Annotated in this window: 106 protein-coding genes, 1 tRNA gene, 1 riboswitch and 1 other annotated feature; of the genes, 94 read left to right on the forward strand and 13 right to left on the reverse strand. The window is 34.6% G+C overall.

Annotated elements, in window-relative coordinates; all coding sequences use genetic code 11:
• Window positions 1-45: 45 nt before the first annotated feature.
• A tRNA-Val gene (locus C683_RS00520) sits at window positions 46-118 on the forward strand.
• Window positions 119-167: 49 nt separating this feature from the next.
• Here the strand turns inward: C683_RS00520 and hdhA are convergent.
• The 3 genes from hdhA to C683_RS00535 form a co-directional block, all read right to left on the reverse strand.
• Window positions 168-965 (reverse strand): 7alpha-hydroxysteroid dehydrogenase, encoded by a 798-nt coding sequence (gene hdhA, locus C683_RS00525; RefSeq protein WP_009488268.1) that lies wholly within the window; start codon window positions 963-965, stop codon window positions 168-170.
• 90 nt (window positions 966-1,055) lie between these two features.
• Window positions 1,056-1,505, reverse strand: a complete 450-nt coding sequence (locus C683_RS06315) for a universal stress protein (protein ID WP_009488269.1) — start codon at window positions 1,503-1,505, stop codon at window positions 1,056-1,058.
• A gap of 64 nt (window positions 1,506-1,569) precedes the next feature.
• A complete protein-coding gene (locus tag C683_RS00535; RefSeq protein ID WP_009488270.1) occupies window positions 1,570-2,175 on the reverse strand; it encodes a class I SAM-dependent methyltransferase in 606 nt (201 codons plus the stop codon).
• Window positions 2,176-2,255: 80 nt separating this feature from the next.
• Between C683_RS00535 and coaA the strand changes: the two genes are divergently transcribed.
• The 16 genes from coaA (at window position 2,256) to C683_RS00615 (ending at window position 25,376) form a co-directional block, all read left to right on the forward strand.
• Window positions 2,256-3,143 carry a type I pantothenate kinase gene (gene coaA, locus C683_RS00540; protein WP_009488271.1) on the forward strand — a complete coding sequence of 296 codons (888 nt, stop codon included), beginning with the start codon at window positions 2,256-2,258 and terminating at the stop codon, window positions 3,141-3,143.
• Between the two features lie 34 nt (window positions 3,144-3,177).
• Window positions 3,178-4,704, forward strand: coding sequence for a glutamine-hydrolyzing GMP synthase (gene guaA, locus C683_RS00545; protein WP_040388539.1), 1,527 nt, complete (start codon window positions 3,178-3,180; stop codon window positions 4,702-4,704).
• Window positions 4,705-5,221: 517 nt separating this feature from the next.
• The gene (gene arcA, locus C683_RS00550; RefSeq protein ID WP_009488273.1) at window positions 5,222-6,457 is read left to right on the forward strand and encodes an arginine deiminase; all 1,236 of its coding nucleotides are present in this window, start codon (window positions 5,222-5,224) and stop codon (window positions 6,455-6,457) included.
• Window positions 6,458-6,522: 65 nt separating this feature from the next.
• Window positions 6,523-7,563, forward strand: coding sequence for an ornithine carbamoyltransferase (gene argF, locus C683_RS00555; RefSeq protein ID WP_040388530.1), 1,041 nt, complete (start codon window positions 6,523-6,525; stop codon window positions 7,561-7,563).
• Between the two features lie 187 nt (window positions 7,564-7,750).
• A complete protein-coding gene (gene arcD, locus C683_RS00560; protein ID WP_009488275.1) occupies window positions 7,751-9,187 on the forward strand; it encodes an arginine-ornithine antiporter in 1,437 nt (478 codons plus the stop codon).
• Window positions 9,188-9,296: 109 nt separating this feature from the next.
• Window positions 9,297-10,241 carry a carbamate kinase gene (gene arcC / locus C683_RS00565; RefSeq protein WP_009488276.1) on the forward strand — a complete coding sequence of 315 codons (945 nt, stop codon included), beginning with the start codon at window positions 9,297-9,299 and terminating at the stop codon, window positions 10,239-10,241.
• A 27-nt stretch (window positions 10,242-10,268) separates the two neighbouring features.
• Window positions 10,269-10,913, forward strand: a complete 645-nt coding sequence (locus C683_RS00570; protein WP_009488277.1) for a Crp/Fnr family transcriptional regulator — start codon at window positions 10,269-10,271, stop codon at window positions 10,911-10,913.
• A 152-nt stretch (window positions 10,914-11,065) separates the two neighbouring features.
• Window positions 11,066-12,748 (forward strand): putative polysaccharide biosynthesis protein, encoded by a 1,683-nt coding sequence (locus C683_RS00575; protein WP_009488278.1) that lies wholly within the window; start codon window positions 11,066-11,068, stop codon window positions 12,746-12,748.
• A gap of 46 nt (window positions 12,749-12,794) precedes the next feature.
• Complete coding sequence (locus C683_RS00580) at window positions 12,795-13,517, forward strand: pseudouridine synthase (RefSeq protein ID WP_009488279.1); 723 nt, start codon at window positions 12,795-12,797, stop codon at window positions 13,515-13,517.
• Between the two features lie 81 nt (window positions 13,518-13,598).
• The gene (pepV, locus tag C683_RS00585; protein ID WP_009488280.1) at window positions 13,599-15,005 is read left to right on the forward strand and encodes a dipeptidase PepV; all 1,407 of its coding nucleotides are present in this window, start codon (window positions 13,599-13,601) and stop codon (window positions 15,003-15,005) included.
• A 98-nt stretch (window positions 15,006-15,103) separates the two neighbouring features.
• Window positions 15,104-15,958, forward strand: a complete 855-nt coding sequence (locus C683_RS00590) for a DegV family protein (protein ID WP_009488281.1) — start codon at window positions 15,104-15,106, stop codon at window positions 15,956-15,958.
• A gap of 49 nt (window positions 15,959-16,007) precedes the next feature.
• Window positions 16,008-17,192 carry a metallophosphoesterase family protein gene (locus tag C683_RS06320; protein WP_009488282.1) on the forward strand — a complete coding sequence of 395 codons (1,185 nt, stop codon included), beginning with the start codon at window positions 16,008-16,010 and terminating at the stop codon, window positions 17,190-17,192.
• Window positions 17,182-19,269, forward strand: coding sequence for an ATP-binding protein (locus C683_RS00600; RefSeq protein ID WP_009488283.1), 2,088 nt, complete (start codon window positions 17,182-17,184; stop codon window positions 19,267-19,269). The genes C683_RS06320 and C683_RS00600 overlap by 11 nt, the downstream gene beginning before the upstream one ends.
• Window positions 19,269-20,207: a 3'-5' exoribonuclease YhaM family protein gene (locus C683_RS00605; protein ID WP_009488284.1), complete on the forward strand. Its 939-nt coding sequence runs from the start codon at window positions 19,269-19,271 to the stop codon at window positions 20,205-20,207. Before C683_RS00600 ends, C683_RS00605 begins: the two co-directional genes overlap by 1 nt.
• Window positions 20,208-20,385: 178 nt before the next feature.
• Window positions 20,386-22,800 (forward strand): leucine--tRNA ligase, encoded by a 2,415-nt coding sequence (gene leuS, locus C683_RS00610; RefSeq protein ID WP_009488285.1) that lies wholly within the window; start codon window positions 20,386-20,388, stop codon window positions 22,798-22,800.
• Between the two features lie 137 nt (window positions 22,801-22,937).
• Window positions 22,938-25,376, forward strand: a complete 2,439-nt coding sequence (locus C683_RS00615) for a phosphatidylglycerol lysyltransferase domain-containing protein (RefSeq protein ID WP_009488286.1) — start codon at window positions 22,938-22,940, stop codon at window positions 25,374-25,376.
• A 46-nt stretch (window positions 25,377-25,422) separates the two neighbouring features.
• On the opposite strand, the gene C683_RS00620 is transcribed toward C683_RS00615, so the two are convergent.
• The 3 genes from C683_RS00620 to C683_RS00630 all read right to left on the reverse strand — a co-directional run bounded on the left by C683_RS00620 (window position 25,423) and on the right by C683_RS00630 (window position 27,355).
• Window positions 25,423-26,373: a peptidylprolyl isomerase gene (locus tag C683_RS00620; protein WP_009488287.1), complete on the reverse strand. Its 951-nt coding sequence runs from the start codon at window positions 26,371-26,373 to the stop codon at window positions 25,423-25,425.
• Between the two features lie 95 nt (window positions 26,374-26,468).
• Window positions 26,469-26,921 carry a YtxH domain-containing protein gene (locus C683_RS00625; protein ID WP_009488288.1) on the reverse strand — a complete coding sequence of 151 codons (453 nt, stop codon included), beginning with the start codon at window positions 26,919-26,921 and terminating at the stop codon, window positions 26,469-26,471.
• On the reverse strand, window positions 26,921-27,355 hold the full coding sequence (locus C683_RS00630) for an HIT family protein (RefSeq protein ID WP_009488289.1): 435 nt from the start codon (window positions 27,353-27,355) through the stop codon (window positions 26,921-26,923). The genes C683_RS00625 and C683_RS00630 overlap by 1 nt, the downstream gene beginning before the upstream one ends.
• 236 nt (window positions 27,356-27,591) lie before the next feature.
• On the opposite strand from C683_RS00630, the gene C683_RS00635 reads away from it, so the two are divergent.
• Genes C683_RS00635 through trmB form a run of 3 tightly spaced genes read left to right on the forward strand, consistent with a single transcriptional unit; the run spans window position 27,592 to window position 30,163 of the window.
• Complete coding sequence (locus C683_RS00635; protein ID WP_009488290.1) at window positions 27,592-28,329, forward strand: ABC transporter ATP-binding protein; 738 nt, start codon at window positions 27,592-27,594, stop codon at window positions 28,327-28,329.
• Window positions 28,322-29,497, forward strand: coding sequence for an ABC transporter permease (locus tag C683_RS00640; RefSeq protein WP_009488291.1), 1,176 nt, complete (start codon window positions 28,322-28,324; stop codon window positions 29,495-29,497). Before C683_RS00635 ends, C683_RS00640 begins: the two co-directional genes overlap by 8 nt.
• 12 nt (window positions 29,498-29,509) lie before the next feature.
• Window positions 29,510-30,163: a tRNA (guanosine(46)-N7)-methyltransferase TrmB gene (gene trmB, locus C683_RS00645; protein ID WP_009488292.1), complete on the forward strand. Its 654-nt coding sequence runs from the start codon at window positions 29,510-29,512 to the stop codon at window positions 30,161-30,163.
• Between the two features lie 217 nt (window positions 30,164-30,380).
• Here trmB and C683_RS00650 read toward each other — a convergent pair whose 3' ends face one another.
• Window positions 30,381-30,707: a hypothetical protein gene (locus C683_RS00650; protein WP_009488293.1), complete on the reverse strand. Its 327-nt coding sequence runs from the start codon at window positions 30,705-30,707 to the stop codon at window positions 30,381-30,383.
• Window positions 30,708-30,873: 166 nt separating this feature from the next.
• On the opposite strand from C683_RS00650, the gene pepA reads away from it, so the two are divergent.
• From pepA to C683_RS00680, 6 genes are all read left to right on the forward strand, one after another.
• Window positions 30,874-31,974, forward strand: a complete 1,101-nt coding sequence (gene pepA, locus C683_RS00655) for a glutamyl aminopeptidase (RefSeq protein ID WP_009488294.1) — start codon at window positions 30,874-30,876, stop codon at window positions 31,972-31,974.
• Complete coding sequence (locus tag C683_RS00660) at window positions 31,955-32,266, forward strand: thioredoxin family protein (RefSeq protein ID WP_009488295.1); 312 nt, start codon at window positions 31,955-31,957, stop codon at window positions 32,264-32,266. Before pepA ends, C683_RS00660 begins: the two co-directional genes overlap by 20 nt.
• 86 nt (window positions 32,267-32,352) lie before the next feature.
• Window positions 32,353-32,976 carry a YtpR family tRNA-binding protein gene (gene ytpR, locus C683_RS00665; RefSeq protein WP_040388531.1) on the forward strand — a complete coding sequence of 208 codons (624 nt, stop codon included), beginning with the start codon at window positions 32,353-32,355 and terminating at the stop codon, window positions 32,974-32,976.
• 18 nt (window positions 32,977-32,994) lie between these two features.
• Window positions 32,995-33,267, forward strand: a complete 273-nt coding sequence (locus C683_RS00670; protein ID WP_009488298.1) for an IreB family regulatory phosphoprotein — start codon at window positions 32,995-32,997, stop codon at window positions 33,265-33,267.
• Window positions 33,264-33,689: a Holliday junction resolvase RuvX gene (gene ruvX, locus C683_RS00675; RefSeq protein WP_040388532.1), complete on the forward strand. Its 426-nt coding sequence runs from the start codon at window positions 33,264-33,266 to the stop codon at window positions 33,687-33,689. Before C683_RS00670 ends, ruvX begins: the two co-directional genes overlap by 4 nt.
• Before the next feature lie 11 nt (window positions 33,690-33,700).
• A complete protein-coding gene (locus tag C683_RS00680) occupies window positions 33,701-34,018 on the forward strand; it encodes a DUF1292 domain-containing protein (RefSeq protein WP_009488301.1) in 318 nt (105 codons plus the stop codon).
• Window positions 34,019-34,065: 47 nt separating this feature from the next.
• Here C683_RS00680 and rnhC read toward each other — a convergent pair whose 3' ends face one another.
• Window positions 34,066-34,956, reverse strand: coding sequence for a ribonuclease HIII (gene rnhC / locus C683_RS00685; RefSeq protein ID WP_009488303.1), 891 nt, complete (start codon window positions 34,954-34,956; stop codon window positions 34,066-34,068).
• A gap of 90 nt (window positions 34,957-35,046) precedes the next feature.
• Between rnhC and C683_RS00690 the strand changes: the two genes are divergently transcribed.
• From C683_RS00690 to C683_RS00745, 12 genes are all read left to right on the forward strand, one after another.
• The gene (locus tag C683_RS00690; RefSeq protein ID WP_009488305.1) at window positions 35,047-35,457 is read left to right on the forward strand and encodes a cell division protein ZapA; all 411 of its coding nucleotides are present in this window, start codon (window positions 35,047-35,049) and stop codon (window positions 35,455-35,457) included.
• A 2-nt stretch (window positions 35,458-35,459) separates the two neighbouring features.
• Complete coding sequence (locus tag C683_RS00695; protein WP_009488307.1) at window positions 35,460-36,005, forward strand: CvpA family protein; 546 nt, start codon at window positions 35,460-35,462, stop codon at window positions 36,003-36,005.
• A gap of 11 nt (window positions 36,006-36,016) precedes the next feature.
• Window positions 36,017-38,389, forward strand: coding sequence for an endonuclease MutS2 (locus tag C683_RS00700; protein WP_009488309.1), 2,373 nt, complete (start codon window positions 36,017-36,019; stop codon window positions 38,387-38,389).
• A gap of 64 nt (window positions 38,390-38,453) precedes the next feature.
• A complete protein-coding gene (gene trxA, locus C683_RS00705) occupies window positions 38,454-38,762 on the forward strand; it encodes a thioredoxin (protein WP_009488311.1) in 309 nt (102 codons plus the stop codon).
• 65 nt (window positions 38,763-38,827) lie between these two features.
• A complete protein-coding gene (gene uvrC / locus C683_RS00710) occupies window positions 38,828-40,615 on the forward strand; it encodes an excinuclease ABC subunit UvrC (RefSeq protein WP_009488313.1) in 1,788 nt (595 codons plus the stop codon).
• Between the two features lie 43 nt (window positions 40,616-40,658).
• Complete coding sequence (locus C683_RS00715) at window positions 40,659-40,970, forward strand: hypothetical protein (RefSeq protein WP_009488315.1); 312 nt, start codon at window positions 40,659-40,661, stop codon at window positions 40,968-40,970.
• Window positions 40,971-40,985: 15 nt separating this feature from the next.
• Entirely contained in the window at window positions 40,986-42,986 is a 2,001-nt protein-coding gene (gene metG, locus C683_RS00720) for a methionine--tRNA ligase (RefSeq protein WP_009488317.1), read from the forward strand.
• 66 nt (window positions 42,987-43,052) lie between these two features.
• Window positions 43,053-43,841, forward strand: a complete 789-nt coding sequence (locus C683_RS00725) for a TatD family hydrolase (RefSeq protein WP_009488319.1) — start codon at window positions 43,053-43,055, stop codon at window positions 43,839-43,841.
• Window positions 43,838-44,395, forward strand: coding sequence for a ribonuclease M5 (gene rnmV / locus C683_RS00730; RefSeq protein WP_009488321.1), 558 nt, complete (start codon window positions 43,838-43,840; stop codon window positions 44,393-44,395). Before C683_RS00725 ends, rnmV begins: the two co-directional genes overlap by 4 nt.
• Window positions 44,396-44,407: 12 nt before the next feature.
• Window positions 44,408-45,292: a 16S rRNA (adenine(1518)-N(6)/adenine(1519)-N(6))-dimethyltransferase RsmA gene (rsmA, locus tag C683_RS00735; RefSeq protein WP_009488323.1), complete on the forward strand. Its 885-nt coding sequence runs from the start codon at window positions 44,408-44,410 to the stop codon at window positions 45,290-45,292.
• A gap of 1 nt (window position 45,293) precedes the next feature.
• Window positions 45,294-45,388, forward strand: a riboswitch (THF riboswitch).
• Window positions 45,389-45,414: 26 nt separating this feature from the next.
• Window positions 45,415-45,933: a folate family ECF transporter S component gene (locus C683_RS00740; protein ID WP_009488325.1), complete on the forward strand. Its 519-nt coding sequence runs from the start codon at window positions 45,415-45,417 to the stop codon at window positions 45,931-45,933.
• Window positions 45,934-46,126: 193 nt separating this feature from the next.
• Window positions 46,127-47,071, forward strand: a complete 945-nt coding sequence (locus tag C683_RS00745; protein WP_009488327.1) for an L-lactate dehydrogenase — start codon at window positions 46,127-46,129, stop codon at window positions 47,069-47,071.
• Window positions 47,072-47,124: 53 nt separating this feature from the next.
• Here the strand turns inward: C683_RS00745 and C683_RS00750 are convergent, their stop codons facing one another.
• Entirely contained in the window at window positions 47,125-48,411 is a 1,287-nt protein-coding gene (locus tag C683_RS00750) for a chloride channel protein (RefSeq protein ID WP_040388542.1), read from the reverse strand.
• 149 nt (window positions 48,412-48,560) lie between these two features.
• On the opposite strand from C683_RS00750, the gene C683_RS00755 reads away from it, so the two are divergent.
• Genes C683_RS00755 through tsaE form a run of 4 tightly spaced genes read left to right on the forward strand, consistent with a single transcriptional unit; the run spans window position 48,561 to window position 51,272 of the window.
• Window positions 48,561-49,127 (forward strand): GNAT family N-acetyltransferase, encoded by a 567-nt coding sequence (locus C683_RS00755; protein WP_009488331.1) that lies wholly within the window; start codon window positions 48,561-48,563, stop codon window positions 49,125-49,127.
• 2 nt (window positions 49,128-49,129) lie between these two features.
• Window positions 49,130-49,789: a uracil-DNA glycosylase gene (locus C683_RS00760; protein WP_009488333.1), complete on the forward strand. Its 660-nt coding sequence runs from the start codon at window positions 49,130-49,132 to the stop codon at window positions 49,787-49,789.
• 21 nt (window positions 49,790-49,810) lie between these two features.
• Window positions 49,811-50,836, forward strand: a complete 1,026-nt coding sequence (pta, locus tag C683_RS00765; RefSeq protein WP_009488335.1) for a phosphate acetyltransferase — start codon at window positions 49,811-49,813, stop codon at window positions 50,834-50,836.
• Entirely contained in the window at window positions 50,811-51,272 is a 462-nt protein-coding gene (gene tsaE / locus C683_RS00770) for a tRNA (adenosine(37)-N6)-threonylcarbamoyltransferase complex ATPase subunit type 1 TsaE (protein ID WP_009488337.1), read from the forward strand. Before pta ends, tsaE begins: the two co-directional genes overlap by 26 nt.
• Window positions 51,273-51,334: 62 nt before the next feature.
• Here tsaE and C683_RS00775 read toward each other — a convergent pair whose 3' ends face one another.
• Entirely contained in the window at window positions 51,335-52,096 is a 762-nt protein-coding gene (locus tag C683_RS00775) for an exodeoxyribonuclease III (protein WP_009488339.1), read from the reverse strand.
• A gap of 95 nt (window positions 52,097-52,191) precedes the next feature.
• Between C683_RS00775 and murB the strand changes: the two genes are divergently transcribed.
• Window positions 52,192-53,091: a UDP-N-acetylmuramate dehydrogenase gene (murB, locus tag C683_RS00780; protein ID WP_009488341.1), complete on the forward strand. Its 900-nt coding sequence runs from the start codon at window positions 52,192-52,194 to the stop codon at window positions 53,089-53,091.
• Window positions 53,092-53,124: 33 nt separating this feature from the next.
• Here murB and C683_RS00785 read toward each other — a convergent pair whose 3' ends face one another.
• Complete coding sequence (locus tag C683_RS00785) at window positions 53,125-53,799, reverse strand: class A sortase (protein WP_009488343.1); 675 nt, start codon at window positions 53,797-53,799, stop codon at window positions 53,125-53,127.
• A 127-nt stretch (window positions 53,800-53,926) separates the two neighbouring features.
• Between C683_RS00785 and C683_RS00790 the strand changes: the two genes are divergently transcribed.
• The 18 genes from C683_RS00790 to C683_RS00875 all read left to right on the forward strand — a co-directional run bounded on the left by C683_RS00790 (window position 53,927) and on the right by C683_RS00875 (window position 71,685).
• Window positions 53,927-54,682, forward strand: coding sequence for a hypothetical protein (locus C683_RS00790; RefSeq protein ID WP_040388533.1), 756 nt, complete (start codon window positions 53,927-53,929; stop codon window positions 54,680-54,682).
• Window positions 54,679-55,029, forward strand: a complete 351-nt coding sequence (gene acpS, locus C683_RS00795) for a holo-ACP synthase (protein WP_009488346.1) — start codon at window positions 54,679-54,681, stop codon at window positions 55,027-55,029. Before C683_RS00790 ends, acpS begins: the two co-directional genes overlap by 4 nt.
• A gap of 65 nt (window positions 55,030-55,094) precedes the next feature.
• Window positions 55,095-55,709, forward strand: a complete 615-nt coding sequence (gmk, locus tag C683_RS00800; protein WP_009488348.1) for a guanylate kinase — start codon at window positions 55,095-55,097, stop codon at window positions 55,707-55,709.
• Window positions 55,710-55,713: 4 nt separating this feature from the next.
• A complete protein-coding gene (gene rpoZ / locus C683_RS00805; protein WP_009488350.1) occupies window positions 55,714-56,022 on the forward strand; it encodes a DNA-directed RNA polymerase subunit omega in 309 nt (102 codons plus the stop codon).
• A 51-nt stretch (window positions 56,023-56,073) separates the two neighbouring features.
• Complete coding sequence (gene priA / locus C683_RS00810) at window positions 56,074-58,458, forward strand: primosomal protein N' (protein ID WP_009488352.1); 2,385 nt, start codon at window positions 56,074-56,076, stop codon at window positions 58,456-58,458.
• 8 nt (window positions 58,459-58,466) lie between these two features.
• On the forward strand, window positions 58,467-59,408 hold the full coding sequence (gene fmt, locus C683_RS00815) for a methionyl-tRNA formyltransferase (protein WP_009488354.1): 942 nt from the start codon (window positions 58,467-58,469) through the stop codon (window positions 59,406-59,408).
• Window positions 59,401-60,759: a 16S rRNA (cytosine(967)-C(5))-methyltransferase RsmB gene (gene rsmB, locus C683_RS00820; protein ID WP_009488356.1), complete on the forward strand. Its 1,359-nt coding sequence runs from the start codon at window positions 59,401-59,403 to the stop codon at window positions 60,757-60,759. Before fmt ends, rsmB begins: the two co-directional genes overlap by 8 nt.
• An 11-nt stretch (window positions 60,760-60,770) precedes the next feature.
• Window positions 60,771-61,511 (forward strand): Stp1/IreP family PP2C-type Ser/Thr phosphatase, encoded by a 741-nt coding sequence (locus tag C683_RS00825; RefSeq protein WP_009488358.1) that lies wholly within the window; start codon window positions 60,771-60,773, stop codon window positions 61,509-61,511.
• Entirely contained in the window at window positions 61,508-63,391 is a 1,884-nt protein-coding gene (gene pknB / locus C683_RS00830) for a Stk1 family PASTA domain-containing Ser/Thr kinase (RefSeq protein WP_083848922.1), read from the forward strand. The genes C683_RS00825 and pknB overlap by 4 nt, the downstream gene beginning before the upstream one ends.
• Before the next feature lie 12 nt (window positions 63,392-63,403).
• Window positions 63,404-64,297: a ribosome small subunit-dependent GTPase A gene (rsgA, locus tag C683_RS00835; RefSeq protein WP_009488362.1), complete on the forward strand. Its 894-nt coding sequence runs from the start codon at window positions 63,404-63,406 to the stop codon at window positions 64,295-64,297.
• Between the two features lies 1 nt (window position 64,298).
• The gene (gene rpe, locus C683_RS00840) at window positions 64,299-64,943 is read left to right on the forward strand and encodes a ribulose-phosphate 3-epimerase (RefSeq protein ID WP_009488364.1); all 645 of its coding nucleotides are present in this window, start codon (window positions 64,299-64,301) and stop codon (window positions 64,941-64,943) included.
• A gap of 142 nt (window positions 64,944-65,085) precedes the next feature.
• Complete coding sequence (gene rpmB, locus C683_RS00845) at window positions 65,086-65,274, forward strand: 50S ribosomal protein L28 (RefSeq protein ID WP_009488366.1); 189 nt, start codon at window positions 65,086-65,088, stop codon at window positions 65,272-65,274.
• 118 nt (window positions 65,275-65,392) lie between these two features.
• Entirely contained in the window at window positions 65,393-65,755 is a 363-nt protein-coding gene (locus tag C683_RS00850) for an Asp23/Gls24 family envelope stress response protein (protein ID WP_009488368.1), read from the forward strand.
• A gap of 188 nt (window positions 65,756-65,943) precedes the next feature.
• On the forward strand, window positions 65,944-67,611 hold the full coding sequence (locus C683_RS00855; RefSeq protein WP_009488370.1) for a DAK2 domain-containing protein: 1,668 nt from the start codon (window positions 65,944-65,946) through the stop codon (window positions 67,609-67,611).
• A gap of 56 nt (window positions 67,612-67,667) precedes the next feature.
• A complete protein-coding gene (recG, locus tag C683_RS00860) occupies window positions 67,668-69,680 on the forward strand; it encodes an ATP-dependent DNA helicase RecG (RefSeq protein WP_009488372.1) in 2,013 nt (670 codons plus the stop codon).
• Between the two features lie 17 nt (window positions 69,681-69,697).
• Entirely contained in the window at window positions 69,698-70,705 is a 1,008-nt protein-coding gene (gene plsX / locus C683_RS00865) for a phosphate acyltransferase PlsX (protein ID WP_009488374.1), read from the forward strand.
• A gap of 32 nt (window positions 70,706-70,737) precedes the next feature.
• Window positions 70,738-70,974, forward strand: a complete 237-nt coding sequence (locus C683_RS00870) for an acyl carrier protein (RefSeq protein ID WP_009488376.1) — start codon at window positions 70,738-70,740, stop codon at window positions 70,972-70,974.
• A 48-nt stretch (window positions 70,975-71,022) separates the two neighbouring features.
• Window positions 71,023-71,685, forward strand: a complete 663-nt coding sequence (locus C683_RS00875) for an HAD family hydrolase (protein WP_009488378.1) — start codon at window positions 71,023-71,025, stop codon at window positions 71,683-71,685.
• A gap of 28 nt (window positions 71,686-71,713) precedes the next feature.
• Here the strand turns inward: C683_RS00875 and C683_RS00880 are convergent, their stop codons facing one another.
• A complete protein-coding gene (locus tag C683_RS00880) occupies window positions 71,714-72,331 on the reverse strand; it encodes an ECF transporter S component (RefSeq protein WP_009488380.1) in 618 nt (205 codons plus the stop codon).
• Window positions 72,332-72,481: 150 nt separating this feature from the next.
• On the opposite strand from C683_RS00880, the gene C683_RS00885 reads away from it, so the two are divergent.
• The 19 genes from C683_RS00885 (at window position 72,482) to C683_RS00975 (ending at window position 91,819) form a co-directional block, all read left to right on the forward strand.
• Window positions 72,482-73,570: an ABC transporter ATP-binding protein gene (locus C683_RS00885; protein ID WP_009488382.1), complete on the forward strand. Its 1,089-nt coding sequence runs from the start codon at window positions 72,482-72,484 to the stop codon at window positions 73,568-73,570.
• On the forward strand, window positions 73,567-74,370 hold the full coding sequence (locus tag C683_RS00890) for an ABC transporter permease (RefSeq protein WP_009488384.1): 804 nt from the start codon (window positions 73,567-73,569) through the stop codon (window positions 74,368-74,370). The genes C683_RS00885 and C683_RS00890 overlap by 4 nt, the downstream gene beginning before the upstream one ends.
• Window positions 74,367-75,164, forward strand: a complete 798-nt coding sequence (locus C683_RS00895) for an ABC transporter permease (RefSeq protein ID WP_009488386.1) — start codon at window positions 74,367-74,369, stop codon at window positions 75,162-75,164. Before C683_RS00890 ends, C683_RS00895 begins: the two co-directional genes overlap by 4 nt.
• Window positions 75,161-76,234: an ABC transporter substrate-binding protein gene (locus tag C683_RS00900; protein ID WP_009488388.1), complete on the forward strand. Its 1,074-nt coding sequence runs from the start codon at window positions 75,161-75,163 to the stop codon at window positions 76,232-76,234. The genes C683_RS00895 and C683_RS00900 overlap by 4 nt, the downstream gene beginning before the upstream one ends.
• A 148-nt stretch (window positions 76,235-76,382) precedes the next feature.
• Window positions 76,383-76,850 (forward strand): DUF3013 family protein, encoded by a 468-nt coding sequence (locus C683_RS00905; protein ID WP_009488390.1) that lies wholly within the window; start codon window positions 76,383-76,385, stop codon window positions 76,848-76,850.
• Between the two features lie 14 nt (window positions 76,851-76,864).
• Window positions 76,865-77,809, forward strand: a complete 945-nt coding sequence (prmA, locus tag C683_RS00910; RefSeq protein WP_040388534.1) for a 50S ribosomal protein L11 methyltransferase — start codon at window positions 76,865-76,867, stop codon at window positions 77,807-77,809.
• Window positions 77,810-77,819: 10 nt separating this feature from the next.
• Window positions 77,820-79,994: a RelA/SpoT family protein gene (locus C683_RS00915; RefSeq protein ID WP_009488394.1), complete on the forward strand. Its 2,175-nt coding sequence runs from the start codon at window positions 77,820-77,822 to the stop codon at window positions 79,992-79,994.
• A 1-nt stretch (window position 79,995) separates the two neighbouring features.
• On the forward strand, window positions 79,996-80,439 hold the full coding sequence (dtd, locus tag C683_RS00920; RefSeq protein WP_009488396.1) for a D-aminoacyl-tRNA deacylase: 444 nt from the start codon (window positions 79,996-79,998) through the stop codon (window positions 80,437-80,439).
• 2 nt (window positions 80,440-80,441) lie between these two features.
• Window positions 80,442-82,331, forward strand: coding sequence for a pullulanase (locus C683_RS00925; RefSeq protein WP_009488398.1), 1,890 nt, complete (start codon window positions 80,442-80,444; stop codon window positions 82,329-82,331).
• 9 nt (window positions 82,332-82,340) lie between these two features.
• Window positions 82,341-83,111 carry a Cof-type HAD-IIB family hydrolase gene (locus tag C683_RS00930; RefSeq protein WP_009488400.1) on the forward strand — a complete coding sequence of 257 codons (771 nt, stop codon included), beginning with the start codon at window positions 82,341-82,343 and terminating at the stop codon, window positions 83,109-83,111.
• Between the two features lie 227 nt (window positions 83,112-83,338).
• A complete protein-coding gene (gene infC / locus C683_RS00935; RefSeq protein WP_009488402.1) occupies window positions 83,339-83,860 on the forward strand; it encodes a translation initiation factor IF-3 in 522 nt (173 codons plus the stop codon).
• Between the two features lie 31 nt (window positions 83,861-83,891).
• Window positions 83,892-84,092 (forward strand): 50S ribosomal protein L35, encoded by a 201-nt coding sequence (gene rpmI / locus C683_RS00940; RefSeq protein ID WP_009488404.1) that lies wholly within the window; start codon window positions 83,892-83,894, stop codon window positions 84,090-84,092.
• Between the two features lie 40 nt (window positions 84,093-84,132).
• Entirely contained in the window at window positions 84,133-84,492 is a 360-nt protein-coding gene (gene rplT / locus C683_RS00945) for a 50S ribosomal protein L20 (protein ID WP_009488406.1), read from the forward strand.
• Window positions 84,493-84,546: 54 nt separating this feature from the next.
• On the forward strand, window positions 84,547-84,993 hold the full coding sequence (locus tag C683_RS00950; protein ID WP_009488408.1) for a hypothetical protein: 447 nt from the start codon (window positions 84,547-84,549) through the stop codon (window positions 84,991-84,993).
• Between the two features lie 70 nt (window positions 84,994-85,063).
• The gene (locus C683_RS00955) at window positions 85,064-87,058 is read left to right on the forward strand and encodes an LPXTG cell wall anchor domain-containing protein (protein ID WP_009488410.1); all 1,995 of its coding nucleotides are present in this window, start codon (window positions 85,064-85,066) and stop codon (window positions 87,056-87,058) included.
• A gap of 35 nt (window positions 87,059-87,093) precedes the next feature.
• A complete protein-coding gene (locus tag C683_RS00960) occupies window positions 87,094-87,819 on the forward strand; it encodes a YebC/PmpR family DNA-binding transcriptional regulator (RefSeq protein ID WP_009488412.1) in 726 nt (241 codons plus the stop codon).
• Between the two features lie 60 nt (window positions 87,820-87,879).
• Window positions 87,880-88,962, forward strand: coding sequence for a DNA polymerase IV (gene dinB, locus C683_RS00965; protein WP_009488414.1), 1,083 nt, complete (start codon window positions 87,880-87,882; stop codon window positions 88,960-88,962).
• A gap of 53 nt (window positions 88,963-89,015) precedes the next feature.
• On the forward strand, window positions 89,016-90,326 hold the full coding sequence (locus C683_RS00970) for an enhanced serine sensitivity protein SseB C-terminal domain-containing protein (protein WP_009488416.1): 1,311 nt from the start codon (window positions 89,016-89,018) through the stop codon (window positions 90,324-90,326).
• A gap of 215 nt (window positions 90,327-90,541) precedes the next feature.
• Window positions 90,542-91,819: a conjugated bile salt MFS transporter gene (locus tag C683_RS00975; protein WP_009488418.1), complete on the forward strand. Its 1,278-nt coding sequence runs from the start codon at window positions 90,542-90,544 to the stop codon at window positions 91,817-91,819.
• A 68-nt stretch (window positions 91,820-91,887) separates the two neighbouring features.
• Here C683_RS00975 and C683_RS00980 read toward each other — a convergent pair whose 3' ends face one another.
• Window positions 91,888-93,045 (reverse strand): FUSC family protein, encoded by a 1,158-nt coding sequence (locus C683_RS00980; RefSeq protein WP_009488420.1) that lies wholly within the window; start codon window positions 93,043-93,045, stop codon window positions 91,888-91,890.
• A gap of 279 nt (window positions 93,046-93,324) precedes the next feature.
• Between C683_RS00980 and yycF the strand changes: the two genes are divergently transcribed.
• From yycF to C683_RS01050, 14 genes are all read left to right on the forward strand, one after another.
• Window positions 93,325-94,044 (forward strand): response regulator YycF, encoded by a 720-nt coding sequence (yycF, locus tag C683_RS00985; protein ID WP_009488422.1) that lies wholly within the window; start codon window positions 93,325-93,327, stop codon window positions 94,042-94,044.
• A complete protein-coding gene (gene walK, locus C683_RS00990; RefSeq protein ID WP_009488424.1) occupies window positions 94,037-95,863 on the forward strand; it encodes a cell wall metabolism sensor histidine kinase WalK in 1,827 nt (608 codons plus the stop codon). Before yycF ends, walK begins: the two co-directional genes overlap by 8 nt.
• Window positions 95,860-97,107 carry a two-component system activity regulator YycH gene (gene yycH / locus C683_RS00995; protein ID WP_009488426.1) on the forward strand — a complete coding sequence of 416 codons (1,248 nt, stop codon included), beginning with the start codon at window positions 95,860-95,862 and terminating at the stop codon, window positions 97,105-97,107. The genes walK and yycH overlap by 4 nt, the downstream gene beginning before the upstream one ends.
• A complete protein-coding gene (gene yycI / locus C683_RS01000; protein ID WP_009488428.1) occupies window positions 97,104-97,925 on the forward strand; it encodes a two-component system regulatory protein YycI in 822 nt (273 codons plus the stop codon). The genes yycH and yycI overlap by 4 nt, the downstream gene beginning before the upstream one ends.
• Window position 97,926: 1 nt before the next feature.
• Window positions 97,927-98,718 (forward strand): MBL fold metallo-hydrolase, encoded by a 792-nt coding sequence (locus tag C683_RS01005; protein WP_009488430.1) that lies wholly within the window; start codon window positions 97,927-97,929, stop codon window positions 98,716-98,718.
• Between the two features lie 41 nt (window positions 98,719-98,759).
• Complete coding sequence (gene rpmG, locus C683_RS01010) at window positions 98,760-98,912, forward strand: 50S ribosomal protein L33 (RefSeq protein WP_009488432.1); 153 nt, start codon at window positions 98,760-98,762, stop codon at window positions 98,910-98,912.
• Between the two features lie 12 nt (window positions 98,913-98,924).
• Complete coding sequence (gene secE, locus C683_RS01015; RefSeq protein ID WP_009488434.1) at window positions 98,925-99,107, forward strand: preprotein translocase subunit SecE; 183 nt, start codon at window positions 98,925-98,927, stop codon at window positions 99,105-99,107.
• A gap of 84 nt (window positions 99,108-99,191) precedes the next feature.
• Window positions 99,192-99,734, forward strand: a complete 543-nt coding sequence (gene nusG, locus C683_RS01020) for a transcription termination/antitermination protein NusG (RefSeq protein WP_009488436.1) — start codon at window positions 99,192-99,194, stop codon at window positions 99,732-99,734.
• Between the two features lie 45 nt (window positions 99,735-99,779).
• Window positions 99,780-100,604 (forward strand): alpha/beta hydrolase, encoded by an 825-nt coding sequence (locus C683_RS01025; RefSeq protein WP_009488438.1) that lies wholly within the window; start codon window positions 99,780-99,782, stop codon window positions 100,602-100,604.
• A 90-nt stretch (window positions 100,605-100,694) separates the two neighbouring features.
• Window positions 100,695-101,120 (forward strand): 50S ribosomal protein L11, encoded by a 426-nt coding sequence (gene rplK, locus C683_RS01030; protein WP_009488440.1) that lies wholly within the window; start codon window positions 100,695-100,697, stop codon window positions 101,118-101,120.
• Window positions 101,121-101,213: 93 nt separating this feature from the next.
• Window positions 101,214-101,903: a 50S ribosomal protein L1 gene (gene rplA, locus C683_RS01035; RefSeq protein WP_009488442.1), complete on the forward strand. Its 690-nt coding sequence runs from the start codon at window positions 101,214-101,216 to the stop codon at window positions 101,901-101,903.
• A gap of 86 nt (window positions 101,904-101,989) precedes the next feature.
• Window positions 101,990-102,117, forward strand: a sequence feature (ribosomal protein L10 leader region).
• A 26-nt stretch (window positions 102,118-102,143) separates the two neighbouring features.
• Complete coding sequence (gene rplJ / locus C683_RS01040; RefSeq protein WP_009488444.1) at window positions 102,144-102,647, forward strand: 50S ribosomal protein L10; 504 nt, start codon at window positions 102,144-102,146, stop codon at window positions 102,645-102,647.
• Window positions 102,648-102,707: 60 nt separating this feature from the next.
• Window positions 102,708-103,076 carry a 50S ribosomal protein L7/L12 gene (gene rplL, locus C683_RS01045; protein WP_009488446.1) on the forward strand — a complete coding sequence of 123 codons (369 nt, stop codon included), beginning with the start codon at window positions 102,708-102,710 and terminating at the stop codon, window positions 103,074-103,076.
• Between the two features lie 161 nt (window positions 103,077-103,237).
• On the forward strand, window positions 103,238-103,717 hold the full coding sequence (locus C683_RS01050) for a hypothetical protein (RefSeq protein WP_009488448.1): 480 nt from the start codon (window positions 103,238-103,240) through the stop codon (window positions 103,715-103,717).
• Window positions 103,718-103,802 lie beyond the last annotated feature (85 nt).

Raw genomic sequence — 103,802 nt, forward strand, 5'->3', positions numbered from 1 at the left:
CTTTTTTTGTTTAAAAGGAAATTTTATCTATCACCAATTAACGATGGAGACTTAGCTCAGCTGGGAGAGCATCTGCCTTACAAGCAGAGGGTCAGCGGTTCGATCCCGTTAGTCTCCATACGTGAAAAAGCAGTGCTTTAGGCACTGCTTTTTTTTATTTTCTTAATTTATCCACGACGAGAAGCGTCTTCCATGACATCTCCATAAATAGGAGTAGGTAAGCCAAAACCACCAGCAACAGGAATTAATTCTCCAGTAATGAATGAAGATTGATCGCTCGCTAAAAAGACAGCTAGGTTCGCAATATCATCTGGTGTTGCGACACGTTTTAATGGCACGTGTTTTAAAAATGTATTTAAGAATGATTCACTCATATTATTTAGTGCAGCATCGGTTGCAACCAATCCTGGTAGAATAGCATTTGCGCGAATTCCATTTTGAGCGTATTGAACAGCAATATTTTTGGTTAAAGAATTTACTGCAGCTTTTGATGTGCTATAAGCTAAACGAGAAATATCAGGTGTATTTCCAGCGACAGAAGAAATATTAATAATAGAACCTTGATTTTGTTCTTGCATATAAGGAATTGCATATTTACATGTATAGTAAACACTTGCTAGGTTAATATTGACGACATCAAAGAATGCTTCGCTGTCTCCTTCTAAAAGTGTTAAATCTTTTTTTGTATCTGTATGGCCAAAGTTATTGATCAAAATATCAATTTTTCCTTCTTTTTCTGCGACTTCTTTCATCATTGGTTCATAAGATGAAAAATCATAAGCATCATAAATAACATGGCGATAACGATCGTTTTCAGCATGTAATTCTTGTACTAATTTACGATTTTTCTCACTATCACGAACAGCCATATAAACAATGGCACCTTCTTCTACTAAACGATGAGAAATAGCTAAACCAATTCCACGACTGGCAGCAGTTACAACCGCAACTTTATTTTCTAACATGTTAAGTCCTCCTTTTAATTCATAACTTATATTATAACAGAAAGAATCAGGAACAAAAAAAAACACCGCTCATGGCGGTGTTTTTATTTATTAATGAACAAGTAATACATCACAAGGTGCATGATGAGTTACATATTTTGTAGTACTTCCTAAAAGGATAGCATCACTTAATTTTACTTCATTATTTCGACCTAAAAGAATTAAATCAGCCGCTAATTCATCTGGTAATTCATGACTTAATACTTGTCTTGGATCACCGGTAACAACATAAGGATGGATTCTTTCATCATCTTCTAGATGAGCTTTTTTAATTTCGTTGATTACGAAATCTTTATGCTTTTGAATGTGATAATCTTCAATATTATCTTCATTTTCAATAGGAGCAGCTACTCCATTCATTCCTAAAAGTTCATCTGGATAACTAATAACATTGACGACATAAATGTTTGATTGATCATTAGCAAGCATTGGTAATTTTTTAAATAAACGTTGTGCTGTTTGATCATTATCAATTGCTAAAATAATATTATGATAACACATAACTATCCCTCCTACTTTTATTGTAGGATTATGTGTAAAATTTTACAAGCAAAAAGGGAAACGATTACATTTTTATACTGCGTAGAATGTAATATCCCTTATCTTTAGTGATAATTTCAACATTTCCAAAGACTTCTTCCATTTTCTTTTGCGCGCTAGGTGCTCCTTGTTTTTTTTGAATCACAACCCAAAGTTCTCCTTGTGGTGCTAGATGTGAATAGGCTTCTTCTAAAATAGTATGAACTACTTTTTTACCTGCACGAATTGGTGGGTTTGTAACAATATAATGATAATCGTTTTTCTCTACATTACGGTAAGCATCAGACTCAAAAATATGAGTTTCTTTTTGGACTCCATTTTTTAAAGCATTATGACGAGCTAAATCCATAGCACGTAAGTTTACATCAACCATATCTACAGGAATATGATAAATTTTTGCCAAGGTAATTCCCATTGCTCCATAACCACAACCAACATCTAATAATGTTCCTGTAATTTCCTCATGGGTTTGATAAAACGCTTGTAATAAAACACGAGAACCATAATCAATTGCATTCTTAGAAAAAACACCATTATCTGTGCGGAATTGAAGTGTTGTATCAGCAAAAGAAAAAGGAATCGTTTCATAATGATGAGCTAAAGATTCATCATTGGTATAATAGTGATTCATAATCAAATCTCCTTCATTTTTCTATTGATTGGAATATTTTCCTGTATTACAATAATGTTAATTATACAAAGGAGTTGCAAATGGAATCAATACCTATTACTTACGATTATTATGCGAGAGAAGAATGGGCTAATTTAAATCATCAAAAAATGGCAATTCCTCTATCTGAAGAAGAGTTACAAATTTTGATTAGTACACAAGATCAACTAAATTTACAAGATATACAAGAGATTTATCTTCCGTTATTACATTATTTAACATTAATCTATGAAGAATATCGATCTTTACAACAAAAAAGAGCTTCTTTTTTGCAAAAAAGAAATACTTCCATTCCTTTTATTATTGGGATTGCAGGGAGCGTAGCAGTAGGGAAGAGTACACTTGCTCGTGTTTTACAAGTACTATTAGAAAGAATTTATGGTCTATCTGTTTCCTTGGTGACAACAGATGGTTTTTTGTATTCTAAATCTGAATTAGAACAAAAAGGATTATTAGATCGTAAAGGATTTCCTGAAAGCTATGACATGCCAAAATTATTGCACTTTTTAGAAGAATTAAAAGTAGGAAAAAAAGAAGTACATGCTCCAATTTATTCTCATGAAAAGTACGATATTATCCCAGATGAAGTGATTACCATCTGCGAACCAGATATTGTGATTGTAGAAGGAATTAATGTTTTACAAAATCCTTGGAATGAACGAATTTATATCAGTGATTTTTTTGACTTTTCTATTTATTTAGACGCAGAAATTTTTCGCATCCAACAGTGGTATTGTGATCGATTTTTGTTATTGCGAGGAAATGAATTTGCAACAAAAGAAGAAGCCATTCGTATTGCAACAAAAGTTTGGAAATCTATCAATGAGAAAAATCTTTTGGAATATATTTTACCGACAAAATATCGGGCAGATTTGATATTACATAAGACGAAATCTCATTTTATGGATTATATTTTATTAAAAAAATGATAGGAGGGATTGGGTGGCCATCGAGAATACAGATATGGAAAAAATTATTGTATTAGACTTTGGAAGCCAATATAATCAGTTAATTACACGTCGTATTCGTGAATTTGGAGTTTACTCTGAATTATTAAGTCATCGTCTAACAGCGAAAGAAATCCAAGAAATGAAGCCAAAAGGAATTATTTTTTCTGGTGGACCAAATAGTGTCTACGATGAAAATGCATTCCATATTGATCCAGAAATTTTTGAATTAGGAATTCCTATTTTAGGAATTTGTTATGGGATGCAATTAATGGCTCATAATCTAGGTGGAAAAGTAGAATCCGCAGAAAGTAAAGAATATGGACAAGCTTTTATTGAAGTATCTGATGATGCAGTCTTATTCCAAGATACACCAAAAACACAACAAGTTTGGATGAGTCATGGAGACTTAGTAACTGAAGTACCTACTGGATTTGAAGTCGTAGCGACAAGTGAAAACTGTCCAATTGCAGCAATGCAAAATAAAGAACGTAATTTCTACGCATTACAATTCCACCCAGAAGTACGCCACAGCGAGTACGGAAACGATATTTTACGTAATTTCGCCTTTTCTGTTTGTGGTTGTTCTGGAGATTGGACAATGGATAACTTTATCGATATGCAAATTGAAAAAATTAGAGCTCAAGTAGGCTCAGAAAAAGTATTATTAGCATTATCTGGTGGAGTAGATTCTAGTGTCGTAGGTGTTCTTTTAAATAAAGCCATTGGCGATCAATTAACTTGTATCTTTGTAGACCATGGTTTATTGCGTAAAGGCGAAGCAGAACAAGTAATGGATATGTTAGGTGGAAAATTTGGCTTAAACATTATCAAAGTAGATGCGAAAGACCGCTTCTTATCTAAATTAGAAGGAGTTTCTGATCCAGAGCAAAAGCGTAAGATTATCGGAAATGAATTTATCCGTGTCTTTGATGATGAAGCAGCTAAATTAGAAGGAATTCGTTGGTTAGCTCAAGGAACTCTTTATACAGATATTATTGAAAGTGGAACAGATACTGCACAAACCATCAAATCTCACCATAATGTAGGTGGATTACCAGAAGATATGCAGTTCCAATTAATCGAACCATTGAATACTTTATTTAAAGATGAAGTTCGAGCTTTAGGATTACAAATGGGAATGACAGAAAATGTAGTTTGGCGTCAACCATTCCCAGGACCAGGATTAGGAATTCGTGTCTTAGGTGAAGTTACCGAAGAAAAATTAGAAATCGTACGTGAAAGTGATGCTATTTTACGTGAAGAAATCCAAAAAGCAGGATTAGAACGTGATATTTGGCAATACTTCACAGTTTTACCAGGAATTCGTTCTGTCGGAGTAATGGGTGATGGACGAACTTATGATTATACTATCGGAATTCGTGCAATTACTTCTATTGATGGAATGACTGCAGACTTTGCTCGTATCGATTGGGATTTATTACAAAAAATCTCTGTTCGTATCGTCAATGAAGTCGCACACGTGAATCGTGTAGTTTATGATATTACAAGTAAGCCACCAGCAACTGTAGAATGGGAATAATAAAGAAGGAGGACATCCTCCTTCTTTTTTTCTTCTATTAGTAATCACTCATTTTTTATTGCTCTTTTTTTATCTTTCATAGTGCAAAAGATTCGATCTTTTCGATTTTTATTCGCTTTATTGATTCTAATATTGATTTATTACCTGTATTATTTCTTAACAAAATCTTTTGCTTGGAAAAATGTAAAAGAACAAAAAAGAACGTAATCCCTTGATTTTGTTAGTTCTTTCTCTTTTTGAATATAATATAGAACACATACTGAGAAAAAAATGAGTTAAATTTTAATCAAATTATAATTTTAATGAGAAACTTCTTTATTTTTGTTTAATATTCATAAAAAATCAAGAAAACGATTACAAAACTGTATAATATGCATATAAATTGAATTTATTTATTAAAACGTTATCTTTCTAACATAAAAGTGTTAAAAAGATAACGTTTTCATTTTATGAACTCCATTATATTATAAGTGTGGTTGATAGATAAAACCTAATAAACAAAGTGGAGGTTAGTAATATGGAACATCCTATTCATGTTATGTCAGAAATTGGCAAACTGAAAACAGTTATGTTACATCGTCCAGGTGCGGAAGTTGAAAACTTAACACCAGATTTGATGGAACGCCTATTATTTGATGATATTCCTTATTTACCAATCGCTCAAGAAGAGCATGATTATTTCGCTAACACATTACGTGAAAATGGAACAGAAGTTTTATACTTCGAAAAATTAGCTGCTGAAGCGATTGACGCAGGAAATGTTAAAGAACAATTCCTTAAACAAATGTTAGATGAGTCTGACATTGAATCACAATACATCTACGATGCATTGTACGAATATCTAATTTCAATGAACACACAAGATATGATTGATAAAATCATCGCTGGTGTTCGTGACATCGAATTAGATTTAGGCAACGATCACTCATTATACAGTGTAGTAACTGCTGACGATCGTTATCCATTCTTAATGGATCCAATGCCAAATACTTACTTCACTCGTGACCCTCAAGCTTGCATGGGTAACGGTATTACAATCAACAAAATGACTTTCGCTGCTCGTCAACGTGAATCATTATTAACAGAAATGATTATCAAACATCACCCACGTTTTGCTAACAAAGGTGTAGAAGTTTGGTTAAACCGTGACCAAAAATGGCATATTGAAGGTGGAGACGAATTAATCTTAAACGATGAAACAATCGCAATTGGTATCTCTCAACGTACAACTGCACAAGCCATCGAAAGATTAGCTCGTAACTTATTCGCTAAACACAGCAACTTCAAACGTGTATTAGCTGTTAAAATTCCTAACAACCGTGCAATGATGCACTTGGATACAGTATTTACAATGGTTGACCGTGATAAATTCACAATTCACCCAGGTATCCAAAGCAATGGTGGAGAAGTAGATACATACATCTTAACACCAGGTGAAAACGATACAATCAACATTGAACATCGTTCTGACCTACAAAACATCTTGAAAGAAGTTTTAGGAGTTTCTGAATTATTACTATTACCTTGTGGTGGTGGAGATGCAATCATCGCTCCTCGTGAACAATGGAATGATGGTTCTAACACATTAGCAATCGCTCCAGGTGAAGTAGTAACTTATAACCGTAACTACATTTCAAACGCTTTATTACGTGAAAACGGAATTAAAGTTCACGAAGTTATTTCAAGTGAATTATCTCGCGGTCGTGGGGGCCCACGTTGCATGAGCTGTCCAATTGTTCGTGAAGATATTTAATTTAGAACTTATTTAAATAATGATGTACGGCAGGCGAGTGCCTAACCTCGCTCGCCTGTCATTTAATGATTATATTCGGAGGGAAAAAAATGAATTCAGTATTCCAAGGAAAAGACTTTTTAGCAGTTAAAGATTTTACACCAGCAGAAATCGAATATTTAGTAGATTTTGCTATTCATTTGAAAGAAATGAAAAAAAATAACATTCCTCATCGTTACTTAGAAGGTAAAAACATTGCTTTATTATTTGCAAAAACTTCTACTCGTACACGTTCAGCGTTTACAGTAGCTTCTAACGATTTAGGTGCTAACCCTGAATTCTTAGGTGCAAACGATATCCAATTAGGTAACAAAGAATCTATCGAAGATACAGCTAAAGTATTAAGCAGCATGTTCGACGGAATTGAATACCGTGGATTCGCTCAATCAGACGTTGAAGAATTAGCTGAATACTCAACAGTTCCAGTATGGAATGGTTTAACAGACAAATGGCATCCAACACAAATGATCGCTGACTACATGACAATCAAAGAAGAATTTGGTTATCTTAAAGGCTTAACATTAGCTTACGTTGGTGACGGTCATAACAACATGGCTAACAGCTTAATGGTATGTGGTGCTATGTTAGGTGTTAACGTTCACATCGTTGCTCCAGATTCATTACAACCATCAGAAGATGTTGTTGAATTAGCAAACAAATTCGCTGCAGAATCAGGTGCTCACATCTTAGTAACTAGCGACATCGACGAAGGTGTTAAAGGTGCTAACATTATGTACGCTGACGTATGGGTATCAATGGGTGAAAGCAACTGGGAAGAACGCGTTAACTTATTAAAACCTTACCAAATTAACATGGACATGATGAAGAAAACAGGAACTCCTGATGATGAATTAATCTTCATGCACTGCTTACCAGCATTCCATGATACAAAAACAGAATATGGTAAAGACGTTGAAAAGAATTACGGTATGACAGAAATGGAAGTTACTGATGAAGTATTCCGTTCTAAATACGCTCGTCAATTCCAAGAAGCTGAAAACCGTATGCACTCAATCAAAGCAATTATGGCTGCTACACTTGGAGACTTATTCATCCCACGTGTGTAATAGAAAGTACTTAATATCATAAACAGTACTCAATTGGAGGGTAGGGACACCATCTTATAGGATTGGGTTCTTACCCTTATTTTGTTAATATAGTGAATGAACAGTGAGAATTTTTGCTGTTCTAGATCTTTGACAGTTGTATAAAATTCTCTATCTGTTCACTGATTTTAAAGAAGAGGTGAGAAGAATGGCAGAAGAAAAAGAGAAAAAACTAGGTCTTGTTGAGTTAACAATGCTTGTTATCGGTTCTATCATCGGTGGAGGAATCTTCAACTTAATGACAGATATGGCAGTTGCCACATCATTAGGTGGAATGATCATCGGTTGGATTATTACTGGTATCGGTATGGCATTCTTAGTACTATGTTTCGAAAACTTGAATGAAAAACGTCCAGATTTAGAAGCAGGTATTTTTAGTTACGCTAAAGAAGGTTTTGGAGATTACATGGGATTCAACTCCGCTTGGGGTTATTGGTTATCTGCATTTTTAGGAAATGTTGCTTACGCTACGCTATTATTTAGTTCTATTGGTTTCTTTATTCCTATCTTTGGTAATGGTCAAAACTTAGCTTCAGTAATTGGTGCATCTATCTTACTATGGGGTGTACATTTCTTAATTACTAAAGGGGTTGAATCTGCTGCGTTTATCAATAAAATTGTTACTTTTGCGAAATTAATTCCATTAGCAATCTTTATCGTAGCAGTAATTCTTTCATTCAAACTTGGCTTATTTACACAAGATTTCTGGGGAACAGTAAGTGGTAAATTCGAATTTGGTCCAGTAATGCAACAAGTTAAAGCTTCAATGGCTGTAACTGTATGGGTATTCATCGGTATTGAAGGTGCCGTTGTTTTATCTGGTCGTGCGAAAAACCGTAAAGATGTTGGTAAAGCTACAATCTTAGGTTTAATCACAGTATTATCAATTTATTGCTTAATCACAGTATTATCATTTGGTGTAATGTCTCGTACAGGATTACAACACTTAACTCAACCTGCAATGGCTGAATTATTAGAACAATTAGTTGGTCATTGGGGAGCAATCTTAGTTAATATTGGGGTTATCGTTTCTGTATTAGGTGCTTGGTTATCATGGACAATGTTCTCAGCAGAATTACCATATCAAGCAGCTAAAGAGGGAGCTTTCCCTAAAGCATTCGCTAAAGAAAACAAAAATGGAGCACCTATTAATTCATTAATCTTTACAAACGTATTAGTACAATTATTTATCTTTACATTCTTGATTAGTGATCGTGCTTACAATTTCTTATACACATTAGCAACATCTGCAATCTTAATTCCATATGCATTAACTGCATTCTACCAATTAAAATATTCTATCCAAGAAAAACAAGGTACACCTAAACGTACATGGAATATTATCATTGGTTTATTAGCAAGTATCTACAGTGTGTGGTTGATCTACGCAGGTGGTACAACATACTTCTTATTAACAATGTTATTATTCTGCCCAGGTATTTTAGTATACGCATGGGTACGTAAAGAACAAGGTAAGAAATTATTCAAACCTTATGAATGGGTAATCGCAATTATCGTTATTGTGTTATTCATCTTTGCTATCTATCAAATTATGACAGGTGCAATCGACATTAATAACTTATAATAAGAAAAGGATGAGTAGCAGTCGTTACGCTACTCATTCATTAAGAGGAATTTCCTCTTAAATGATTATCAACGTAAAATATAATCGACAAATAAAGGAGAATATAACAATGTCACAAAAAATCGTAGTCGCTTTAGGCGGAAATGCTATTTTATCAAAAGATGCTTCAGCTGAAGCTCAAAAAGATGCTTTACGTCGTACAGCAGAACAATTATTAAAATTCATCCAAAACGGAGATGCATTAACAATCTCTCACGGTAACGGACCTCAAGTAGGTAACTTGTTATTACAACAACAAGCTGCTGATTCAGAAAAAAATCCAGCAATGCCATTAGATACATGTGTAGCTATGACTGAAGGTAGTATCGGTTTCTGGTTACAAAATGCTATGTTAGACTTATTACGTCAAAACAACATTGATAAAGATGTAGTATCTTTAATCACTCAAGTAGAAGTTTCTGCAGAAGATCCAGCATTTGCTAACCCAACAAAACCAATCGGACCATTCGTTACAGAAGAAGAAGCAAAACAAGCAATGGCTGAAAATGCGGATACAACTTATAAAGAAGATGCAGGTCGTGGATGGCGTAAAGTTGTTGCTTCACCAAAACCAATCGACATTTGCGAAAAAAATGTTATCAACTCATTAGTTAACCAAGGCGTAATCACAATCAGCGTTGGTGGTGGGGGAATCCCAGTAGTTAAAAAAGATAACAAATTCGTTGGTGTAGAAGCAGTTATCGACAAAGACTTCGCATCAGAAAAATTAGCTGAATTAATCGATGCAGATACATTATTAATTTTAACTGCTGTAGATAATGTTTACATTAACTACAACAAACCAGATCAAAAGAAATTAGAAGAAGTTTCTGTTGAAGAAGCTGAAGAATACATTGCACAAGGTCAATTTGCTGCAGGAAGCATGTTACCAAAAGTAGAAGCTGCTTTAGCATTCGTTAAAGGACATAAAGACCGTCGTGCAGTAATTACTTCATTAGATAACATTGAAGAATTTATCAAAAACGGTGCAGGTACAGTAATCGTAGACCGTTAATTATAAAAAATTAAGGTAGAATTTGGGATGAAAACATTATTTTTAGACATTTTAAAACATCGTCCGTACTCAGAAGAGGGACAATTTTTACAAAATAAAATTATTACTCGTCGATATCCAAAAAACCAAGTTTTATTCTATCAATGGGAGGACGCACAGTGGATATATATGCCTGTTGATGGATTAGTGGTGTTAAATCGATATGAGGATAATGGTGATTTGCTTTACCACGGATTGGTATTGCCTGATACTTTCTTTCCTTTAACCAATGTCTTTGGGCAAGAACAATACGAGTATGAAGCAATGACATTAACTGAAGTTGAAACATGGCAAATGAAAAAAGAAGATTTCATCTTATTTTTAGAACGTTTTCCCCAATACTACCCACAATTATGTCAAGATTTAGTGAAGATCAATAGTCGTCTAGAAGAGAGATTGCATTTCTTAATGGTCGCAAGTGCCAAAGAAAGAATAGAGAATATTGTCCTAAATCTAATTGAAGATTATGGCGTCCAGCAAGGAGACTGGAATGTGTTACCATGGCCGATCACGGTAACAGAAATTGCGCAAATTAGTGGTACCACAAGGGAAACTGCTTCTTTAGCAATGAATCAACTACGCCGTAATGGTTCTATTCGTTATGAACATAAGCAACTCTCTTTACCAATTTAAGAAAATTCAAAGAAGAAGTGGATATCAATTTTTGGTATCCACTTTCTTTTTTGTAAATTGTAGAATATAGTTTTTTTTGAAGCGTTTAGTGGTAAAATAATAAAGATGGTGTTAAATTAAAAAGATGTAAATTTTTAGAAAGTTGGAACAAAATGACAGAGGAAAAGATGGAAGTTTCCACAGATGATTATGTGGATTCAGAATCAAAAGAAGAACTTGTTCATGAAGAGATAGAAGAAAATAATAATATTGTTAAAGGTTCATTATGGATGACCATCGGAAGTATTACTTCTCGACTATTAGGAGCTGTTTATATTATTCCTTGGTATGCTTGGATGGGTGAACATGCGGAAATGGCTAATAGTTTATTTGGGAAAGGATACAATATTTATTCTTTCTTCTTGATGATTGCGACGGCAGGAATTCCAAGTGCTGTAGGGAAGCAAATTGCCAAATATAATGCTTTAAATGAATATCGACTAAGTGATCGTCTATTCCGAAAATCATTGGGATTGATGTCTATTTTTGGCTTTATTTTTGCGGCCGTCATGTTTTTTGCAGCACCTGTTTTAGCGCAAGGAGATATGAATTTAGTGCCGACGATGCGAGCACTGAGTTTATCGGTGTTAATTTTCCCATGTATGAGTGTCGTTCGTGGTTACTTTATGGGGAATCAAGATTTGATGCCAAGTGCTGTTTCGCAAATTGTTGAACAATTCATTCGTGTATTTTATATGCTATTAATGACTTTCATTATTATGAAAGTTCTTTCTGGAGATTATGTCGCAGCCGTGACTCAATCTACCTTTGCTGCGTTTGTCGGAATGATTGGTTCTTTTGCCGTTCTAGGTTACTTTTATTGGAAGGGCCGTAAAGAACGAAGTATTCGAATGGCGAATAGTAATAATGAATTGAGTGTTTCTACTACTTCTTTGATTAAAGAAATGTTGATTGAAGCCATTCCCTTCATTATTATCGGTTCAGCGATTCCTTTATTTAAATTGGTCGATCAATATACCTTTGAACCAATGATGAAGCAGTTTACTAGTTATTCTAGTACGCAATTAAAAGAGATGTTTAGTATTTTAAGTGTCAATCCAGACAAATTGACAATGATTATCATTTCTCTAGCGACTTCTTTATCTGCTGCGAGCTTACCAGTAATTACGGAAGCTTTTATTAAAGGAGATCGTAAAGGAGTAGGGAAATTATGTAGTGAAAGTATTCAATTATTTTGTCTTGTAATGTTCCCTGCAATTGTTGGAATGTCGATTGTTGCTGTTCCAGTATATACAATCTTTTATGGACATAACATGTTAGGATCAGAAGTGCTGATTGCTTGTACCGTCTCGAGTTTAGTCTCTGGTTTCTTTATGTTATCTTCTGTTTTATTACAGGCGATGTTTATGAATCGTCAATTGTTAATTGAATTGGCCATTGGATTTATTGTTAAATGTATCATTCAATATCCATGTATTTATGCTTTTAAAATTTATGGTCCAATTATTGCAACAACGATTGCTTTTTGTATTACGGATTTACTAATTATTCGTTCGTTAACCAAAGCATCAGATATTCGTCTATCTCTTTTAGGCAAACGATTATTATTAATTTTATTAATGACTACCCTTATGGGAGTGGGAACTTTTTTAGCCGAACATTTATTATGTCAATGGTTATCTCCTGCTTCTCGACTTGGCGCAATGGTTTTATTTGCGATTTGTTTAGGTGTAGGAGTAGTTATCTACGCATATTTTGTTTTAAAAACAAGAATTGGCGATGTCTTATTAGGACAAAAAATTGGCGGATTACGCCAAAAATTAAGAATCAAGTAAAGAAGACGAAGATTTCGTCTTCTTTTTTTATCATAGAGGTGAAAGCATGAGAATAGATCAATTATTGAGTAAAGTAGGTTATGGTTCAAGAAAAGAAGTGAAGCAACTCTTAAAAAAAGAAGAGGTTTGTTGCGATGGAAAACGAATTAAAGATGGAAAGTACCAAGTGGATCCAGAACAACAACTCATTACGGTGAATCAAGAAAAAATTCAATACCAAAAATATCGTTATTACTTACTAAATAAACCCAAAGGATGTGTTTCAGCCACAGAAGATGCTCAGCATCGAACGGTTCTTTCGTATTTAAAAAAAGAAGACCAAAAAGAAGTATTTCCTGTGGGACGATTAGATAAAGACACAACTGGACTTTTATTATTAACTAATAATGGAGAGTTGGCCCATGAATTACTTGCTCCCAAAAAACATGTAGATAAATTATACTGGGCAAAAATTGATGGTCCTGTTACAAAAGAAGCACAAGAGGCTTTTGCTAAAGGAATCTCTCTCAATGAAAAAGAACAAGCAAAGCCAGCGCAGTTAAATCCTTTAGCGCAAAAAGAAGGGGATTGGGCAGAGGTTACGATTTCAGAAGGGAAATTTCACCAAGTCAAACGAATGTTCCATGCAGTAGGAAGAGAAGTCTTAGCCTTAGAAAGAAGAAGTATGGGGCCTTTACAATTGCCCAATGACTTGGCTCAAGGTGAGTATCGACCACTCACAAAAGAAGAACTTTCGGCTTTAGAACGTCTTACAGGGATAGAGTTGTAATATAATATTCGTATCTATCGGAAAAATATGCTAGAATGGGAGTAACATGAGAGGGATATCTCATATATAGGAGGAATTTTTATGACTGTAGATTTTAAAGCAGAAGTAGAAAAACGTTGGGATGACTTATTAGCTGACTTGAAAACAGTATTAGCAGTTCCAAGTGTACGCGATGATAGTCAAGCCACAGAAGATGCTCCATTAGGACCTGGTCCACGTGATGCATTATTAAAATTTTTAGAAATTTTTGAACGTGATGGATTTAAAACAAAAAATGTAGATAACTTAGCAGGTTACTTAGAATACGGTGAAGGCGACGAAATGTTAGGAATTATCGGACACGTCGACGTTGTTCCTGTAGGTGACGGCTGGGATTCAGATCCATTTACACCAGTAATTAAAGATAACCGTATTTACGCTCGTGGTTCTAGTGATGACAAAGGACCTACAATGGCCGCTTACTACGGATTAAAAATTATTAAAGAATTAGGTTTACCTGTTTCAAAACGTATCCGTTTAATTTTAGGTACAGACGAAGAAACAGGTTGGACAGGAATGACTCATTACTTAGAAACAGAAGAAACTCCAGACTTTGGTTTCTCTCCAGATGCTGAATTCCCAATCATCAACGGAGAAAAAGGGAACATGGTAATGAACATTCATACAAAAGGAGCAAATGATGGAGCTTACCAATTAATTAAATTTGATGCAGGTATGCGTCCAAACATGGTTCCTGATTTAGCAGTAGCAATGGTTCAATTCCCAGAAGCAGAAACAGATGCTCTTGTAGATGCATTTGGTGCTTTCTTAGATGAATCTCCAGTAACAGGTAAAATTGATATTGATGATAACATTGCGACAATTACTGTTAATGGTAAAGCAGCTCACGGAGCAAAACCAAATACAGGAATTAATGCAGCAACATTCTTAGCAACATTCTTAGCGAAATATGACTTCAATGGAGCTGCTCGTGACTACTTAGGAATCATCACTGATTTATTACATGAACAACCATTCGCTGACAAACTTGGTTTGAAAGAATGCGACGAAAACATGGGAGATTTAACAATGAACGTTGGTATCTTCAAATTTGATCAAGAATCTGAAGATAACACAATCAACTTAAACTTCCGCTTCCCTACAGGAACAGATGAACGTATCGCTAACCAAGTTGGTGAAAAAGTTGCTCCTTACCATGCAACAGTGAACTTAGAACCAGGTACACACGTTCCTCACTACGTACCAGGAGATGATCCACTAGTACAAACATTATTAGATGTTTACCATGAACACACAGGATTACCTGCTCATGAACAAGTAATCGGTGGTGGTACTTTTGGTCGTTTATTAGAACGAGGCGTGGCTTATGGTGCAATGTTCCCAAATAGTATTGATACAATGCACCAACCAAACGAATTTATGGATTTAGACGATTTATTCCGTTCTGCAGTTATTTATGCAGATGCAATTTATCGCTTAGCAAAATAAGATAAAGATGAGAAAAGGGTCTATTTTTAGACTCTTTTCTTTACTTTTTGCGTTCTTTTCGTCATAATAAATAAAAAAATTTAATCGAGGATAAGAAAATGAATAAAGAAAAAATTGCTATTTTGGTGGATTCTGCTTGCGATGTACCGCAATATTTACAAGAGGAATTACCGATTTATTGTGCTCCAGTAACGATTCAATATCCAAATGAATGTTACTTTGATCGCGTAAATATTACACCTGATGAAGTTTATGATCGATTAGAAAAAGAAATTCCTACAACTTCTTTACCTACTGGAGAAAATGTCGAAAAAGTATTAACACAAATTCAAAAAGATGGTTATGAAAAAGTCATTGCTTTTACGATTTCTTCTGCTTTGAGTGGAACGTATCGATTTATTGAGCTGATGTTAGAAGATAGCCCATTAGAAGGAAAAGTGATTGATACAAAAAGTATTGGAATTGGTAGTGGTTTATTTGCAATTGAAGCGGCTCAGTTAGCAGAATCAGGTCGTACTTTTGCAGAAATTGTGCGTACTTGTAGTGAAACAAAGAAAAGTAAGGTTTTCATTAGTTTAAGCACGTTAGAATATTTACAAAAAGGTGGACGCATTGGTCTTGTTAGTGCAAAAGTAGGACAGTTACTGAAAGTAAAACCCATTATTTCTTGTAACCATGAAGGAGTGTATTACACAGCCGCAAAAGTAAGAGGAAAAAGAAAACGAATCCCTGAATTATTAAAATTAGTGGATGAAGTGCTCGATGAACATGGACAACATCCATTTGTTTTAGCAGTTGCACATGGAAAAGATGACCAAGCTGAAGCATTATATGAGGAAATGAAAGAACGTTATAGTCACGCTCAACATATTTATTATGGAGACATTAGTCCTGCTTTGGGCGTACATACAGGACCGGGCCTATTGGGCGTAGGAATTTATTTTTTAGGATAGAGAGGAAGGCTTCCTCTCTTTTTTGTTATAATAAAAAAGAGGTGAGATTATGAAATTTATGCATATTGCGGATTTACATCTCGATCGACCTTTCGAAGGAATTCAACATATTTCTTCTTTTTTACAAGAAAAATTTCAGGAAAATAGTGCCCAAGTGCTAGAGAATATTTTGCAGACGGCTATTGAAGAAGACATCGATTTTTTATTGATTGTTGGAGATACTTTTCATCAAGCACATGTCAGTTATGAAATGCAAGAACTATGGGTGCACTTTCTACAACAGTTAATCGATGAAGGAATTCAACCTTGTGTTGTTTTTGGGAATCATGATTATTATGACCCAGCGCGCTATTGGTTAACATGGCCAGAAGAAGTGATTTATTGGGACTCAGAAGAAGTAGAGACAAAATATATTGAATCGGCCACAGGAGAGCTGATTGCGATTAGTGCTTTTTCTTATTGTCATGCCCATATTAAAGAGGAAAAAGCAACACAATTTCCTTGGCGCGATGAAGAAGTAGATTATCATTTGGGATTATATCATGGTCAACAAGGGCAAAATGAATATGCCCCTTTTCAATTAGAGACTCTAAAAAGTCGAGGATATGACTATTGGGCATTAGGACATATTCATCGTTATCAATTGTTATCAGAAAGAATTGCGTACAGTGGAACGATTCAAGGGAAATTACGCAAGGAATGGAATTTAGGACGAGCAATTATTGGAGAATTGAATGCAGGGCGATGTGACATTCGTCCTGTCTTATTATCTCCACTGTATTATCAAAAGATAGAAATAACGATTACGAATCAAACGATTGCAGAATTGATTCAAGAAATGCACCAACAATGTCTCTATCAAGGGGATACTGTGGTAGATGTAGAATTGATTTTTACAGAAGAAAGTGATGAGGCGGTAAAAGAAGAATTAGAATCTGCAGATTTTCGTCATTATTTATATCAAGGATTAGCGACAGGAGAGCATCTCTTTGTCATCTCTTTACGTTATCGTTATCCTTCTTCTTCCTTCCACTTTTTAGATGAAAAATTAAAAGAAGAAATTGCTCAGCATTATCAAGAAGAAGAGTTGTTTTCTGCTGTAGGAGAGATTATTTTTCAAGATGAATCCCTCGCACCCTACACAAAAATGCTAATGCAAAATCGTCATTCTATTATTGAAGAAGCGTTGGATTCGTTAGAAGAAGATTTAAAGGAAATACAAGATGAAAATTAAAGAAGCATATATTAGCCAATTTAAAAAGTGGCAGCAAAAAAAGTTTATCTTTTCAGACCATTGGACACATATTACTGGAGAAAATGGAGCAGGAAAGACGACGCTTTATGAATTTTTATTTAGTATCCTTTTTGGGTTTAAATATTTAGAAAGCTCTGAATATTTACAAAGTGATGCGGGTGGATATTTGATTATCGAAAAAGAAGGCATACAGTATCAAGTAGAACGCTACTTACATCAGCATCGAGGTAGAGCGACAGTGATTCAACTACCAGAACGCTCAATTATTGGCTATGAAGAAGTATTACAAGAATTATTAGGCGTAAAAGTGCAAGAAGCCAAAAATATTTATATGTTTGACGCCATGAATGTAGCACAACAAAAAATTCATGAGGCAGATTGGCAAGCGTATATTCTTTCTTATGCTTTTTCTGGTAGTGATCAACTCTTTGCCTTAGAAAAGAAATATCAAAAAGAACAAAAAGGATATTATAAAATTCGTAGCCAAGCAGGGAAAATACAACAACTACAACAAGAAATTCAATATTTACAACGCAAAATTGAAGAAGTAGAAGCAAAACAACCGCCGATTTGGTTAGAACAACAAGCACTACAGGTGCAACAAGAACTACGGCAATTAGAAAGAGAATATTCTTGTGCTATGCGGGCAGAAGAATTAACAAAAGTAGTTCAAGAAACAGAATTATATTTACCTTATGAAGAAACGCTCATCCAAGTACTCCAACAGTTGGATACAGAAGAGTCGATTCCTGATCATATTGACGAAAAAACTTTTCAACAACTTGTTTCTCATTATCAAAAGATGAAACAACAGCGACAAAAATATCAAAAGATTCAAAAGCGTTATCAACAATTTGCCAAAGTTTATTCGCAATGGAAAGAGGCGCAACAAGCAAAAATAAAAAAACAAAAAGTATTCCTTTTCAGTGGTATTTTTGTTACACTGATTGGCTTTTTTCTTTTGCTATATCGGCCAACGATATGGAAAGGGTTTTTCTGGATAGCTTGGTTGATATGTTTTATTGTTTTAGTTTTAAAACAAGATAATAAAATCCCTAATAATCAATCTTTTATTCAAAAAGCAAGTCAATTAGCAGGACAAAATATTACTGATTTATCTATGGCGGATACCTATCTCGTATCGCTACAAAAACAGCGTATCGCCTGTATAGATTTTTCTCCATTTTATCCACATTTATCTTTAGAAGGCCTATCTTTTAAAGAAAAAATTATCCACATTCATCAATTTTTAGTGGAACAAAAACATTGGATAGAGCTAGAAAAACAAAAACAGCAGAAGACAGAAATACAAAATGTGGATAAAATTATGGCCAGCGTCCCAAACTTCTCTTTTGAAAACAATGAACAAACAATTGTTTTCTGTAAATCTGTTTTAAAACAGGTTTCGGAGTATTCTCGACACGCAACAGAATTGTGGAAAGTTTCAGAGCAAATTCCAACGGATTTTTCGAAAAGAGAATGGGAACAAAAAATTGAGAATAAAAAAACAGAATATAGAGAATGGATGGCTCAAAAAGAAGAACAAACTTCAGGAAAAGAAATGAAACTTTGGTACCAAGAGAAAAGTCAAAAAGAAGCAGAACTCTACCAAGAATTAAAATCTTATCAAATGTTATCATTAAAACTGAATTGGGTTCGTGATATGAAAGAAGAACTGGAAGGAAACCAGTTACAATTATTATTACAAAAGGCCAGTTATTACTTATCTAAATTGATTGGTAAAAATATCCAGGTACAATTTAAAGATCAGAAGTTAGTGTGGAAAGAAAAAGATCAAATCTATCAATTAGGCCAGTTATCCTTAGGAACAAAGAGCCAAGTGATTACTGCTTTACGTTTTGCTTTTATTTTGAGTCAAAAAGAAATTGAGTTTCCAATTTTTTTAGATGAAGCTTGGGCTTTTTATGATGAAAAAAGAAAAGAAAGATATTTTCTTTTATTACAAAAGATTAGTGAGACAAGACAAATTTTTACCTTTGCTCATGAACCGTTAGAAATGGAAAATATAAAAATGATTCAATTGGAGGAAGAATAATGTTACGAGATTATCAAGAAGGAGATTATGTAGAAACTCCCGTCTATGTGGAAATGGTGGAAAAAAGAGAAGACCGAAAAGGGAATTTTTATCTTTCCTTATTAGTGCGAGATAAAAGTACCTCTGTTAATGCTAAATGGTGGAATGTACCAGAAAATGAGCAACTCCAAGAAGGAGAAGTGATTTTAGTTCAAGGAAGAATGACGCTTTTCAATGAGAAAAAACAATTGAAAATTCAAAAAATTCAAAAAATTACTGAAGGAGAAGCCGCTGATCCAAGTCAATATCAAAGAATTGTACACAAATCAAAAGAGGCATTGATGCAAGAATGGAACGAAGCTTGTAATGAGATTACTAACGAGCGTTATCGTTATTTATTAAAAGAAATTTGGCGTCAAGAGCGTGAAAAAATTAGTACCTATCCTGCTGCTAAAAGTTTTCACCATGCGTATTCACAAGGATTAATGACACATACCTTATCGATGTTTCATGTCGCAAAAGCAATTTGCCAATGTTACCCTTATTTGCATAAGGATTTATTATTAACCGGAGTGTTATTCCATGATTTAGGAAAGATTGATGAGTTTACCCAATCCAATCAACCGCAATATTCTTTAATTGGAAATCTAGTAGGTCACATTGTTTCAATTGTAGAGCGTATTGATGAGTTGAGCCTAGAACAAGGATGGGATTTAAACGAAGAAGACTTGATTAGTCTAAAACACTTGATTTTGGCTCATCATGGGAAAAAAGAATATGGTTCTCCAATTGAACCTAAATTACTAGAAGCAGAAGTACTTCATTTTATTGACCATTTAGATGCAACGATTGAAATGATTCATACAGCACTATTAGATACTCCAAAAGGTGAATTTACTGAGCGTCTAGCAGGTCTAGATTATCGACAATTTTATCATTTGCAAGATGGAGAAGAATAAGAAAGTAAGGAAGAAATATCTTTTTGTTGATTGCTTATAAAGAGGGCTTTTGATAAAATGAGAGAGAAAAAAACGGAATAAAATCCGTGCATGTCTTACGTAATGAAACTAGAATCTATGGCACCATGGTAACAATCGCTGTTATTCTAGGTGCCTTTTTTTAATAAGGAGGAAGAATATGCCTTACAACCATCATAAGATTGAAAAAAAATGGCAAAAATATTGGCAAGAAAACCATACGTTTAAAACTGGGGAAGATCCAGAAAAAGAAAACTTTTATGCCTTAGATATGTTCCCTTATCCATCTGGTCAAGGGTTACACGTTGGGCATCCAGAAGGATATACAGCGACAGATATTTTATCTCGTTATAAACGTGCTCAAGGGTATAATGTATTACACCCAATGGGTTGGGATGCATTTGGTTTACCAGCAGAGCAATATGCGTTAGATACAGGAAATAACCCAGCAGATTTCACACAAGAAAATATTGATAACTTTAAACGTCAAATCAATTCTTTAGGCTTTAGTTATGATTGGGATCGTGAGATCAATACTACAGATCCAGAATACTATAAATGGACACAATGGATTTTCACTAAAATGTATGAAAAAGGCTTAGCCTATGAAGCAGAAATTCCAGTAAACTGGTGCCCAGCTTTAGGAACTGTATTAGCCAATGAAGAGGTTATCGATGGAAAAAGTGAACGTGGTGGACACCCAGTATATCGTAAACCAATGAAACAATGGATGTTAAAAATTACTGCTTATGCAGATCGTTTATTAGAAGACTTAGATCTTGTGGATTGGCCAGAAAGCATTAAAGATATGCAACGCAACTGGATTGGTAAATCTGAAGGAGCAATGGTTCGCTTTGCTGTAGCAGATACAGAAGAATCTTACGAAGTATTTACGACTCGTCCAGATACTTTATTTGGTGTAACTTACTCTGTATTAGCTCCAGAACATGAATTAGTAGCTAAAATTACTACGCCAGAACAAAAAGAAGCAGTGGAAGCTTATGTAGAAGTTGCAGCGAAAAAATCAGATTTAGATCGTACTGATTTAGCAAAAGAAAAATCTGGAGTCTTCACAGGAGCTTATGCGATTCATCCGATTACAAAAGAAAAATTACCAATTTGGATTGGCGATTACGTTTTATCTAGCTATGGTACAGGAGCAATTATGGCCGTTCCAGCACATGACGAACGTGACTACGAGTTTGCTAAACAATATGACTTACCGATTCGCCCAGTGATTGAAGGTGGCGATGTAGAAAAAGAGGCTTACACAGGAGATGGACGCCATATTCATTCTGACTTTTTAGATGGAATGGATAAAGAAGAAGCGATTCAAGCAATGATTCAATGGTTAGAAGAACATCAAGTAGGTCACAAAGAAATTACTTATCGTCTACGTGACTGGTTATTCAGTCGCCAACGTTATTGGGGAGAACCAATTCCAATTATTCATTGGGAAGATGGAACAACAACAGCAGTTCCAGAAGAAGAATTACCACTACGTTTACCAGTAACAAATAATATTAAACCAAGTGGTACTGGAGAATCTCCATTAGCAAATATTGAAGAATGGGTAGAAGTAGTTGATCCAAAAACAGGAATGAAAGGTCGTCGTGAAACAAACACAATGCCACAATGGGCTGGAAGTTCTTGGTATTTCTTACGCTATATCGACCCACATAATAAAGAAAAATTAGCGGATTACGATAAATTAGAAAAATGGTTACCAGTAGACATCTATATCGGTGGAGCAGAACATGCTGTATTACACTTATTATATGCTCGTTTCTGGCATAAATTCCTTTATGATTTAGGTGTAGTTCCAACAAAAGAACCATTCCAAAAATTATTCAACCAAGGAATGATTTTAGGGGAAAATAACGAGAAAATGAGTAAATCTCGTGGAAATGTAGTGAATCCAGATGATGTAGTCGATCAGTATGGCGCCGACACGCTACGCTTATATGAAATGTTTATGGGACCATTAGATGCTTCTATTGCTTGGAGCGAAAATGGCTTAGAAGGAAGCCATAAATTCTTAGATCGCGTATGGCGTTTATTCATGAACGATCATGATGAATTAAGTGATAAAGTTCAAGAATCAGACGATACAACATTGACAAAAGTTTACCATCAAACAGTGAAAAAAGTATCTGCGGACTTTGATGCATTACATTTCAACACAGCCATCTCACAAATGATGGTCTTTGTAAATGAAGCGAATAAAGCTAATGTTGTTCCAAAAGAATATGCAGAAGGATTTATTCAATTATTAGCACCAATTGCGCCTCATATTTGTGAAGAAATTTGGGAAGCATTAGGTCATAACGAATCTATTTCTTATGTTCCATGGCCAACCTATGATGAAGAAGCATTAGTGGAAAATGAAGTAGAAATGATTGTTCAAATCAACGGTAAATTGAAAGCTAAATTCATGGCTAATGTCGATGAAGATAAAGAAGTATTAGAAAAAGCAGCATTAGCTTTAGATAAAGTACAAGAACAATTAGAAGGAAAAACAATCCGTAAAGTCATTGTGATTCCAAACAAAATTGTTAATATTGTTGCTAACTAATAAAAAAGATGGGATGGAGAAGATTTTTCTCCATCCTTTTTCTTTTTCTCTCAAGAAAACGATGCACAAGAGAAGTACCTATGTTACGATAGGTATGTTATGATTTTGGCAAAATAAAGAAGAAAGGAGGAGAAGAAATGAAAAAAATATGGCAGTGGGTGAAAGATCATCTACTGTGGTTTAAAATTATCTTCATTGCTTCGATTTTGTTCTTTGTTGTCAATCAATTAAGTCGTATTTTACAAGGAATGACTTGGCATAAGTTTATGACTTTATTGCAACAACAAGGCGCAATGTCGATTCTTTCGATGATGATTTTAGGGTGTGTCGCCGCCACACCGATGATTTTATATGATGTAGCGACGACACGGTTGTTAAAAACAAAGATTACTACCCGTTCTTTACTTAAAGAAGGTTGGATTATCAATACGATTAATAACCTAGTAGGTTTTGGTGGAGTCGTTGGTGTCACTTTGCGAGCAAATCGCTATATGGAAAAAGAAAAAACAAAAGATGCGATTGCAGATATTACAAAATCAACACTCTTTCTTTTAAGTGGACTTTCTACGCTTTGTTTGATTATGTTGGGCGTGATTTATCTTGTTCCTAGTGAAGCGATGTATCGCTCGTATACTCTTTGGCTATTATTAGGAAGTGGCTATGTCGTATTGTTACTTTTATTTGTTGCCCGTTCAAGAAAATTTTTCCGTGATTTTTCTAAAAGAACATTAGCTACATTTTACTTGGCTTCTTTAGGACAATGGACAGGCGCATTAGGAATTTTCCTTTGGATTGGGTATCAAATTACAAAAGAAACATCGATTGTCCAAATTGCTCCTCTCTTTGTTGTAGCGACATTGATTGGGATGTTAACGATGGTTCCTGGAGGAATGGGAACCTTTGATGTGTTGATGATTTTAGGATTGAATAGCTTAGGCATTAGTAAAGAAATTGCTTTAATGTGGCTCTTATTCTATCGTCTTTTTTACTATGTCATTCCTTTTATTTCTGGCTTAATTTTATTTACAAAAGAAACAGGAACAAAAATCAATCGTCTATTTGCCGGTTTACCTTCTCGTTTCTTTAGTAAAGTTTCTCATCGTTTTGTTTCGGTGATTTTATATGGCTCAGGAATTTTAATGATTATTTTATCAGCCATTCCTAACTTATCTGCTGTTAGCCAAGTGGTGAATTATATTTTCCCATTTTCAATGCACTTTTTTGACCAAGCATTAAATATGATTGTCGGATTATTACTGATTGGTCTTGCTCGAGGGGTAAATGACCAAGTGAAAAAGGCGTATCGCGCTAGCTTATTATTACTGATTTTTTGCTTTATCAACACCGTGTTGGCGACACGCTCGTGGCAATTGATGCTCTTTTTTGTTGTAACCTTCTTACTATTATATCTATCAAGACATCAATTTTATCGTGAGCGCTTTGTTTATTCTTGGAGTGCATTATTACTAGATAGTACCATCTTTTTATTTATTTTTATTTTTTATGGCGTGATTGGCTACTTTACAAGCAATGTTCAACAAGGACCAACCTTGAAGTTTTGGCTGTTCCCGTCAGAAAAGATTTGGTTCCAAGGATTGATTGGTCTCTTAGTGGCGATTTTGATTTTAGTCGCTTTATACCATTATCTTTCTAGTGATGTACCTTTTGGTGAAGCATATCAAGAGCAATACTTCTTACCATTGGCGAAAAAATATGGTTGTGATCGTTATCAACAACTTGCTTATACTGGAGAATATCGTCACTTTTATTATCAAAAAGAAAATCAAATTCAGGTGATTTTGACGTTCTTTATTCGAGCGAATCGTTGTATTTTACTTTCTACGCCATTAGGGGAAGAAAAGTATTGGAAAGAGGCGATGGAAGCCTTTATGACGCAGGCAGACATTAATGACTATCAAGTAGTTGCTTTGTTTGCCAACCAAAAATTTAGTTTAGCCTTACATGAACTAGGATTTAAATTTATGAATATTGGGGAAGAAGGATTTGCGGTAGCGCAAAAAGCAAAAGAAAAGGATCTTGATTTTACAGAAATTTCCAAAGAAGAGTGGGTAGAAGAGTACCCAATGTTATCTTCTTATTTGCGAAAAAAAGTTTCCGATTATCCTGCTCCTAAAGATTTTTGGCTGAAAAAAGAAGTATTAGAACAAAATACGATTTTAGCTTTTGGTCAAAAAGAGGCTCGTGTGGGCTATGCGGTGATTACAGAAAATGAGCAATATTATAGTGTTCTAGGAATTTTTACAGAGCAAGAAGAAAAAGAGCAAACAGTAGAAATTTTACAAGCGCTAGAACAAATTGCGCAACAGAAAGGAAAACAACTTTCTTTAGAATTTAGTCCTCTAGCAAACGTAGGGAATTCTTCTTATGCCTTTTTAGAAGAAAAATGGATCCATGTGATTTATAACTTTGGGAATACGATGACTAATTTTGAACAACAACGTCAACGTTTAGCTCCTTATGTGAATGAATGGCATCATCGCTATTTATGTTATCGTGGACATCAACCTTTTATTTTCTTACTCATTCAATGTTTTTTCCGCTTAGGTAAGAAATAAAAAAACTCGGAAGGATAGATTTCCTTCCGAGTTTTTTTATTTTTAATTATTTTTCTTCTTTTTTGTCATCTTTTTGGTCGCTATTAGAAGCACCTGTAAATTGAGCTAAGACATTTTGTAAGTCTTTGTCATCAACTTTAACATCTTCTTCTTTCAATGCTTTCTTAATTGTTTCTTGCATGAATGTAGGGTTAGATAATTCTTGTTGAGTAACGATATCTTTTAATTCTTTTTCATATTTCTTATAGTCGTTACCTTTATCTTGTTGTTTATTCATTTTGATAATGTAGTAAGAATCAATCGTTTGTAAAGTAGATGGATCTTGTGTTGATGCTTTAATTACTTTAGAGATTTGTCCATCTTTCATTTTCCATGCAGCTTCTTTTACTGCGGCAGGAACGTTTGTAGAGTTAGAGTCAAAAGTAATTTCTCCATCTTTTTTCGCGCTTTCATCTGCAGATTCTTTCTTCGCAATTTCGCCAAATTTCTTAGGATCTTTTTCAACTTTAGCTAATAAATCATCAGCTTTTTTCTTTTCAGATACGCAAATTACTTGTGCTTCTACTTCTGGATGGAAGTCTTTGAAGGCTTTTTTCATTTGATCATCTGTGACTTTAACATTTGATTTCAATAATTCTTGAATTGTTAATTGTTGTTTTAATGATTTTTTGAATGATGATTCAGATTGACCAATTAATTTTAATTGTTGTTCAAATTTATCTTTACCACCAATTTGTTTTTGGATTTTTTCTAATTCTTTATCTACATCTTTATCAGAAACTTTATCTCCACATTGTTCTTCAGCAACTTTAGCGATAACCATTTGTTGTAAAGTTTGTTGGCTTGTTTCTAAAGTTTTGATTTTGTTATAGTATTGTTCTTGTGTAATGCCGCCACCTTTCATAGATACGACATAATCGTCTTTCTTACCACACCCAGTTAATAAAAATAAACCACATAAGCTAGCAGTGGCGATAGTTAACATGCTTTTTTTCATAGTTTTCTCTCTCCTTTAGTTTCTTTTTCTATCTTACTGAAAAAAAAGAATTCTGTCATTCTTTTTTTATCTATTGATAAAAAAAATTAAACTTCTTATTTTTTCTTCGTTCTTCTTTTTTGCATTGCTTTTTGGTCCAACAGTTGTTCATACACAAAATAACTTGGTGCACGTAATGTTAAAGGAGAAACAATGATGTTTTTCACTTCTTCTTCTCCTTTCGCTGCTGCAAGATCTTGTTGTAAGATTTGAATACTTTGTTGTACCCGTTGAATTCGTGGATTCAATTGAAATTCAGCAGCACGCTTTAATTCTTCCACATCTTCTTTCATTTGTGGAATCACCGTCTGCAATGTCTGAGTTAAATGGTGGAAAGATTGGCGAACATCATTTAATGAATCTTGTACTTCATGTAAATCTGAAGAAAGATGCTTTGTTTCATCAACGATTTTTCGTCGCAATTCTTTTCCGGAAGTGGGTGCTTCAAACACACCGACTATAGCGCCTGTCGCTACACCTAAAAGTGTTGATAATACAGTGCCTAACATTATTTTTCTCCTTCTAATTCTTCGGCGATACGGTTAGCGATACGCTTCATTTCTTCTTCGGTATATTGAGAAGAATGGTCCGTAAATTCAATTGTTAATCCATCATTTTGTGCATAGCGAGGTAGTAAATGAATATGAGAATGGAAGACCGTTTGTCCAGCTAATTCTCGGTTATTATTTAAGATATTTAATCCTTTCATTTCTGGAAAAGCAGCTTGTAAAGCACGAGCAATTTTAGGAATGCGTGCAAATACTTCACCCGCTAAGGTTGCATCATATTCAAAAATATCTTGGCAATGCGTTTTTGGAATAACTAATGTGTGCCCTGGGGTTACTTGACTTAAATCTAAGAAAGCGTAAACAACATCATCTTCATAGATTTTGTAACTTGGAATTTCCTTTTGGGCGATTTTACAAAAAATACAATCCTTCATAGTGAGTCCCTCGTTTTTTAATTATTACTTATGAAGAAGAAAGATTTTTGTTTTTTTCGTGTCTTTCTTCTATCATAAAGAAGTAAGTGAATGATTTATATAATCACTCTATCCTTCTCTATGTTACCATGAGAGAGTAAAGAATTGTAACAATAAAGAGAGAAGATAAGAAAAGTTTATTTAGAAATCCAAAGAATGAGAAAATGATATAATAAAAGAATTAGGAGGAATGGATTATGGGGTTAAAAATTGAAAATTTAACGGGGGGATATGGTAGTTTTCCCGTATTAAAAGAAGTCTCTTTAGAGGTCAATAATGGGGAACTTGTCGGATTGATTGGTCTAAATGGGGCTGGGAAAAGTACCTTAATTAAACATATTATTGGATTATTATCACCAATGAAAGGAAAAATTGAAGTCGATGGCGATACGCTAAAGACAGCAGAAAAAAAATATTATTCTCATATTGGCTTTATTCCAGAAACACCAAGTCTGTATGAAGAACTAACATTAAAAGAGCATATTGAAGTTACAGCGATGGCTTACGATATTCCAATGGATGTGGCATGGGAGCGAGTGAAGCCTCTATTAAAAAAATTCCGCTTAGAAGAAAAATTAGATTGGTTCCCAGTGCATTTTTCAAAAGGGATGAAACAAAAGGTAATGATTTTATGTGCGTTCATGATTGAACCGACATTATGTATTATTGATGAACCTTTTTTAGGGTTAGATCCTTTAGCGATTGATTCTTTACTACAGTTAATGGTGGAAGCAAAAGAAGCGGGAGCAGCTATTTTAATGTCTACTCATATTTTAGCTACCGCAGAAAAATTCTGTGATCGTTTTATTGTTCTACATGAAGGAAAAGTATTAGCAACAGGAACGTTAGAAGAATTGCAAGCTCAATTTTCAATGCCAAATGCTAGCTTAGATGAGATTTATTTATCATTAACAAAGGAGAATATGCATGGATAAATTATACCAAGAGCGGATTCGTCTCCAAAGAAAGAAAATGATGCGCTATTTGCGCTATGTTTTTAATGATCACATTACAGCGATTCTTTTTATTTTATTTGGTGGACTCGCTTTATATTATGCGAATTGGATTAAGACCTTAGAAAAAGGAAATATCGCTTTTTTATGGCTATATGTTCTATTATTTACCGTATTGTTATCGGTTGGAAAACTAGCTACGTATCTTCAACGTGCAGATATGGTCTTTTTATTACCAAAAACTTATGAGTTACCGAAGTATTTGCAAAAAGCAAAGAAACAATCTTACGCTTTACCTGCTGTAGTATTAATTCTTGCTTTTGTAGCTTATCTTCCTTTATTATTTACTGTTCATTCTTGGTCCATCGTGTCTCTGATTTTACTTGGAGGACAATTGCTTTTATTAAAAGCTATCGACCTTATTCGCCAAGAAAAAGCTTTATTTTCATCAAAAGAACATGCGGTATATTATTATCTTTTTGCCGCAATTACACTTGCTATATCGGTTATCGTGTCGCCGCTATTTGGCTTTGTGGCAACCATTCTTTTATTTGCCATTCAATGGGCAATCAAAGATAAGGAAGCATTTTTCCAATGGGAAAAGGCAGTTCAATATGAGGAAAAACGAATGCAACGAATTTATCGCTTCTTTGCCTTATTTACGGATGTGCCAGATGTAACAACAAAAGTAAAACGCAGAGCCTATTTTGATCCATGGTTAAATCGAATGAAAAAAGATGCGGCTCATACCTATGATTATTTATATTGGCGAGAATTGATTCGTAATAATGAATATATTGGATTATTTATTCGTTTAACATTGATTACCCTTCTTTTCTTATGGTTACGACCTTCTAAAGGAGTCCTTATCATTGGCGCGATGGCTTTCTTATACTTACTACTATTACAAATACAACCTATCCGTCATGCTTTTGATTATGTGTTAGCGATTCATTTATATCCAGTTAAAGAAAAAGAACAGCAGGCCGCATTACAAAGAATTTATTTTTGGATTTCCTTTGCTTTTGCTGTACCTGTCGCAGCGATGAGTTGGTATGTCGCCGACATAGCGACAGCTGGAATCGTTTTTATTCTTTTGTTACTTGAAGAAGTAGTCCTTTATCGCTTATCATGGAAGAAAAAGAAATAGGAGGATTTGCCTGTGCGTGTGCGAAATAAACCACAAGCCTTAGCAATGTTAGAAAAATATCCGCAATATGTCATTCAAAACCCAGAAGACTATCGTGGAAAATGGCAAACATTATTTGAAAAAGAACAACCATTACATATCGAGGTCGGATCAGGGAAAGGTCGTTTCATTAATGAAATGGCAAAAGCACATCCTGAAATTAATTATATCGGGATTGAAATGAATAAAAATGTCCTTGTGAATGCCTTAGATAAATTAGTTGAATCAGAAGTACCGAATTTAAAATTACTATTGGTAGATGGTCGTAATTTGAATGAATACTTTGCGGATGGAGAAGTTCATCAATTGTATTTGAATTTTTCTGATCCATGGCCAAAAACACGTCATGAAAAAAGAAGATTAACTTATCGTTCTTTTTTAGAAACGTATGAACAGATTTTACAACCGAATGGAGAAATTCATTTTAAAACAGATAATCGAGGATTATTTGAATATTCATTGGCGAGTTTCTCACAATATGGCATGATTATTAAACAAGTTTGGTTAGATTTACATGCCAGTGATTTTGCAGGAAATATTATGACAGAATACGAAGAGAAGTTTTCTAGTCGTGGGCAAGTGATTTATCGTGTAGAAGCTTACTTCCCAGAGAAAAAAGAAAAATAATGGAATGCTTAAGAAGTTCTTAGTTAAGAACTTCTTTTTTTATTGCTTATTTTTACCCATAAAAAAATGACAAGAAGGAAAGGAAATTAAATTAAAAATAAATTTCTTCTTATTGGCGCAGGAGTAATAATTTTACTCAATGGTTATGATTTACAAAAAATCGATGTAGAAATTGCATAAAAAGAGCGAAAAGACATATTCTTTTCGCTTTTTTCTTTTATTTTGTTGTAAATTCGATGAGTTCACCTGTTTTTTTATCGATGAAAAATTCATAGTAAGTTAACGGTTGATTTTCTTCTTTTAAAGCAATTCCACCATGATATCCTGTATGTACTTCTCCAAAGTCTTTGGTTGTGACAGGAGTGCAGTTAATCCATGAATTTTCAATCGTTCCATATTGACTCAATTCTTTTTTCAAGCGATTTAGTAGCCAATGAGGACGATTCTTTTCGTAATAACGATGTCCTAAATAAGCGCCTCCTGCAACGACTGCACTAGAAAGTAAAGTTAGACCGATAAATTCTTTTTTTTCCATCTCTCTCATTCCAATCTCTTAATATCATTTGCTTTATTATATCATTTTTAGTCAGGAAAAGAGAAATCGTTTACTTGTTTGGAGGCAAGATTGGAATTTGTTATTCTTAAAACTAGGAGGAATGGTAAAAATCGTATATAATGATAGATAAAAAGAAAAGAAAGGGACGAAAAAAATGACAGAAGATTTATTTGCCCAAATTAAAGAAATTACGGAAATTCAGGCCACAAGTGGTAATGAAGGACCAATGCGTGACTTTTTAGTCCAACAAATGAAAGGCAAAGTGGATGAAATCCAATTTGATGGATTGGGTGGTGTTTTTGGCATTAAATATAGCAAAAAAGAAAATGCCAAAACAGTTATGGTTGCGGCTCACATGGATGAAGTTGGATTTATGTTGACTCGTATTCGTGAAAACGGAATGTTAAACGTTGTACCATTAGGAGGATGGAATCCTTACGTAGTAAGTGCACAACGCTTTACATTACAAACAAAAGAAGGAGATATCCCAGTCATCTCTTCTTCTATTCCACCTCATTTATTACGTGGAACAAATGGTCAAGCTAATGTAGAAGTATCAGAAATTTTATTTGATGCTGGTTTTACTTCTAAAGAAGAAGCACTATCTTATGGTGTACGTCCAGGAGATCCAATTATCCCACAAAGTGAAACAATTTTAACAGCAAATGGTAAAAATGTGATTTCTAAAGCTTGGGATAACCGTTATGGCTGCTTAGTAGTCAAAATGTTATTAGAAGAATTACAAGATGTAGATTTAGATGTCAACTTAGTCATTGGAGCAAACATCCAAGAAGAAGTAGGTCTACGTGGAGCAACAGCTTCAGCTACAAAATTCAAACCTGATTTATTCTTCGCGGTAGATTGCTCTGCAGCTAATGATATTGAGACAAAAACAAATACTTTTGGTCATCTAGGAGAAGGATTCTTAATCCGTATTCAAGATCCACGTTTCTTAATGTTACCACGCATGCGTGATTACATTTTAGAAATTGCCGAAAAACATGATATTCCACATCAATATTATGTTTCTAAAGGCGGCACAGATGCAGCAGCAGCTCATCAAGCCAACGAAGGAATTCCAAGTGCAGTGATTGGTGTAGTTGCTCGTTATATCCATACGCATCAAGGAATGTTTAATATCGAAGATTTCTTAGCTGCGAAAAAAGCCTTGAAAGAAATTTTACTAGACTTAAACACAGAAAAAGTAAATCAAATTGTATATGGAGAATACGGCGATGGAACAATTAAAGGATAAAGCAATGTTAGAAAAAGCGATGCAAGAAGGGCAAAATATTTTGTATTTTACTGCAGAATGGTGCCGTGATTGCCGCTATATTGAACCAGCAATGCCAGAAATTGCGGCAGAATTTCCAGAATGGACAATGATTAAAATTGATGCTGATCAATGGATGGATGAAATGTTAGAGTTAGAAGTTCGTGGAATTCCTAGCTTTGTAGCTTTCAAAGACGGAAAAGAAGTAGGCCGTTTTAGTAATCGTAATCGTAAGACAAAAGAACAAATTGTGGAATTTATTTCTCAATTATAATTTTTCTTTTGTTTAATTGTCTTGTGTGATTACGTTGTGGTCATGATATAATAATAGTAGTAATCGAAAAGTAAAGGAGAATAAAATTGATTTTTTCATTTAATGAAGCTGTATTTGGAGATTGCTTGATGGTTTTATTACAAAATGCAAGTGATCAACCAGAAGTCAAAGCAGTGGGTAATGTCGTTGCTTTGTACAACGCAGAAGGTGAAGTAAGCGGATATAACTTTTTTAATATCAAAAAACTAGTACCTTCAATTTCAGGAAAAAAAGGACAAGTCTTTCCTACTGATAGCGAAATTGATCAATTAAATGCCCTTTTATTTGATTGTGGATTTACAACGCTTTTAGATAAAGCAGAAAATCGTCCACATATCGTCACTGGATTTGTGAAAACTTGTGTGGACCATCCAGACTCTGACCACTTACATATTACAGAAGTTGAAGTGGCTGATGGAAAAGTTTTACAAATCGTTTGTGGAGCACCAAATATTGAGGCAGGTCAAACGGTAGTTGTTGCCACTCCAGGTTCAATGATGCCAGATGGTACTTGCATTTGGCCAGGAGAATTGCGCGGAGTACCAAGCTCAGGAATGATTTGTTCCGCAAAAGAATTGCATTTAGAAAATGCACCAAAAGAACGAGGAATCTTAGTTCTACCAAAAGAAACGCAAATTGGTGTACCTTTTACCGCTTCAATGGTAGGATAAAACAAAAAGGGGGAATCTATGATGGATAATGGACAAACAAGACGTTTCACAGCAGAAGAACATAAGGAATTGATGGTCGCTGATACTTTAATTCGTGTTTACGATGCCTTAGCTGAAAAAGGTTATAACCCAATTAACCAAATTGTCGGCTACTTATTGTCGGAGGATCCAACATATATCCCTCGACATAAAGATGCTCGTAAATTAATTCGCCAAGTAGAACGCGATGAAATTATGGAAATTTTAGTTCGTGACTACTTAGAACATCACGGAGTTAACATTGAAGAATGAAGCGATACATGGGATTAGATGTTGGTTCTAAAACTGTAGGGATTGCGGTAAGTGATCCTTTAGGTTGGACCGCACAAGGAGTAGAAATTATTCCAATTGATGAAGAAAAAGGCTACTTTGGCTATGATCGAGTCAAAGCGTTAGTCAAAGAATATCAAGTACAAGCTTTTGTTGTTGGCTTACCAAAGCATATGAATAATAGCTTAGGGGATCGTGCTGAAGCGGCGATACGCTATGGAGAACATCTAGAGCAACGCTTTGGCTTACCTGTTTATTATCAAGATGAACGATTAACGACCGTCGAAGCAGAACGAATGTTAATTGAAGAGGGAAATGTCTCTCGTAAAAAAAGAAAACAAGTGATTGATAAACTAGCGGCGGTAATGATTTTACAAAATTATCTCGATCGTCAATCATTTTAGGAGGAAAGAACATGGTAGAAACAAATGAACGCGACTACTTAACATTAGTCGATGAACAAGGAAATGAAGAACTTTTTGAAATCTTATTAACTATTGATGGTCAAGAAGAATTCGGTAAAAACTACGTATTATTATGCCCATCAAACGTACCAGATGGAGAAGAAGTAGAATTATTAGCTTACTCTTATGAAGAAGATGAAAATGGTGAAGGCGGAAAATTAAACGAAATCACTACAGATAAAGAATGGGATATGGTAGAAGAAGTCTTTGGTGCATTTATGGCTGAAGAAAGCGAATGCGACCACGAACATTGTAACCATAAACATTAAAAAAGAGAGCCACACAGGGAATTTCCTTGTGTGGCTTTTTTTATGTTTTAGAGTTTAGCCTTAATTTTTTGCGTGTTTTTGAAATGAAGCTTTGCGACTTTTTCTAGGGTATCGACCCCGTATCGACGACATAGCTCTACTCCTACTTGATCTACTTTTTCTCCTGCACCACTTGGTAAAGTGAGATGATAAGGAACACCGAGTTGTTCTAATTGTTCTAAAAATAAAGTGCGAGCAATAATGCTAGCTGCCGCGACAGCAAGATGCTCTTGTTCTCCTTTTACCCGCATCAAGACAGGATGATGAGGCTGTTCTTTTTCTTCTTTAACATATTGTTGATAATTTTTTTCAGAAGTAAATTGATCAATCAGTAACGCGTCTAAAGGTTGGTTTTCCTTTTCTATTCTTTTTTCTAATAAAAGAAGTGCTTGGTTATGCAAAGCTACCTTCATTTTTACGGCATTATATCGTGGTTGAATGGCATTATATTTTTTAGGAGAGACAATTAATGCTTGATAGGGTAATTTTTCTTTTAACTGTGGCGCAATTTTTTTCATTTTTTCATCGGTTAACGTTTTTGAATCGGCTACTTCTAAAGTAGTCAACCAAGGAATATCCTCTTTTGTGACATAGGCAGCGACAACGACAAGAGGACCAAAGTAACTTCCATTTCCTACTTCATCACTACCAATTAAAGAGAGTTGGGATAGAGAAGAAGAGGAAGGCTCTTTTTCTTCTTTTTCTTCTTTTTGCCAACGATAATATTCTTGTTCCGCATTTTTTCCTTGAAAAAGAATTTTCCCACTTTGATAAGCAGTAATTCTTGTTCCTTGATATTGAGCAGCCCAATCCGCATGAGGAGGAGGAGTGATGCAATACTTTTGATAAAAAGTTTGCAGTTCCTTATTCTCTTTTTTTAATAATGTATAGTGACTCATATCATTCCTCCTTTTTTCTTTTATTTTATCATAGGATGAATCATGGTCTATAATATGATAGAATAAGGTGGTTATAAGGAGGGAAAGAAGATGCGTTTTTGTTTTACCATTCGAGATCAAAAATTTTATGTGCAAACCGAAGAAAATCAAGAGCAATTAGAGGCGATACAGCATCGATACGCTGAATGGAGTGAACGTTGCTCTTCTTTATCAACTTATCAATCTGCGATTGCAATTGCTATAAATGCTCTTTCGGACCAATTAAAATTAGAAAAAGAAGTCGCTGCTTTGAAAAAAGAAAATGAAGCATTACAAAAGAAGTTGGACCAATGGGAAAAAAGTCCAGAATATAATACTTTATTAACTCAAATTCAAAAAAAGATGGAACAAGATTTATCTGTAGCGATGGCAAAAGAAGATGAACAAGCCGTTTGTCAAAAGCAACAATTATTAAATCAAGTTCATAAAGCAAAAATTAAACAAAAGAAAAGGAGAAAATAGCTATGCTTTCTGCTCTTATCATTATCCTTCTTTTTCTGGCGTTTTACGTCGGTTATCGTCGAGGAATTGTCAGAAATTTATTTTACTTTGCTGGCTATGCAGCTACTGTATTTGTAGCCTTGCTTTTAGGACCAAGATTAGGAAATCATTTTACTCTATGGATTCCTTTCCCAGCACCTAATTTAAATACGCAATTAACTTTTTATAGTCAGGATTGGTTATTGAAATTAGAAGAACCTTTCTATCACTTATGTGGCTTTTTATGTATCTGCCTTTTAGGATGGTTATTGACTCATTTTATCGCTCATTTGTTATTTGCTAAATGTAAATTACCTACTGGAGCGTTATCTCAAGTGAACCATATTTTAGGAGGATTATTACAAGTCGTTGTCGTTTATATTTTTTGCCTTGTAGGGTTATTATTATTGAGTGTTTTACCTGTTCCTTCCATTCAAGCTGCTTTAGAAAATAGTACGGTGGTTCAATGGATGTGGTATCAAACACCAATGCTTATTCCTTGGTTACAAAACTTTATTTTAGGGATGTAAGGAGGGTTTTTGTGAAAAAATTATTATCATTATTAGATTATTCTTTTGTCATTGATGAGTTACAACAAAAAGTTGCTACACCAATGGTAGAAGAACATATTCATCAGATTACTCCTTCTTTTGTCAAAGAAGAGGTGCAACAAGCATTAGAACAAACAAAAGAAGCAATGACGATGTTACGCTTAGGAAAAGAATTACCTTTTTTAGCTTTAACCGATCCAAGACAAAGTCTTTCTCGGATTAAAATTGGTGCTTCCATTCAAGCGTTAGAAATCTTAAATTTAGGGCATATCTTAAAAAATGCGGCACAAGTTCTTCGTAAATTAGAAGAATTAGAGGAAGAAGAAAGTTTTCCAGAATTGAAAGCTTTGATTCAACAATTACAACCTATCCCTTCATTATCTGGAGAAATTCATCGTTGTATTAATGAACAAGGACAAGTAGAAGATAGTGCTACAGAACGTTTAGCTCAATTACGTCGTCAAATTCGTCAATGCGAACAACAAATTCGTGGACAATTATCAGAGATGATTCGTGGGAAAAATAGTCGTTATTTGAGCGACGCAGTAATTACGATGCGTTCTGACCGTTATGTAATTCCTGTAAAAGCAGAATATCGTAATCAATTTGGTGGGATGGTCCATGACCAAAGTGCGACCGGACAAACTCTATTTATTGAACCAAAAGCGATAGTAGAGTTAAATAATCGTCGTCAACAAATGAAAGTGGAAGAAAAAGAAGAAGTACAACGAATTTTGGCTCAATTAATTCAAGAAATTATGCCTCATCGTCAAGAAATTCAACAAAATGCCTATCATTTAGGTCAATTAGATGTGATTCAAGCTAAAGCAAAATTGGCTGCAGAGATGAAAGCTTGTATCCCAGAAATGAGTACTACTCAATCTTTTTCTTTTTTACAAGCACGCCATCCTTTATTGAATCCAGAAACGGTAGTGCCTAATGATATTTATTTAGGTGAAGAATTCCAAAGTCTTTTAATTACAGGACCAAATACCGGAGGAAAAACCATTACGTTAAAAACAGTGGGCTTATTACAACTCATGTTACAAACAGGAATGGCCATTCCGGTAGCAGAAGAAAGTACAATGACTATCTTTGATCAAATTATGGTAGATATTGGGGATGAACAATCCATTGAACAAAGTTTGAGTACGTTTTCTGGTCATATGAAAAATATTATTCAAATTTTAGACCGTGTCGGGCGACATAGCTTAGTGCTACTTGATGAATTAGGAGCAGGAACTGATCCACAAGAAGGGGCAGCATTAGCGATTGCGATTTTAAATCGTCTCTTACAAAAAGGAGCATTAACCTTATGTACGACACACTATCCTGAATTAAAAGTTTATGCTTATAATGAGCCTCACACTTGCAATGCAAGTATGGAGTTTGATGTGCAAACATTATCTCCAACGTATCGCTTATTAATTGGTGCTCCTGGAAGCAGTAATGCTTTTGAAATTTCTTTACGTCTAGGATTAGATCCAACGTTGATTACAGAAGCTAAAGAAAACATGGATCATCAAACAGGGGATTTGGCCAATATGATTGAGCAATTAGAAAATGCTCGTCAAGGTTATGAAGAAAAAGAACACGCCTTTACTGAAAAATTAAGTGAAACAGAAGCACTACAAAAAGAATTGAAAGAAGCTTTTGCGGCGTTTAAAAAAGAAAAAGCGCACTTATTAAAAGAAGCGAAAAAAGAAGCAAATCAAGTCGTAGAAAAAGCAAGTGTGGAAGCGAAAGAAATCATTCAAGATTTAAAAGAAAAGCAAGAACATTTAGATACAAAAGCAGTCAAAGAGCATGAATTGATTGCTGCGCAAACGCAATTAAATCATTTGAAATCTGAAGAAGAACAACATTTATTGAAAAATAAAGTATTACAACGAGAAAAGAAAAAACAAGCACTAGCTGTGGGAGACGAAGTATTGGTAGAAAGTTATGGGCAACGTGGAACTTTGGTGCGCCCATTTAAAGATGGTACTTGGGAAGTTCAATTGGGAATTTTAAAAATGAAATTACCAGAATCAGAATTTACAAGAACGAAAAAAGCGCAAGAGCAACAAAAAGAAACGACCATGACTACTATCCAACGTTCTAACTCAAAAGGAGTAAAAGCTTCTTTAGATTTACGTGGAGAACGATATGAAGAAGCAATGCAAAAAGTAGAACAATACTTAGACCAAGCATTAGTTGCTGGATATCACAGTGTAACGCTTGTTCACGGAAAAGGAACTGGAGCTTTACGTCAAGGAATCCAAAAATTACTTCAACGTCATCGTCATATTGATCATTTTGAATATGCTCCTGCAAATGCCGGTGGAAATGGCGCAACGATTGTTTATTTCAAAGGAGCATAGTTTTCGATATCTTTTTTCTCCTATGTTAAAATGAGAATGAAGAAAGATAAAGGAGCGAAGAATCATGGCAGAAGCAATTACTGATGCAAACTTTGTAGAAAAAACAATTGATGGACTATGTTTAGTTGACTTTTGGGCACCTTGGTGTGGTCCATGTCGTATGCAAGGACCTATCATTGATGAGTTAGCTTCCGAGTTAACTGATGTTCATGTTTATAAATTAAACATCGATGAAAATCCAGATACAACACAACGCTTAGGTGTACGTAGTATCCCAACAATGTTCTTAATGCGCGATGGAGAAATCGTTGAAACGATTGTTGGTTTACATACAAAAGAACAATTATTAGAGATTATCAATTCTTATCGTTAAGAATACAAATAAAAAGGAAGGGCTAGGTGTCTAGCCCTTTTTCTTTTGGTAAAGAAGGTGAGAGAATGAACGATTTAATCAAACACAAATTAAAATTATTACCTGATCAACCAGGATGTTATTTGATGCATAATGAAGCCGATGAGATTATCTATGTAGGAAAAGCAAAATCATTAAAAAATCGAGTGCGTTCTTACTTTACAGGTGAACATAATGAAAAGACGAAACGTCTAGTTGCTGAATTAGTAGATTTTGAATATATCGTTACAAGTTCAGAAAATGAAGCTTTGGCTTTAGAAATGAATTTAATTCAAGAAAATCAACCTAAATATAATATTTTATTGAAAGATAACCGGAGCTATCCGTATTTAAAAATTACTAAGGAACGTTATCCTCAATTAAAAATCACAAGAAAAGTACAAGAAGATCAAGCAGAATATTTTGGACCTTATCCAGATATCCAAGCTGCAAAAGAGACAAAAAAAATCTTAGATCGCCTCTATCCTTTGCGTAAGTGTGGACCGAATGAAAAGAAACCTTGTTTTTATCACCATTTAGATCAATGCTCTTGTCCTTACTATTTTCAATTAGATCCTAAAGAATATCAAAAAGAGGTGCAAAAAGTACGTCATTTTCTTCAAGGCGACATGGATCCTGTTGCCGAACGCTTAGAACAAAAAATGAATCAAGCAGCAGCCAAACAAGAGTATGAAATGGCTGCAGAATATCGTGATGAATGGAAAGCCATTTTAAAGATGAAAGAAGAACAAAAGGTAACACATGCCGAAGACATTGATCGCGATATTGTTGGTTATGCTGTGCGCCAAGGAAAAATCGGAATTCAAATTTTTCATATTCGTCATGGGAAAATGATTCAACGGGACATGGATAGTTTTTATAGCATAGATTCTGTGGAAGAAACCGTCTTGACCTACCTACTACAATTTTATCAACAAAACTTAGTTCCAAAAGAAATATTAGTTCCCGTGTCGCTCGACATAGATGCGCTACAGCAATGGATTCCAACAACAATTCGGGTACCTAAACGAGGAGAAAAGCATTCATTTGTTCAATTAGCTTGTAAAAATGCGGCGAAACAGCTTCAAGATGAATGGGAATTACAAGATAAAAAAATACAACGTCAAAAAAGAGGTTGGGATCAATTAGCTGAAAAACTACATCTTCCTTTTTTACATCGTTTAGAATCTATTGATAATTCTCATTGGCAAGGAAAGGATAATGTTTCTGGTCTAGTGGTATATATTGATGGAAGAAAAGCACCAAAACAATATCGTAAGTTTAAAATTAAAGAAAGCCAAGGAGATGACTATCGCGCGATGAAAGAAGTGGTATATCGCCGATATAGTCGTCTGCAAAAAGAAGGAGAACCTTTACCAGACTTACTGTTAGTAGATGGAGGAAAAATTCAGGTTGAAGCTGCAAAAGAGGTATTAAAAGAACAATTAGGACTTTATATCCCTGTTGCAGGAATGGTCAAAGATGAGCATCACCAAACCAGAGCATTATTATATGGCGATCCATTACAAGAGATTCCTTTACAAGATGCAAGAGAAGCTTTTCATCTGCTAGAAGAAATCCAACAGGAAGTCCATCGCTATGCCTTACATTTCCATCAAAAGACAAGACGAAAAAGTGGATTACAATCCGTTTTACAAGAAATTCCAGGTGTAGGTGTGAAAAGAAGACAACAATTACTGAGTCATTTTTCTGATTTAAGTGAAATGAAAAATGCCTCTGTAGAAGACTTTATGCAAATTGGAATTCCTAAAAATGTTGCGCATAATGTTTATGATTTTTTTCATAGAAAGGATGATAAACCGTCCAAAATGTGAGATAATGTAAACAATTAAGTGTTAGGAAGAAAGGAGTAGTCAAATGGGGAATATCCCGTGGCTTGTCATTATGGAGTGCCTCGTTGCACTAATTGCAATCATTTACTACATCCGTAAAGTAATGCAGTGGTCCCATAGTGAACAAAAAGAAGCAATCTTTAGTCCTGCCAGCCAAGTGACTTTTTTAACGTTTATTTTAGGGTTTAGTATCCTATTAATTCGTTTAAATGTTAGTCCTATTGGAAGTGGTGAGACAACACGATGGCTTGTCGCTATTTTTACCGTAATTACATTCGTTAATGCAGTCAGTGTGTGGCATTACGAACGTAAAGCGTTAGGAAAAAAGAAGAGATAAAGGAAGGAAAAGAAAATGACGGAAAAAGAAACGTTTTATATCTCTACACCGATTTACTATCCAAGTGGAAAGTTACATATCGGGAACTCATATACAACAATTGCTTGTGATGTAATGGCTCGTTATAAACGTTTAATGGGTTGTGATGTATTTTATCTAACTGGATTAGATGAACATGGATTAAAAATCCAACAAAAAGCAGAAGCATTAGGCATTACTCCACAAGAGTATGTCGACAACATGGCACATGAAGTGAAAAAATTATGGAATACATTAGATATTTCTTACGACTACTTCATTCGTACAACAGATGAAAACCATGAAAAAGCAGTTCAAGCAATGTTTGAACGTTTAATTGAACAAGATGATATCTATCTTGGCGAATATGAAGGTTGGTATTCTGTAGCGGACGAAGAATACTTCACAGAAACACAATTAGCAGAAGTTTACTACGATGATGAAGGAAAAGTAATTGGTGGGAAGGCACCAAGCGGTCATGAAGTAGAATTAGTGAAAGAAGAATGCTACTTCTTCAGAATGGGTAAATATGCAGATCGCTTATTACAATATTACGAAGATCATCCTGATTTTATTCAACCAGTTTCTCGTAAAAATGAAATGATTAATAACTTCATTAAACCAGGACTAGAGGATTTAGCAGTATCTCGTACAACATTCCACTGGGGAATTCCAGTGAAATCAAATCCAAAACATGTCATCTATGTTTGGTTAGATGCGTTAACAAACTACATCACAGCATTAGGTTATGGAAGTGATGATGATACAAACTTCAATAAATTCTGGCCAGCAAATGTACATATGGTCGGAAAAGAAATCGTTCGTTTCCATACCATTTATTGGCCAATTATGTTAATGGCTTTAGATTTACCATTACCAAAACAAGTCTTTGCTCATGGTTGGTTATTAATGAAAGACGGTAAGATGAGTAAATCAAAAGGAAACGTCGTTTATCCAGAAATGTTAGTAGCTCGTTATGGCTTAGATGCTTTACGTTATTACTTAATGCGTGCAGTTCCATTTGGTACAGATGGTGTCTTTACACCAGAAGACTTTGTGGGTCGTGTGAACCATGACTTAGCGAATGACTTAGGAAACTTATTAAACCGTACCATCGCTATGGTGAACCAATATTGCAAAGGAAAAGTGCCAAAATATAATTCTTCTGTTACAGAGTTTGATGGTAACCTTTCAAAACGTGCAGCTGAGTTAATTGGTTCTTATCATAAAGCAATGGAACATATGGAATTTACTACAGCATTAGATCGTGTTTGGGAATTAATTTCTGTAACCAATAAATACATTGATGAAACGACTCCATGGAAATTATGGAAAGAAGAAGATCAACAAGCAACGTTAGATTCTGTAATGGTTCATTTATGTGAAAGCTTACGTGTAATTGCGTTGTTATTACAACCTGTAATGCCAAATACAGCGAAAGAAATCTTTGAACAATTAGGATTATCTTGGAAAGAACCTGTATCAATTAAAGATATTCACTTTGGTGAGTTCCCAGAAAACACACAAGTGATTAGTAAAGGACAACCTTTATTCCCACGCTTAGATATCGAAGAAGAAGTGGAATATATTAAAAATCAAATGCAAGCTGGATTACCAAAAGAAGAAAAATGGGATCCAGAAGAAACAACATTAGTTTCTACTAAACCACAATCCATTAAATTTGATACTTTTGACCAAGTTGAATTAAAAGTAGCAGAAGTTATCGAATGTCAAAAAGTAAAAGGAGCGGATAAATTATTACAATTCCGTTTAGATGCTGGAGATGAAGGACATCGTCAAATTTTATCTGGAATTGCAGAATATTATCCAAATCCAGAAGAATTAGTTGGGAAAAAAGTAGTAATTGTAGCCAACTTAACTCCACGTAAATTACGTGGTGAAATCAGCCAAGGAATGATTTTATCTGCCGAACATGATGGTCAATTAACCGTTATTGAAGTACCAAAGTCAATTCCAAATGGTTCAGATATTGGCTAATTAGATACAAAAAAAGAACACTGGATGAAAGTCCAGTGTTTTCTTTTCAAAAGAAAGGTGAGAGAGATGTATTTTGATACCCATACACATTTAAATGATGAAGCATTCTTAGGAAAAGAAGAAGAATATGTTGCACGAGCAAAAGAAAATGGTGTAACAAAAATGGCAATTGTTGGATGTAATCAAGAAACCAACGCACAAAGTTTAGCCTTAAGTACCAAATTTCCTGAACTTTATAGTATTATTGGTTTTCATCCCACAGATATTAAAGAATATAATGAACAAACAGAGCAACAACTAGAAGCTCAATTAGCAGAAGAAAAAGTGGTGGCTTTAGGAGAAATTGGTGTGGATTATTACTGGATGGAAGATCCAAAAGAAGATCAAGAAAAGATTTTTCGTCGTCAATTAGCAATCGCTCGTAATCTTCATCTTCCAGTGAGCATTCATACTCGTTCAAAAGAAAAAGATTCTTTTGAAGCTTACGAAGATGTTTATCGTATTTTAAAAGAAGAAAAAGTACCAGGAATTATTCATAGTTTTAATGGGAATGTAGAATGGATGGAGCGCTTTTTAGATTTAGGAATGCATATTTCTTTTAGTGGAGTGGTCACTTTTAAAAATGCAAAAATGGTACAAGAAGCCGCAAAAAAAGTACCAAAAGAAGCGTTTTTAATTGAAACCGATGCTCCTTATTTAGCTCCAGTACCAAAACGCGGAAAACAAAATGAACCTGCGTACGTACGATATGTCGCTGAGTATATCGCCGATTTATGTGCAGTAACACCAGAAGAAATTGCAAAACAAACGATGCATAATGCATGCACTCTTTTTGGAATTGAGGAAGAAAAATGAAAGAAATCAAAGAGTTAATCGTGGTAGAAGGGCGCGATGATATTATTCGTGTCCAACAAGTGGTAAAAGCAGATTGCATTGAAACTCATGGTTCAGCAATCGATGAAGCAGTGTTTTCTTTAATTGAAAAAGCAATAGAGCAACGAGGAGTCATTGTCTTTACCGATCCAGATTTTTCTGGTGAAAAGATTCGTACTACCATTACCCAACACTTTCCTCAAGTAAAGCATGCTTTTTTAAGTAAAAAAGAAGCTGCCCCTGCACATAAAGGAAGTCTAGGAGTAGAGCATGCGAGTGATGAAGCGATTTTAGCTGCTTTGGAAGGTGTGTCGACACCGTGTCGCAAGGAGAAGGCATCTATCCCACGCTCTTTTCTACAAGCTTTTGGTTTATTAGCTGGAAGTGATGCGAAGAAAAGACGTGCGTATTTAGGAGAAGCATTGCATATTGGATATACTAATGGAAAACAATTACAAAAAAGACTTGCGATGTTTGGAATTACTACAGAACAAATTGAAGCAGTCATGATACAATATGAAAAAATAGAAAATTAAAGGAGAAGAAGAATGATAGAAAAGGATATTGCCAGTCCTTCTAGAACAAAAGAAATTTTACAACGTCATGGATTTTCATTCAAAAAAAGTCTAGGACAAAACTTTTTAACCGAACCTAATATTTTACGCCATATCGCCGCTACGGCAGAGCTAAATAAAGAGAGTCAAATTATAGAAGTTGGTCCAGGAATTGGTGCATTAACAGAACATTTAGCTCGTTCTGGAGGAGAAGTACTTGCTTTTGAAATTGATGGTCGTTTATTACCGATTTTAGAAGAAACCTTAGCTCCTTATGATAATGTCACTGTAGTAAACGAAGATGTATTAAAAGTGAATTTGCGAGAAATTGCCAGTCAAGTATTTGATTTAGAAAAACCGATTCAAGTGGTCGCAAATCTTCCTTACTATATTACAACGCCAATTATGATGCATTTTTTAGAGTCGGATTTACCAGTAGAAAAAATGGTTGTAATGATGCAAAAAGAAGTAGCAGAAAGAATCCAAGCTAAACCAAAATCAAAAGCTTATGGTTCATTATCGATTGCAGTGCAATATTATATGGAAGCAAGTATTGCTTTTATTGTGCCAAAAACAGCGTTTGTACCTCAACCAAATGTCGATTCTGCGATTTTGAAATTAGAACGTCGTCAACAGCCGTTAGTAGAAGTTAAAGATGAGGACTTTTTCTTCAAAGTAGTGAAGGCTGCTTTCCAATTGCGTCGTAAAACGTTATGGAATAATTTATTACATACTTTTGGTAAAGATGAAGCGACGAAAGCTTGGTTAGAACAAAGCTTATCTTTAGCAGAAATTGATCCAAAACGTCGAGGAGAAACATTATCCATTGAGGAGTTTGCTTCCTTAGCAAATCATATGTTAGAATGTAAGCAAAATTAAATTAAGGGTAGAAAAAGAGCGTTAAGTGTCCAAAATAACGAATGAAGTTTTGGAACGAAAAATGAAAATTTGCGATTCTTTTTCGCATTCACACATTTGTGAGCCCGATAAGGGGGATTACAATGAAAACAAAAAAAAGAACAAAAAAGATCGTCTTACTGGCTCTATTAGTGGCCATCATGGTCATTTTTAGTCGATTTATTTCGATTGAAACGGAATTTTTGAAGTTTAGTTTTACTTTTATTCCAGAAGCGATCACTGGAGCTTTATTCGGTCCAATTTGGACACCTGTAGCTACGGTAGCTGCAGATTTTATTGGGATGTGGATTGCTCCAAAAGCACAATTTTTCTTTGGATTTACTCTAAATGCCTTAATTACTGGGGTTATTTATGGGTACTTTTTAGGAAAAAGAGAAGTAAAATGGTCCAATATTGCTTGGGCAGTAATTTTAAATGCAGTCATTGTGCGTTTAATTTTGACACCAATTTGGCTTTATATGATGTATCATATGCCTTTATTAGCCATTATGCCGGTGCGTATTTTAAAACAATGTATTACTGTACCACTAGAAATTATTGCGTTAGATTTAATTTTACGTCGCTTACCACTAGCACGTTGGCGTAAAGAAATAGATGGATAGAGAGGAGAAATCCTCTCTTTTTCTTTTGCGATTCATTTTCAAAATAAAGAAAATATCTTGGAAAAGGTTTGCAAAAAGTCGATGACAAGTGAAAAGAAAAGTGATAAAATGTAAATGTAATTGAGAGTTGCAAAATCATTTTCAAAGAGGTTGTAACTTTTTCAAAATAAAACAAAATTTTGAGGTGACTGAAATGAAAAAAACTTCAAGAAAAGGAGTTATCGTAGGAACTGGTTTCGTAGGAACTGGTATTGCGTACTCTATCTTAAACCAAAATATCTTAAATGAAATGGTCTTAGTAGACTTAAACGAAGACAAAGCAGAAGGTGAAGCTCGCGACTTATTCGACGGCGTTACTTACACAAACGGAAACTGCCGCGTGAAAAGTGGAGACTACTCAGAATGTAAAGATGCAGATGTAGTTATCGTAACTGCTGGTATCAACCAAAAACCTGGTCAAACTCGTTTAGAATTAGTAGATACAAACGCTAAAATTATGAAATCTGTTATCCGTTCAGTAATGGATTCAGGATTCGACGGCGTATTAGTAATCGCTTCAAACCCAGTAGACGTTTTAACTTACGTTGCATGGCAAGAATCAGGATTACCTCAAAACCGTGTAGTAGGTACAGGTACATCTTTAGACTCAACTCGTTTACGTATGCAAGTTGCTAACAAATTAAACGTAGATCCTCGTGATGTTTCTGCATTCATCATTGGTGAACACGGAGATTCAGAAACAGCAGTTTGGTCACACGCTACAGTTGGTGGTAAACCAATCATGCAAATGATCGAAGACGGCGAAGGAATCACTAAAGAAGACTTAGATGAAATGTACGTTGCTGTACGTGATGCAGCTTACTACATCATCGACCGTAAAGGTTACACAAACTTCGGTATCGGTTTAAGTACTGCTCGTGTTGTTAAAGCAATCTTAAACGACGAACATGCAATCTTACCAGTATCTGCATACTTCGAAGGTCAATACGGATTAGAAGATATCTACACAGGTATTCCAGCAATCGTTACTGAAAACGGTGTTGAACGTATTGTTGAATTACACATCACTGATGAAGAAAAAGCACAATTACATAAATCAGCTTCAGAATTACGTGAAGTATTAGATTCAGTTCGTTAATTTGTGTCTATCTATATAAAAGAAGCTCCCAATTTTGGGAGCTTCTTTTTGTTTTATTTTATTTTCTCTTCGACATGGCAATTTTTCTTTTGTTTTAAAGGCAAAATCGATTGGCCAATCCAATATTTAGGACGAATTAATTTTTGAGAAGTATAGATTCCATTATGACCAGAAAGCATATAACTTAAAATAGTAACGAATAATAAGTAAGTTGCTCCTTGCGCACCGAATAATTCAATTCCCATAACAAAACAAGTAATAGGAGTATTCGTTGCGGCCGCAAACACGCCAACAAAACCAATAGCTGCCATAAAGCCAATCGGTAAATCCATCCATTGATTTAAGAAACTTCCTGCAGTAGCACCAATCCCAAATAAAGGAGTCACTTCTCCCCCTTGGAATCCACTTCCTAAACTTAAAACAGTAAAGACTAATTTACCTAAAAAGTCTAAAGGATGAGCTTGTCCGGTAAAAGCTTCAGATAGCATAGGTAAGCTTAAACTTAAGTAACGTCCTGTATGTAGGATAATCGCTAAAGTGACTACGACCATACCCCCAACAATATTCACTAACACAGGATTTTTTAATAGTTTGGTATAAAATCCTTTGACTAATTGAACGCCTTTTTCAAAGCAAAAACCTAAAAAGCCAAAGAAAATACAACAAATAATTAATTTAACAATTAACATAAAAGATAATTCTGGCACAGGTCCCATCACATAATGAGCGTGGTGCACAGGGAAGGATTCTGCAACAATATTTGCTAAAAATCCACTTAAAAAGACAGGGAATAAAGCTTCTACACGCATGCGACCAATAACAAGGACTTCTAAAGCAAATAATGTTCCTGCTAAAGGAGTACCAAAAACGGCAGAAAAGCCAGCACTGATCCCACACATAATAATCCATTCTTTTTCCACTTCTGTAATTTTAAAAAGACGACTGATATGGTAAGCAATGGTTCCACCCATTTGCGTAGCTGTTCCTTCACGACCTACAGAACCCCCAGTTAAATGAGTAAAAATTGTTCCGAACATTGTTAAAGGTACCAAACGCAAAGGTACATATTCATCAGATCCAGAAGCTGCACGAATGACTAAGTTATTTCCACCGCCTGCACCTTTTCCATGATAATTATATAAGTAAGAAAAAATTCCTCCGACAACCGGTAAAAATAAAACAATCCATGTATGCTCATTTCGAATACCGATACATTTTTCCAAAGTAATAAGGAAAAAGGCTACAAGACAACCAACGATGACACTAATAATACTACAGATAATTGTCCATTGCAGCATATATAAGAAAATATTCCAAATGCTAGCAAAGGTACGTTCAATACTTTTTTTCATAAAAACTCCTTTCTTTTTCACTATTTTCATTATATCATTGAAAATATTAAAATAACCCAAAAATTCTATTTGATAACGGTTTCAAAAACAAAAATATTCATGGTATGATAGAACTGGGCAGATAAGGAGGAAATATAATGATTCGAACAGCAACAAAAAAGGATATTCCAGCCTATGCTTATCTTTTAATGACAATTTTTAAAGATATGGAACTCCCTTTATTACAGACATGGGGAGAGGCATCAGTCTTCCAATATTTATGTCAAGCTTGTACCAAAGAGGGATATCGCTATTTTTATCAACGAGTTCGTCTTTTGGAAGAAGAAAAGAAAATTATTGGTGTAGCAGTGGGTTATCCAGCAACAGAAGAAAAAGACATTGACCAAGGATGGGCGCAAGTATTGGAGGAAGAAAAGATTCCATTTGAGCCTCTATTTTGGGAGTCTGAATGTGAAGGAAAAGATTGGTATATCGATAGCGTGTCGGTCGACACAGCTTGGCGTGGAAAAGGAATCGGTACAAGATTGCTTGAAGATCAAATCGAAGTAGCAAGAGAAAAAGGCTACGCAACCGTAGCTTTAAATGTTGATTTTCAAAATCCGCGAGCACGTAAATTATATGAGTCCATTGGCTTTATTTGCCATAAGGAAAAAGAGATTTCAAATCATCCTTACGCTTATATGCATTTTTATACGGAGGACTAATTATGGATTGGTCAACATTTATTCAAGAAGAGATGAAACAACCGTATTTTCAATTGTTAGCACAATATTTAACAGAAGAATATCGTTGTTACTCCGTATTTCCACCAAAAGAAAAAATTTTTCAAGCCTTTGCTTATACTCCTTACGATGAAGTAAAAGTCGTTTTATTAGGACAAGATCCCTATCACGGAGAAGGACAAGCACAAGGACTAAGTTTTTCGATTCAAAAGGGACGAAAACTTCCTCCTTCTTTACAAAATATTTATAAGGAATTATATGAAGATTTAGCGATTGAACCGGTTTCTCATGGAGAATTAGTTTCTTGGGCTAAACAAGGAGTTTTATTATTAAATACAGTATTAACTGTACGTAAAGGAGAAGCAAATTCGCACCAACAAAAAGGATGGGAAACTTTTACTGATCATGTATTGGAAGCTTTGAATCAATCCGAAAAGCCAATTGTTTTTCTTTTATTTGGTCGGCAAGCGTTAAATAAAAGAGCTTTGATTGATGAAGAAAAACATTATGTGATTGCTACACCACATCCCAGTCCACTTTCTGCCTACCGTGGTTTTTTTGGTTCACATCCATTTTCCAAGGCAAATCAAAAATTAGCGGATAGTAAACGTGTCCCTATTCAGTGGCAATTACCAGAATATTAAGAGATAAAGTGAGGAACAATCATGGACTTTTTTGAACAATTAAAAATGAAATTAAAAGATCAAAATGTACGCTTAGTTTTTCCCGAAGCAACAGATGAACGAATTATTAAAGCTTGTGCACGTCTACAAGCAGAACACTTAATTCAACCAGTATTATTAGGGGATAAAGAAGAAATTGAACCGATTGCTTATCGTTGTGGTGTGTTAATTGATGAAATTGAATTTATCAATCCAAAAACTTATCCTCGTTTAGAAGAAATGATTGATACTTTATTTACTCGTCGTAATGGTAAAATTACTAAAGAAGAAGCAAGAGAATTAGTTCAAGATGTAAACTACTTTGGTACAATGTTAACTTACATGGGCATTGTAGATGGTATGGTCAGTGGAGCGATACACTCAACAGGAGATACCGTTCGTCCCGCCTTACAAATTATTAAAACTAAACCAGGAGTAAAACGAACCAGTGGAGCTTTTCTACTTTTACGTGGACGTGGGGACCAAGAACGCTATCTATTTTCTGATTGTGCGATTAATGTGGATCCAGATGCTCCTTTATTGGCAGAAATTGCAATGGAAACAGCTAAAACAGCAGAATCATTAGGAATTCCTCCTCGTGTGGCTATGTTAAGTTATTCCACAAATGGTTCAGGTTCAGGACCTGCTGTTGATAAAGTGAAAGAAGCTTTGGAAATTATTAAAGAAAAAAATCAAGATCCAAATGCCATTTTTGAAGGAGAAATTCAATTTGACGCCGCTTATGATAAGACGGTTGCAGATTTAAAATATCCAGATTCTAAAATTGCTGGGAAATGTACAGTCTTTGTCTTCCCAGAATTACAATCAGGAAACATTGGTTATAAAATTGCTCAACGTCTAGGTGGTTTTGATGCGATTGGACCTATTTTACAAGGCTTAAACAAACCAATTTCTGATTTATCACGTGGTGCTTGCACGAATGACGTATATAAAGTAAGCTTAATTACAGCAATGCAAGCATTAATGGATAAGGATGAAGCAAATGACAGTGAAATTAAGAACCGTTGAGGAAACAGAAAAAATTGGAGAAATTATTGGTGAACAAGCACTTCCTGGACAAGTCATTGTTTTGACAGGAGATTTAGGTGCCGGAAAGACCACCCTAACGAAAGGAATTGGAAAAGGATTAGGCATTCACACCATGATTAAAAGTCCTACCTATACACTGATTCGTGAATACGAAGAAGGGAGAATCCCTCTTTATCATATGGATGTTTATCGTCTAGAAGATGCGTTTGATCTAGGATTGGATGAATATCTTTTAGGAGATGGCCTATGTATTATCGAGTGGGGAGAACAAATTGTAGATTTGTTACCTGATTCTTATTTGCAATTGGAGCTACGTCGAGGTCAAGGAGAAGACCGAGAATTGGCAGTGAATATTAAAGGGACAGAAACTCCAGAACTAAAAGCAATGAAAGAAAAAATTGAAGCGTGTCGATAGGTGACACGATTGAAGATATAATAGAAAAAAAGAGCGTGTTAACGCTCTTTTTTGATATATCGCTAGTCGATATGGTCTAAGGTTAAACCTACTGGACAATGGTCGCTTCCTAAAATATCGGTATAAATACATGCCTCTTGAATATCTTTTTGTAAACGATTAGAAACCAAGAAATAATCAATTCGCCAACCAGCATTATTTTCTCTAGCATGGAAACGATAACTCCACCAAGAATAAACGCCAGTAGTTTCTGGATATAAGTAACGGAAAGTATCGGTAAATCCAGTGTTTAATAATTCAGTGAACGCATTTCGTTCTTCATCACTAAACCCAGCTTTTCCTCGGTTAGGACGCCAATTTTTTAAGTCGATATTTTGGTGTGCTACGTTTAAATCACCACAAATAATGACGGGTTTTTTTTCATCCAATTGATGTAAATATTCACGAAAGGCAGCTTCCCACTGTAAACGAAAATCAATTCGTTTTAATTCGCTTTGTGCATTTGGTGTGTAGCAAGTGACTAAATAAAATTCTGGATATTCTAAAGTGATTAAACGACCTTCATGATCTAATTCTTCAATTCCTAAGCCATATTGAACTGATAGAGCAGGTTGTTTAGCAAAAATCGCTGTACCTGAATAACCTTTTTTCTCTGCATAATTCCAATATTGTGTGTATCCTTCTAAAGGAAGGTCAATCTGTCCTTCTTGTAATTTTGTTTCTTGTAAACAAAAGAAGTCAGCATCTAATTGGTTAAAAACATCCAAAAATCCTTTTTTCACTGCGGCACGTAATCCATTTACATTCCAAGAAATAAATTTCATCCCAAAAACTCCTTTCTTTTTTCTTAATAATGTTCTATTTCTTTCGTAAAAAGATGCTATAATGATTATGACTTTATCATACAGGAGGAACATCTATGGATACAAAAAAAATGCAAAATACACTACCAGAATTAAAAATTCTCGTAGATGAACCTTTAGCAAATTATACGTATACCAAAACAGGCGGGCCTGCGGATGCACTTGTTTTTCCTAAAAATCGCCAAGAATTAAAAGAAGTCGTTCATTATGCCAATATGGAAGGGATTTCTTGGCAAGTCTTAGGAAATGCGAGTAATTTAATTGTTCGTGATAGTGGTATTCGAGGAATTGTTATTTTATTATCAGAGATGGCCGAGGTAGTTGTAGAAAACCAACGTATCGTTGCAGAATCAGGAGCAAAATTGATTGATGTAACGAAAAAAGCCTTAGATGCATCATTATCTGGATTAGAATTTGCTTGCGGTATTCCAGGAAGCATCGGTGGTGCGGTGTATATGAACGCTGGAGCTTATGGCGGAGAAATCAAAGATGTCTTATCTGCCATTGATGTGATGTTAGAAGATGGAACGATTACTACTTGGACGAAAGAAGACTTATCTTTCTCTTATCGTCATAGTGCATTACAACAGCAAAAAGCCATTGTTTTATCTGCTAGTTTTGATTTAGAAGCTGGATCTTATCCAGTAATTGCTGAAAAAATGGCAGAATTAACAGATTTACGTGAAAGTAAACAACCATTAGAATATCCATCTTGTGGTAGTGTATTTAAACGTCCAAAAGGGCATTATACAGGTCCTTTAATTATCGAAGCTGGATTACAAGGATATCAAATTGGTGGAGCGCAAGTATCTACTAAGCATGCAGGATTTATTGTTAATATCGATCATGCAACAGCGACAGATTACATTCAATTAATTCATCATATCCAAGAAGTAGTGAAAGAAAAATTTGATGTGGAATTAGAAACAGAAGTTCGCATCATTGGTGAAGAATAAAGAATAAAAGACCTCCAAAATTGGAGGCCTTTTTTATTCTGTCGCAATTAGTGGTCCTTGAATGCATAAGCGTTGGTCACCTGAAGTATTACAAGTAATTAATGTAATTTCTTTTTCTCCATGATTAGCAATTACTTGCGTATCTTTTGGTGAGATATAACGAATCGATTCTGCTTTATAAACATAGGTATGTTTTGAATTTTTTAAATAAATTTTAGCTCCTTTTTGCAAGTTCACCAACGGAGAAAAAAGTGTAGTCTGGTCATTCATATTGTGGGAAGCAAGAGCGTAGTTTCCAGTCCCCATTTTTTGATTGGGCTTCATCGTTCCTGCACCACTACTTAAAACACTGTTACTTACTCCTTCTAAGATTGGTAAATTGATATGTACACTTGGAATATCAATAATACCTAGATAGTTCATCGATGAAATATTTTTCTTTAAGTGTGCTCGTTCCTTTGCTACATCTTGTAAAGTTACTTCTTTCACATCTGAAAAATCAAAACTTGGTTTGTTCTTTTTCTTTTTGTTGTCTTTATCTTTAGGTGCTTGTTGAATCACTTCTTGAGTCATGGAACGCACAAGATATTGTTTGATTGGTTCATTAAAAATAAAAATTAAACCAATTGCAAATAATAGAAGTAAGATGAGAATGAAACAGAAACGTTTCACATAATACCCTATTTTTTTCTTACCCTGATTTGTCATATGATTCCCCCTTTTCTTTATACTAACTTTTTTGTTACAAAAATGAAACAGAATTATTGATAAACTGTATCGAAAAAGAAGAAAAAATTGTGTAAAATGAAAAGTAGATTGCAAAGGGAGGGATTGAGTGAGAGAAACAGTATATGTGCATTTAGACACAATTAGTAATTCGATATTAACTAAAGGCATTTCAGCTCATGATTTTTATCAATCTTTATCCCATATCCCAGACAATATTATGTTGTTAAATCAAGAACATGATTGGGGAGAATTTGAAAATCATACAGCAATGCGAATCATTAAAGGAAGAGAACAAGTAGAACAGTATTTATCTTCTGCTCAACGAAATGAAGAGAATACATGTTGGATTGATTTTTCTGATTTACATTTGATTAAACAATTGACTCCTATCGAAATTTCTGAATTGCTTTACTTTGGTCATATGAAATATCATTTGCATTCGCCATTTTTTTATAAGTTGCAAAATGATTATGTCTTTTTGACTTTAGGAGAAGAAGTAAATAAATTGTATTGCCGACAATTAGAAGATTTTTATCGCTTATTAAGTCAAAAAATTCATGAACAATTGTTGGAACGTTGTAAGGAAAGAAAAGGTTGGATTAAAAAACCGATTTCTATTACTCCACCACCTCTTTATGTCTTAAAAGAATTAAAAGAAGTGTGGCAAGAAGGAGTGGTCTTATATTTTGGGGGAGTGACTTGGGATGAAGAACAAGTGCACTTACCGATTTACCGCGTAGAAGATCGTTTAAAAAATGTCGATGAAATTGAATATACAAAAGAAATGCAAGTAGCAGAATTGATTTATCATCGCAAAGAAGAGGAATGGACAACCCAACTCATTTTAGGAGAAGAGTTATGATACAAGGAATAGGAATTGATATTGTAGAATTAAAACGAATGGAACGAAATATAACGCAACCTCGTTTTATTGCTCGAGTTTTAACACCAAACGAGCAAGCACAATTAGAAAATTTTCCTAGTGAAAAAAGAAAACTAGAATATTTAGCAGGACGCTTTGCTTGTAAAGAAGCTTATGCTAAAGCCTTAGGAACAGGATTTACAGGAGTTTCTTTTCAAGAATTAGAAATTCTCAATGATGAAAAAGGAGCGCCACAGTTTACCAAGCATCCATTTTCAGGTCATGCTTGGGTTTCTTTATCTCATTCTGATCAATGGGCAGTAGCTCAAGTTATTTTAGAGAAATGATTCCTCTCTTGAAAAAAGAGTTGATTTTTCATAGAATAAAAAATAAGAAAGTAAAGGAGGACATTATGACCGAACGAGGATTATTGATTGTTTTGTCTGGACCGTCTGGTGTTGGTAAAGGAACGGTAAGAAAGGCAATTTTTGAAGGTGATGATCATCAATTTGAGTACTCTGTTTCTATGACTACACGTAAAAAACGTGAAGGAGAAGTAGAGGGCGTAGATTATTTCTTCCGCACAAGAGAAGAATTTGAAGAGTTAATCAAAAAAGGGGAAATGCTAGAATATGCTGAATATGTAGGAAACTACTATGGTACCCCTTTACGTTATGTCGAAGATACATTAAATAGCGGAAAAGATGTCTTTTTAGAGATCGAAGTTCAAGGAGCGATGCATATTAAGGAAAAATGCCCAGATGCGGTATTTATTTTCTTAACTCCTCCTAGTTTAGAAGAGTTACGTCAACGCATTGAAGGTCGCGGTACAGATGAACCAAAAATTATTGACGAACGAATGAAAGTAGCGGTAGAAGAAATTCAAATGATGAAAAATTATGATTATGCGGTCATTAATGATGAAGTTCCTCTAGCGGTAAAACGAATTAAAGATATTATTTCTAGTGAACATTACCGAGTAGAACGAGTGATGAAACGCTATGAAAAGATGATAGAGGAGATGTAAGACTATGATGTTAAAACCATCCATCGATTTATTATTAGATCGAGTAGATTCAAAGTATTCTTTAGTAATTTTGTCAGCAAAACGTGCGCATGAATTAGATAATCATGCTCGTAAAATGTTACAACATTATGAATCTTATAAGAGTGTTGGGAAAGCTTTAGAAGAAATTGCGGCAGGAGATGTAACGATTTATCCTAACCCAGAATTGAAAAGAGAAATGGTTCGTCGTCAAGAGCAAGAAGCAGAAATGATGCGCCAACATGAAGAAGAAGCGTTAGAAGAACGTGTAAAATTAGATTCCATTTTTAAATAGAAAAGAAAGGAGGGAAGAAGATTCCCTCCTCTTTTTATGAAAGGATAAAAAATGAAGATAGCACAAATCATCGTAGATATGCCTTTACAACAAACAAATACTCCTTATGATTATTTGATTCCTCAAGCATGGGAAGAACGATTACATCCAGGTATGAGTGTGGTTGTTCCTTTTGGTCGACAAAATCGAAAAAAACAAGGGTTTATTGTTGGCATCAAAGAGGCCACAGAAATAAATCCCAAATGGAAAACCATCATTGAATATGATGATCAAATTTGGTTAACGCCAGAACTTTTATCTATCGCTCAATTTTTGATGGAAGAGACTTGTGCTTTTTATATTCGCTGTCTACAAGTGATGTTACCTCCATTAGCGAAACGAAGATTTAAGCGTTGCTACCAAATTCAAGTGGAAAATGAAGAAACTTGTACTTTTTTTGCTAAGAAAAAAGAATGGTGGGTAGGCAAAAATGAACCAACAGAAGAAAAACAACTCCAATCTTGGGTGAAAAAAGGTTGGGTGACGATCGTTGAAGAAGAACAAAAAAAAGGAGCCAAAGAAAAACTCGTTTGGTTTGGAAAACGATTAGCTTCCCTTGAACGATTAGAAGAAGAACAAGCAAAAACAAGAAAAAACGCAGTTCGATGGCAAGAAGTATTAGAAATGATAAAGCATCTTTCTAACAAAGATTGGCAACCTCTTTCTACAAAAATTGCACAAGCTCAGTGGCAAAAGGCAGAAGAAAAAGGATTCATCGTTCGAACTCAACAAGCAGTCTCTCGGTTACAAAAAGAAGAAGGTACTACAAGTAAACCTTTGTCTTTAACAGAAGAACAAAAAAGAGCCAAAGAAGCAATTCTTGTTTCCAATCAAAAACAAGAACATACTACCTTCCTTTTAGAAGGAGTTACCGGAAGCGGAAAAACAGAAGTTTATATGCAAGTGATTGAAGAGGTGTTGAAACAAGGACAAACAGCCTTACTTTTAGTACCAGAAATTGCCTTAACTTCTCAAATTGTGCAGCGTTTTTATGCTCGTTTTGGTAAAAAAGTAGGCGTATTGCATAGTGGTTTGAGTGCTGGAGAAAAATATGATGAGTGGCGCTCGATTCAAAAAGGAGAAGTTTCTATTGTAATTGGAACTCGGTCGGCGATTTTTGCTCCATTAGAAAAGATAGGGGTCATCATCATTGATGAAGAGCATGAAAGTAGTTATAAACAAGAAGAGATGCCACGCTATCATGCAATAGAAGTGGCTAAGTTCCGTGCCAAATATCATCACTGTCCTGTAGTTTTAGGCAGTGCGACTCCTTCTTTGGAATCACGAGCGAGAGCAGAAAAAGGACGTTATCAACTATTGCGTTTAACGACACGTCCGCAAACACAATCTTTACCTAGCGTTCAATTATTAGATATGAGAACCTGTGAAAAGCATCCCACTTGTTTTCACTTTAGCTTGAATTTATTGAATCAAATTTATTACTGTCTAGAACGAAAAGAACAGGTGATTTTATTGCTAAATCGTCGCGGATATGCTTCTTTTTTACAATGTTCTAGTTGTGGGGAAGTGATGCAATGTCCAAACTGTGATATTTCTTTGACCTACCATGCTAATGATCAAGCTTTAAAATGTCATTACTGTGGCCATGAAGCTCCTGTTCCTCAAGAATGTCCGCATTGTCACCAAAAAACGATGATGCACCATGGAATGGGAACACAACAAGTGGAAGAACAAATACATCAGCTATTTCCTTCTGCTCGTATTTTGCGAATGGATGTGGATACAACACGACAAAAGGGAAGCATTCAACAGAAATTAAAAGCATTTTCAGAACAAAAAGCTGATATTTTAATTGGTACGCAAATGATTGCTAAAGGATTGGACTTTCCTAACGTAACCTTGGTAGGAGTATTAAATGCAGATACCGCTCTTTATTTTCCTGATTTTCGAGCGAGTGAACGTTGTTTTCAATTATTAACTCAAGTCAGTGGCCGAGCAGGAAGAGGAGAAAAAGAAGGAAAAGTGATTATCCAAACGTATAATCCTGAGCATTATGCCATTCAATGTGCTGTTCAACAAGATTATGAATCTTTTTTCAAAAAAGAAATGTATTATCGTCACTTAGGAAACTATTCTCCCTACTACTATACCGTAGCGATTACAGTTAAAAGTGAGGAATCACATCTTGCGTATAAGTATGCTAAAATAATAAAAGAGCAATTGGTTCAACAAGTCGAAACGACAACCTTTATTATTGGTCCAACAATGGAACCTTTAATTCGAATGAAAAAGCAATATTATTATCAAATCATTGTGAAATATAAAAAAGAACCACAATTGCTAATGTATTTGAAAGAATTATTAGAATCACTGCAAATGGCGGAACGAGAAAAAGTTTATATTATGATTGATAAAGAGCCATTGCATTTATTATAGGAGGACTTATGACAAAAATTATTTTTATGGGAACACCACAATTCTCAGTCCCTATTTTAGAAGGATTGATTGAAAAAGGGTATGACGTCATTGGAGTAGTGACACAGCCGGATCGTCCAAAAGGTAGAAAAAAAGTATTAACTCCTTCTCCAGTGAAAGAAGCTGCGTTAGCACATCATTTACCTATTTGGCAACCAGAAAAAATTTCTGGCTCGAAAGAGATGGAAGAAATCATTGCTCAAAAACCAGATTTAATTATTACTGCTGCTTTTGGTCAATTTTTACCAGAGCGTTTATTAGAAGCACCAACTTATGGAGCGATTAATGTCCATGCTTCTTTATTACCAAAATATCGTGGGGGCGCTCCAGTCCATTATGCGATTATGGAAGGAGAAGAAAAAACAGGCGTTACGATTATGCAAATGGTGAAAAAAATGGATGCAGGAGACATTTTATCACAAGCTGAAATTACTATTGGAGATAGTAATGTAGGAGAAATGTTTGAACGCTTAAGTCTTTTAGGTCGAGATTTACTATTAGATACACTTCCTCTTTACTTAGAAGGAAAAATTACTCCTCAACCACAAAATGAAGAAGAAGCTACCTATTCACCAAATATTACAAGAGAACAAGAAAAAATGGATTGGCATCGTCCAGCCAAAGAATTAGCTTATCAAGTTCAAGGAATGAATCCTTTCCCTGTTGCTCATACGACAAAAGAGGGTCAACGTTGGAAAATTTGGGCTGCAAAAGCACAAGACAAAACAACAGATAAAGCACCTGGAACTATTTTAGCGATTGCCAAAGAAGGGCTAGAAGTGGCCTGTGGGAAGGGTACCGTTTTGGCGATTACGGAATTACAACCGGCAGGAAAAAGCAAAATGGATATTCAATCTTTTGTCAATGGAATGGGACGCAATATGCAAGTAGGAGAAACTTTTGATGTCTAAAAAAGAACGAAAAGTAAGTCCAGAATTAGAAAAAACAGTACGTTATCAAGCGTTAGAAATTTTATTGCGTGTGCGTAAAAACCAAGCATACTCCAATTTAATGATTAAAAAGGCTAAAGTAGAAGAAAAAGATCGAGCACTATTAGCAGAATTGGTTTATGGGACGATTAGTCGTCGTTATACCTTAGAATATATTCTTTCTCCTTTCATTCAAGGAAAAAAGGTACAAGATTGGGTGCAAGAACTTTTACTTTTAGCACTGTATCAACTGCTATTTTTAGATCGAGTACCGAATCATGCGGTAGTGGATGAAAGTGTGAAAATTGCTAAAGAAAAAGGAAATCCAGGAATCGGTAAATTTGTAAATGGTGTGTTACGTAATCTCTTACGTAGTGATTTAAAAGATCCAAGAGCGATTCAAGATCCTATTGAACGTTTGAGCATTATGTATAGTGTACCTAAAGATTTAGTTTCTTTGATTGTAGATCAATATGGGAAAAAAGAAGCAGAAGATTTATTGGCTTCCTTACTTACTCCAAGTCATGCCAGTGCTCGTTTAACAAAACGTGAAGATGATAGAGAAGATTGCTTAGAAACTTTGAAAAAAGAAGGATTTTCAGTTAAAGAAAGTCCAGTTTCTCCTGATGGCATTATTGCTGCGACTGGACATTTAGCAGGAAGTAAGGCTTTTAAAGAAGGAAGGATTACGATTCAAGACGAAAGTTCAATGCTCGTAGCTCCTGCCTTACAAGTAGAGCCACAACATCAAGTATTAGATGCTTGTGCTGCTCCTGGAGGAAAGACAGGGCATATTGCTAGTTATTTAGATGCCACTCAAGGAGGAAAAGTAACAGCGTTAGATATTCACCAACATAAATGTGAATTAATTGAAGAAACTGCAGCACGCCTTCACGTCACAGATCGTGTGACTGCACAAACGTTAGATGCTCGAAAAGTTGGAGATACTTTTGCAAAAGAAAGTTTTGATCGTATTTTAGTGGATGCACCTTGTTCTGGCCTTGGGTTGATGCGAAGAAAGCCAGATATTAAATACAGTAAATCTATTACTGATTTATCACGTTTATCTACGATTCAATTACAAATTTTAAATGCCTGCGCTCCTTGTTTAAAACAAGGTGGAATTATGGTATATAGTACATGTACAATTAATAAAGAAGAAAATGAAGCAGTGGTTACTCAATTTTTAAAAGAACATCCGGAGTTTACGCTAATTCCTGTTCAAGGAGCAGAATCGATTCCAGCTTCTGTCCATCCATTAGGAGTAACGATATTGCCTCATCAATATCATACGGATGGCTTCTTTATTAGTTGCCTACAAAAATCCAAATAAGAGGTGAAAAAATGGAAATTCAATTAGGAACAGATGTCGGTCAGCGGCGTAAAAATAATGAAGATTATGCTGCTTATTTTTATAATGAAGATGGACAACTACTTGTCTTATTAGCAGACGGTATGGGTGGCCACCAAGCAGGAGATATTGCGAGTCGTTCTGTGGTTGAAAATTTAGGAGCCTTATGGAAACAAACCGATGCCTTAAATGTCACTCAAGCTAGTGATTGGTTATGGGCACAAATTCAGTTAGAAAATAAAAAAATCGTCGACCAATGGTATGAAGACGAAAATAAATATGGCATGGGTACAACGATTATTGCTTTGGCAGTGATTCGCTCTCATGTAGTCATTGCCCATGTCGGAGATAGCCGAGTGTATTTATTAAATGAGCAAGGAATTCAACAAATTACAGAAGACCACTCTTTGATTAATATCCTGCTAAAAAATGGTGAAATTGATGAAGAAATGGCTGCGAACCATCCAAAGAAAAATATGTTAACAAGTACGGTTGGAATGGAAGGACCTATGGAAATCGAAACTTGTGTACATAAGAAAAATAGTGGGTACTTTTTATTATGTTCAGATGGGTTAAGTAGTATGCTAACCCCAGAAGAGATCTATCAATGTGTGATGGAAGAAAAAGACTTATCCACAGCAGTACAACGTTTACTTTTATTAGCCAATGAAGCAGGAGGCTATGATAATATTACGGTCGCATTATTAGATTGTGAAGGGAAGGAGGAAGAATAATGGAAGTAGGACAAAAGATTAATGGTCGTTATGAAATTATCCGTGGAATTGGTAGCGGTGGAATGGCTAAAGTTTATTTAGCTTATGATTTAATTTTAAATCGAGAAGTCGCAGTAAAAATTTTGCGTTTTGACTTTCAAAATGATCCTAAAGCGTTGCAGCGTTTTCAAAGAGAAGCTTTGGCAGCAAGTGAAATTGTCCATCCAAATGTGGTAGAGATTTATGATATTGGTGAAGACCACGGCTTGCAATACATTGTTATGGAATACGTCAAAGGAACAGACTTAAAAACTTATATCTACGAAAATGCACCGATTTCTTTTGATAAAGCAGTAGATATTATGCAACAAATTCTATCTGCTGTAGCAGTTGCTCACCAACATCGCATTATCCACCGTGATTTAAAACCACAAAACATTTTAATTAACGGTGCAGGAGAATGTAAAATTACTGACTTTGGAATTGCAGTAGCTCTTTCGGAAACTTCCATTACGCAAACAAGCACGTTATTAGGTTCTGTCCATTATTTATCTCCAGAACAAGCCAGAGGAGCGAATGCGATACCACAGTCTGATATTTATGCATTAGGAATTATTTTATATGAGCTTTTGACAGGGAAGGTTCCTTTTGATGGAGAGTCTGCGGTTTCGATTGCTTTGAAACACTTCCAAGAAGAAATTCCTTCTGTTCGTAAGGTAAACCCTAACATTCCGCAAGCGTTAGAAAATGTAATTTTTAAAGCGACAGCGAAAGATCCAAATGAACGCTATCGAAGTGTCAATGAAATGTCCGAAGATTTAAGTACAGTTCTTTCAGCGACTCGTGTTAATGAGCCTGTCTTTTTAACTAAAAAAGAACAAGCTGAATTAGCACAGAAAAAACAAGCAGAAAAAGAAAAAGAACAACAAAAAGAAGTAGAACCACCAAAACAAGAAACAAAAAAGAAAAAGAAGAAGAAAAAGAAACGCAAATGGTGGTTATGGGTGTTACTTCTCCTTCTTTTATTGGGTGTAGGCTCCTTCTTTTTACAACCAAAAACTTCAGTGCCTGATTTAACTGGAAAATCAGTAAATGAAGCGGAACAAATTTTACAAAAACAACATTTGAAAATTGACGATGTCGAATATGAATTTGATTCTTCGATTCCAAAAAATCATGTCATTCGAACAAAACCAAAAGAAGGAACGACGGTAAAACGTTATAAAAAAGTTCTGTTGATTGTTAGTCGAGGTACTGAAAGTTATACGATGAAAAATGTTTTAGGACAAAATATCGATGATGTAGTGGCCTCTTTAGAAAATGATGGTTGGAATAAAAAAGATATTGAAATTACCAAATGTTTGAATAGTACTTTTGATAAAAATATGATCTTTGAGCAAGAACCAAGCGCACAAACAAAATTGACAGTAGGAAAAGATAAAATTTCTCTTCTTGTCAGTGTTGGATCTTCAGGATTACCTTTAGAAGATATGTCTGGTTGGAGTCAAAGTGAAGTAGAACAATATTTAAGTCGTAATGGTCTACATGTCATTTGGAAATATGAACCAAGTAATAAAGAAAAAGGAACCGTTCTTCGTCAAGAGCCAAGTTCAAATACAGATATGAGTATTGGTGATTCTGTAGTTGTTACTTTAGCAAGTGACAAAGAAACAAGTAGTGGAAACTCTTATGAAGGAACGCCTGCTTCAGAAAATCGACCACAATCTGAAGCACCAGTAAATCCAACAACGCCATCTTCTACTCCGGCATCTGAGGCGCCAGCGGTAAGTGAGGAACATACTCCAGAGTCTACACAACAAAGTGCTCCTACAGAAGCACCGGCAGTAGAACCAAATAATGGTGCATCCGAGGCACCAGCAGTAGAAAATACAAATCATTAACGGAGGTTTTGCGTGAAAGGACAAATTTATAAAGCATTAAGTGGATTTTATTATATTCAAAAAGGAAATGAGACGTATCAAACACGAGCGCGAGGAAATTTTCGTAAAAAAGGTGAAAGTCCACTCGTAGGAGATTGGGTTGAGTTTGAAAGCACTAGTGAAGTCGATGGGATGATTACAAAAATTTATCCAAGAACGAGTGAATTAAAACGACCTCATGTTGCCAATGTCAGTCAAGTAATCATTGTTATGAGCGTGAAAGATCCTAATTTTTCTCCTCTGTTACTGGATCGCTTTTTAGTTCAAGCAGAGTCTTTAGGAATGAAGACGATTCTTTATTGGTCCAAAATTGATTTATTAACTACTGAAGAAAGAGAAGCAATAGAAAATTATAAAGAGCAGTATATGGCTTTAGGGTATCCAGTTTTGTTTGGAGAAGAAGGAATCGTTAATCCAGAATTGTTCTCTTATTTGAAGGATGAATTAACAGTATTAATGGGGCAATCTGGAGTAGGAAAATCTACACTCTTGAATGCTTTACATCCTGAAGGAAAACGAGAAATTGGAGAAGTTTCTCAAGCATTGGGGCGTGGTCGTCATACGACACGTCACACCGAGCTATGGTCGATTCATGATGGATGGATTGTTGATACTCCAGGATTTAGTTCCCTAGATTTAGAGGTGGATGCGACAGAACTTGCTCAATGTTTTGTAGAATATCGAGCATTAGCTCCACAATGTAAATTTAGAAGCTGTTTACATTTAAAAGAACCGAGTTGTGCAGTAAAAGAAGCTGTTGCAGAAGGAAAATTAAATCAAGAGCGTTATGAACGCTATGAGTTGCTACAAACAGAACTAGCAAATCAGCGTCCCCAATATCAAAAGAAAAAGAAAGAAGGTCGTTAAGATGGTAACGATTGCTCCCTCAATTTTAAGTGCAAATCTATGGGAATTTGGCAAACAAATAGAACAAATGATGACATTAGGAGTAGATACCTTCCATATTGATGTTATGGATCGTCACTTTGTTCCTAACTTAGGATATAGCCAAGAAATTGTTAAAGTATTGAAAAAAAATAGCACCGCTATTTGTGATGTGCATTTGATGGTAGAACATCCAGAAGCAATGATTATGGATTTTATCAATGCAGGTGCAGATTATTTAACAATTCATGCCGAAAGTACAGTTCATCCTTATCGTGCATTACAAATGATTCAAGAGCAAGGAGTTAAAGTAGGGTTAGCTTTAAACCCGGGCACTTCTTTAGCAAGTGTTAAAGAACTTTTACCTTTAGTTGATCGCTTACTAATTATGACTGTTAATCCAGGATTTGGTGGCCAATCCTTTTTAGAAAGTCAATTAGCAAAAATCGCTGAGGCAAAAGCATTACGTGAAGAATTTGGCTATACGTATGATATTGAAGTAGATGGTGGAATTAATGACAAAACAGCCTCCTCTTGTATAAAAGCAGGTGCTGAAGTTTTAGTGAGTGGTTCTTATTTATTCCATCATTCTAATTGGCAAGAGGCACTTCTTCAATTACAAGAATAGTCTTGTCAAATAGAAATGAATATGTTAAATTTAAAAGGTATGTAACCCATTTTTAAAATCGTAAATATGGTGTGATATAATTTGCTAGTAGGCATTAGAACCTACACAATAGAATTCAACAATATGAAGGAGGAAACACGACATGGCAAAACAATGTTATGTAACAGGACGCAAATCTAAAAGCGGTAACCGTCGTTCTCATGCGATGAACGCTTCTAAACGTACTTGGAAAGCTAACTTACAAAAAGTTCGTATTTTAGTAGATGGAAAACCTAAAAAAGTTTGGGTTTCAGCTCGCGCATTAAAATCTGGTAAAGTACAACGTGTGTAATGAATAAACGAGTGGATGACTGGGAGGGGGCTCTCAGTCATCTTTTTCTTTTATGGTATTGTATCCTATGATAAAATAGATAATAAAAAAGGAATATTATACTAAAGGAGACCTGAGCATGACAGTTAAAATGAATACACAATCAGGAATGATTGAAGTAACCAATGATGTAATTGCAACGGTAGTTGGCGGTGCAACCACAGAAAATTTTGGTGTCGTAGGAATGGCAAGTAAAAACCAAATCCGCGATAACATTAATGAGATTTTGCGTAAAGAAAATTACGCGAAAGGAGTTGTTGTTCGTCAAGAGGAAAATGGAGTAGCGATTGATGTTTATATTGTAGTCGGCTATGGAACAAAAATTTCTGAAGTATCTCGTAATGTACAGGACTCAGTAAAATATAGTTTAGAAACAATGTTGGGCATTAGTGCTAATTCCGTGAACGTTTATGTACAAGGAGTTCGTGTCCTACCAGACTAAGAAGATAACCGTGTCATTAAGAACTAATAAAAACATTGAAATGACTTATGATATAAAATAAAGATTAGGATAAAGATTGGAAATGACAATCATCAAAGATGATTGAAATATGAAGAAAGGAAAAGCTATTTTAGTTTTTAAAATAAGAAAATTTCTTATTTTTCGATGTTTATATAGCAGTAACAAAGGTGACAATTCAAAAGATCGATGCGACGCTTTTTAAAACAATGATTCAAGCCGGTCAAGAGCGTCTTTGTGCAAATGCAGAATACGTAAACTCATTAAATGTATTCCCAGTTCCAGACGGGGATACAGGAACAAATATGAATTTAACAATGACCAGTGGGAATGACGCCACACAAAAATCAACAAGCGAACATGTAGGAGAATTAAATAAAACTTTCTCTAAAGGATTATTAATGGGCGCTCGTGGAAATTCTGGCGTAATTTTATCTCAATTATTCCGTGGCTTTTCTAAAGAAGTAGAAACTTTAGAATATTTAGATGCTAAAAGTTTAGCTGCTGCGTTTATTCGTGGAGTAGATGTAGCTTATAAAGCAGTAATGAAACCAGTAGAAGGAACGATCTTAACCGTTGCGCGTGAAGCAGCCTTAGCTGGGGAAGCAAAAGCAAAAGAAACAGAAGATTGCGTAGAAGTAATGCAATGTGTAGTCCAACGTGCAAAAGAAGCGTTGGCAAATACAACTAATCAACTTCCTGTATTAAAAGAAGTTGGTTTAGTAGATAGTGGTGGACAGGGTCTTCTTTTTGTTTATGAAGGATTTTTAGGTGCTTTAACTGGAGATGTAGAAGTAAAAGTACATCAACCTTCAGAAAACGAAATGGATCAAATGATTAACGTTCAACACGATCGTGCGCAAGATCATTTTATGACTGAAGATATTAAATATGGTTACTGTACAGAAATTATGGTTCGTTTAGGAGATGGACCAACAGTAACAGATACTTTCGATTATGAAACATTCCGTAGCTACTTAAATGAATTAGGAGATTCTTTATTAGTCGTTGCTGATGATGAAGTAGTGAAAGTACACGTCCACACAGAAGATCCTGGACATGTTTTATCTTATGGGCTACGTTTTGGTGCATTAATCAAAGTAAAAGTAGACAATATGCGCTTACAACACGAAACGATTTTAGAATCAGAAAAAACAGAAGTGGTACAACAACAAGAAAAAGTTAAAATGGGTGTATTAACCATTGCCGCTGGAAAAGGATTGCAAGAATTATTCAAGAGCTTAGGTGTATCTCATGTTATCAATGGGGGACAAACAATGAACCCAAGTACAGAAGATATTGTGAAAGCAATTGAAGAAACAAACGCAGAAGAAGTGATTATTTTACCAAATAATAAAAACATCTTTATGGCAGCAGAACAAGCTGCTGAAGTTTGTGACTTGCCAGTAACTGTCGTTCCTTCTAAGACGATTGCTCAAGGAATGAATGCTATGTTGCAATTTGATCCAGAAGCAACGTTAGAAGAAAATGGAGATGCTATGACTGCCGCTCTTGCAGAAATTCAAAGCGGACAAGTAACTACCGCCGTTCGTGATACAACCATTGATGGATTAGAAATTCATAAAGATCAATTTATTGGTATGATTGATAATCAAATTGTTGTTTGTGATCCTGATTGTAAACAAGCGGTGATCGATACATTGAAAAAAATGCTAACTGCAGATAGTGAAATCGTAACTCTTTTAGTCGGAGAAGAAGGTACGATGGAAGTTGCTGAAGAAATCGAAGAAGCATTATTAGCAATGGATGATGAATTGGAAATTGAAATCCATCAAGGAGATCAACCTGTTTATCCTTATCTTTTCTCTGTAGAATAAAGTACAAAGAGTTGGGACATCTACCCAGCTCTTTTTTTAGTAAAAGGGGGATATTAATGCCAAGTATTTATGAAGAGGTTGGACAAATCAAAGGGATTGGTGCCAAAACAAAGGGAGCGCTACAAAAATTAGGGATTTTCACCATTGAAGATTTATTAACGTATTATCCTTTTCGCTTTACAGACTTACGAGAAAATGAGACTTTTGATTTTTCTACCGAAGAAAAAGTAGTACTTAAAGGAGAAGTGATTCGCCCTTGTACCGTTCAATTTTATGGTGGAAAGAAAAGTCGAGCTTCTTTTGTTTTATTTAGTCAAGGCCGTCCGGTTCGAGTAACTTTTTTCAATCAACCCTTTTTGAAAAAACAAATTCGTTGTGGAGAAGAAATTGCTATTTATGGAAAATGGAATCCAAGTCGTAATGTTTTATCGGGAATTAAAATTGTGCCAAAGACAAAAGAAGAATGGGAGCCCATTTATCATGCTTCAAAAGAAATTAAGGCCAAAACCATTCAAAAATGGATTCAAGTTGCTTTAGACCAGTTTTCTTCTGTCTTACCAGAAATTTTGCCACAAAAGTATCTTGAAAAATATCGCCTTTGTTCAAGAAAAGAAGCTTTACACTGGATTCATCAACCACAAACGAAAACAGAATATCAACAAGCAAGACGTCGCTTGGCTTATGAAGAGGCTTTTTTGTGGCAATTACAATTAAAAGAATTGAAAAAGCAAGAAGCGACAGAAAATGCCACTCATAGTTATAATAATGAACAATTAAAAGCATTCATTCGCACTTTACCTTATGAATTAACACCAGATCAAAAAAAGGTAATGAATGAAATTTGTCGAGATATGAAAAAAAGCCAACCAATGAATCGTTTGATTCAAGGAGATGTAGGATGTGGAAAAACGATTGTCGCCATTTTAGCCGCTTATGCGATGACAACTGCTGGTAAACAGACCGCTTTGATGGTACCTACAGAGATTTTAGCAGAGCAGCATTTTAAAAATATGGAAGAGGTCTTACCTTCTGACATTCATTATGCTTGTCTTACTGGCTCGACACCTAAAAAAGAACGAGAAGCAATCGAAAAGGGATTAGAAGAAGGAACGATTGATATTGTGGTAGGGACTCATGCCATTATGCAAAAAGAAATTCATTATGCAGATTTAGGGCTAGCGATTATTGATGAACAACATCGTTTTGGAGTACGCCAACGTCAAGCATTAATTGATAAGGGAGAAGCAGTGGATATTTTAATGATGACTGCCACTCCTATCCCAAGAACGTTAGCGCAAATGACGGCAGGGTATCTAGATATTTCCACGATTAAAACGTTACCTGCAGGGCGAAAACCGATTCAAACGCATTATCTTTCTTTTGATCAAAAGGAAACCATTTTAGAGCAAATGACGCAAACACTTGCCCGAGGAGAACAAATTTATGTAGTTTGTCCTTTAATTGAGGAAAGTGAGGCCTTAAGTGTTCAAAATGCCACGGCGGTCTATGAAGAAATTCAATCTCGTTTTCCAGATTATCAAGTGGGCCTATTACATGGTAAGATAAAAGGAGAAGAAAAAGATCAATTGATGCGTCAGTTTTCTAACAATGAAATTCAAGTTTTAATCTCTACAACGGTCATTGAAGTAGGAGTCAATGTGCCGAATGCGACTTGCATGATTATTCAAGATGCAGATCGCTTTGGTGTAGCACAATTACATCAGCTACGAGGAAGAGTGGGTCGAGGAGAAAAACCATCGACGTGTCTATTACTTTCAAATGCCAAAAATGCAGAAGCGATTCAACGCTTGCGTTGTTTAGAAGAAACAACAGATGGTTTTGTACTTAGTCAATTTGATTTAGAACAACGTGGACCGGGTGATTTTTTAGGTGAGCGTCAATCAGGTCTATGGCAGTTTAAATTATTACAACCAGAACAAGATGCGAAAATGATTGCTTGTGCGATGGAAGATGTAGCAGAATTTACTATGAAAGATTGGAAAAAAGAAGATCAAAATCAACCGTTAGTTTATTGGTTAGAGCAACATCAAAAAACTTATGGTTGGTAGTTAAAGGAGAGTAAGAAATGAAAATTGCAATTGATGCGATGGGAGGAGACCAAGGAGCTGCGGTAATGGTTCCTGGGGTTTTAAAAGCAAAACAAAAATATCCACATTTAGAATTTATTTTATTTGGGGATGAAAAAGAAATTCAGACATATTTACCCAATCCTGTAGAAGGAATTGAAGTAGTACCAACAACCGAAGTCATTGATTATGAAGATGAGCCGGTACGTGCAGTACGTAGAAAAAAAGATTCTTCTTTAGTAGTAGCTGCAAAATCAGTAAAAGAAGGACAAGCAGATGCGATTTTATCTGCGGGAAATACTGGAGCTCTTTTAGCAGCAGGATTATTATTTATTGGTCGCATTTCTAATATTGAGCGCCCAGGACTAATGACTACTTTACCTGTAGTTAAAGGAGAAGGTGGCGTTGATTTTATTGACCTTGGTGCGAATGCTGAAAGTAAACCAGAATATTTAAATGATTATGCAGTATTAGGAAGTACCTATGCTCAATTAGCTCGTGGGGTGAAAAATCCTCGTGTCGCTTTGTTAAATAATGGAACAGAAAAAACGAAAGGGAATCCTTTAACAAAAGAAGCTTATCAACTATTATCAGAAAATAAAGAAATTAACTTTATCGGTAATATTGAAGCAAGAGAAATTTTAAATGGTGTCGCTGATGTTGTTGTGGCTGATGGCTTTACTGGCAATGCCGTATTGAAATCTATTGAAGGAACTGCCTTATCTGTGGTTCGCCTATTAAAACAAAACATTTTAGAATTAGGACTACGTGGGAAATTGGGAGCTGTGTTATTAGGACCTGCTTTTAAAAAATTAAAAGCAAAAATGGATTATACTTCTCATAATGGAGCTGTATTAATGGGGGTTAAAGCACCAGTAATTAAAACCCATGGCTCTTCTACAGTAGATACAATTGTCGCTTGTATTGAACAAATTGAAGCGATGGTTGATGGAGAAGTGATTCCACATATTGTCCATGACTTTGAACAAAAAGAAAATATGCTATAATAAAAGAGCAAAAAAAGAAAAGAGGGAAGACAATGACTCGAGCAGAAGCAAAAGAAAAATTAGCAGCGATTTTACAAGAGCATTTTAAAAATGCCCCTGCAGAAATTACAGAAGATTTAAATTTTAAAGAAGATTTAGGGGCAGATTCTATCGCGATGATGGAAGTGATTTTAGAAATCGAAGATGCTTTTGATATTGAAGTAGCAGATGATGAAGTTGCTAATATTCAAACAGTAGGCGAAGCATTAGATTACTTAGAAAAATTATAGAAGAGATAAGCTTGGATCTCCAAGCTTATTTTTGTTGAGGGAGAAATAATGAAAGAATTAAAAGGTCTTATTTTTGATGTCGATGGATTACTCGTCGATACAGAAACGTATTATACAAAAAGTTGGCAAATGGCTCTTCATAAATTTGGAAAAGAAATTTCCGATGAAGAAGTTCATGCGTTTAGTGGTTTAAACTGGCGTATTGTTGGCAAAAAATTAAGTGAACGTTATGATGAGGAATTAGCTCAAAAAGTAGTCGCTGAACGAGAAGTGATTTTAAAACAAGTGATTGCGGAAGGGAAAATTGAGTGTAAACCTCATGCAAAAGAAGTATTGCAAAAAGCAAAAGAAGCAGGTAAAAAATTAGCTGTCGCAAGTTCCGGAAAAAAAGAACGCGCGTTTGCAATTTTAAATCAATTAGGATTATACCCTTACTTTGATTATTGTGTATTTGGTGATGATGTAGAAAGAAATAAACCTTACCCAGATGCATATTGTAAAGCATTAGAAGGGCTAGAGTTAGAAGCAACAGAAGCAATTGCACTAGAAGATAGTCTAGTAGGAGCAAAAGCAGCTACTGCAGCTGGTTTAGAAGTATTTGTGGTACCAGATCAATCTTTACCAACCAAAGAGTACACAAAAGAGCAACTGGCAGATATTAACGTATTAGAACAAGCAAAAGATTTAAAAGCGGTTGAAAAATATTTATAAGAAAAAAGCCTCAATTTTATTGAGGCTTTTAATATTTATATATGGTTGGGGTTTGTCCAGGTTTTAATTTTGTAAAACGGAATAAAATATGTGCCAAGATAGGGACTAAAATTGCACTAGCGATGCATTCAGGAATTCCATTTGTACCTGCAATTCCTAATAAAACATTCGTTAAAAATTGTGTACTAGTATGATAAACGGCAGCTGCTTGGTGACTAGCAAAAATACGAATAAAAGATAAGACAAAAACGGTATTAGTCAAACTACCAATAATTCCTGTGGTGAAAGAAGAAAGCTTGGTGTTTTTTGTCTTTTGATAAAGCCATTGAAAAACCAAACCAGCAATCCAGCCGACAAGCATGCGAGGAATAATCGTAATGATTGGATTACGGAAAACCATAGTATCCATTAGCGAGCTTGGTGCCGTATAAGCTAAAAACCATTTAATTAATCCCCAACTGAATCCTAAAAATAGCCCATTTTTGGGACCTAGTAAAATTCCACCTAAAATCACAGTGATTTGAATAATCGTTAAATTAATAATCCCTAATGGAATATATCCAAGAAAAGGAACAAACGATTGTAAAATTAAAATCGCAATAAATAAGCTGCGAATCGTTAATAAATAAGCTTTTGATTGACGCATCTGTTTCCTCCTTGAATGTTCTTTTATCATTTTATCATTGATTATAGGGAACACCAATAAAAATTCTCAAATTATCACATAAAAGTAATAAGAAATTTGCTATAATGAAGGTAATCTTTTGAAAGAATTTATCGAAAGGAGGAGTGGTAATTGAGCACGATTATCCGCTTTGATCATGTTAAAAAAAGTTATGGCGAAAATACAATATTACAAGACATTACATTTTCTATTGAAGAAGGAAAGTTTTATACATTATTAGGACCTTCTGGTTGTGGAAAGACAACCATTTTACGCTTAATGGCTGGTTTCACCGAAGTAACCGAAGGAAATATTTATTTAAATGGAGAAAAAATTAATAACTTACCAGCAAATAAAAGACCAATCAATACGGTCTTCCAAGATTATGCTTTATTCCCTCATATGAATGTATATGAGAATATTGCTTTTGGTTTGCAAATTAAAAAGGTACCCAAAGAAGAGATTAAACAACGTGTCTCTGAAGCTTTACAATTGGTTCAATTATCTGGTTTTGAAAATCGCTCTATTGATGAAATGAGTGGTGGACAACGTCAACGTGTAGCGATTGCCAGAGCCATTGTGAACAAACCAAAGGTATTATTACTGGATGAAGCATTATCCGCATTAGACCAAAATTTACGAACACAAATGCAAGGTGAATTGCGTCAATTACAAAAGAAATTGGGAATTACCTTTGTTTTTGTTACTCATGACCAAGAGGAAGCTTTGGCAATGAGTGATGAAATTTTTATTATGAATGAAGGGAAAATTGTCCAAAGTGGCACTCCAGTAGATATTTATGATGAGCCGATTAATCGCTTTGTTGCTAACTTTATTGGTGAAAGTAATATCATCGATGGCATTATGATAGAAGACTATCGCGTACAAATTAATGGTCGTATCTTTGAATGTTTAGATGGTGGAATGAAGAAAAATGAACCGGTAGAAGTAGTTATTCGTCCTGAAGATTTAGAAGTCACAGCAAAAGAAAAAGGATTGGTTACCGTTACCGTATGTTCTTCTCTTTTCCGTGGAGTGCATTATGAGCTGATTTGTAAAGACCAAGAAGGAAATGAATGGCTCGTTCATACGACTAAAAAAGTTCCAGTACATACGGAGATTGGACTTTATTTTGGTAAAGAAGCAATTCACGTGATGCGTTTTAATGAAAGTGAACAAGATTTTGATGCCCGTATTGAAACGTATACGGAGGAATTATGAAATCTATCAAACATTATTTAGGGTTTGCCTACTATATTTGGTTGTTTTTATTTGTGTTTTTACCTATTGCACTCTTATTGTATCAATCTTTATTTATTGACGGGCATTTTACATTACAAAATTATGTGCAATTCTTTTCATCAAAAACCTATTTAGTAATGACGGCAAATTCCATTTACTATGCTTTTATTATTACCTTATTTACTTTGTTAGTGAGCTATCCAACGGCTTATTTTTTGACGAAATTAAAACACAAGCAACTATGGTTGATGCTAGTGATTTTACCAACATGGATTAACCTTTTATTAAAAGCTTATGCCTTTATGGGTATTTTTAGCCGTCATGGTTTAGTGAATCAATGGTTACAACTATTCCATATTCCAGAGCAACAATTATTATTTACCACTTGGAGCTTTGTTTTTGTGGCGGTTTATATTCAAATTCCATTTATGATTTTGCCGATTTTTAATGCTTTAGAAGAAATTCCATCTGCCTATGCAACGGCAAGTTCAGACCTTGGAGCGAATCGTTGGCAAACTTTTTATAAAATTACTGTTCCACTTTCTATTCCAGGAGTGAAAGCAGGAGTTCAAGCAGTCTTCATTCCTTCTTTAAGCTTGTTCATGTTAACGCGCTTAATTGGTGGAAATCGAGTAATTACTTTGGGGACAGCCGTTGAACAGCATTTTTTAATTACTCAAAATTGGCAAATGGGTTCGACCATTGGTGTTGTGTTAATTATCGCAATGATTATTTTAATGATCTTTACTAAAGAAGGAAAACGAGGAGGGAAGAAATGAAATCAAAAAAAATAGGCGCTAAAATTTACTTATGTATAGTTTTTTTATTTCTTTACTTACCCATTTTCTATTTAATTTTTTATTCCTTTAATAGTAATGGTAATATGCAACAATTCGGTCATTTCAGTTTACAATACTACAAAGAATTGTTTGCTGATGACCGTTTAATTCAAATTGTACTTCAAACGTTCTTACTGGCTTTTTTGTCGGCACTTTTAGCGACAATCATTGGACTTGGAGGCGCTATTTTTATTCAAAATATCAAAAGAAAGAGAAACCAGGAATTATTTTTACAATTCAATAATATTTTATTAGTTTCTCCAGATGTAATTATTGGGGCTAGCTTTTTAGTTTTATTCACAGTTTTAGGAATGAAATTAGGATTTACTTCGGTTTTACTTTCTCATGTTGCCTTTAGTATTCCGATTGTTGTTTTAATGATTTTACCAAAATTAAAGGAGCTTCCTTCTTCCATGATTGAAGCTGCTTATGATTTAGGAGCAACCCCTTGGCGTGTATTTTGGAAAATTATTTTACCTTATTTATCATCGAGTATTATTGTCGCCTACTTTATGGCGTTCACTTATTCTTTAGATGATTTTGCTGTTACTTTCTTTGTAACAGGAAATGGTTTTTCTACTTTATCTGTAGAAATTTATTCTCGTGCACGACATGGAATTAGTTTAGAAATTAATGCGTTAAGTACCTTATTATTCTTTGTTTCTTTATTACTTGTGATTGGATATTACTTTATGAGTAAAGAAAAAGAAACAGAAAGGAAAGGGAAGAAATGAAACGATTAACGGTTCTTTTTGCTAGTATTTTAGTCATGATTACCCTATTAGGGACAGGACTTTATCAACTACAAAAAAAAGAAACAAGTGCAGAAAATGTGTTAACCATCTACAACTGGGGCGATTATATTGATCCAGATTTGATCCATAAATTTGAAAAGAAAACCGGATATCAAGTGGTTTATGAAACCTTTGATAGTAATGAAGCGATGTTTACCAAAATTAAACAAGGGGGTACTCATTACGATTTGACGATTCCTAGTGATTATATGTTACAAAAAATGAAAGCAAATCACTTACTAGTACCGTTAGATCATAAAAAAATTCCCAACTTAAAAAATATTTCTTCCCAATTTTTAGATTTACCTTTTGATCCAGGAAATCGCTATTCGATTCCATATTTTTGGGGGACGTTAGGGATTGTTTATAATGATCGCTTTGTCAAAAAAGGATTAACATTTACAACTTGGAATGATTTATGGGATAAAAGTTTGAAAAACAATATTATGCTCATTGATGGAGCTAGAGAAGTAATGGGACTGGCATTAAACAAAAATGGAGATTCCTTAAATAGTAAAAATAAAACTCAACTGCAAAAAGCGTATCAATCGTTGTTAACATTAGTACCTAATGTGAAGGCGATTGTAGCCGATGAAATGAAGATGTATATGATTAATGAAGAAAGTGCGGTCGGTGTGACTTTTTCTGGAGAGGCAAAAGAAATGATGGATGCAAATGAACATTTGCACTATGTGATTCCTAAAGATGGATCTAATTTATGGTTTGATAATATGGTTATTCCTAAAACAGCCAAAAATAAAAAAGCAGCTTATGCCTTTATCAACTTTATGTTAGAGCCAGAAAATGCGGCGCAAAATGCGGAATATATTGGCTATTCTACTCCGAATAAGAAAGCATTACCTTTATTACCAAAAGAAATTCGAGAAGATAAAACTTTCTATCCGCCAAAAGAAATTACCGATCGTTTGGAAGTGTACAAAGATTTAGGAAATTACTGGTTGAATCTTTATAATGATTATTTCTTACGCTTTAAAATGCAGACGCACTAGAGGATAAAAAAGGGAGGTACTAGAAACTAGTACCTCGGATTAAAAATGAAAAAGAGTAATAATGTTTGTTGGTGTACCTATAATATAAGGTGTTTATATTAAAAATACCTTAAAAAATGAACGAAAATAGAAAAAAAGGAAAAATAATATGAAAAAAGAGAACATTTTAACATATTTAGAGAAAAAACTCACTGAAATCTTACCAGAACGTTATGATTGGGCTCTAGATTGGCAAGCAAAAAAACATTGGATTGCAATTTATTTCCGTATTTTTGTAGAAAATAAAATGGGTCAAGAAATTATCGATGAAGAAGGAGTCGTCGCAAGTGAAATTATTGAATTTGAAGACGTCATTTATCTCTGTGCAGGAAAGGAAATTCCTACTGATGCCTTATATGTTTATACTTTTGACCGTAAAAAAGGAATTGCGCAAGGAGTTTTAGATGCACTTGTGAACCAATTACTCATTTCTTTAGAAGATGGGGAAAGCGATTTGTTAGATTTTGTGACTGATGAAACAATGACGGAATTTGAATTACATTGGGATGAAAAAGCTTTCCAAGAACAAATAAAAGAAAATCAAACAGGAGAAATTTTGAGTTATCCAAAATTTTAAAAGGAGAATCGATGATGAAGTGGACAGAATTAAAATATGAAACCTCAAGTGAAGCGGTAGAAGCTGTAGCGAATATTTTTATGGAAGCAGGAGCAAATGGAGTAGCCATTGAAGATGCTTTGGACTTAGAAAATTATGCGGACGATGGAACAGGAAAATATATTGATAAGGAAAATTTTGATTTCATTAAAGAAGGCGCTTATGTGATGAGCTATTTTCCAGAAACAATGTATTTACCAGAGATTTTACCTACCATCCAACATCGTTTAGAAGAGTTACCACAATTTGGTTTATCTTTAGGAGCAAATCGTTTAACTTATCAAGATGTTTCAGAAGAAGACTGGGCTGAAGCTTGGAAAAAATACTATAAACCAACGCCAATTACTCGTTTTTTAACCATTGTACCAGAATGGGTGGATTATGAACCAAAACATGAAGATGAGCGTATCGTTCGTTTAGATCCAGGAATGGCTTTTGGTACAGGAGGACATCCAACCACTCGTTTAACGTTACAAGCTCTAGAAACCATTATTCATGGTGGAGAAAAAATGTATGATGTAGGAACAGGTTCTGGTATTTTAAGTATTGTTAGCAAAATGTATGGTGCAACAGATATTACTGGCTTTGATGTAGATGATGTGGCTGTAGAACGAGCACAGGAAAATGTAGCACTAAATCCAGAAGTAGGTACAATTCCAATGTACCCAAATGATTTATTGACTGGAGTGGAAGAACCAGCCGATATTATTGTAGCTAACATTTTAGCTGATATTATTTTACGTATGATAGAAGATGCCTATCGTTTAGTAAAAGATAACGGATACTTCGTGGTATCTGGTATTATTGAAAGTAAGAAGGAAGAAATTGTTTCTGCCATTGAAGGAGTTGGATTTACGTTAGACCAAACGTTCCAACAAAAAGATTGGTATGCCTTTATCTTCCAAAAAGTAGTGGAATAAGGAGAATAATATGGCAAAAGAAAGAGTAGTCACTGGTGAAGAAGTAATGAATAAAGTTCGCTCATATATGACAAAAGAGGATGCTGCTTTTGTCCAAAAAGCGTTGGACTTTGCGACGAAAGCTCACGCTCCGCAAGTACGAAAATCAGGCGAACCTTATATTATTCATCCGATTCAAGTTGCAAACACGTTAGTAGAAATTCATACGGATCCTTGCACTGTTGCCGCAGGATTTTTGCATGATGTAGTAGAAGATACTCCAGTTACTTTAGAAGAAATTGCTGAAGAATTTAACGATGATGTGGCAGCGATTGTAGATGGGGTTACTAAATTAGGAAAAATTAAATATAAATCCCATGAAGAACAGTTAGCAGAAAATCACCAAAAGATGTTATTAGCAATGGCCCAAGATTTACGCGTAATTTTAGTGAAATTGGCGGACCGTTTACATAATATGCGAACATTAAAATATTTGCGCCCGGATAAACAGCGACGAATTGCGAAAGAAACGTTAGAAATTTATGCTCCTTTAGCAAATCGTTTAGGGATGAGTCGTATTAAATGGGAATTGGAAGATCGTTCTTTACGTTATTTAGATCCACAACAATATTATCGTATTGTGCATTTAATGGCCGAAAAACGAGAAGAGCGGGAAAAATATGTTTCAGAAATGATTCGTGAAGTGAAAAAAGAAGTAGAACAACTTCATATTCATGCCGACATTAATGGTCGACCAAAACATATTTATTCTATTTATCGTAAAATGCATGATCAAAAGAAATCTTTTGAGGAAATTTATGACTTAACAGCAATCCGAATTATCGTAGATAACATTAAAGAATGTTACGCCATTTTAGGGGCTGTTCATACGCGTTGGACACCAATGCCAAAACGCTTTAAAGATTATATTGCTATGCCAAAAGCAAATATGTATCAATCTTTACATACAACAGTCATCGGGCCTGGCGGACGTCCGATTGAAATTCAAATCCGTACTCATGAGATGCATAAAATTGCGGAATTTGGGGTGGCAGCACACTGGGCATATAAACAAGGAAAGAAAGATAAAGTCAAAGGAGACAATACCGATCAACAATTAGATTGGTTCCGTGAAATTATTGAACTACAAAAAGATAGTAATGATGCTTCTGAATTTATGGAAAGTGTAAAGGGCGATATTTTTAAAGATAAAGTTTATGTCTTTACCCCTAAAGGAGAAGTTTGTGAATTGCCTTGTGGTTCTGGACCTTTAGATTTTGCCTATTACATCCATACTGAAATTGGGAATCATGCGATTGGGGCAAAAGTAAATGGCAAAATGGTTCCTTTAAGTTATAAATTGAAAAATGGTGATCTTTTAGAAATTATTACATCTAAACAAGCTAAAGGTCCAAGCAGAGACTGGCTAAACTTAGTAGCTACGAGTCGAGCAAAAAATAAAATTCGTCATTTCTTTAAAGCACAAACTGCAGAAGAAGATATTCAAAATGGACGTTTACAGTTAGAAAAATACTTTGTTCAACAACAAATTCCAAAAGATCAAATTACAAAAGAATTAATTCAAGAAGCAGTAGAGAAGTTCCATTATCTAAATGAACAAGATTTATATCGTGCCATTGCTCAAGGAGAAACCAGTCCTTTACAAATTGCGAATTTATTAAAAGAAGAAGAAACGCATGAAGAGCCAATAGAAGTAAATCCTGCGATTCAAGGATCAAAACTAAAAGTATCTCGTCATAGTGGAGTAACGATTCAAGGATTAGATGGAATGCTTGTGCGCTTGAGTAACTGTTGTAATCCAGTTCCTGGAGATGAAATTATTGGCTATATTACAAAAGGGCGTGGGGTTTCGATTCACCGCAAAGATTGTCCGAATATTGTAAATGCTAAAGAAGAGGATATCTCTCGTTTCGTAGAAGTAGAATGGGAAGAAAAACAACAACATCAACAATATAATGCTAAAATTCATGTGGTCGGATATAATCGTCAAGGGTTATTAAATGATGTACTACAAGTAGTAAGCAGTTCAAAACATAATTTAATTGGAGTCGATGCTCATCCATTAAAAGAGAAAAAAGAATCATTAAATATCACAATTCAAATTCATAATCGTCAAGAATTGCAAAAAATTATGGATAAAATTAAGTGTGTTCCCGATGTGTATCATGTAGAAAGAAGGAATTAAGATGAAAGTTGTTTTACAAAGAGTAAAGCGAGGAAAAGTCGAAGTAGATCAAAAAGAAATTGGGGCGATTCAAGGAGGATATGTTCTTTTTGTTGGTGTCCAACAAGGAGATACAAAAGAAGAAATTGCTGCCTTAGCGAAAAAAATTAGTGAAATTCGTTTATTTGCAGATAAAGAAGGAAAAATGAATCTTTCTCTTTTAGAAAAAGGAGGAAATATTCTTTCTATTTCACAATTTACTTTAATTGCTAATACAAAACGAGGTCGCCGTCCAAGTTTTGGTAAAGCAGAAGCACCGCAAAAAGCGAAGGAAGACTATGAATACTTTAATGAATGTTTACGTCAATATGGCATTCATGTGGAAACAGGACAATTTGGTGCAGATATGGAAGTTTCCTTATGTAATGATGGACCAGTAACCATCGTTTTTGATACGAGAGAGTAACGATGCAGTTAATCGAAGCAAAAATTGAAGCGAAAAATAAAATGCTACTCGTTTGGGACGAGCCCATTGAATTTGCTGGGATTCAATTTGCGGGCTATACGATTGTGAAAATCGAAATTCCAAGAGAAGATAAACGAGAACGCTTAGTAGAAATTAATGGTGAATTTCAAATTGAAGAACCGATTTTGGTGCAATGGCAACAACAAGAATTGTATGCAAGTACAGGAGAAGTCGTGCGTACGGAATGGTTTGAAAAGAAATATTGCTATGAAGGGAAATTAGGAGTAGAGTACACACCACAAGCAACAACCTTCCATTTATGGGCTCCCACTGCTTATCGAGTATATCTTTATTTATATACTCCAGAGCAAGAAGAGTCATTTCAAACGATGGAACTACAAAAAGATTGTCGAGGTGCTTGGCATGGTCAAATTACTGATGATTGCCAAGGATTAAGTTATCAATATTATTTGCAATTTCCAAATGGAATGTGTCATTTAACCAATGATCCTTATGCAATTGCTGAAGATCATTATCAAAGAAGTTCTATTGTTTCCCCATTACATTGGGAAGAAAAAGAGTGGACGATAGAACGAGAACTTTCTGGTATCTTTTTTGATTTAGAACAATGGACGAATGGACCAGAGTGTTGTCTACTACCACATTTAGAAAATAGCTATTTAGGGGTTGTCAGTGATCAAGCTTTGAAAAATGAAACGGCAAGAGTTTATCCTTTCTTACAAGAATTACCACTGAATAGTTTATTTCTCTATCCTTTATATAAAACAGTGCAAGAAGAGTTACGCGATGCAAGAATTTTAAATTCACATTATGGAGCAAATGCTAGTCATTTTTCTACTTTACAAGAACAATTTTGCTATATGGTAGAAAAATTACATGCGATTCATAAAGCTGTTGTTGCTGTTATGCCTTTTGAAGCAGTGAAAGATGCAGGAACACATCCATTACATTTAACGGTTCCAGGATATTATTTCCGCTATGACGAACAAGGATTAATTGTTGATCGTTGGCAAAAAGGAAATGAATTAGCTTGTGAACGCTTTATGGTGCAACGCTATTTAACGGATACTTGTCGTCTTTGGATAGAGCAATATCATGTAGATGGATTTATTTTATCGCATACAGAAACTTATCCTTCAGAATTACTTGCTGAATGGTTAGAGATGAAAAATGTCCAAGGAAATGATCTATTATGGATTTGTGATTGTGAAGGAGATTCGATTGAACCAAGAATGACACAATATTTAGATTTGATTGAATTAAATCATCATTTATCTCATGATTTACAAAATATGATTTTAGGAGTCGACGGAGCAGAATTAAAATTCTTCCAAAGTTTAATGGCAAACAGTCAACGAAAAGATGCACATTCTCTTTTACCAAAACAGGTGTTACAAACGATTCCTCCATTAGTAGAAGAACGTACAGAAAAAGAAAGTGCACAACAATATTTTGCAGTCTTGAGCTTACTTTGTGCTCAAGGGTCGATTCTTTTCCCAGTGATTAGTTCAGAAACAATGACGCTTGATTTTGCACACAAAGTACGCCAAAAATTACGTAATCTATATCAATTTTGGCGTTTACGTGAACAAGATACGTTACTTCATTTACAAAGTTATGTGGATATGGAAGAAGCCAGTCAAATCTTGCAAGCTTCTGAGCAAGTATTAGTTTTTTCTTTACAGGGAGGAACATATACAGAAATCTTTGCTTTTAATGCAAGTCAAGAAAAGAAAAATGCACATATTCCAAGTGGAACTTATTTACAAATGGTCGTTAATAATGATTGTCAAGTAGAACCATCGACCATAGAAATTAAAGATGATTATGCAATGGATCCTTATACGATTCATATTTTACGCAGAATATAGGAGAAGATAATGAAAAGTTTATTTGCTTTTGATATTGATGGAACACTCTATAATAGTGAGAAAAAAATATTAGAACATACAAAAGAAGCTCTACATGCGCTACAAAAAGATGGACATATTGTAATGATTGCAACTGGAAGATCAGAGAGTCAAGCTGCTCCTATTATTAAAGAATTGAACCTAGATAGTTACATTACTTGTAATGGAGCAGAAGCAGTCATTGAAAATGAGCGTATTTATGAAAGCTATGTAGATAAAAAAGAATTACAACAATTAATAGAAAATCATCCACAGTTAGAATGTGCGGTAGTAACAAGAAATCATACCTATCGTTTACAAGAAGAAATGAGCGATAAAGCCGTCACTGCCATGAATAGTTTTGGTGAAGGGATTCCAAGTTACCGTGCATTATCAGAAATCCAAGATCCAATTTGTCAGGTATTGCTTTTTATTGAAGAAGAAGAAGCCAAAGAGTTACAAAAGACATTACCTGAAACTTTACGTATGGTTCGTTGGCATTCTTTTGCGGTTGATTTATTGCCAGTACAAAATTCAAAAGCAACCGCATTAAAAGAAGTTTTGACTTTGAAAAATATTCCCGTTGATCATTCTTATGCTTTTGGCGATGGGAATAATGATTATGAAATGTTACAAACTGTAGGTACTGGGATCGCGATGGGAAATGCAGTAGAGCGAACAAAAGCAATTGCTGATTATGTTACAACCAGTAATGATGAAGATGGAATTTTCCATGCGCTAAAACATTTTGATTTTATTTAAAAAAAAGAAGGAGCATTCTCCTTCTTTTTTTGTCTTGTCAGGTGAATAATTTTTTGCTATAATAGCGAATGTGAGAAATAAAAGCAGAGGCTCCGCTTCTCGCCTGAGTTGAATATATCACTGGGCAGATATTCTTTTCTTATAATAGTAAGTATTAGAATCGGTGCGAGCTCTCAACGTGAGACTCGTTTTTTTCTGCATTTTTCTCTGATAAAACTTGGAGGTGAATGACCATAGCTAAGGATATGATGGTAAACGGCGGAATTCGTGCCCGTGAATTACGACTAATTGACGCCGAAGGAAATCAATTAGGTATTAAAAGTAAAGCAGATGCATTAAAAATGGCAGATGCTGCAGATTTAGATTTAGTGTTAGTAGCGCCTAATGCGAAACCCCCAGTGGCTCGTATTATGGATTATGGAAAGTTCCGTTTTGAACAACAAAAGAAAGAGCGTGAAGCACGTAAGAAACAAAAAGTAATTAGTGTTAAAGAAGTACGTTTAAGTCCAACCATTGACACAAACGACTTTAATACGAAATTGCGTAACGCACGTAAATTCCTAGGTAAAGGTGATAAAGTAAAAGTTTCTATTCGCTTTAAAGGTCGTGCCATTACCCACAAAGAGATTGGTCAAGAAGTACTAACTCGTTTGGCAGATGAAGTAAGTGATATCGCCAATGTAGAACAACGTGCAAAAATGGATGGACGTAGTATGTTCTTAGTACTAGCACCTAAGACAGACAAATAGAGAATAAAAAGATTTTGAGGAGGAAATAAACATGCCAAAACAAAAAACACACCGTGGATCAGCAAAACGTTTCAAACGTACAGGTAAAGGTGGATTAAAACGTCATCATGCGTATACAAGCCACTTATTCCATGGCAAAACTAAAAAACAACGTCGTAAATTACGTAAAGCAGCTATGGTATCTGCAGGCGATATGAAACGTATCAAACAACAATTATCTCAATGGAAATAATCGGTCTAAATAATAAAGAAAGTAATTAGGAGGAAGCAAAATGGCTCGTGTTAAAGGTGGTACAGTGACTCGTCACCGTCGTAAAAAAATGTTAAAATTAGCAAAAGGTTATTATGGTTCAAAACATACTTTGTTCAAAACAGCTAAAGAACAAGTAATGAACTCATATAACTATGCATATCGTGATCGTCGTCAGAAAAAACGTGATTTCCGTAAATTATGGATTGCACGTATTAATGCGGCAGCACGTATGAATGGTATGAGCTACAGCCAATTAATGCATGGCTTAAAAGTAGCTGGTATCGAAATTAACCGTAAAATGTTAGCTGAATTAGCTGTAAATGATATGGCTGCATTCACTGCATTAACAGAACAAGCAAAACAAGCTTTAGCAAAATAATGACATTTAGGACTGAGTGATCAGTCCTTTTTTTGTATCAGAGGAGGAATCAGAATGAAAGACTTAACGTTTAATGAATTTGCCAAACATATTTCTGTCCCAAGAACTACCGTTTATACAAAGCTAAATCAAATTAAAAATCAAGAACCAGAAAAGTATGAATCCTATGTGGATACAACAAAAGAACCATTAAAAATTAGAGCAGCTTATGTCGTAGCATTAGAACAATTATTTAAAAATCCTAGTGCACCAAAGGAAACACCAAAGCAAAATCAACGCTCAATGCAAGAAGAGTTAAAATATTTAGAACAAGCCTTAGAAGAAAGTGAAGAACGTTATCAAAATCTTTTTACTGAATATACTCAATTAGTACGTCATATGCAAACGGTTAATCAGCAGTTAATGACGTTAATGATGGATCAAATGAGTCAAAAAAAATCGCATCCAAGAAAAACAAATAATGAAGAACGAGTAGGTCAAATGCATTTGTTCCAAGATTAACAAATGATTGGCAAGAGAAAAAGAAAAGAGTAAAATAGAATTATAAACTTATAATGAAAGGAGTATTCCAATGAAGATGAAAAAATCTTGGTTAACGTTGATTGCGCTATTAGGAATTTCTGGTATTGGTTATGCCCAACAAGCAGATGCTAGTTCAACGGATGATTCTTTGCAATCAACTTATGAAGAAATGACCAAATCAAAAGAGTTGGATCTACCTGATTTATTTGTGAATGATTCTAACTCTTCTAATAATGAATCAACAGACAAAGATTCGCATACACCGAATGTATCTGATGGATCAACTTCTGGAAATAAACCAGATACTTCAAAACCAAATATAGGATCAGGAAGTAATAAGCCACATTTTCCATCGTTAAAACCACAAGTCGTTCAAGGACAAATTCAATTTGAAGGAGGCGCTCCAGCTGTTTCTGAAATTCAGTTGACATTACGTGGTGGAAAAGGATTTTTTGCCTTTGCGACTGCAAAAGCAAGTAATAGTTGGTCTTTCCAATTTGAGAAAAGTCCATTGATTCCGATGAAGGATGTAAAGGTATCTGTGATGAAGCCATTTTCTGTGGCAAATGATTATGTAGCTTCCGCTACCGTTACTAATCCAAAACAAGTGACCGTCACATTAAAGAAAAAAGCAATTATTCAAGGAACAGTTACGGTAGACAATCAAGGAGTTAGTCCTTTAATGGTACCAAACCATCCTTTAGTTTCTGTTACTGTTGTTGATAAAAAGACAGGGAAAAAAGTAGTTCCTCAAATTAAAAATTTGAAAAATGGAATTGCTTATCAATTAAAAGCAGCTCCTGGAGCTACAGCAGAGGATTACACAATCACTCCGTCTATGGGACGAGCAAAACAATATGAATTAGTCCAAAATGGAACAAACTTTGTTTATCGTTTAAAAGTTACTTCACTAAAAGGAACAATTACTTTTAATGATAGTAGTGACCTACATCGTCCTAAAAGTTTAATCTTACCGATTGAATGTCCAGATTCTAGCCTTCCTGTGACAAAAGCAAAAGTTGTAAGTAAAAATGGGAAAGTATGGACATACCAATCACCAAACCTACCTGCAGTAGACGAAAATGGAAAGGCATTATCTTACTATGTCATTTTTCCAAATTTACCATTCTACCAAAAACCAAAAGTGACAGGAAATGACGCTGTTTATAACTGTCGTCAAGGATTAGTTCCTATTCAGAGTGTGGTTCAAGGAGATATTGATCATCACTTACCTACTTATGTAAAAATTAAAGATGAAACAACGGGACAATATGTTTTCCGTTTCAATGGTTATTTACCAGTAGGTCATACATACTCTATTATTCCGCAAAAATTATCTGGCTATAAAACACCAAAAGCAGTCCGTGTTCGTTTAGGAGAAGATGGATTATTAGAACAACAAGTGGATGGAGTTTGGACCGTTATTCCTGGAGTAACTTTTGCTTATGAAGCGAAAAAAGAACCTTCTTTTGAATTAAAAGATCCATTGTTATTTGAAAAAATCAAAGAACAATTGAAGAAAAAAATCGAAGAAGCCATTAAAAATGGAGTTATTAAAGACTTAGCTTCTTTGAAGAAATTTTTACAAGAACAATTTGAACATTTAAAAGATCAATACCCAGGATTTACTCTTCCTGATTTTAAAGATATTTTAAATAAGATTCATTTAACAAAACCAAGTCTACCTCACCTTCCAGGACTTCCTTCTAATTTAGGAGACCTTTTTGGTAACTCAGGATTAGGAGAAGGAGGATTATCTGATACTTCTAATGGATTAAGTTTTCCAAAAGGAGGTTTAGATCTTGATGGTTTATCTGCAAGTGATGGGACTCCTTTATCTTTCCCAACAACTACAAGTGAAGATTTAGGAATTTCTACTCCAAGTACAAAATCAAATATCTCAGCCAAAGATAAAGATACTTTGACTTTGCCACAAACAGGAATGAATCAACAAAAAAATCTAGTCTTAATTGGTGCAGCAATCATTGCACTTGTTGCTGTTATCGTTTATTACTTCTTAGTAGTAAAACGTCGCAACCATTAGACAAAAAAGAAAGTCAATAGAGGAGAAAAGAGATTATGTCAGGACATTCAAAATGGAATAATATTAAAGGAAGAAAAAGTGCACAAGATGCAAAACGTGGAAAAATCTTCCAAAAATTATCTCGTGAAATTTATGTAGCAGCGAAAGCTGGAGGTCCAGATCCAACAGCTAACTCTTCTTTACGTTTAGTGATGGATAAAGCAAGAGCAGAAAACATGCCTAAAGATAATATCCAACGTGCCATTAAAAAAGCAACAGAATCTGGTGCTGGCGATCATTATATGGAATTAACTTTTGAAGGTTATGGACCAAAAGGAGTAGCGATTTTAGTTCATACATTAACCGATAATAAAAACCGTACGCAAACAAATGTTCGTGTTGCATTTACTCGTAATGGTGGTTCTGTAGGTGAAAGTGGTTCTGTAGCATATCAATTTGATCGTAAAGGATATATTGCAATCGAACGTGAAGGGTTAGCATTGGATGAAGATGAAATGTTAGAAAAAGTATTGGATGCAGGAGCGGAAGATTTGGTTACTTCTGATGAAGTATTTGAAATTTACACTGCACCAGAAGATTTTACTTCTGTCCGTGATGCATTAGAAAAAGAATTTACTTTAGCACGTGCGGAATTAACAATGATTCCACAAACTACAGTTCCTCTAGAAGGAGCAGACTTAGAACAATTAGAGCGTCTTGTTGATAAATTAGAAGATGACGAAGATGTTTCTGAAGTTTTCACAAACTGTGAGAATTTATAATCAAAAAGAGGTTGAGTATTCAACCTCTTTTCTTCTATATATAAGGAAATGAGTAAAGCTATGGATCGTTATATTATTCATGTTGATATGGATGCTTTTTTTGCATCCATCGAAATGAGAGATCATCCACAATGGAAGAATAAACCGCTTGTTGTTTCCCCTGATCCAAGAAAAAACTTTGGGCATGGAGTAGTCACAACTGCAAACTATGAAGCAAGAAAATATGGAATTCACAGCGCTATGTCTGCAAAAGAAGCTTTGCGTCGTTGTCCTCAACTCATTTTTTGTCCAGTGCGAAAAAATTATTACCGTGAAATTTCAAAACAAATTCAAGAAATTTTCCATTCTTTTACGCCATATATTGAACCAATTGCATTAGATGAAGCTTATTTAGATGTTAGTCATCGTTGCCAAACTATTACAGAAGCTATTCAAGTCGCACGGATGATTCAATATAAAATTTGGGAAGAGTTACAGTTAACTTGTTCGGCAGGCGTTTCCTATAACAAAACTCTAGCAAAGTTAGCTTCTGATTATCAAAAGCCATGTGGTTTAACCTATATTACAAAAGAGCAAGCCCCACAATTTTTAGCCCAATTACCCATTGAAAAATTTAAAGGAATTGGGAAAAAGACATTACCTAAAATGAAGGCACTAGGAATTCATTATGGAAGGGATGTTTTACGCTATTCAGAACAGGAATGGATTCAAAATTTTGGTAAATTTGGTTATGATTTATATCAAAGAGTACAAGGAATTGATGAACGTCCTGTCGAATATAAACGAAAAAAACAGTCTATTGGTACTGAAAGAACTTTTCATCCTCCATTATTAGACGAAGGAATGTTACAACAAACTCTTCGGCAATTAACAGAGCGTATAGCGATAGAATTAAAAGAAAAAGAATATTATGGAAATGTGCTAACACTGAAATGGCGTTATCCAAATAAAAATGCTCAAACAAGACAAATTCAATTTCCTCATCGAACACAAGAGGCACAAGAAATGGAAAGGGTTGCTTTACAATTAGCAGAAGAGTATCTCCATTTAGAGGAAGGAATTCAACTTTTAGGAATCAGTATTGGAAAATTACAAGTTCAATCAGAAGAACAATTACAATTGGATTTGTTTGGTCGAAGATAGGCGAATTGTGAATAAAATGCTATACTATAAAAGAAGAATTAGGAGGAGAGAAAATGGATAAATTTAAAGAACATAATGAAAAATTATTACAAAGCATCGATATTTTAATGGAATATCCATCCATTGAATCAGAACGTAATGTTTATTTGGAATTAGAAAATGCAGTTTTCTTAATGCCAGTAGTCATTGAAAATAAAGAGGATATGACGATTTTAGAAGGTCGTGTCGTACGAGTAACGCCAGGATCTAACTTACGTGTTGCTCAATTCAACGATGAAGAGGGTGCTTCTTTATATCCAGCATTTACGAGTATGGATGAAGTAGATAAATGGGAAGTAGATTTAGAGCAAAATGATATCTACCTATTAGAAATGGATATGCACAGTTATATGGAAATGTTATCAGAAAATGAAAGTGCAGATGGTTTTGTTATTGATCCTTTCCATTACAACTTAGTGATTCGTAATCGCCAATTAGCTCGTTATCAAGAAATTTTACAAGAAGAAAAAGATCGTGAAATGCTACGCAATCCAATGAGTCGTATGATGGATGAATTGCGTGATCATCCTTCTGCTGAATTAGAAGAAAAAATTTATAATGCTTTTGCTAGCTTCCGTTTCTTGATGCCCGTCATTATTCCAAATGAAGAAGATGTGGAATCTGTAACCGAAGAACAAGTTGCAACTATTAAAGAAGATGGCGAAATGCAAGTAATTCCATTGGAAAATGAATCGGGAGAAAAAGTTTTTCCAGCTTTTACTGATTTATATGAGGTCAATAAAGCAGGAATTGATTTAGCAGCCAAAGAACATTATTTAATTGAAATGACTTTTGAACGTTTTGAAGCATTGATTGAGACAAGTGAAGGAGTCAATGGTTTTGCAATTAATCCATTTACTCACAATGTAGTAATTGAAGCTCCTCAATTTGCTCATTATCATGAATTATTATTAGAAGAAGAACAACGTCAAGAAAAAGCACGTTTAGCAGCAGAAGAAGAAGCAATTGAGAATTTAGAAGATGCAGAAGCATATCAAATTAAAAAAGATGCTCACAATGAAGAGCTAGAAAAAGTGTTATCGAAAGAAATGGATGCGCAAGGAAACGTTCACCGTGCATACTTATTAGAAAAAGAATATCTAGATAAAACTCATTACTTAGTAGTTATGGACAAAGAACGCGACGGTAAAAGTATTTTAGGCGATTTACGCGATGCAGCTTATCCAGTTTTACCAGATAAAGAATCCTTAGAATTTTTATCTTATACTGAGCCTGAGGCACAAGAATATGTTAAAGATGTGACTCCATTCTACGAGAAATCACAAAAACGTGGAATTTTTGGTTTGTTTAAAGGTAAAAAATAGCTGTTTTCAAGTTGTTTTCTGAAAAGAAAACAACTTTTTTTATTTTTACATAATGTTTTTTTGTAAAGTCAAATTTCTAAAAAAAAGTTATCGAAAATATATTGGAAAATAGTGGAAATAATTTTTATTTTAATTAAAATAAAAAATGTAAGTTTTGACTTGTGAAAAAAGAACTACTTATAGTATGAAAGTTATAAAGGAAAGGAGACAATTTTATGTCTGAAAAACAAAAAATGGATGCTAAACATTTGATGATCGTTTTTGGATGTATGTTATTACAAGCGATTCCTTATGGTATTGCTCAAAACGTTCCTCCATTGTTCATCAACTACTTAAAACAAGACTTTGGTTTTAGTTTAGCAAGTATCGGATTTATTTTTACAATTGGTGCGGTAGCATCATCATTAGTAGCTCCATTTGGTGGTAAATTTTACGCTAAATTCTCTACTAAATTAGTAATGGTTGGAGGATTAATCTTCTCAGCGATCGGTTTATTCTTGAATGCTATTGCTACACAATTATGGTTATTCTACGTAGCGAATGCAATTATTCAAATTGGTTGTGTAGTTTACTCAGGTTTAGGGGTTCCTTACTTAATCGGAACATGGTTTGATGAAAAATCTAAAGCAAAAGCTTTAGGTATTGCCTTTGCCGGTGGTTCAATTGGTAACTTCTTCTTACAACCATTATTTGCTAACTTATTAAACAAATTAGCGAAAAATAGTGTTGCAGGATTACACAAAGTTTATTTATACGCAGCAATTGCTGCTTTAGTAGTTGGTATCGTTGTATTATTCACAATGATTCATGACCGTAAGATGGCAACATCTTCACAACAAAACACAAGCTCAGAACAAAAACAAGAAATGCCTCAATTACGTGGTATTGGTGCCGCTGCAACTCGTAAATTATCATCATTCTGGATTTTAGCATCTGGTATGTTCTTTATTGGATTAAACGTTTCAGCGCAATCAATGCAATATGCAAACTACTTTGACTCATTACATTTATCAGCAGCTATCGTTGGTACCGTAGGATCAACTTTCGCGATTGCATGTTTAGTTGGTAACGTTGGTGGTGGAGTATTATTCTCTAAATTCGGTGTATTCCACTCAGCAAATATTGCCTTTGTATTACAATTATTATCTGCTGGTGCAATGATCGTTTTAGGTCTAAACCCACATATGACATGGTTAGCTTATGTTTGGGCTGTTTTATATGGATTCACAGTATTCATTTACATGTCAGGTCCAGCCGTAATCGTTCAAGATTTATTCGGTATGAAAGAATCTAGTGAAACATTAGGTATCTTCAGTATCTTCTTTGCGATCGGATTTGCGATTGGTAACGTAATCTTCGGATTTGTTGCAGATTCAATGGGATACGTTCCAGCTTGGATCTCAGTAATCGTATTCATCGTAATTGGTTACTTAATCTTATGCTCAATGATTAAGAAAATCTCTAAAGAAAAATACGCTGAAGTATTAAACTAATGAGATAAGAAAAGAGTTCTTCTTTGAAGAACTCTTTTTTTTGATATAAAAAAAGTCTAGGAATTTTCCTAGACTTTTTCTTCTTTCTTATCTTGTACTTTTTCTTCTTTCTTATCTTGTACTTTTTCTTCTTTCTTATCTTGTACTTTTTCTTCTTTCTTGTCCTTTTCACTAGTTACTTCTTCTTTTCCAGAAGTGTTCGTTACGACTTGTCCGCTGCTAGAAGAGACTACCACTTTCTTTTGTGTTCCATGATGTTCTTTTTGATATTTGTTATAGAAATAATTGAACAATAGGGAAATAACAATAACAATCGCTGCACCAATAATAATGAAAATCATACGTGAACTCATCATTTGTACAGTTGGGAAGTGATCGGTAGCAATCGCTGCATTTAACGAGTTAAAGGTAACAAAAATCATCTTCACAAAGTAATTATTTAAGAATGTGTAGATGTAACTAATTAAGATTAATAATAAAGGTACAATCGTTGGGAAGTGATCCATAATATAGTATAAGAATACGCTATATACGGAAATACCAATAATCGTGGCAATAATACGTTGCCATAATTTTACTTTTGTACTTTGAATATCTAACTCAGTGATAGAAACTACAGTTACGACAATCCAAGAAGTCTTTAAGTCATCTAAGTAGAAACCGATGATGTAAGCAATTACCATTCCAACAATTACTTTAATGATAAATGGCAAATGGTTTTTAAACTCTACAAGAAGAATTTCACGTAAAGAATATGTTTGATTATCTTTATGACTTAAGAAATATACTAGTGAAACAATCAAACCACCAATGAAACTAGCAAGAATCATTTCTGGTGCATCTTCTACCGGTGAGTTAATATTTAAAGCATATAAGAATAAGAAAGGAACGTAAGATTGGAATTGTAAACTAGGTCCCAAGAAAAATAGGAAGATTAATACAGAAATAATAATGATTAAACTTCCAATAAATACGTTATGTGCAATATTAATTAAATAGGGTAATAGCACAGATAACACGAATAGAATTGGGAAGATTAAGCAACACAATCTTCTTGGTAATTGTAAAGAAATACTAGAAAACATTAATAATGCAGTTACAGAAAACGCCGCAATAAAAATACTTTCAGAACCAAAAAAGTGTTGAAATGCACTAACGAAGATTAAAATAAACGCTAGTAGAAAAATGTGTTCGATCAATTGTTTTTTTGTAATCTTTAATTTCAATGAAACTCCACCTTTCTGCACTTGTTCATGCTATTTAATTTTACAAAAATCAAATGATTGATAATCACAAAAAAATTCATTTCTTTTTCGTTTTTTCAATTCAAGAGTGAAAATAATTTTACACACTCTAATTTTAATGTTGACATATGTTGCTAGAAACTGCAAATATATCTTATTAAAATAAGAAAAATTAAAAAATGATTAATCTTTTGTGCGAGAGAACAAGAAAAAATGAATCTTGAAAGTATGGTATAATGAAAAAATACAGGAGGGATGGAAATGAAGAAAATTTTAGTAGTAGATGATGAAAAGCCAATCTCTGATATTGTAAAATTTAATCTAAATAAAGAAGGGTATGAAGTTTTTACTGCCTATGATGGCGAAGAGGCGTTAGAAAAGGTAGAAGAAGTAAACCCAGATTTAATTATTTTAGATTTAATGTTACCAAAAGTAGATGGATTAGAAGTTTGTCGTGAAGTAAGAAAAAATCATGATATGCCAATTATTATGGTTACGGCAAAAGATTCAGAAATTGATAAAATTTTAGGACTAGAATTAGGCGCAGATGACTATGTAACAAAACCATTTTCAAATCGTGAATTAGTAGCTCGAGTAAAAGCGAATCTACGTCGTCATACAACGAGTGCTGCTCCTGTGGAAGAAAAACAAAAAAATCAGGAATTAACGATTGGAAATATTACGATTTATCCTGATGCTTATAATGTTTCTAAAGATGGGACAATGATCGAATTGACTCATCGTGAATTTGAATTGCTTTATTACTTAGCAAAACATTTAGGACAAGTGGTTACTCGTGAACACTTATTACAAACAGTATGGGGCTATGATTATTTTGGCGATGTTCGTACGGTAGATGTAACGGTTCGTCGTTTGCGAGAAAAGATTGAAGATAATCCAAGTCACCCAAACTGGTTAATGACTCGTCGTGGAGTGGGATATTATTTGAAGAGTCCAGAACAGGATGGAACGAATGCGTAAAACGAAAAAAAGACATTTTTTTTCTTCTATTCATGTTAAAATCGCTACGGTATTCACACTTTTACTTTTAGTATTTGTTGAGATTGTCGGAGCGATTTTTATTCGTGGTTTAGAAGAAACAACCATTAATAATTTTGAAACTACGACAAATGAACAAGTAGAAATGTTGGCCAATAATTTAGGGATGGATCTTTCAGAACACCCAAAAGATACGGGGTTAATTCAACAGCGAATTATTGATTTTACAAAAAATAATATTTTAGAAGTTCGAGTCATTAATAATAAAGGAATCATTTTGGCTGCGACAAGTAAGCGTCAATCAAAAAATAATATTGGTCAAAAAAATGAATATGGAATTTTAAATGATTTAATTGTTCATCATGCGGTTGAACGTGATCCACAAACGAATCGTCGGATTTATACGAATGTACAACCTATTTATTCCACTTCAGGAGATACGGTGATTGGAGCAGTATATGTAGAAAGTGATTTAGAACGTCAATATGAGCAAGTATTGCAAACAACGATTATCTTTTTAACGGCTGCTTTAATTGCGATGGGAATATGTTTAATTATTGCGATTTTTGTTTCTCGTCAATTGACAAAACCGATTGATGAAATGCAAAAGCAAGCACAAAAAATTGCTCGAGGGGATTACTCTAGCAAAGTAAAAGTTTATGGGAACGATGAATTAGGCCAATTAGGAGAAACCTTTAATGAATTATCTGATCGTGTAGAAGAATCACAAGAAGTATTAGAAGGAGAACGACATCGTTTGGATAGTATTCTTCGTCATATGACCGATGGAGTGATTGCGACAGATCGTCGAGGCAGAATTTTAATTATCAATGAGATGGCTCAGCAAATTATGAATACGACGTTAGAAAAAGTCGAAGGGACTTCAATTTTAGATTTTCTTGGTTGGCGAGGAACTTATCGTTTGAAAGATCTGTTTGCACAAGAGTCTTCGATTTTTGTTCATCGAGAAGTCGATGGAGTTCAAACGATTTTGAAGGCAGATTTATCGGTCATTCGTCAAGAAAATGGATTTGTGAATGGTCTAGTCTGTGTCTTACATGATGTAACCGAACAAGAAAAAAATGAGGAAGAACGTCGTAACTTTGTTTCTAATGTTTCTCATGAATTAAGAACTCCGTTGACGAGCATGCGTAGTTACTTAGAAGCATTAAATGATGGAGCTTGGCAAGATCCAGAATTAGCACCACAGTTTTTAAAAGTAACTCAAGAAGAAACAGAGCGTATGATTCGTATGATTTCTGATTTACTAAATCTTTCACGAATGGATGCAGGTCGCAGTCCATTAAATCTAGAAATGATTCAATTAAATGGTATGTTGAACTTTATTTTAGATCGTTTTGATATGTTAATTGAAAAAGAAGAATTAAATTATCAAATCGTACGTGAATTTACTCGTCGTGATTTATTTGTTGAAGCAGATAAAGATAAATTAATGCAAGTCTTTGATAATATTTTAAACAACGCGATGAAGTATTCGCCAAAAGGTGGAACCATCACTGTTCGTTTAATTGAAACTCATAGTGAAGCCATTGTGGCTATTAGTGATGAAGGAATGGGAATTCCGAAAAAAGATTTAGGAAAAGTTTTTGATCGTTTCTATCGGGTAGACAAAGCTCGTAGTCGAGAAATGGGAGGAACCGGATTAGGATTAGCGATTTCCAAAGAAGTAATTACAGCACATGGTGGAAAAATTTGGGTAGATAGTACAGAAGGTAAAGGTTCTACTTTCTTTATTTCCTTGCCATATGAAACTTTTGATGAAGAGGAGGATTGGGGATGAAAACGATTCGTAAATATAGCGTCCGAGTAGGACTAATCTTAATGATTCTTCTAAGCCTTTTTCTTTTATTGAAAATTAGTATGGGTGTTAGTGTGAGTCAGCCACTAGAAAAAGAGGGAATTGCTCCATCAGAAGTGAGAAGTCGAAAAGAATTATTATTGCCGACTCAAGCTTATGTAAAAACACAAAAAGAAGTATATTTTATTGGTAAAGAGCAAAAATTAAAACAAATATTAGAACAAACAGCAAAAAATCGTTGGGGAAGTTTTCGTTGTATTACTAAAAATGTAGAAAAAGAATGGACAGAATTACATCGAAAGGCAAACTGGCTAGAATTACAATATGCTGGAAGTATGGACTATGATACTTTTGCCAATACGTATCATTTTCCAGTCAATAGTTCCTTGTCGAATTTAAATTTTGCGAATATTTTTTATGATTGGGAACGAAGAGAACTTTATTTTTTAGATAAGAAACATAAAGAACTCTATTTATTAGAATTAAAAGGAGCCATGGAGCCTACCTTAGATGAAGTGAAAGAAAAAGTAAATCGAAATTTTGCAGTTGAATATTTAGGGAAAGACATCTATGGATTAAAAGAAGAGATGGAATTACCAAACTATCGATATTTAACGAGCATATCTTCTTATACTTTATTTTTACAAACTTTATTTAGTAATTCAGGAAATATGACGACAAAAGGAGAAGGACCAGTTCTTGATTTCCGTAATGAAAATGGCGAAAATCTATGTATCAATAATCAAACAGGGATTGTCCATTTCCAAAAACCAAAATCAGAAGATGAAAATATTGACCATTACTTTTTAGAAGTAGTAGGTCAATTAGGATCGACGATTGGGCCAATGCGTTATTTCACAAATCAAGGTTCAGAAATTCAATATCGTTGTTTTGTTGAAGGATATCCTATTTTTGCTTCAAATTATGGTTCAAGTGTTGTTTTAAAACAGCAAGATCGTCAATTAGATATTTGGTTAAATCAAATCAATTTACAATTGCCATTGCCTTGCAATAGTAAAACAAAAGTACAATCAGCAAAAGAAGTGTGGAAACAATTAAATCAACGAATAGATGAAAAGGAAATTCAAGATATGAAGCTTGGATATCATTGGAAAAAAGATAAAGAAAATGACCAAGCGGTTCTTTTACTTCCGACTTGGTTTGTAGAATATAAAGGACAGTGGAAAGAAGTAGATGAAGTCATCAATAAAGGAGGAGCGCGATGAATTACCGTAAAATAGAATTTATTTTTCTCATTACGTTTTTCCTTTTAAATGGATATCTTTTTCTGACACTTTATAACGAAGAAAAAACAAGTAAAAATATTGGAAATACGAATGATTCTATCGAAGAAATTTTAAAAAAAGAAGGCGTGACTTTAGAAACTACTTTAGATACAAAACAACGATATGGTTATTATCTAGAAGGAAAACGAGCAGTTTTAGAAAAAGAAGCAAAAACATTAAAAGCACAAACGGTATCTGCAACAAAATATAAAATTAAAAGTCAATTGCAATCTCCGATTATCGTAAAAGGGGAGGAATCCTTATCTTTAGATTTAAAGGATTTTATGTCACAAAAAGAAAACTTTATTCAAGGAGATCAATATCATTATTTCCCATATATTTTAAATAAGAAAAATATTTGTTATGCTCAAAGTTATGAAGGGATTCCGATTGATGATACCTCAGCTCAAGTAGTGTTCCATGTGGAAGAAAATGAGAAAGAGAAGAAAGTAGAAAAATATGAGCAACAACAGCTAGCAGAAATTAAACCATTAAGAGATAAAATGGAATTGATTCGAGGAGAAGATGCGGCTTATACTCTATTTTTAAATAATAAATTAACACGAGGAGATACCATTGAATGGTTATCCTTAGCTTATGCAAAAGTATATCAAGAAAAAGATAGTTTCGTTTATTTGCCGATTTGGATGGTCAATGTAAAAAACAATAGTAATATCGAAGAAATTTATCGTGTTAATGCGTTGACGAATCATTTAATGGGGAATAATAATAAAGATATTGAAAGGGGAGAAGAATAAAGTGAAAGTTAGTATTTTATCTAGCGGAAGCGAAGGAAATTCCCTTTATATTGAAGGTGAACGACAACGAATTTTGTTAGATGCTGGACTAAGTGGAAAAAAAATCGAAGAACGAATGCATAGTATCGATCGAGAGATGAAAGATGTGGATGCGATTTTTGTCACTCATGAGCATAGTGACCACATTAAAGGATTAGGAGTTTTAGCCAAACGTTACGGTTGTGATGTTTATGCCAATGAAAAGACATGGTGTGAAATTTTAGAAAAATATCCGAAAATTCCTAAAGAACAAATTTGCTGTATCGAACCAGGTGAGGTAAAATTGTTGGAAGATTTAGAAATTGAAGCCTTTCCAGTATCGCATGATACGGTCAATCCTCAGTTTTATACGGTAAGACAAGGAGATAAGAGTTTTGTTGAATTAACTGATACTGGATATTGTAGCGAACGATTGTATCAACAATTAGGAAATGCCAATATGTATTTAATGGAAACCAATCATGATGTAAACATGTTGCGATTTGGACCTTACCCTTGGCATTTAAAACAGAGAATTTTAGGAGATACAGGACATTTATCTAATGAAGATGGTGCGTATGCATTAGGAGAAATGATAGGGAATCAAACAAAAAACGTTTTTCTAGGACATCTTAGTCCTAAAAATAATATGCCACAATTAGCAAGAGAAGTGGTGACTGATTATTTAACCAAAAAAGATATCCCCATTCAAAATGGAATTCAATTGCATGATACTTCACCAGCACAAGCAAGTCCATTAATAGAAGTCATTTAATTTCACTAAGAAATATGATATAGTAAATAGGAGGAATAGAAGTGAAAAATAATAAAGTAGCATTAGCTTGTTCGGTTTGTGGGTCTCGTAACTACACGAAGAATATTTCTGAAGCTCAACGTGCTTCTCGCTTAGAAATTAAAAAATATTGTAAATATTGTGGAACACATACAATTCACCGAGCAACTAAATAAAAGGAGAACATAATGAAAAAAATCGGACAATTTTTTAAAAGTGTTGCTCATGAAATGCGTCTTGTAACATGGCCTACTGGGAAACAATGGCGAAAAGATGTATTAACGGTTATCGAAATGACACTTATTTTTGCTATTTTCTTCGCCGTAGCGGACTGGGGATTAACGCATTTGATGAGTTTTATTTTGAAATAAGAGAATTAGGATATAGCGTGAAATCATATCAATATGTGATGAATCGCTTTTTTATTTTGAAATAAGCATAGAAAGAGGAATGAGATGGAGACATTTGAAAAACAGTGGTATGTTTTACATACTTACTCAGGTTATGAAAACAAAGTAAAAGAGAATTTATTATCTCGTGCTCAAAGCATGGGAATGGAAGAATATATTTTCCGTGTTTGTGTACCAGAAGAAGAAGAACGTGGAATTACAAAAACAGGGAAAGAAAAAGTTACAACACATAAAATTTTCCCTGGCTATGTTTTAGTCGAAATGGTAATGACTGATGAATCTTGGTATATCGTTCGTAATACACCAGGAGTAACTGGCTTTGTGGGTTCTCACGGCGCTGGAAGTAAACCTGCTCCATTATTACCAGAAGAAGTAGATACAATTTTAAATGAAATGGATCAAAGTGTTACGCATGAACGTCCATTTGCGATTGGCGATAAAGTACGTATTATTTCTGGATCATTTGAAGGATTTACAGGAGAAATTAAAGACTTTAATGATGAAGAACATAGTGTTTACCTATTAGCAGATATGGGAAATACCAATTGCGAAATTGAAGTAGGTAGTAACGAAATTGAACAATTGTAAAAAAAGAGGTGCGTTGAGCACCTTTTTTTGTTAGGAGATAGGATAATGAAAAAGAAACGTGGAATTTTACTCATTGTAGTGATTTTGCTTTTAGGAGGAATGCTTTTCTTCCTTGGAAAAGGAAAAAATAAAAAAGCTGAGCCTATTCCTAATAAAAAAAGTGGTGTCACTACAGTGATGATTCATGGAACTCCTTCTGATGAACATGTTTTTGACCGATTAACAAAAGAACTAGAAGAAAAAGGTGGAACAAAAGAACCATTGCTTATTGTTTCGCGCGATGGAGAGATCCAATTGGATGGCGAATGGAAACCAGCAAAGCATCCTTTGGTTCAAGTTCGTTTCTCTTATAATGATGCTCCTGATGCTTTACAAGCAGAATGGTTAAGCCGAGTGTTTTCTTGGTTGCAAGAACATAGGGTCAATGCGATTGATTATATTGCTCATTCTCAAGGTGGGGTAGCATTAGCTTTCTATTTGGCTCAACAACAATATAAACAAGAAAATCCCATTCAATTACAAAAAGTAGTAACTTTGGGCTCTCCTTATAATGAATTAGGAAAACAAGTGGACAAAAACGATCGATTAATTGCCAGTCCTACATTAAAAACGATTGAAAAAGGATTTTCTGAACATAAAGTTCAATGTGGACCTTGGTTAAATATTGCAGGAGAAATTAACGCAACAGATGATGGAATTGTTCCTATTGAAAGTGTTAAATCTTTAGAAAGTGTTCTCAATAAAGAGGGAATTAAAAATCAATTTCTTCTTTTAAGTGATTTAGGGCACAGTGATCTTCCTGTAGATTCCTTAGTTTTTGAGGAAATTAATAAATTTCTTGTTTGGCCAGAAAAAAAGGTTGAAAAATAAAAAAAAATTATGTATGATATGGAAGTATACGTGGGAGGAGAAATCTTGAGCTCCATTCAACCACATCACGGTCTTAAGGAGGTATGACTCGTGGCTAAAAAAGTAGAAAAAATTGTTAAATTGCAAATTCCTGCAGGTAAAGCAACACCAGCTCCACCAGTAGGTCCTGCATTAGGTCAAGCAGGTATCAACATCATGGGATTCACTAAAGAATTCAATGCTCGTACAGCTGACCAAGCAGGTATGATTATTCCAGTAGTAATCTCAGTTTATGAAGATCGTTCATTCGACTTCATCACAAAAACACCACCTGCAGCAGTATTATTGAAAAAAGCTGCTAAAGTGGAAAAAGGTTCTGGTGAACCAAACCGTACAAAAGTAGCGTCTGTTACAAAAGAACAAGTACGTGAAATTGCAGAAACAAAAATGCCTGACCTAAACGCTGCGAATGTAGAAGCTGCAATGCGCATGGTAGAAGGTACTGCACGAAGCATGGGTATTACAATCGCTGAATAATTCAGTGAGCAAATGCTTCTCAGTTTGATGTCATTGAAAAATGAGATCATGTGGGAGGTACTACCGTTATAACCACAATATAGGAGGATGAAAATGGCTAAAAAAAGCAAAAAAATGCAAGAAGCATTAAAGAAAGTTAACTCAAACGAGTTATATTCAGTAAATGAAGCAGTTGCTTTAGCAAAAGAAACAAACTTTGCTAACTTTGACGCAACAGTAGAAGTTGCTTACCGTTTAAACGTTGACCCTAAAAAAGCGGATCAACAAATTCGTGGAGCAGTTGTTTTACCAAATGGTACTGGTAAAACTCAACGTGTATTAGTATTTGCAAAAGGCGAAAAAGCAAAAGAAGCTCAAGCTGCAGGTGCTGATTACGTAGGCGATGAAGATATGGTTCAAAAAATCCAAGAAGGATGGTTTGACTTTGATGTTGTCGTTGCAACACCAGATATGATGGCACAAGTAGGTCGTTTAGGACGTGTATTAGGACCTAAAGGATTAATGCCAAACCCTAAAACAGGAACAGTTACTATGGATGTAACAAAAGCTGTTGAAGAAGTAAAAGCTGGTAAAGTTACTTACCGTGTTGATAAAGCTGGTAACATTCATGTTCCAATCGGTAAAGTTTCATTTGATACAGATAAATTAGTAGAAAACTTTGCAACAATCAACGACGTAGTAGCAAAAGCTCGTCCAGCTGCAGTTAAAGGATCATACATCAAAAATATCAGCGTAACTACTACATTCGGACCTGGTATCCATGTAAATCCTGCTTCTTTCTAATTTGAAAGATAAAATCCAAGAGTGAGAATTTTCTCACTCTTTTTTTTGTAAAAAAAGTTTGACGAAAAGAAATGTACATGATATATTAATAAAGGTTATAAGTGCCGAAGACAGTAGGTGTGAGCAATCACTTAATTTCCTACCCGAGGACAATGATTTAAAATCATAACGTCTCTCTATGTCTGCGGTGACATGGAGTTTTTTTATTTCATGTCTAGCAAAAAATAGGAGGTGAAATCGATGAGTGAAGCAAATATCGCTAAAAAAGCGCAATTAGTAGAAGAAGTTGCTGCTAAATTTGAAGCCGCTGCTTCAGTAGTAATCGTTGACTACCGTGGTTTAACAGTAGAACAAGCAACTGAATTACGTAAACAATTACGTGAAGCAGGTGTTGAAATGAAAGTTATCAAAAACGGTATCTTAACACGTGCTGCACAAAAAGCAGGTTTAGAAGGATTAGACGAAGTATTTACTGGTCCTACAGCTGTTGCCTTCAGTAATGAAGACGTAGTAGCTCCTGCAAAAATCATGAATGATTTTGCTAAAACAGCAGAAGCATTAGAAATTAAAGGTGGTATCATCGAAGGTAAAGTATCTTCAGTGGAAGCAATCAAAGAATTGGCTGCTTTACCAAACCGCGAAGGTTTACTATCTATGTTACTATCTGTTCTTCAAGCTCCAGTTCGCAACGTGGCATACGCTATCAACGCTGTTGCGGATGCAAAAGAAGAAGACGTGGCATAATTGCTGCCTAATATAACGAAACAATTAAAAAGAAAGAATTATTAATCGGAGGATATTATAATGGCATTAAACATTGAAAATATCGTTGCTGAATTAAAAGAAGCAACTATCTTAGAATTAAACGACTTAGTAAAAGCTATCGAAGAAGAATTTGGCGTATCTGCTGCTGCTCCTGTAGCTGTAGCTGCTGCTGGTGGTGCTGAAGGTGGCGCTGAACAAACTGAATTCACTGTTGAATTAACTTCAGCTGGTGATCAAAAAGTTAAAGTTATCAAAGCTGTACGTGAAGCTACAGGTTTAGGTCTTAAAGACGCTAAAGCTTTAGTTGATGGTGCTCCAGCTCCAGTTAAAGAAAACGTAGCTAAAGAAGAAGCAGAAGCATTAAAAGCAGCTTTAGAAGAAGCTGGTGCTTCAGTAACATTAAAATAATTTCTATTGAAATTTTAACTCCCAGTTTGTCTGGGAGTTTTTTTGTTGTAAAAAATCGTTTGACAATTATCTTTTTATTGCTTTAAATAATACTATATGAATCTAGATGGATTTATAAGAGTACTTCTTATTCCATTGATAAAAAAGAGTAGGAGTAAAATATGACTAATTTTGTAGAACAAAAAGCTTATGCTTACGTCAAAAAAAATGATTATCCACTTTGGAAAACTCTAGATATTAAAGAAAAAGTTGGTAAGACAGCAATTTGTTATCAAGAATTTTTCAAAATTAATGGAATTTATCATCATGATAATGGGAAACGTTATGTTGAGTTAGTGCGAGATAATGGAGACTGGATAGGATTTGTTAATGCCAATGCTTGTGCCATTAATGAGGAACCTATTAGCGATTTTGAAATCCTAGAAAAAGAAGGAAAAGTAATTCAAAAAGGATATCCTTTATGGCAAAATTTACAGTTTGATCTATTTTATGATTACAGTGATGTGTTTTTTAATGAAACGATGTATATTTTAGGATATTATACTCATTTGTCTGGAACTATTTATTATTCTTTATATGATCAAGAACATATTTGGCAAGGATATGTTGAATCTTCTGTTGTGGAACTGATTGAGGATTAATATTATTTTATAGATAAAAAAATAGAAAAAAGTACTTGCATATCTATAGATATATTGTTATTATATAGAAGTCGACAACGACAGT

Source organism: Catellicoccus marimammalium M35/04/3 (genome assembly GCF_000313915.1).
Lineage (GTDB): Bacteria > Bacillota > Bacilli > Lactobacillales > Catellicoccaceae > Catellicoccus > Catellicoccus marimammalium.

Excerpts from the sequence above, each read along its gene's own strand:
- hdhA (WP_009488268.1), bottom strand. The coding sequence starts at position 965 with ATGTTAGAAAATAAAGTTGCGGTTGTAACTGCTGCCAGTCGTGGAATT.
- C683_RS06315 (WP_009488269.1), bottom strand. The coding sequence starts at position 1,505 with ATGTGTTATCATAATATTATTTTAGCAATTGATAATGATCAAACAGCA.
- C683_RS00535 (WP_009488270.1), bottom strand. The coding sequence starts at position 2,175 with ATGAATCACTATTATACCAATGATGAATCTTTAGCTCATCATTATGAA.
- coaA (WP_009488271.1), top strand. The coding sequence starts at position 2,256 with ATGGAATCAATACCTATTACTTACGATTATTATGCGAGAGAAGAATGG.
- guaA (WP_040388539.1), top strand. The coding sequence starts at position 3,178 with ATGGAAAAAATTATTGTATTAGACTTTGGAAGCCAATATAATCAGTTA.
- arcA (WP_009488273.1), top strand. The coding sequence starts at position 5,222 with ATGGAACATCCTATTCATGTTATGTCAGAAATTGGCAAACTGAAAACA.
- argF (WP_040388530.1), top strand. The coding sequence starts at position 6,523 with ATGATTATATTCGGAGGGAAAAAAATGAATTCAGTATTCCAAGGAAAA.
- arcD (WP_009488275.1), top strand. The coding sequence starts at position 7,751 with ATGGCAGAAGAAAAAGAGAAAAAACTAGGTCTTGTTGAGTTAACAATG.
- arcC (WP_009488276.1), top strand. The coding sequence starts at position 9,297 with ATGTCACAAAAAATCGTAGTCGCTTTAGGCGGAAATGCTATTTTATCA.
- C683_RS00570 (WP_009488277.1), top strand. The coding sequence starts at position 10,269 with ATGAAAACATTATTTTTAGACATTTTAAAACATCGTCCGTACTCAGAA.
- C683_RS00575 (WP_009488278.1), top strand. The coding sequence starts at position 11,066 with ATGACAGAGGAAAAGATGGAAGTTTCCACAGATGATTATGTGGATTCA.
- C683_RS00580 (WP_009488279.1), top strand. The coding sequence starts at position 12,795 with ATGAGAATAGATCAATTATTGAGTAAAGTAGGTTATGGTTCAAGAAAA.
- pepV (WP_009488280.1), top strand. The coding sequence starts at position 13,599 with ATGACTGTAGATTTTAAAGCAGAAGTAGAAAAACGTTGGGATGACTTA.
- C683_RS00590 (WP_009488281.1), top strand. The coding sequence starts at position 15,104 with ATGAATAAAGAAAAAATTGCTATTTTGGTGGATTCTGCTTGCGATGTA.
- C683_RS06320 (WP_009488282.1), top strand. The coding sequence starts at position 16,008 with ATGAAATTTATGCATATTGCGGATTTACATCTCGATCGACCTTTCGAA.
- C683_RS00600 (WP_009488283.1), top strand. The coding sequence starts at position 17,182 with ATGAAAATTAAAGAAGCATATATTAGCCAATTTAAAAAGTGGCAGCAA.
- C683_RS00605 (WP_009488284.1), top strand. The coding sequence starts at position 19,269 with ATGTTACGAGATTATCAAGAAGGAGATTATGTAGAAACTCCCGTCTAT.
- leuS (WP_009488285.1), top strand. The coding sequence starts at position 20,386 with ATGCCTTACAACCATCATAAGATTGAAAAAAAATGGCAAAAATATTGG.
- C683_RS00615 (WP_009488286.1), top strand. The coding sequence starts at position 22,938 with ATGAAAAAAATATGGCAGTGGGTGAAAGATCATCTACTGTGGTTTAAA.
- C683_RS00620 (WP_009488287.1), bottom strand. The coding sequence starts at position 26,373 with ATGAAAAAAAGCATGTTAACTATCGCCACTGCTAGCTTATGTGGTTTA.
- C683_RS00625 (WP_009488288.1), bottom strand. The coding sequence starts at position 26,921 with ATGTTAGGCACTGTATTATCAACACTTTTAGGTGTAGCGACAGGCGCT.
- C683_RS00630 (WP_009488289.1), bottom strand. The coding sequence starts at position 27,355 with ATGAAGGATTGTATTTTTTGTAAAATCGCCCAAAAGGAAATTCCAAGT.
- C683_RS00635 (WP_009488290.1), top strand. The coding sequence starts at position 27,592 with ATGGGGTTAAAAATTGAAAATTTAACGGGGGGATATGGTAGTTTTCCC.
- C683_RS00640 (WP_009488291.1), top strand. The coding sequence starts at position 28,322 with ATGGATAAATTATACCAAGAGCGGATTCGTCTCCAAAGAAAGAAAATG.
- C683_RS00650 (WP_009488293.1), bottom strand. The coding sequence starts at position 30,707 with ATGAGAGAGATGGAAAAAAAAGAATTTATCGGTCTAACTTTACTTTCT.
- pepA (WP_009488294.1), top strand. The coding sequence starts at position 30,874 with ATGACAGAAGATTTATTTGCCCAAATTAAAGAAATTACGGAAATTCAG.
- C683_RS00660 (WP_009488295.1), top strand. The coding sequence starts at position 31,955 with ATGGAACAATTAAAGGATAAAGCAATGTTAGAAAAAGCGATGCAAGAA.
- C683_RS00670 (WP_009488298.1), top strand. The coding sequence starts at position 32,995 with ATGATGGATAATGGACAAACAAGACGTTTCACAGCAGAAGAACATAAG.
- ruvX (WP_040388532.1), top strand. The coding sequence starts at position 33,264 with ATGAAGCGATACATGGGATTAGATGTTGGTTCTAAAACTGTAGGGATT.
- C683_RS00680 (WP_009488301.1), top strand. The coding sequence starts at position 33,701 with ATGGTAGAAACAAATGAACGCGACTACTTAACATTAGTCGATGAACAA.
- rnhC (WP_009488303.1), bottom strand. The coding sequence starts at position 34,956 with ATGAGTCACTATACATTATTAAAAAAAGAGAATAAGGAACTGCAAACT.
- C683_RS00690 (WP_009488305.1), top strand. The coding sequence starts at position 35,047 with ATGCGTTTTTGTTTTACCATTCGAGATCAAAAATTTTATGTGCAAACC.
- C683_RS00695 (WP_009488307.1), top strand. The coding sequence starts at position 35,460 with ATGCTTTCTGCTCTTATCATTATCCTTCTTTTTCTGGCGTTTTACGTC.
- trxA (WP_009488311.1), top strand. The coding sequence starts at position 38,454 with ATGGCAGAAGCAATTACTGATGCAAACTTTGTAGAAAAAACAATTGAT.
- uvrC (WP_009488313.1), top strand. The coding sequence starts at position 38,828 with ATGAACGATTTAATCAAACACAAATTAAAATTATTACCTGATCAACCA.
- C683_RS00715 (WP_009488315.1), top strand. The coding sequence starts at position 40,659 with ATGGGGAATATCCCGTGGCTTGTCATTATGGAGTGCCTCGTTGCACTA.
- metG (WP_009488317.1), top strand. The coding sequence starts at position 40,986 with ATGACGGAAAAAGAAACGTTTTATATCTCTACACCGATTTACTATCCA.
- C683_RS00725 (WP_009488319.1), top strand. The coding sequence starts at position 43,053 with ATGTATTTTGATACCCATACACATTTAAATGATGAAGCATTCTTAGGA.
- rnmV (WP_009488321.1), top strand. The coding sequence starts at position 43,838 with ATGAAAGAAATCAAAGAGTTAATCGTGGTAGAAGGGCGCGATGATATT.
- rsmA (WP_009488323.1), top strand. The coding sequence starts at position 44,408 with ATGATAGAAAAGGATATTGCCAGTCCTTCTAGAACAAAAGAAATTTTA.
- C683_RS00740 (WP_009488325.1), top strand. The coding sequence starts at position 45,415 with ATGAAAACAAAAAAAAGAACAAAAAAGATCGTCTTACTGGCTCTATTA.
- C683_RS00745 (WP_009488327.1), top strand. The coding sequence starts at position 46,127 with ATGAAAAAAACTTCAAGAAAAGGAGTTATCGTAGGAACTGGTTTCGTA.
- C683_RS00755 (WP_009488331.1), top strand. The coding sequence starts at position 48,561 with ATGATTCGAACAGCAACAAAAAAGGATATTCCAGCCTATGCTTATCTT.
- C683_RS00760 (WP_009488333.1), top strand. The coding sequence starts at position 49,130 with ATGGATTGGTCAACATTTATTCAAGAAGAGATGAAACAACCGTATTTT.
- pta (WP_009488335.1), top strand. The coding sequence starts at position 49,811 with ATGGACTTTTTTGAACAATTAAAAATGAAATTAAAAGATCAAAATGTA.
- tsaE (WP_009488337.1), top strand. The coding sequence starts at position 50,811 with ATGACAGTGAAATTAAGAACCGTTGAGGAAACAGAAAAAATTGGAGAA.
- C683_RS00775 (WP_009488339.1), bottom strand. The coding sequence starts at position 52,096 with ATGAAATTTATTTCTTGGAATGTAAATGGATTACGTGCCGCAGTGAAA.
- murB (WP_009488341.1), top strand. The coding sequence starts at position 52,192 with ATGGATACAAAAAAAATGCAAAATACACTACCAGAATTAAAAATTCTC.
- C683_RS00785 (WP_009488343.1), bottom strand. The coding sequence starts at position 53,799 with ATGACAAATCAGGGTAAGAAAAAAATAGGGTATTATGTGAAACGTTTC.
- acpS (WP_009488346.1), top strand. The coding sequence starts at position 54,679 with ATGATACAAGGAATAGGAATTGATATTGTAGAATTAAAACGAATGGAA.
- gmk (WP_009488348.1), top strand. The coding sequence starts at position 55,095 with ATGACCGAACGAGGATTATTGATTGTTTTGTCTGGACCGTCTGGTGTT.
- rpoZ (WP_009488350.1), top strand. The coding sequence starts at position 55,714 with ATGATGTTAAAACCATCCATCGATTTATTATTAGATCGAGTAGATTCA.
- priA (WP_009488352.1), top strand. The coding sequence starts at position 56,074 with ATGAAGATAGCACAAATCATCGTAGATATGCCTTTACAACAAACAAAT.
- fmt (WP_009488354.1), top strand. The coding sequence starts at position 58,467 with ATGACAAAAATTATTTTTATGGGAACACCACAATTCTCAGTCCCTATT.
- rsmB (WP_009488356.1), top strand. The coding sequence starts at position 59,401 with ATGTCTAAAAAAGAACGAAAAGTAAGTCCAGAATTAGAAAAAACAGTA.
- C683_RS00825 (WP_009488358.1), top strand. The coding sequence starts at position 60,771 with ATGGAAATTCAATTAGGAACAGATGTCGGTCAGCGGCGTAAAAATAAT.
- rpe (WP_009488364.1), top strand. The coding sequence starts at position 64,299 with ATGGTAACGATTGCTCCCTCAATTTTAAGTGCAAATCTATGGGAATTT.
- rpmB (WP_009488366.1), top strand. The coding sequence starts at position 65,086 with ATGGCAAAACAATGTTATGTAACAGGACGCAAATCTAAAAGCGGTAAC.
- C683_RS00850 (WP_009488368.1), top strand. The coding sequence starts at position 65,393 with ATGACAGTTAAAATGAATACACAATCAGGAATGATTGAAGTAACCAAT.
- recG (WP_009488372.1), top strand. The coding sequence starts at position 67,668 with ATGCCAAGTATTTATGAAGAGGTTGGACAAATCAAAGGGATTGGTGCC.
- plsX (WP_009488374.1), top strand. The coding sequence starts at position 69,698 with ATGAAAATTGCAATTGATGCGATGGGAGGAGACCAAGGAGCTGCGGTA.
- C683_RS00870 (WP_009488376.1), top strand. The coding sequence starts at position 70,738 with ATGACTCGAGCAGAAGCAAAAGAAAAATTAGCAGCGATTTTACAAGAG.
- C683_RS00875 (WP_009488378.1), top strand. The coding sequence starts at position 71,023 with ATGAAAGAATTAAAAGGTCTTATTTTTGATGTCGATGGATTACTCGTC.
- C683_RS00880 (WP_009488380.1), bottom strand. The coding sequence starts at position 72,331 with ATGCGTCAATCAAAAGCTTATTTATTAACGATTCGCAGCTTATTTATT.
- C683_RS00890 (WP_009488384.1), top strand. The coding sequence starts at position 73,567 with ATGAAATCTATCAAACATTATTTAGGGTTTGCCTACTATATTTGGTTG.
- C683_RS00895 (WP_009488386.1), top strand. The coding sequence starts at position 74,367 with ATGAAATCAAAAAAAATAGGCGCTAAAATTTACTTATGTATAGTTTTT.
- C683_RS00900 (WP_009488388.1), top strand. The coding sequence starts at position 75,161 with ATGAAACGATTAACGGTTCTTTTTGCTAGTATTTTAGTCATGATTACC.
- C683_RS00905 (WP_009488390.1), top strand. The coding sequence starts at position 76,383 with ATGAAAAAAGAGAACATTTTAACATATTTAGAGAAAAAACTCACTGAA.
- prmA (WP_040388534.1), top strand. The coding sequence starts at position 76,865 with ATGAAGTGGACAGAATTAAAATATGAAACCTCAAGTGAAGCGGTAGAA.
- C683_RS00915 (WP_009488394.1), top strand. The coding sequence starts at position 77,820 with ATGGCAAAAGAAAGAGTAGTCACTGGTGAAGAAGTAATGAATAAAGTT.
- dtd (WP_009488396.1), top strand. The coding sequence starts at position 79,996 with ATGAAAGTTGTTTTACAAAGAGTAAAGCGAGGAAAAGTCGAAGTAGAT.
- C683_RS00925 (WP_009488398.1), top strand. The coding sequence starts at position 80,442 with ATGCAGTTAATCGAAGCAAAAATTGAAGCGAAAAATAAAATGCTACTC.
- C683_RS00930 (WP_009488400.1), top strand. The coding sequence starts at position 82,341 with ATGAAAAGTTTATTTGCTTTTGATATTGATGGAACACTCTATAATAGT.
- infC (WP_009488402.1), top strand. The coding sequence starts at position 83,339 with ATGACCATAGCTAAGGATATGATGGTAAACGGCGGAATTCGTGCCCGT.
- rpmI (WP_009488404.1), top strand. The coding sequence starts at position 83,892 with ATGCCAAAACAAAAAACACACCGTGGATCAGCAAAACGTTTCAAACGT.
- rplT (WP_009488406.1), top strand. The coding sequence starts at position 84,133 with ATGGCTCGTGTTAAAGGTGGTACAGTGACTCGTCACCGTCGTAAAAAA.
- C683_RS00950 (WP_009488408.1), top strand. The coding sequence starts at position 84,547 with ATGAAAGACTTAACGTTTAATGAATTTGCCAAACATATTTCTGTCCCA.
- C683_RS00955 (WP_009488410.1), top strand. The coding sequence starts at position 85,064 with ATGAAGATGAAAAAATCTTGGTTAACGTTGATTGCGCTATTAGGAATT.
- C683_RS00960 (WP_009488412.1), top strand. The coding sequence starts at position 87,094 with ATGTCAGGACATTCAAAATGGAATAATATTAAAGGAAGAAAAAGTGCA.
- dinB (WP_009488414.1), top strand. The coding sequence starts at position 87,880 with ATGGATCGTTATATTATTCATGTTGATATGGATGCTTTTTTTGCATCC.
- C683_RS00970 (WP_009488416.1), top strand. The coding sequence starts at position 89,016 with ATGGATAAATTTAAAGAACATAATGAAAAATTATTACAAAGCATCGAT.
- C683_RS00975 (WP_009488418.1), top strand. The coding sequence starts at position 90,542 with ATGTCTGAAAAACAAAAAATGGATGCTAAACATTTGATGATCGTTTTT.
- yycF (WP_009488422.1), top strand. The coding sequence starts at position 93,325 with ATGAAGAAAATTTTAGTAGTAGATGATGAAAAGCCAATCTCTGATATT.
- walK (WP_009488424.1), top strand. The coding sequence starts at position 94,037 with ATGCGTAAAACGAAAAAAAGACATTTTTTTTCTTCTATTCATGTTAAA.
- yycH (WP_009488426.1), top strand. The coding sequence starts at position 95,860 with ATGAAAACGATTCGTAAATATAGCGTCCGAGTAGGACTAATCTTAATG.
- yycI (WP_009488428.1), top strand. The coding sequence starts at position 97,104 with ATGAATTACCGTAAAATAGAATTTATTTTTCTCATTACGTTTTTCCTT.
- secE (WP_009488434.1), top strand. The coding sequence starts at position 98,925 with ATGAAAAAAATCGGACAATTTTTTAAAAGTGTTGCTCATGAAATGCGT.
- nusG (WP_009488436.1), top strand. The coding sequence starts at position 99,192 with ATGGAGACATTTGAAAAACAGTGGTATGTTTTACATACTTACTCAGGT.
- C683_RS01025 (WP_009488438.1), top strand. The coding sequence starts at position 99,780 with ATGAAAAAGAAACGTGGAATTTTACTCATTGTAGTGATTTTGCTTTTA.
- rplA (WP_009488442.1), top strand. The coding sequence starts at position 101,214 with ATGGCTAAAAAAAGCAAAAAAATGCAAGAAGCATTAAAGAAAGTTAAC.
- rplJ (WP_009488444.1), top strand. The coding sequence starts at position 102,144 with ATGAGTGAAGCAAATATCGCTAAAAAAGCGCAATTAGTAGAAGAAGTT.
- rplL (WP_009488446.1), top strand. The coding sequence starts at position 102,708 with ATGGCATTAAACATTGAAAATATCGTTGCTGAATTAAAAGAAGCAACT.
- C683_RS01050 (WP_009488448.1), top strand. The coding sequence starts at position 103,238 with ATGACTAATTTTGTAGAACAAAAAGCTTATGCTTACGTCAAAAAAAAT.